The organism is Colwellia psychrerythraea (assembly GCF_000764185.1).
Classification (GTDB): Bacteria; Pseudomonadota; Gammaproteobacteria; order Enterobacterales; family Alteromonadaceae; genus Colwellia; species Colwellia psychrerythraea_B.
Genome location: NZ_JQEC01000044.1, coordinates 1 through 115,343, shown reverse-complemented (window position 1 = coordinate 115,343; position 115,343 = coordinate 1). Strand labels below are relative to the sequence as shown.

General features: G+C 38.3%; 99 protein-coding genes and 1 pseudogene (1 of these 100 running past the window's edge). 51 read left to right on the top strand and 49 right to left on the bottom strand.

Annotated elements, in window-relative coordinates:
* A protein-coding gene (locus GAB14E_RS07135) for a LysR family transcriptional regulator (RefSeq protein WP_033083263.1) crosses the window boundary here: on the bottom strand, positions 1–890 show its 5' portion. 10 nt of this gene lie to the left of the window's left edge; the window shows 890 of its 900 coding nt (coding positions 1–890); the start codon lies at positions 888–890; its stop codon lies beyond the left edge, outside the window.
* Between the two features lie 155 nt (positions 891–1,045).
* Between GAB14E_RS07135 and GAB14E_RS07140 the strand changes: the two genes are divergently transcribed.
* The 4 genes from GAB14E_RS07140 (at position 1,046) to GAB14E_RS07155 (ending at position 4,530) form a co-directional block, all read left to right on the top strand.
* On the top strand, positions 1,046–2,263 hold the full coding sequence (locus GAB14E_RS07140; RefSeq protein ID WP_052093850.1) for a Bcr/CflA family efflux MFS transporter: 1,218 nt from the start codon (positions 1,046–1,048) through the stop codon (positions 2,261–2,263).
* Between the two features lie 77 nt (positions 2,264–2,340).
* Positions 2,341–2,736: a VOC family protein gene (locus tag GAB14E_RS07145; protein ID WP_033083262.1), complete on the top strand. Its 396-nt coding sequence runs from the start codon at positions 2,341–2,343 to the stop codon at positions 2,734–2,736.
* A 54-nt stretch (positions 2,737–2,790) separates the two neighbouring features.
* Entirely contained in the window at positions 2,791–3,204 is a 414-nt protein-coding gene (locus tag GAB14E_RS07150) for a GNAT family N-acetyltransferase (RefSeq protein ID WP_033083261.1), read from the top strand.
* A gap of 108 nt (positions 3,205–3,312) precedes the next feature.
* A complete protein-coding gene (locus GAB14E_RS07155; protein ID WP_033083260.1) occupies positions 3,313–4,530 on the top strand; it encodes a YHYH protein in 1,218 nt (405 codons plus the stop codon).
* Between the two features lie 138 nt (positions 4,531–4,668).
* Here GAB14E_RS07155 and GAB14E_RS07160 read toward each other — a convergent pair whose 3' ends face one another.
* Positions 4,669–5,022: a DUF3718 domain-containing protein gene (locus GAB14E_RS07160; protein WP_033083259.1), complete on the bottom strand. Its 354-nt coding sequence runs from the start codon at positions 5,020–5,022 to the stop codon at positions 4,669–4,671.
* A gap of 415 nt (positions 5,023–5,437) precedes the next feature.
* Here GAB14E_RS07160 and GAB14E_RS07165 point away from each other — a divergent pair, with 415 nt between their 5' ends.
* The 3 genes and pseudogenes from GAB14E_RS07165 to GAB14E_RS07175 all read left to right on the top strand — a co-directional run bounded on the left by GAB14E_RS07165 (position 5,438) and on the right by GAB14E_RS07175 (position 8,386).
* The gene (locus GAB14E_RS07165) at positions 5,438–6,481 is read left to right on the top strand and encodes a DUF1254 domain-containing protein (RefSeq protein ID WP_033083258.1); all 1,044 of its coding nucleotides are present in this window, start codon (positions 5,438–5,440) and stop codon (positions 6,479–6,481) included.
* Between the two features lie 277 nt (positions 6,482–6,758).
* A pseudogene (gene blaOXA / locus GAB14E_RS07170) lies at positions 6,759–7,469 on the top strand (class D beta-lactamase); the annotation flags it as partial.
* A 68-nt stretch (positions 7,470–7,537) separates the two neighbouring features.
* Positions 7,538–8,386, top strand: a complete 849-nt coding sequence (locus GAB14E_RS07175; RefSeq protein WP_033083256.1) for an alpha/beta hydrolase — start codon at positions 7,538–7,540, stop codon at positions 8,384–8,386.
* A 208-nt stretch (positions 8,387–8,594) separates the two neighbouring features.
* Here GAB14E_RS07175 and GAB14E_RS07180 read toward each other — a convergent pair whose 3' ends face one another.
* Together GAB14E_RS07180 and GAB14E_RS07185 are read right to left on the bottom strand one after the other, a co-directional pair.
* Positions 8,595–9,101, bottom strand: a complete 507-nt coding sequence (locus GAB14E_RS07180) for an SRPBCC family protein (RefSeq protein ID WP_033083255.1) — start codon at positions 9,099–9,101, stop codon at positions 8,595–8,597.
* A gap of 78 nt (positions 9,102–9,179) precedes the next feature.
* On the bottom strand, positions 9,180–9,827 hold the full coding sequence (locus GAB14E_RS07185) for a TetR/AcrR family transcriptional regulator (protein WP_033083254.1): 648 nt from the start codon (positions 9,825–9,827) through the stop codon (positions 9,180–9,182).
* 264 nt (positions 9,828–10,091) lie between these two features.
* On the opposite strand from GAB14E_RS07185, the gene GAB14E_RS0123240 reads away from it, so the two are divergent.
* Positions 10,092–11,543 carry a serine hydrolase gene (locus GAB14E_RS0123240; RefSeq protein ID WP_052093849.1) on the top strand — a complete coding sequence of 484 codons (1,452 nt, stop codon included), beginning with the start codon at positions 10,092–10,094 and terminating at the stop codon, positions 11,541–11,543.
* A 67-nt stretch (positions 11,544–11,610) separates the two neighbouring features.
* On the opposite strand, the gene GAB14E_RS07190 is transcribed toward GAB14E_RS0123240, so the two are convergent.
* The 4 genes from GAB14E_RS07190 to GAB14E_RS07200 form a co-directional block, all read right to left on the bottom strand.
* A complete protein-coding gene (locus GAB14E_RS07190; RefSeq protein ID WP_156115756.1) occupies positions 11,611–12,105 on the bottom strand; it encodes a hypothetical protein in 495 nt (164 codons plus the stop codon).
* Between the two features lie 270 nt (positions 12,106–12,375).
* The gene (locus tag GAB14E_RS0123235; RefSeq protein ID WP_052093847.1) at positions 12,376–12,795 is read right to left on the bottom strand and encodes a hypothetical protein; all 420 of its coding nucleotides are present in this window, start codon (positions 12,793–12,795) and stop codon (positions 12,376–12,378) included.
* Positions 12,796–12,957: 162 nt separating this feature from the next.
* Positions 12,958–13,389, bottom strand: coding sequence for a GlcG/HbpS family heme-binding protein (locus GAB14E_RS07195; RefSeq protein ID WP_033083252.1), 432 nt, complete (start codon positions 13,387–13,389; stop codon positions 12,958–12,960).
* 109 nt (positions 13,390–13,498) lie between these two features.
* A complete protein-coding gene (locus tag GAB14E_RS07200) occupies positions 13,499–14,287 on the bottom strand; it encodes an IclR family transcriptional regulator (RefSeq protein ID WP_033083344.1) in 789 nt (262 codons plus the stop codon).
* Between the two features lie 690 nt (positions 14,288–14,977).
* On the opposite strand from GAB14E_RS07200, the gene bhcB reads away from it, so the two are divergent.
* The 11 genes from bhcB to GAB14E_RS07250 all read left to right on the top strand — a co-directional run bounded on the left by bhcB (position 14,978) and on the right by GAB14E_RS07250 (position 22,867).
* A complete protein-coding gene (gene bhcB, locus GAB14E_RS07205) occupies positions 14,978–15,955 on the top strand; it encodes a beta-hydroxyaspartate dehydratase BhcB (protein WP_033083251.1) in 978 nt (325 codons plus the stop codon).
* A gap of 102 nt (positions 15,956–16,057) precedes the next feature.
* A complete protein-coding gene (bhcC, locus tag GAB14E_RS07210; protein WP_033083250.1) occupies positions 16,058–17,206 on the top strand; it encodes a 3-hydroxy-D-aspartate aldolase BhcC in 1,149 nt (382 codons plus the stop codon).
* Between the two features lie 141 nt (positions 17,207–17,347).
* Positions 17,348–18,367 carry an iminosuccinate reductase BhcD gene (gene bhcD, locus GAB14E_RS07215; protein WP_052093845.1) on the top strand — a complete coding sequence of 340 codons (1,020 nt, stop codon included), beginning with the start codon at positions 17,348–17,350 and terminating at the stop codon, positions 18,365–18,367.
* Between the two features lie 324 nt (positions 18,368–18,691).
* Complete coding sequence (locus tag GAB14E_RS07220; protein ID WP_033083249.1) at positions 18,692–19,234, top strand: GNAT family N-acetyltransferase; 543 nt, start codon at positions 18,692–18,694, stop codon at positions 19,232–19,234.
* On the top strand, positions 19,231–19,407 hold the full coding sequence (locus GAB14E_RS25125; protein ID WP_197061230.1) for a hypothetical protein: 177 nt from the start codon (positions 19,231–19,233) through the stop codon (positions 19,405–19,407). The genes GAB14E_RS07220 and GAB14E_RS25125 overlap by 4 nt, the downstream gene beginning before the upstream one ends.
* A gap of 23 nt (positions 19,408–19,430) precedes the next feature.
* Positions 19,431–19,874, top strand: coding sequence for a GNAT family N-acetyltransferase (locus GAB14E_RS07225; RefSeq protein ID WP_033083248.1), 444 nt, complete (start codon positions 19,431–19,433; stop codon positions 19,872–19,874).
* A 66-nt stretch (positions 19,875–19,940) separates the two neighbouring features.
* Positions 19,941–20,177 carry a PTS sugar transporter subunit IIA gene (locus GAB14E_RS07230; RefSeq protein WP_033083247.1) on the top strand — a complete coding sequence of 79 codons (237 nt, stop codon included), beginning with the start codon at positions 19,941–19,943 and terminating at the stop codon, positions 20,175–20,177.
* Between the two features lie 29 nt (positions 20,178–20,206).
* Positions 20,207–20,638, top strand: coding sequence for a GNAT family N-acetyltransferase (locus tag GAB14E_RS07235; protein WP_033083246.1), 432 nt, complete (start codon positions 20,207–20,209; stop codon positions 20,636–20,638).
* Between the two features lie 330 nt (positions 20,639–20,968).
* The gene (locus GAB14E_RS07240; protein WP_033083245.1) at positions 20,969–21,322 is read left to right on the top strand and encodes a Rid family hydrolase; all 354 of its coding nucleotides are present in this window, start codon (positions 20,969–20,971) and stop codon (positions 21,320–21,322) included.
* A 67-nt stretch (positions 21,323–21,389) separates the two neighbouring features.
* Positions 21,390–22,202, top strand: a complete 813-nt coding sequence (locus GAB14E_RS07245; protein WP_033083244.1) for a helix-turn-helix transcriptional regulator — start codon at positions 21,390–21,392, stop codon at positions 22,200–22,202.
* A gap of 107 nt (positions 22,203–22,309) precedes the next feature.
* Positions 22,310–22,867: a YbhB/YbcL family Raf kinase inhibitor-like protein gene (locus tag GAB14E_RS07250; RefSeq protein WP_033083243.1), complete on the top strand. Its 558-nt coding sequence runs from the start codon at positions 22,310–22,312 to the stop codon at positions 22,865–22,867.
* Between the two features lie 118 nt (positions 22,868–22,985).
* Here the strand turns inward: GAB14E_RS07250 and GAB14E_RS07255 are convergent, their stop codons facing one another.
* The 3 genes from GAB14E_RS07255 to GAB14E_RS07265 form a co-directional block, all read right to left on the bottom strand.
* A complete protein-coding gene (locus GAB14E_RS07255) occupies positions 22,986–24,149 on the bottom strand; it encodes a PepSY-associated TM helix domain-containing protein (protein WP_033083242.1) in 1,164 nt (387 codons plus the stop codon).
* 208 nt (positions 24,150–24,357) lie between these two features.
* A complete protein-coding gene (locus GAB14E_RS07260) occupies positions 24,358–25,605 on the bottom strand; it encodes a malic enzyme-like NAD(P)-binding protein (protein WP_033083241.1) in 1,248 nt (415 codons plus the stop codon).
* A 573-nt stretch (positions 25,606–26,178) separates the two neighbouring features.
* Positions 26,179–26,994, bottom strand: coding sequence for a hypothetical protein (locus tag GAB14E_RS07265; protein ID WP_033083240.1), 816 nt, complete (start codon positions 26,992–26,994; stop codon positions 26,179–26,181).
* A 193-nt stretch (positions 26,995–27,187) separates the two neighbouring features.
* Here GAB14E_RS07265 and GAB14E_RS07270 point away from each other — a divergent pair, with 193 nt between their 5' ends.
* Both GAB14E_RS07270 and GAB14E_RS07275 read left to right on the top strand, forming a co-directional pair.
* Entirely contained in the window at positions 27,188–28,309 is a 1,122-nt protein-coding gene (locus GAB14E_RS07270; RefSeq protein ID WP_033083239.1) for a pyridoxal-phosphate-dependent aminotransferase family protein, read from the top strand.
* Between the two features lie 404 nt (positions 28,310–28,713).
* Entirely contained in the window at positions 28,714–29,184 is a 471-nt protein-coding gene (locus GAB14E_RS07275) for a hotdog fold domain-containing protein (RefSeq protein ID WP_033083238.1), read from the top strand.
* A 75-nt stretch (positions 29,185–29,259) separates the two neighbouring features.
* Here GAB14E_RS07275 and GAB14E_RS07280 read toward each other — a convergent pair whose 3' ends face one another.
* From GAB14E_RS07280 to xdhA, 19 genes are all read right to left on the bottom strand, one after another.
* Positions 29,260–29,889 (bottom strand): TetR/AcrR family transcriptional regulator, encoded by a 630-nt coding sequence (locus GAB14E_RS07280; protein ID WP_033083237.1) that lies wholly within the window; start codon positions 29,887–29,889, stop codon positions 29,260–29,262.
* 308 nt (positions 29,890–30,197) lie between these two features.
* Complete coding sequence (locus GAB14E_RS07285) at positions 30,198–30,422, bottom strand: hypothetical protein (protein WP_156115755.1); 225 nt, start codon at positions 30,420–30,422, stop codon at positions 30,198–30,200.
* Between the two features lie 307 nt (positions 30,423–30,729).
* Positions 30,730–32,235, bottom strand: coding sequence for a hypothetical protein (locus tag GAB14E_RS25120; RefSeq protein WP_197061229.1), 1,506 nt, complete (start codon positions 32,233–32,235; stop codon positions 30,730–30,732).
* Positions 32,236–32,364: 129 nt separating this feature from the next.
* Positions 32,365–32,952, bottom strand: coding sequence for a hypothetical protein (locus GAB14E_RS07295; RefSeq protein WP_033083234.1), 588 nt, complete (start codon positions 32,950–32,952; stop codon positions 32,365–32,367).
* 112 nt (positions 32,953–33,064) lie between these two features.
* Positions 33,065–33,496, bottom strand: coding sequence for a hypothetical protein (locus GAB14E_RS07300; protein WP_033083233.1), 432 nt, complete (start codon positions 33,494–33,496; stop codon positions 33,065–33,067).
* Between the two features lie 86 nt (positions 33,497–33,582).
* Positions 33,583–33,990 carry a hypothetical protein gene (locus tag GAB14E_RS07305; protein WP_156115754.1) on the bottom strand — a complete coding sequence of 136 codons (408 nt, stop codon included), beginning with the start codon at positions 33,988–33,990 and terminating at the stop codon, positions 33,583–33,585.
* 152 nt (positions 33,991–34,142) lie between these two features.
* Positions 34,143–34,619: a hypothetical protein gene (locus tag GAB14E_RS07310; protein ID WP_033083231.1), complete on the bottom strand. Its 477-nt coding sequence runs from the start codon at positions 34,617–34,619 to the stop codon at positions 34,143–34,145.
* A gap of 106 nt (positions 34,620–34,725) precedes the next feature.
* Entirely contained in the window at positions 34,726–35,265 is a 540-nt protein-coding gene (locus GAB14E_RS07315; protein WP_033083230.1) for a helix-turn-helix transcriptional regulator, read from the bottom strand.
* A gap of 766 nt (positions 35,266–36,031) precedes the next feature.
* Positions 36,032–38,221: a malate synthase G gene (locus tag GAB14E_RS07320; RefSeq protein WP_033083229.1), complete on the bottom strand. Its 2,190-nt coding sequence runs from the start codon at positions 38,219–38,221 to the stop codon at positions 36,032–36,034.
* 3 nt (positions 38,222–38,224) lie between these two features.
* A complete protein-coding gene (locus GAB14E_RS07325; protein WP_033083228.1) occupies positions 38,225–39,430 on the bottom strand; it encodes a urate hydroxylase PuuD in 1,206 nt (401 codons plus the stop codon).
* A 215-nt stretch (positions 39,431–39,645) separates the two neighbouring features.
* Complete coding sequence (gene guaD / locus GAB14E_RS07330) at positions 39,646–40,971, bottom strand: guanine deaminase (protein ID WP_033083227.1); 1,326 nt, start codon at positions 40,969–40,971, stop codon at positions 39,646–39,648.
* A 119-nt stretch (positions 40,972–41,090) separates the two neighbouring features.
* Positions 41,091–41,600 (bottom strand): ureidoglycolate lyase, encoded by a 510-nt coding sequence (locus GAB14E_RS07335; protein WP_033083226.1) that lies wholly within the window; start codon positions 41,598–41,600, stop codon positions 41,091–41,093.
* Positions 41,601–41,712: 112 nt separating this feature from the next.
* Positions 41,713–42,054 (bottom strand): hydroxyisourate hydrolase, encoded by a 342-nt coding sequence (gene uraH, locus GAB14E_RS07340; RefSeq protein WP_033083225.1) that lies wholly within the window; start codon positions 42,052–42,054, stop codon positions 41,713–41,715.
* A 51-nt stretch (positions 42,055–42,105) separates the two neighbouring features.
* Positions 42,106–42,615 carry a 2-oxo-4-hydroxy-4-carboxy-5-ureidoimidazoline decarboxylase gene (gene uraD, locus GAB14E_RS07345; RefSeq protein WP_033083224.1) on the bottom strand — a complete coding sequence of 170 codons (510 nt, stop codon included), beginning with the start codon at positions 42,613–42,615 and terminating at the stop codon, positions 42,106–42,108.
* Between the two features lie 70 nt (positions 42,616–42,685).
* Entirely contained in the window at positions 42,686–43,750 is a 1,065-nt protein-coding gene (gene alc, locus GAB14E_RS07350) for an allantoicase (protein WP_033083223.1), read from the bottom strand.
* Between the two features lie 109 nt (positions 43,751–43,859).
* The gene (allB, locus tag GAB14E_RS07355) at positions 43,860–45,215 is read right to left on the bottom strand and encodes an allantoinase AllB (RefSeq protein ID WP_033083222.1); all 1,356 of its coding nucleotides are present in this window, start codon (positions 45,213–45,215) and stop codon (positions 43,860–43,862) included.
* A gap of 95 nt (positions 45,216–45,310) precedes the next feature.
* Positions 45,311–46,228 (bottom strand): xanthine dehydrogenase accessory protein XdhC, encoded by a 918-nt coding sequence (gene xdhC, locus GAB14E_RS07360; RefSeq protein ID WP_033083221.1) that lies wholly within the window; start codon positions 46,226–46,228, stop codon positions 45,311–45,313.
* A gap of 13 nt (positions 46,229–46,241) precedes the next feature.
* Positions 46,242–48,620 (bottom strand): xanthine dehydrogenase molybdopterin binding subunit, encoded by a 2,379-nt coding sequence (gene xdhB, locus GAB14E_RS07365; RefSeq protein WP_033083220.1) that lies wholly within the window; start codon positions 48,618–48,620, stop codon positions 46,242–46,244.
* Positions 48,620–50,089 carry a xanthine dehydrogenase small subunit gene (gene xdhA / locus GAB14E_RS07370; protein ID WP_033083219.1) on the bottom strand — a complete coding sequence of 490 codons (1,470 nt, stop codon included), beginning with the start codon at positions 50,087–50,089 and terminating at the stop codon, positions 48,620–48,622. The genes xdhB and xdhA overlap by 1 nt, the downstream gene beginning before the upstream one ends.
* Positions 50,090–50,543: 454 nt before the next feature.
* On the opposite strand from xdhA, the gene GAB14E_RS07375 reads away from it, so the two are divergent.
* The 6 genes from GAB14E_RS07375 to GAB14E_RS07395 all read left to right on the top strand — a co-directional run bounded on the left by GAB14E_RS07375 (position 50,544) and on the right by GAB14E_RS07395 (position 55,449).
* The gene (locus GAB14E_RS07375; RefSeq protein ID WP_033083218.1) at positions 50,544–52,226 is read left to right on the top strand and encodes an SUMF1/EgtB/PvdO family nonheme iron enzyme; all 1,683 of its coding nucleotides are present in this window, start codon (positions 50,544–50,546) and stop codon (positions 52,224–52,226) included.
* A gap of 568 nt (positions 52,227–52,794) precedes the next feature.
* The gene (locus tag GAB14E_RS07380) at positions 52,795–53,394 is read left to right on the top strand and encodes a DUF3239 domain-containing protein (protein WP_033083217.1); all 600 of its coding nucleotides are present in this window, start codon (positions 52,795–52,797) and stop codon (positions 53,392–53,394) included.
* A gap of 122 nt (positions 53,395–53,516) precedes the next feature.
* Positions 53,517–54,080, top strand: a complete 564-nt coding sequence (locus GAB14E_RS0123230) for a hypothetical protein (protein WP_052093843.1) — start codon at positions 53,517–53,519, stop codon at positions 54,078–54,080.
* Between the two features lie 103 nt (positions 54,081–54,183).
* Complete coding sequence (locus GAB14E_RS07385; RefSeq protein WP_033083216.1) at positions 54,184–54,738, top strand: hypothetical protein; 555 nt, start codon at positions 54,184–54,186, stop codon at positions 54,736–54,738.
* A 166-nt stretch (positions 54,739–54,904) separates the two neighbouring features.
* Positions 54,905–55,162, top strand: coding sequence for a type II toxin-antitoxin system Phd/YefM family antitoxin (locus GAB14E_RS07390; RefSeq protein WP_033083215.1), 258 nt, complete (start codon positions 54,905–54,907; stop codon positions 55,160–55,162).
* A complete protein-coding gene (locus tag GAB14E_RS07395) occupies positions 55,150–55,449 on the top strand; it encodes a type II toxin-antitoxin system RelE/ParE family toxin (RefSeq protein WP_033083214.1) in 300 nt (99 codons plus the stop codon). Before GAB14E_RS07390 ends, GAB14E_RS07395 begins: the two co-directional genes overlap by 13 nt.
* Positions 55,450–56,291: 842 nt before the next feature.
* On the opposite strand, the gene GAB14E_RS07400 is transcribed toward GAB14E_RS07395, so the two are convergent.
* On the bottom strand, positions 56,292–58,136 hold the full coding sequence (locus GAB14E_RS07400) for a winged helix-turn-helix domain-containing protein (RefSeq protein ID WP_033083213.1): 1,845 nt from the start codon (positions 58,134–58,136) through the stop codon (positions 56,292–56,294).
* Positions 58,137–58,670: 534 nt separating this feature from the next.
* On the opposite strand from GAB14E_RS07400, the gene GAB14E_RS07405 reads away from it, so the two are divergent.
* The 9 genes from GAB14E_RS07405 to GAB14E_RS07445 all read left to right on the top strand — a co-directional run bounded on the left by GAB14E_RS07405 (position 58,671) and on the right by GAB14E_RS07445 (position 71,797).
* Positions 58,671–60,062 carry an IgA Peptidase M64 gene (locus tag GAB14E_RS07405; protein ID WP_033083212.1) on the top strand — a complete coding sequence of 464 codons (1,392 nt, stop codon included), beginning with the start codon at positions 58,671–58,673 and terminating at the stop codon, positions 60,060–60,062.
* Positions 60,063–60,523: 461 nt separating this feature from the next.
* Complete coding sequence (locus GAB14E_RS07410; RefSeq protein WP_033083211.1) at positions 60,524–61,222, top strand: HupE/UreJ family protein; 699 nt, start codon at positions 60,524–60,526, stop codon at positions 61,220–61,222.
* A 78-nt stretch (positions 61,223–61,300) separates the two neighbouring features.
* Positions 61,301–61,840, top strand: coding sequence for a hypothetical protein (locus tag GAB14E_RS07415; RefSeq protein WP_033083210.1), 540 nt, complete (start codon positions 61,301–61,303; stop codon positions 61,838–61,840).
* A 206-nt stretch (positions 61,841–62,046) separates the two neighbouring features.
* Positions 62,047–65,034, top strand: coding sequence for a PEP-utilizing enzyme (locus tag GAB14E_RS07420; RefSeq protein WP_231562078.1), 2,988 nt, complete (start codon positions 62,047–62,049; stop codon positions 65,032–65,034).
* Positions 65,031–65,660 (top strand): type 1 glutamine amidotransferase, encoded by a 630-nt coding sequence (locus GAB14E_RS07425; protein WP_033083209.1) that lies wholly within the window; start codon positions 65,031–65,033, stop codon positions 65,658–65,660. The genes GAB14E_RS07420 and GAB14E_RS07425 overlap by 4 nt, the downstream gene beginning before the upstream one ends.
* Positions 65,657–66,433, top strand: a complete 777-nt coding sequence (locus tag GAB14E_RS07430; RefSeq protein ID WP_033083208.1) for a phosphocholine cytidylyltransferase family protein — start codon at positions 65,657–65,659, stop codon at positions 66,431–66,433. Before GAB14E_RS07425 ends, GAB14E_RS07430 begins: the two co-directional genes overlap by 4 nt.
* 78 nt (positions 66,434–66,511) lie before the next feature.
* Entirely contained in the window at positions 66,512–67,783 is a 1,272-nt protein-coding gene (locus tag GAB14E_RS07435; protein WP_033083207.1) for a hypothetical protein, read from the top strand.
* Between the two features lie 3 nt (positions 67,784–67,786).
* The gene (locus tag GAB14E_RS07440) at positions 67,787–70,201 is read left to right on the top strand and encodes a YidC/Oxa1 family membrane protein insertase (protein WP_033083206.1); all 2,415 of its coding nucleotides are present in this window, start codon (positions 67,787–67,789) and stop codon (positions 70,199–70,201) included.
* 285 nt (positions 70,202–70,486) lie between these two features.
* Positions 70,487–71,797: a dipeptidase gene (locus GAB14E_RS07445; protein WP_033083205.1), complete on the top strand. Its 1,311-nt coding sequence runs from the start codon at positions 70,487–70,489 to the stop codon at positions 71,795–71,797.
* A gap of 105 nt (positions 71,798–71,902) precedes the next feature.
* Here the strand turns inward: GAB14E_RS07445 and GAB14E_RS07450 are convergent, their stop codons facing one another.
* From GAB14E_RS07450 to GAB14E_RS0123225, 7 genes are all read right to left on the bottom strand, one after another.
* Positions 71,903–72,286, bottom strand: a complete 384-nt coding sequence (locus GAB14E_RS07450; protein WP_033083204.1) for a response regulator — start codon at positions 72,284–72,286, stop codon at positions 71,903–71,905.
* Between the two features lie 425 nt (positions 72,287–72,711).
* Complete coding sequence (locus tag GAB14E_RS07455; RefSeq protein WP_052093842.1) at positions 72,712–73,293, bottom strand: hypothetical protein; 582 nt, start codon at positions 73,291–73,293, stop codon at positions 72,712–72,714.
* 94 nt (positions 73,294–73,387) lie between these two features.
* The gene (locus tag GAB14E_RS07460; RefSeq protein WP_033083203.1) at positions 73,388–76,513 is read right to left on the bottom strand and encodes an efflux RND transporter permease subunit; all 3,126 of its coding nucleotides are present in this window, start codon (positions 76,511–76,513) and stop codon (positions 73,388–73,390) included.
* Positions 76,513–78,258, bottom strand: coding sequence for an efflux RND transporter periplasmic adaptor subunit (locus GAB14E_RS07465; protein ID WP_033083202.1), 1,746 nt, complete (start codon positions 78,256–78,258; stop codon positions 76,513–76,515). The genes GAB14E_RS07460 and GAB14E_RS07465 overlap by 1 nt, the downstream gene beginning before the upstream one ends.
* A complete protein-coding gene (locus GAB14E_RS07470; protein ID WP_052093840.1) occupies positions 78,258–79,655 on the bottom strand; it encodes a TolC family protein in 1,398 nt (465 codons plus the stop codon). The genes GAB14E_RS07465 and GAB14E_RS07470 overlap by 1 nt, the downstream gene beginning before the upstream one ends.
* Entirely contained in the window at positions 79,655–80,221 is a 567-nt protein-coding gene (locus GAB14E_RS07475; RefSeq protein ID WP_033083201.1) for a DUF411 domain-containing protein, read from the bottom strand. The genes GAB14E_RS07470 and GAB14E_RS07475 overlap by 1 nt, the downstream gene beginning before the upstream one ends.
* Before the next feature lie 186 nt (positions 80,222–80,407).
* On the bottom strand, positions 80,408–80,806 hold the full coding sequence (locus tag GAB14E_RS0123225) for a CopL family metal-binding regulatory protein (RefSeq protein ID WP_156115753.1): 399 nt from the start codon (positions 80,804–80,806) through the stop codon (positions 80,408–80,410).
* 158 nt (positions 80,807–80,964) lie between these two features.
* Here GAB14E_RS0123225 and GAB14E_RS07480 point away from each other — a divergent pair, with 158 nt between their 5' ends.
* The 5 genes from GAB14E_RS07480 to GAB14E_RS07500 all read left to right on the top strand — a co-directional run bounded on the left by GAB14E_RS07480 (position 80,965) and on the right by GAB14E_RS07500 (position 84,015).
* Entirely contained in the window at positions 80,965–81,387 is a 423-nt protein-coding gene (locus tag GAB14E_RS07480) for a hypothetical protein (RefSeq protein WP_033083199.1), read from the top strand.
* Between the two features lie 263 nt (positions 81,388–81,650).
* Positions 81,651–81,959, top strand: coding sequence for a hypothetical protein (locus GAB14E_RS07485; protein WP_052093837.1), 309 nt, complete (start codon positions 81,651–81,653; stop codon positions 81,957–81,959).
* A 224-nt stretch (positions 81,960–82,183) separates the two neighbouring features.
* Entirely contained in the window at positions 82,184–82,534 is a 351-nt protein-coding gene (locus tag GAB14E_RS07490) for a copper resistance CopC family protein (protein ID WP_033083198.1), read from the top strand.
* A 74-nt stretch (positions 82,535–82,608) separates the two neighbouring features.
* On the top strand, positions 82,609–83,487 hold the full coding sequence (locus GAB14E_RS07495; RefSeq protein WP_033083197.1) for a copper resistance D family protein: 879 nt from the start codon (positions 82,609–82,611) through the stop codon (positions 83,485–83,487).
* 48 nt (positions 83,488–83,535) lie between these two features.
* Positions 83,536–84,015, top strand: coding sequence for a YybH family protein (locus GAB14E_RS07500; protein WP_052093836.1), 480 nt, complete (start codon positions 83,536–83,538; stop codon positions 84,013–84,015).
* A 149-nt stretch (positions 84,016–84,164) separates the two neighbouring features.
* Here the strand turns inward: GAB14E_RS07500 and ilvA are convergent, their stop codons facing one another.
* From ilvA to ilvG, 5 genes are all read right to left on the bottom strand, one after another.
* Positions 84,165–85,736, bottom strand: a complete 1,572-nt coding sequence (gene ilvA, locus GAB14E_RS07505; protein ID WP_033083196.1) for a threonine ammonia-lyase, biosynthetic — start codon at positions 85,734–85,736, stop codon at positions 84,165–84,167.
* A 173-nt stretch (positions 85,737–85,909) separates the two neighbouring features.
* Entirely contained in the window at positions 85,910–87,769 is a 1,860-nt protein-coding gene (gene ilvD / locus GAB14E_RS07510; protein WP_033083195.1) for a dihydroxy-acid dehydratase, read from the bottom strand.
* A gap of 169 nt (positions 87,770–87,938) precedes the next feature.
* Positions 87,939–88,865: a branched-chain amino acid transaminase gene (locus GAB14E_RS07515; protein ID WP_033083194.1), complete on the bottom strand. Its 927-nt coding sequence runs from the start codon at positions 88,863–88,865 to the stop codon at positions 87,939–87,941.
* A 94-nt stretch (positions 88,866–88,959) separates the two neighbouring features.
* Positions 88,960–89,238, bottom strand: a complete 279-nt coding sequence (gene ilvM, locus GAB14E_RS07520) for an acetolactate synthase 2 small subunit (protein WP_033083193.1) — start codon at positions 89,236–89,238, stop codon at positions 88,960–88,962.
* A gap of 1 nt (position 89,239) precedes the next feature.
* Complete coding sequence (gene ilvG, locus GAB14E_RS07525) at positions 89,240–90,904, bottom strand: acetolactate synthase 2 catalytic subunit (protein WP_033083192.1); 1,665 nt, start codon at positions 90,902–90,904, stop codon at positions 89,240–89,242.
* A gap of 453 nt (positions 90,905–91,357) precedes the next feature.
* Here ilvG and GAB14E_RS07530 point away from each other — a divergent pair, with 453 nt between their 5' ends.
* Positions 91,358–92,881 (top strand): YifB family Mg chelatase-like AAA ATPase, encoded by a 1,524-nt coding sequence (locus GAB14E_RS07530; protein ID WP_033083191.1) that lies wholly within the window; start codon positions 91,358–91,360, stop codon positions 92,879–92,881.
* Positions 92,882–92,913: 32 nt separating this feature from the next.
* Here GAB14E_RS07530 and ilvY read toward each other — a convergent pair whose 3' ends face one another.
* Positions 92,914–93,792: an HTH-type transcriptional activator IlvY gene (gene ilvY / locus GAB14E_RS07535; protein ID WP_033083190.1), complete on the bottom strand. Its 879-nt coding sequence runs from the start codon at positions 93,790–93,792 to the stop codon at positions 92,914–92,916.
* 174 nt (positions 93,793–93,966) lie between these two features.
* On the opposite strand from ilvY, the gene ilvC reads away from it, so the two are divergent.
* The 4 genes from ilvC to GAB14E_RS07555 all read left to right on the top strand — a co-directional run bounded on the left by ilvC (position 93,967) and on the right by GAB14E_RS07555 (position 98,093).
* Complete coding sequence (gene ilvC / locus GAB14E_RS07540) at positions 93,967–95,448, top strand: ketol-acid reductoisomerase (RefSeq protein ID WP_033083189.1); 1,482 nt, start codon at positions 93,967–93,969, stop codon at positions 95,446–95,448.
* A gap of 125 nt (positions 95,449–95,573) precedes the next feature.
* Positions 95,574–95,888: a pyrimidine/purine nucleoside phosphorylase gene (gene ppnP, locus GAB14E_RS07545; RefSeq protein WP_033083188.1), complete on the top strand. Its 315-nt coding sequence runs from the start codon at positions 95,574–95,576 to the stop codon at positions 95,886–95,888.
* A 182-nt stretch (positions 95,889–96,070) separates the two neighbouring features.
* A complete protein-coding gene (locus GAB14E_RS07550; protein WP_033083187.1) occupies positions 96,071–97,006 on the top strand; it encodes a glycoside hydrolase family 16 protein in 936 nt (311 codons plus the stop codon).
* Positions 97,007–97,085: 79 nt separating this feature from the next.
* Entirely contained in the window at positions 97,086–98,093 is a 1,008-nt protein-coding gene (locus GAB14E_RS07555) for a Gfo/Idh/MocA family protein (protein ID WP_231562077.1), read from the top strand.
* Between the two features lie 37 nt (positions 98,094–98,130).
* Here GAB14E_RS07555 and GAB14E_RS07560 read toward each other — a convergent pair whose 3' ends face one another.
* Positions 98,131–99,777: a winged helix-turn-helix domain-containing protein gene (locus GAB14E_RS07560; RefSeq protein ID WP_033083186.1), complete on the bottom strand. Its 1,647-nt coding sequence runs from the start codon at positions 99,775–99,777 to the stop codon at positions 98,131–98,133.
* A gap of 296 nt (positions 99,778–100,073) precedes the next feature.
* On the opposite strand from GAB14E_RS07560, the gene GAB14E_RS07565 reads away from it, so the two are divergent.
* Both GAB14E_RS07565 and GAB14E_RS07570 read left to right on the top strand, forming a co-directional pair.
* Positions 100,074–101,045, top strand: coding sequence for an SPFH domain-containing protein (locus GAB14E_RS07565; RefSeq protein WP_033083185.1), 972 nt, complete (start codon positions 100,074–100,076; stop codon positions 101,043–101,045).
* A 36-nt stretch (positions 101,046–101,081) separates the two neighbouring features.
* Positions 101,082–101,540 carry an NfeD family protein gene (locus GAB14E_RS07570; protein ID WP_033083184.1) on the top strand — a complete coding sequence of 153 codons (459 nt, stop codon included), beginning with the start codon at positions 101,082–101,084 and terminating at the stop codon, positions 101,538–101,540.
* A gap of 58 nt (positions 101,541–101,598) precedes the next feature.
* On the opposite strand, the gene GAB14E_RS07575 is transcribed toward GAB14E_RS07570, so the two are convergent.
* Both GAB14E_RS07575 and yegD read right to left on the bottom strand, forming a co-directional pair.
* The gene (locus GAB14E_RS07575; protein WP_033083183.1) at positions 101,599–102,465 is read right to left on the bottom strand and encodes a hypothetical protein; all 867 of its coding nucleotides are present in this window, start codon (positions 102,463–102,465) and stop codon (positions 101,599–101,601) included.
* 67 nt (positions 102,466–102,532) lie between these two features.
* Complete coding sequence (gene yegD / locus GAB14E_RS07580; RefSeq protein WP_033083182.1) at positions 102,533–103,906, bottom strand: molecular chaperone; 1,374 nt, start codon at positions 103,904–103,906, stop codon at positions 102,533–102,535.
* A gap of 196 nt (positions 103,907–104,102) precedes the next feature.
* On the opposite strand from yegD, the gene GAB14E_RS07585 reads away from it, so the two are divergent.
* The 3 genes from GAB14E_RS07585 to pbpC all read left to right on the top strand — a co-directional run bounded on the left by GAB14E_RS07585 (position 104,103) and on the right by pbpC (position 112,172).
* On the top strand, positions 104,103–104,492 hold the full coding sequence (locus GAB14E_RS07585) for a hypothetical protein (RefSeq protein ID WP_033083181.1): 390 nt from the start codon (positions 104,103–104,105) through the stop codon (positions 104,490–104,492).
* A gap of 188 nt (positions 104,493–104,680) precedes the next feature.
* Positions 104,681–109,789, top strand: coding sequence for an alpha-2-macroglobulin family protein (locus GAB14E_RS07590; protein WP_052093835.1), 5,109 nt, complete (start codon positions 104,681–104,683; stop codon positions 109,787–109,789).
* Positions 109,770–112,172 (top strand): penicillin-binding protein 1C, encoded by a 2,403-nt coding sequence (pbpC, locus tag GAB14E_RS07595; RefSeq protein WP_052093833.1) that lies wholly within the window; start codon positions 109,770–109,772, stop codon positions 112,170–112,172. The genes GAB14E_RS07590 and pbpC overlap by 20 nt, the downstream gene beginning before the upstream one ends.
* A gap of 393 nt (positions 112,173–112,565) precedes the next feature.
* On the opposite strand, the gene GAB14E_RS07600 is transcribed toward pbpC, so the two are convergent.
* Both GAB14E_RS07600 and proB read right to left on the bottom strand, forming a co-directional pair.
* Positions 112,566–113,822, bottom strand: a complete 1,257-nt coding sequence (locus tag GAB14E_RS07600) for a glutamate-5-semialdehyde dehydrogenase (RefSeq protein WP_081967856.1) — start codon at positions 113,820–113,822, stop codon at positions 112,566–112,568.
* A gap of 43 nt (positions 113,823–113,865) precedes the next feature.
* Complete coding sequence (gene proB, locus GAB14E_RS07605) at positions 113,866–114,963, bottom strand: glutamate 5-kinase (RefSeq protein ID WP_033083180.1); 1,098 nt, start codon at positions 114,961–114,963, stop codon at positions 113,866–113,868.
* Positions 114,964–115,343: the final 380 nt, after the last annotated feature.

Genomic DNA, 115,343 nt, shown 5'->3' with positions numbered 1-115,343 from the left:
ACTTCTTGAATGACAAAGTCGATAAAACATCTTACTTTTGCAGACATATGCTTTTTACTGGCATAAACCAAATAAACATTGATTGGATTTTTTTTATAATCATCAAACAAGGTGACTAATTCACCTGAGGCTAGTTTGTCACTTAAATTAAATCTAGGCATACGTGTAATGCCTTGACCTGCTAAGGCTAATTCTAATTCCATTTCCGGGCTATTAGTGATCATTCTGCTATTGAGTTGCACACTAACTTGTTCACCAGTTAGTGATTGGTACTGCCAGACATTAGGTGTTTTAGCGTAACTATAGGTAATGGTTTTATGTTGGCTTAACTCACTTGGCTGTTGAGGAGTACCGTGCTCTTTTAGGTATTGTGGTGAAGCTACGGTTACGCCGTGAGATTTCATTAATAAGCGACTAATCAAACTAGAGTCTTCAAGTTCAGCAGCGGTTTTAATGACAACGTCAAAACCATCGGCAACGACATCAACTTGTCTACCGGTCATATTTAAATCTAAATTAACCTTGGGATATAACGCCAAAAACTTTGCGAGAATAGGTTTTAAGTGCGGCATACCAAAACTTATTGGGCAACTGACTCTCAGTACACCTTTTGGTTCTAATTGCCTCTGGTTTACTGATGACTCGGCTTGATGAGCATCATCAATAATTTGTTGGCATTGCTGAAAATACAGCTCCCCTTCAGGCGTTAAACTAATTGAACGAGTTGTTCGGTTAATTAATCTCACGCCTAAACGGTCTTCTAATTTATTCACTTCTTTAGAAATATAAGAAGTTGAATGACCCGTACTGTCAGCGGCCTTGGTAAAACTACCAGCGTTAATAACTTCAACAAATATGACAATACCATCTAATAATTTAGAATTAAGCATGTAATGGATAACCAGTTAGTTGATGAACAAAAGACAAAATAACGCAATTACATGCCATATGGAAACAATGATTGTACTTTCAGTGTATTAATCTTCAATACTATTTAAATTAAACTATTTGTCATCATAGTTAAGCACAATTTTATAGGTTACTTATGAATACTCACACAGCAACAAAAATAGGTTATTGGCCCTTTGTAATCTTGATGGCAATGATATTTTCGTTATCTCCATTGGCCATCGATATGTATTTACCCGGATTGCCGAGTATGGCGAAATATTTCTCAACTTCAATCGATGCTATGGAAGCTTCCGTTGCCATTTATTTAATATTCTTTGCTTTGGGGCAGCTGATTTTAGGATCGTTGGCCGATTCAATAAACAAAGCCAAGTTACTCAGCGTTGGCTTAACTGTGTTTGCCATCGCCAGTATCATGATTGCATTTGCTACGTCTATTGAAGAACTCTATTTTTGGCGGGCGGTGCAAGCCTTTGCCAGTGGTAGTTCTGTTGTGGTTTTTGCCTTGATTCATCATTTTCATGGCAGTAAAAATAGTAACCAAATTATTAGTTACGTCATGGCTTGTGTGGTAATAGCACCTATGATTGCACCAATGATTGGTAGTCAAATACTACTCGCAGCTAATTGGCAGTGGATATTCTTAGTACTTGCTGGCCTGACACTGGTCACCTTAGCCACCCAATTACGCCTTTTGCCGGCTAAAAAAGTAGAGACTGAGCTACAGCCGCTTAATATAACCGCTTTATATAGTGGTTATCGAAAAGTTTTATCAAATAGCACCACAATGGCTTACATCTTAGCTGGCGGCAGTGCTTTTGCCGGCTTGTTTGCTTTTATCTCAGGTTCGCCTTTTGTTTATATGGAGTATTTTGGCGCTACGCCAGAGAAATTTAGCTGGTTAGTGGCATTAAATGCGGTAGCCATGATCAGCATGAATTTGCTTAACGCTCGTTTATTAAATAATGTTGATGCCACTAAAAAACTTATTATTGCTGGATTTTTGTTGGCTGTGGTTGGTGTTTATTTGGGGCTGGTCGCCTTTTTACATTTGTCACTTGTCTATGTGGTTGTGGGCGTTATTTTATATGTGGGCTTATTAGGTTTGACCGCAGCAAATGCGATTTCAGCCGCTTTAGCTAGTGTAGAAGGTAATACAGGTGTGCTTTCTGGCGTTAATGGTGTTTTGCAGTTTGGTTTAGGCGCACTCGCTAGTGCCGTAGTGAGCATCAGCGTAAGTATTGATGCCACGACTATGAATTACACTATGGCAATATGTTCATTGGTAACGCTGTTTTTTGTGTCTATATTGTTTTTTAATAGGCGTATTAAAGCTGTAGCAGTTTTATCCTAAGTCAAAAAATGTAAGTAAAAATTAATTAGTAATAATGAAAAAATAGATTAAGAAATATAACTGAAGAGGGCAAAATTATGGAACAAATCACCAGAGTAAATCACTTAGGCATTCGGGTTTTCAGTTTAGAGACATCAAGATCTTTTTACGAACAACTAGGTTTTAAGTTTCTTGTTGGGCCGGTAGGTCCAGAGCCGGTTGCTATTATGGAACATGCTAGCGGTGTAAATATTAACTTTATCTTAAATGCAGCCGCACCAACTGACAGCAATGTCTTGATGGATGAGCCAGTGAAAAAAGCTGGATATACCCATGTCGCATTAGAAGTAAATGATATGGATGCCGTGGTTGCTAAGCTTAATGAATTAAATATAGAGATTACAGAAGGACCGGTAGTCTTCCCCACAGGTTCATCAACCTTTATTCGCGATCCAGATCGTAATGTTATTGAGTTTCATCAACCTAAAAGCTAAAACTTGGCTGATAAAACTTAATAAATAACACTTAACAGCGAAAAGAGAATTGCGATGATAATAGAAGTAATAGAAAAGCCAGAGCAAGAGCTGATCGATTTCCTTGATAAAAAAATTGCCGACTTTAATTGGGAACATTGGGAAGTAAGTAAACGCTTACCATTGGCGGTACAGGTAAAGAATAAACAAGGAAAGGTTATTGCGGGAGCAGCTGCTCGAACATTTGGTGATTGGTTGTTAATAAATACTTTGTGGGTTTCAGAGGATTTACGCGGCCAAGATGTGGGTAGTAAAATTCTAGCAGAACTTGAAATGGCAGGTAAAAATCGAGGTTGTAAAAAGTGCCTGTTAGATACTTTAAACTTTCAAGCAATGCCATTTTATCAAAAGTATGGTTATGAAACTCAATGGGTTCAGCAGGGGTACCCTAGAACAGGTTGCAAATATTTTATGGTTAAAGAGTTATAAAAAGATTACTAGCTCGGTCTATCTTTACACAACTTTACTGCTGGTTACATTTCCAGATGATGATAATCAGCGTAAGCTAGTATTAAAAACAAGCTTGAGTTGTTCTTTATGATATTGCCAATAAACAAAAAAACACCCCTTATTTTTGTCGCAACTGTTTGTCTATTGTCTGCTTGTGGCGGCTCTGAATCATCTCCAGAGCCGGAGCCAGAAATAGTTCCTGATCCAATTGTCGTCCCTGCTCCAGATCCAATACCTGAACCAGTGCCAGATCCTGTTCCAGATCCAATACCAGTGCCAGAGCCAATACCAGAACCAGTAATACCAGAGAATAACCTGATCAAAAATAGTGAAGGAGATATTTCCTATTTAACGCTAAGTAATAGACACCCTGATTGTGCAGAATATGTGGGTAATTATCTGGCAAATATCGTTGATGTTCAAAAAAATGTCCTGCTTGAAAGTCACTTGTCAGTGACAGCAAACGATACACACTGTACTTTCAGCAGTAATAATATTCCTAACCATGACGTTGGCGGAAATACGACAACAGGCAAAGATTTTGCTTCTCAAGTGCAGGCCAACACTAAGGGGTATGTCTTAACTATTCCTCGACAGCCAACACAGCAAACATCGGTTACTTATGTGCAAAAAGTAGCGGGCATGTTAACCCTTAACGGTATATTGCTTAATGGTGTGGATTTAGATATGGATTCCGCTTTTTGTTATCACCCTGATATTAATGCGCCGTTAAATATAGGCCTTGGTACTAGAACACAATGTGGGCTAAATGCAGATTGGTACGCTGTACCAGCAAATAATGCCGATACTGTTACCTTAGACGAATTTGCTGGGCATGCTTTTGATGGTCGATATCATTACCATGGTGATAATGAAGGTTTATCCTATTTAGAGAATGATGATCTTTTGGCTCCTACTACTGATCAAGTTGACCCAAGTGGCTCTCCTGTAGTCGGCTTTGCACCTGACGGTTATCCAATCTATGGTCACTACTTTTATGACGCAGAATCTGACCAGTTAAGAAAGGCTAGACCAAGTTGGACAACATACTCTGATGAACGTATCACTCCACAAGGCTCAAGTATTGAAGCACCGTCGATAACGACCCATATCCGAGGACTATTTGTTGAAGACTGGTTTTATCAAGAAGGTCTTGGTGATCTTGATGAATGTAATGGCATGACTGACGCCTATGGAAATTATGGTTATTATTATACCGAAACCTATCCTTTTGGTCCGCTTTGTGTAAAAGGGCAGCCTGATGCCTCATTTACGCTAGATTCATCGGCTTTTGTTGGTGGATAAATACTCTGTTTAATCAGCTAATATATGGCTTAGGCTTTTCTATACAGCTTTCGAATATGGGGGAGTATTTATTAACAATAGTTAGGGTAAACCAAGCACTTAATTAAATATATTAAGTGCTATTGTTTACGCGCATAATTATGACTCGGTAAAGGTTACATTGATTTTTTCAATTAGGGCTACATCAGTAATACTAACGCCACCAACGCTTTTTTGTAATTTAGCCGCCGTTTTTGTTGCGCCTTTTTTCTCTGCAAAAGTAATAATATCATCGCCATTGCACATAACTTTTAGGGCAACAGTCTTATTCTGTAAATGGTAAGATTTTATTGCTGACTGCAATTTTAATATGTTATTACTTTGAGCTGCTTTACATACTTCAACTAATGCAGTGTCCATATATGACGAAGTAGTTGCTTGGCTTGTTAAGCTAAAAGCTAATGCTGGAACTGCTGTAGCTAATGCGATAAGAGTTGTTTTAATTGTAGTCATGGTATTCTCCAAATGTTTTAGTTTACGAAATATTATTATTTCGCTCATATTTATAGTTATTTCCTTCTTGGTGATTAGACTATTACAAGTGCTGTGCCAGTCATGAAAATTATTTTATAGTATTGATAATTAATGTTTTTATTTAAATCAGAATCAAACTTAATTTTCAAGCATAGACATGCTGTGCGATTAAGTGGTTTAATTGACTACTGGTGTGGCTAAATTGACCACGGGTGCTTGAAGTACTTAAAATATTTTCATGTTGTGAAATATCAACCCTTCCATTGCATAGATAAGTTTAACTAATATGCGCTAGGCACATATCGTAGATGTGTTTAGATCATTAGATTGGCTTTGAAAAATGCACTACTATATTTGCAGATACTTATCAGGAATCATTAACAGGGAAATTATCATGAAATTTAACGTCAATATCAAACAATCACTTATCGTGTTATCTGTGGTCACAGTGCTTTCAGGATGTACAGCAAGCACCAATGAAATTAAAAGTTCAACAGTAACGCCTAATGACAGTACCATCACAATAACTGAAGCTAACTTTGCTCATTCAGAAACAGCACGTAATTTTAGAAACTGGACCATGCTTGGCGCTAACAAAGATATTGTCCATATGAAGCAATTACCCGCAAGAGGTAAAGCAGCGCCAACAGTACAAATGAATGATGATACCTTGTACTCGATTGTTATTGCTGAAGCGGTTGAAGGAAAAATTAACTTCTCTATTCCAAAAAGTGATATTTACATGGCGGTGCAGGTGGTAAATGAAGGCGGTCATGGCGAGCATTACGTTGTAGCTGCTGGCGATTACAGTGTTGCCATTGAAAGTGATTTTGCGATGTTAATTTACCGCACAGGTACTGAAAAAGGCTTAGAGGCAGCACGTTATGCTCAAACGTTTATTAAAACAGATAGTTTTAAATTCGGTACTTATGAAATACAAAATTATGATTTTGATGAAGTTGAGACATGGGTCTCGCGTTTAACTAAAGAAACTAGTGGCGCTGCGTTTGAGTATACTTTTCCACGTACGTCTAAAGACATTACTGATCGTCATCAGTGGAATTTAGAGAATGCTAATGGTTGGGGGGGATCATCACCAGAAGTGAATATAGCCAATAAATATACTAACTCTGTCATGTTAGATGGTGATAAGTGCTTATTAACGACTTTTGAAAATCCAGAGTCAAAGTACTTCACATCAGTTACAGCTTACAGTCAAGATCGTTACTTAATTGAAGGTGTAAAACATGTTAGCTCTAATACCTGGAAAGAAAATAAAGACGGCTCAGTAACTGTATCTTTTAATTGTGGTCAAACAGCCGTTAATAATATTGATACCAAAGGCAATGATTTTACTTTCACTATGCGTTATTACGGACTGAGCCAGAAAGTGATGGACGGTAAAATAAACCCAGAGAAAACCGTTAAAGAAGGCTAGTACTTAGTCCTAGATTAAGTGTTATAGATAATCTGAAAAGCCTGCTTATATAGTAGAAGCAGGCTTTTTTGTTACAGATAAGTATTTCTCTTACTGATAATCGTTCCGTATTATCTCTGTTAGTACTATTCTCTTCTTTAATAAGTTATTCATGAAAAAAATATCAATATTTCAATCTGTTGTCATAACGGCTGTTATGTTAATAGGCAGCTTGGTTATAAGCTCCGCTGCTCAAGCAAAAACATTTCTTGAAGGTGAAAATGCGCATGCAGCTCTAGGTGAGTATTTTAAGAAATATAATGCCAAGGGCACGATAGTTGTGCTTGATAAACGTAGCAAAGAAAATAAAAGCTATGTCTTTAATCAAAAACGCGCCAAGCAGCGTTACTCTCCAGCTTCTACGTATAAAATTCCCCATAGCCTTTTTGCTCTCGATGCTGGTTTAGTTAAAGATGAGTTTCAAGTTTTTCCTTGGGACGGGATAAAAAGAGGTTATTCACCCCATAATCAAGATCAAAATTTACGTTCTGCCATGCGTAATTCTGCTGTGTGGGTTTATGATATTTTTGCCGAGCAACTTGGCGAGAAAAAAGCAGGAAATTATTTAAAGAAAGTTAGTTATGGCAATGCCGACCCAACAACCGCTCAAGGCAGTTATTGGATTGATGGTAAACTTGCTATTTCAGCCCATGAGCAAATAGAATTCCTTGAGCGACTTTACAAAAACGAACTTCCCTTTAAGGTGGAACACCAGTTATTAGTGAAAGATATCATGGTGGTTGAAGCACAAAAAAAATGGATTCTACGTGCTAAAACGGGCTGGCAAGGGAAACATGGTTGGTGGGTTGGTTGGGTTGAATGGCCAACGGGGCCAGTATTTTTTGCTTTAAACATTGATACCCCTGAGAGAATGAAAGATGTCTATAAAAGACAGGCGATAGTGCGAGACATACTCAGGTCGATAGGGGCTTTACCAACTAATAATTAATCTAAGGAAGGTCGCTTTGAATTCAGCGTTTTTGCTTATAATTTACTTTACCTAAGGAGTCGTTTAGCTTGCCATTATTAGTCTTAATAATATTTTTAGTCGTATTATCTCCGTCTTCAAACGCAGCGCAGCCGTTTGAAATTCCAAGAAGCTCAGTTGTAGATCTGCAAGATTCTACTAGTAAACGTATTTATCCATTATTCATCAAGCTGCCAAAGAGTTATAGCAATAATATAGACAAAAAATATCCGGTAATTTACCTCACCGATGCCTGGTATAGCTTTCAAATTGTTTCCGGTGCCACTCGCTATCCAATGAATAGCGGCAAAATGGCAGAAGCAATTATTGTTGGTATTTCTTATGCCAAAGGATCAAAGGGGGATACGAGTCGAGTACTCGATTATACACCATCAAAAAATTCTCAATGGAAAAAGAACACGGGTGGCGCCCAGCAACATATGACGTTTATAGAAAAAGACGTTTTTAATTATATGGCAGCAAACTATCGGGTGGATACTAAGCAGAGAACCTTTATTGGTAATTCCCTTGGTGGTTTGTTTGGCAGTTATATCTTGTTGACCAAGCCGGATATGTTTAAAAACTATATCCTAGGCAGTCCATCTTATTGGTTTGATAATAAGTCACTATTTGCGTTAGCCGATAAAGCTTCTCTGAACATGGTTGATATCAACGCTAATGTGTTTATTGCCATAGGTGAGCGTGAAAGTAAGGCGCTGGAAAGTTCTTATGAAATGGTTGAAGATGCTCAACAATTTTATCAAAAAATACTTACTTGGCAGCAAGAAAAATTAACGGTAAAAATGTTGGTAATACCTGAGGCTAATCATCAAACGGCTTTTCCTACTACAGCTATACAGGGGCTGCACTGGGTCTTGGCTACAGATAAGAAAACATAGCAATTACTTAGGTAAGTTAGTATTTAGTTACGTTAAGAAATTTGCTGAGCACGGGCAACTGGGGCGAATGAAGAGTTAAAGCAATAAACGGTGAATCTTAGTATTAAGGTTCACCGTAGCACGGCTTACATATTGGAAGATAACTTAATCAAGTCATGCTTCAGATGGACCGTAGTTCTTGTTTTTAAATGTAAGGTTCATAAAATAACTAACCGATAACTATTGAGCTAAGCTCATTATTAGCGGGTAATTTTTCTTCCACTCGTTTTCCTGTCACACAGTGATAGGCCAAGCCAGTCAAAAGCTTTTTGAAAACGCCTTTCATTACAGGTCGCATTATTAAATGTCCCATTAAACTACCTAACGGACCTCCTTTTACGACAAAATCAGCTGACATGTACAGTTCACTAGTATTTGCATCAATTTCTTTCACTCCCATTTCGGCAAACATGCTCTTTAACGGCAGTGAAAATTCAGAAAGCTCCATTTTGAAACCTTGCCCGTCTTGAAAATCTATAATTTCTTCAACTAAGCTTGAGCCATCATTAAAGGTACATAACCGCTTTGCTCCAAGTCCTGAATTGATATCACCAACGATGGGGGATGTTTTAATTGTGGTTGCGAATCTTTCAACACTGCTAAAATCTGCTAGTACTTGCCAAATTTGTGCTGCAGGAATATTTACCTTGATTGTATTTTCTGTGTGATGTGCCATAAGATTTACCTTATTATAAATGGAATATTTCCAGCCACTACAATAGTGAGTAGCCTCTACGGTTTAGTTATTTCTCGATTAATTTGTTCTTAAACCTCGAATAATTATTTCAATTGAAGTGGTGAGGTCTTTTTTAAAATTGGGTGTTAATGCAGCGAACTCTTCAAGTTGATAGATTTTTTGTAGTGCTTCGCTTTGTGAATTTGCTGCCCAAAAATTAGCCATCGCGGCATAACTTAGTGTTAAAAACTGAAAGGCTTGTTCATTATTTATGTCTGGATAAATACGACTGATTTCGATAGAAATTCTATAAAGTAGATTCATCGCTAATCTTTTAAATTCCAACAATTGCTCAAAAGAACTATTTTTTTCAAGAGCGGTAAAAAGAATGGGCGTTAAATCAAGAAACTGTGGATGAGACAAAAGTGACTGCACCCAGGTGCTGGCAAAGTGTTTAACTTGTTCGTTTGGTTCAAGTGCCTGCAGTTGCTTATTACAGTCCTCAAACCATGCTTGGAATAGCTCAGCAAAAACATTTAAAAATATTTCTTCTTTGGAGCTAAAGTAGCGATACATATTGGATTTTGTAAAACCTGCTTCTGTAGCAATACCATTGAAACTGACTTTATCGTAGCCGTTCTTTTTAAATAAAGTGAAAGCCGCCTGATAAATAGCCGCTTTTCGCTCATTCTTCTTTTCGTTTGTTCTTGCGCGTTGCCAATTCATCTTGTTATATAAGTGTCTGGTGGTCTCTTAATTTTATATTAAGGGACTGATGGTCTCTTGTCAAGGTTTAAGTCGATATCACTAATTTTCAATATGCCGGTTATGTATTGTGATTGTCCCTTTTATGGATCAATATTCCCTTTATTGGGAATACATCAACTAAATTTTACAGTGAATACTATATAAAGCAGTATGTTACATTCTGGTGTGTGTTTTGCTGTAATGTGGTCAAGTCATTTTAAGTAAACATTAGCCAGGATAAACATGAAGTTTCACATTTTTTTTATAGCCTATTTACTGGTTATATCTTCTTCATCAAAAGCGGATGAACAGATAAGTGATTTAATAAGTACACAACTTGATCAGCAATTAAAACTAAACAGCGAGAGGTATGGTATTGCCGGACAGTCGGTACGAATTCTTAAAAATAATAAGCTGATTTATCAGGGCAAGCATGGCTTTGCTAATGTTGAATTAGCAGTGCCCATTGCTGATAAACATATATATCCAGGTTATTCAGTGACTAAGTTATTTACCAGTGTTTTGGTGATGTATTTTGTTGAAAATGGAATTTTAGATGTAAAAAAATCCATTCGTTATTATTTACCCTATCTGCCCAAACATTGGCAGAAAATTACCCTTGAACATACGTTAAACCATACCTCAGGCATTCCTCGTTACTTTGATATTGCTATGAAAAAAGGTCGGTTTTTACCGACAAAAAAAGCAGTATTTTTATCATTAGCAGAAGAGCCTGAGCACTTTGTAATGGGCAGTGAAAATCGTTACAACAATACTAATTTTCTTATTTTATCGGAAATTTTAGAAACCAAGACGGCTAAGAGTTATCAAACTCTGGTTCAAGAATTTATCATCAAACGATTAGGCCTAACAAATACCGGCCATGCCAGTGCAAAGGCGATAATTACTAATATGGTCAGTAGCTACCAAGGTAAAGACGGTATTTTACTAAAAAACAACGATATAGATTGGCCTGAATATACCTACGCACATTCAGGGTTGTATAGCACAGCAGAAGATTTAACAACTTTTATGTCAGCTTTAGTAACGGGAAAACTGGTTAATCGGGATACTTTAACAAAAGTGCAGCAGCCAATGGCATTACTTAATGGTCAACAGGGAGATTATGCTTTTGGCTTCGAATATGAAAAGAGAGATGGTTATCAACAGATAGGTCATGACGGCGGCAATAGAGTCAAAATAAGACATTATTTTAAAGATGATGCCAATGAAGATAGTTATACCATCGCTTATTTGACCAATGGTAATGCGAATAGTGTCTGGACAGATATTTTAGCTGATAGCTTAATGGCCATAGTTGATGCTGAACAATTTAATATGGCTCATCTTTCTCAACAATTTATCTCAGCAGTGTTAGCTCAAGACAGTAAAAACCTGCAGCTTGTCTATGCAGGTCTAAGTAAAGCCTTTGATAGTGAACAATCCGCGATTGAATATTTCATTTGGTATAATGCCTATGGCATTAGGTACTCTGCGGGGTTAAATGCATCGTTATCCGCATTTGTGTGGTTAACCTCTAAATTCCCTAACTCTGAAAAAGCATGGAGTAGCCTTGCAGGGATATGGCAAGAGATTGGTAATAAAGAAAAAGCGATTAAATCTTACCAGATTGCTTTAAAGCTAAACCCTAATGCGAACAATGTTATCGAACAGTTAAAGCTATTGAAAAAATAAACCGCTAAATAATTCATAATATTAACTAACGCTGCTAGCAGCGTTAGTTTTTAGCAGCTCTTTATGGTTAATCAACCCGTTTTACCTGCGGGAAGTTCTCTCTATCCGCTGCAGTAGCACTTTCATTACATTCACCATGTATAGTAAAAATAGTTTTATTTAAGCTGCGTTCGAGCTCAAAAAAACCTTTTCGACAATAGCTATTATCTGCAAGCTTTTCAGCCATTCGAGCCTCTAATTCTTTCATCATTTTATCTTGTCGTGATTGTTTTTTATCTGCACGCTGTTTGTTAGGCTTCTTCTCGGTATTTTTTTCTGTATTACTTTTGTTGCCTCGGCCTTTACCTTGTCTGCTTCGCTTCTGTTGTTTATCTAAATTATTATTATCACTTCCCAGTGGTTTTGAATCAGAATTACCAAAAAAAATGATAGAAAAAGTAAATAATTTGCTGTCATCAGTTCGAATATGACTACGAAACACCTCGGTTATTTTTACTTCATTACTGCTACAGCCTGTTGTAGCAAATAAACTTATAAGTAAGATAAAAAAAATAGTTTTCAACAACATCATATAATTTGGCAGCAGAATAGAAAAACAAGTGGTTATGATAGCCATTTATAAGTAAAGAAACGTAAGGAAACAGTAAAGTTATAGTTTTATTGCACTACAAGAGCAGCTCTATTTATCTATGGCAGCATATACGTGTATTCAGTGGCTATATGCACAGCGCGCATGAGTTTAATGATTTTAGTTTTATTATGCGTTATTACGGGGTTAGTCAGTAAGTGGGTGATGGTAAAATATCGCCAAAACTAACGGTTAAACAACGCATTAAAGTTTCTGTACTATTTCATTTCTTAAACGTTCAACTATTTCTGCATCAGGTCCTGCCACGGAGGTATAAACAAAAGTACGATCTTCAAGCTTTGCACAAGTAATTGATACTTGGTTATTATTAAACTTGCCGTAAGTGTATTTAGCTTTGTCGTATTTCATGTTTCTTCTAATCGACTTAAAACTTAATGATTCTAATATGTTTTTACCTTTTAAAGAGCATAGTTCAGCATCGATATCTAATACTTTAAAATCAGTCCACAGCTGGGGTGTATAAGTTTTAGTGAGTTCTACTACTTTTTGCTCTGATTCTGGCTCATCTTTTGGCTCAGAGAGAAGATTAATTAAGGAATAGCTAGAGCTTGAGGCGAAGTAAATCGCGATTATAAAAATGAATAGGGCAATTTTTTTAGACATACCAATCCGTATGGATGAAGATTATTAAAGGCGGCTAATATCCCATATATTTATGACTTTAGGAACAACTTATAGAATATATGTGTTGATTGAATTGAACACAAAAACGCTAAAGCTGCCGGGCTTTAGCGGTTAAGTATTTTATTGTGTTAGCACCTTAGCTTAGGCGTAGGCTTTACTAAAACTATCTACTCCTGCTTGTGCACAACCGAGATCTTGCTCTGGCGAACCTGAACTAACGCCAACGCCACCCACCACTGTGCCATTGAAAGTTATCGGCAATCCGCCACCAACAATACACATACGGCCACCTAAAGCGGTATGAATACCAAATAAATTATTTTTATGGCCTGGAATACAGGCCTTGTTAAATTCATGGGTACCCTTACGTGCCGAGGCCGCAGTAAATGCTTTATCTTGTGAGATAGTAATACTGTGTACTTTACCGCCATCCATGCGTTCAAAGGCAATTAAGTTACCTGATTCATCGGTAACGGCAATGCACATAGGTATGCCTAGTTCTTTAGCTTTTTGTACTGCTCCGTCGATTACTGTTTTTGCTTCCGTTTGGTTTAGTCTATTTATTGTCAACATAGTTTCTACTCTTCTAATTTTAAAACTGGTTCAGCTTGGTCGAGGCAAGTATATTGACGGTGAGTAACCACCTCAGCTGATGTAATCCCTTTAAGATTACAAAATATTTTTAACTGGCTTTTTTAATGGCATGTTCACTTTTAACAAAACCTAGTTCAATGGAAATAGACTTACCTGCTTTAACTAAGTCTTTAATCCATTCATCTCTGCGTCGTTCAATAGGCGCAGATACAGATAAACCGGCAACAACTTCACCGTATCTGTCATATAAAAGTACACCAATACAACCTACACCTATTTCTGCTTCTTCATTGTCATAAGCGAAACCTTGCTCAACACAGCGCACACACTCGCGCTCTAAACTATCTATATCTGAAAATGTTTTTCGGGTGTAAGTAGGTAAATTTGTTCGTTGTGCATAACCTACAATACCTTCAAGCCCTTCCATTCCTAACATCATCTTACCCACGCCAGTTACATGCAGTGGTGCACGGCTACCAATAATTTGTTGAACATGCATCATCCTATTGGGAATCGCTTTTTCTACGTAAATAACAACATCACCTTCGCGAGCGGTAAGGTTGATGGTTTCACCAAATTTATCACGCAGCTTTTCCATATATGGAATCGCTACCTTACGGAAATCAACGTTCTGATATTGATAATTACTCAGCCTAATGAGTCGGCCACTTAGCTGATATTTACCGGTATTGTCGCGGTCAACAAAATGATTATCGATAAGCGAATGTAATATACGAAAAGCTGTAGACGGCGCCAAGTTGGTATCTGCACTCAGCGCTTTTAGTGTTACCGGCATGGTATAGCGTGATATAGCATCGAGTAATGTCGCTGCTCTGTCGATTACTTGAATGCGAGATTCTGGTTTAACTCTAGTCATAATGTTACCGCTCATTTTACAGGCTTAGTTTAATAATCTATTTAATATCAATAAAACAAATTAAGTGATCTTTTTAAATGGTCTAAATATTCCATAACATTGTTGCTTTCAATCTCAATAGCCAGCTATTGCACAATTTAGCGCCTTGTTTTTGAAAATTTACTCTCATTAAAATTTGCACGATTGATTAATTTGATTGATATAACATCTCCTTTCTTGACTCTTGTGTCAACTTTTGATTTAAATATAAGTCTAAAAGCGACAAAAACCATCATTAATTATAGTTTGCCAGTTTCACATTGTGAAATTCATAACTTCTATTACCAGTGCAAGGTCTTTAATTTCATATTTATCAGCACTTTGTTGTATTCCGTATTATGACAAAAACCTCATATTTCACATGGTGGAATGTCTGTTATTTGCCAGTGTAGGTTGTTTTTCATAAGGTGAAATTCAAACGCAATAAACAAAATATTCTACAAATTAATACTCACATAAAGACTGATTATTGAGAAATAGCATTTTGTTGGCGCACTTAAGTTAAGTGAACAGTTTGAATACGTAGTTACTAAACGGCTGACATATCAATGGCTGAAAAACACAACAAGCTGACCATAAATACGAGCAAAGCCATGACTAATATCACGGCAATATCAAGGTCTATACCAAAAGAAAGATAAAGAGGAACATATGAGCAGTTCAACCAAACCGACTATGATCATTCCAAGCTACGAAGATGTACTCGTTGCCCATGAACGCATTCAACCTTACATCCATAAAACTCCAGTACTTACGTCAACTCGTTTGAATGAGATGACAGGCGCTGAGTTATTTTTCAAATGTGAAAATTTACAAAAAGCGGCCGCATTTAAAGTACGTGGTGCCTGTAATGCTGTCTTTGGTTTAACAGATGAGGAAGCAAAAATTGGTGTTGCCACGCATTCTTCAGGAAACCATGCTTTATCACTTTCATATGCAGCTGGACGACGTGGTATCCCCGTTACCGTGGTAATGCCACGTACTGCACCACAAGCGAAGAAAGATGCGGTAATCGGCTACGGTGGAAAAATAGTTGAATGTGAACCGTCAACATCTTCTCGCGAAGCGGTTTTTGCTGATGTTGTCGCTGCATCAGGTGCTGATTTTGTTCATCCATACAACGATCCCCGTGTTATTGCCGGTCAAGCAACTTGTTCAAAAGAACTACTTGAACAAGTTGACAATCTTGATGCTGTAATCGCCCCTATTGGCGGTGGCGGTATGATTTCAGGTACTTGTTTAACCATTTCAAATGTTGCGCCAAACGTTAAGGTTTACGCAGCTGAACCTTTAAATGCCGATGATGCTGCACGCTCTTTTAAAGCTGGGTACATTATTGCTGATGATGCGCCAGATACTGTTGCTGACGGCCTTAAAGTGCCTTTAAAAGATCTAACTTGGCACTTTGTTAGTAATCATGTAGCAGACATTTTTACCTGTACTGAAGACGAAATTGTAGCGGCGATGAAGCTGGTTTGGAAAACAATGAAAATTGTTATCGAGCCAAGCTCAGCCGTGACTGTCGCCTGTATTTTGAATAACCCTGAAGTGTTCAAGGGTAAACGTGTTGGGGTAATCATAACGGGTGGCAATGTTGATTTAGACAAACTGCCGTGGATGGCCAAATAGGTTCAAGCAGACTCGTTATAAATTAAGTACATTCAATTTAAGAAAGCAGAATTTAAACATACTCAAATTAAGAAAATAAAATTTAAAACTTTGGAGAAAATTATGTCAAATATAAGCGATTTAGAAGTAGGTTATGATGTTCCAGCACTTCCAGGCATGGACGAAGCTGACATTCAAACACCTTGTTTAGTAGTAGATTTAGACGCATTAGAGCGTAACATCGTTAAGATGGGAAAAATGGCTAACGAAATGGGTGTACGCCACCGTGTTCACGGTAAAATGCACAAGTCAGTAGACATTGCTTTATTACAAGAAAAACTTGGCGATAGCTGTGGGGTTTGTTGTCAAAAAGTATCAGAAGCTGAAGTTTTTGCACGTGGTGGTATTAAAGACGTTTTAGTGTCTAACCAAGTACGTGATGCTAAGAAAATCGAACGTTTAGCTAAGATGCCTAAACTTGGCGCACGGGTAATTGTTTGTGTAGATGATCTTGAAAACGTTGCTGATCTTTCTGCTGCTGCAGTTAAAGAAGGTACTCAACTTGAGTGTTTAGTAGAGATCGATTGTGGTGCAGGCCGTTGTGGAGTTCAATCTGGTCAGCCGGTAGTGGATATTGCTAAAGCTATCGACGCTGCACAAAATTTGAAATACGCAGGTATTCAAGCTTACCAAGGTGCGATGCAGCACATGGAGCATTACAGCGATCGCCAAGAAAAAACTAACATCGCTATTGATATGGTAGCTACCACAATTGAAATGCTTAAAGCTGAAGGCCTTGAGAGTGATATCGTTGGTGGTGGTGGTACTGGCTCTTACTATTTCGAAGGTAATTCAGGTGTGTTCAATGAATTACAGTGTGGTTCTTACGCATTTATGGATGCTGATTACCAAACTATTCGTGATGAGTCAGGTGAGAAAATTACTGATTTCGAAAACTCATTATTCATCTTAACGTCTGTTATGAGCCATACCAAAGCAGACAAAGCCATTTGTGATGCAGGCCTTAAAGCACAATCTGTAGACAGTGGTTTACCGTATATCTTTGGTCGTGACGATGTTGAATACATCAAGTGTTCTGATGAACATGGTGTTATTTCAGATGCTACTGGCGTATTAAAAATTAATGAAAAACTAAAGTTAGTACCCGGTCACTGTGATCCTACTTGTAACGTGCACGATTATTACGTAGGTGTACGTAACGGTAAAGTTGAAACCTTATGGCCAGTATCAGCACGTGGTAAAGCATTTTAATAGTAGCTATTAACTAGCTGCTTATTAAATAGCACCCTTCACCCTCGACATTCGTCGAGGGCTTATACCAAGAGATAAACTCTCGCTAAATTTTCAATAAATCAATCTGCTTGGTCTTAATCTTTTTAGAGGATATAAATTATGAGTAATTTACAAAACACTTCACCAGAAAACTCTTTACCCGTTAACAAAGGTGTATCAGTTGTTTCTGAAGAAATCTGCCAAGAAATTATTGGTCGCTCAGAAGCCTTTACTGCGGTAGAAAACGTATTTGCTGCTATGGCTAAAAATACCGCTTATAACTTCCCTGTGATTCGTGAAGATATTGGCCATGCAGGTGCGCTTTACGGTTTTAAATCTGGTTTTGATCGAGACGGTATGGTGTTGGGCTTAAAGTCTGGCGGTTACTGGCCAGATAATATGGCTCAAGGTTTAACCAACCATCAATCAACGGTTATTTTATTTGATCCCGATACAGGTAAGTTAAAATCACTTGTTGGCGGTAACTACTTAACAGCAGTACGTACTGCTGCTTCTTCTTCGGTTTCAATCGCCCATTTAGCACGTAAAGACGCTAAAGTATTGGGTATGGTTGGTGCTGGGCATCAATCAACTTTCCAATTACGTGCTGCGGTTGAGCAACGCGATTTTGAAAAAGTTGTTGCCTGGAATTTCCATCCTGACATGCTGCCTAACCTTGAAGCGGTTGCTAAAGAATTAGGTTTGCCATTTGAGTCGGTAACTCGTGAAGAATTAGGTGCACAAGCTGATGTAATCATTACTATTACTTCTGCTTTTGAATCGTTAATGGAAAAAGATTGGATCAAGCCGGGTACTCACATCGCTTGTATGGGGACTGATACTAAAGGCAAACAAGAAGTTGATGCGGATTTATTAGCTGCTGCTACTGTATTCACTGATGAAATTGCTCAGTCTATTACGATTGGTGAAGCACAGCATGCTGTTGCTTCTGGTTTGATAAAAGAATCTGACATTACACCAATTGGTGATGTCATCAATGGTACAAAACCGGGTCGTACTTCTGATGATCAAATTACATTGTTTGATGGTACTGGTGTTGGTTTGCAAGATTTAGCTGTTGCTTCAGTAGCGGCTCAATTAGCCGAAGAAAAAGGTTTAGCGACTTACTTCCAACTATAAAGCTGGAACTTTAACTTTTTGCTTTAACTGCTTACTTTAAACTAATGTTTTCCCAACCAATTAGTTAACAGTAAGGGGCTTGGTAGGCATCGCGTACTAAGTAAAGGCACAATGGCTGTTTATTCATTTAAACAGCCATTTTTTTTGCTTGATAATGCTTGAATAGCCCAAAAAATCACTGATATTGTTTAACAATAAATATCATACATAAATAGTTACTTTGTTCACCTTGCTGCTTTGTTTAACAAAGGTATAGTGAGGAATTGAGTGCCGATATTTGGCATCACCGATAATATACCGAATTAACTGGAGTAAACCCAAATTATGATTATCAGAGAAGCGACTTTAGACGACCTGATCAATATTGCCGGCTTACACGCACAAAGCTGGCGTGATAATTATCATCCGGTACTTTCAGCTGATTATCTTAATGACAAGGTTTTCTCAGAAAGGGAGGCGGTGTGGACACAGAGGTTAACAAGTCCTGAGAGTAACCAATTAGTATTAGTGGCGGAGTTAGGCACTACTTTTTGTGGGTTTATTTGTGTCTTAGGCGCTAATCACCCTAAATATGGCACCATAATAGATAATCTTCATGTAAAAGTCGGCGGCAAAGGTCAAGGTACAGGATCTCGTTTATTAGCGGCTGCAGCATCTTGGTCAATGGCTAACTATAGTGATCATGATTTATACCTCGAGGTTTTAGAGTGCAATAACAATGCAATAGGTTTTTATGAAGCGAAAGGCGCTAAGAATCTCGCCACAGCTTATTGGCACACCCCATGTGATAACAAGGTGAAAGAATTTATTTATAGTTGGGGAAGGCCTGATAACCTAGCTCAAAATCTCACTAAGAGCGTTTTATGAAAGAAGATCTAGCAGAGCTAAAAAGTGAGCTGAAAAGCAAATTATTATATTGGCATAACCTTAAAAGCAAAAAAATAAAAGCTGCGGCCATTGTGCTCTTTATTGGTGTTATCGCACTAAAAATATTCACCACTGTATTAACTTTTGATTGGCTTAGTGAATTATTTAGCTAAGTTTTTTAGCCTTAAGGGAAGTCATGAATATCAGAATTGCTACGAAGCAAGACATTAACAGCCTCTGTCAGCTTATTGAGTCATTATCACATTTCTACCTAGCAGATAAAGACGCGAATCTCCCTCATTGGTTTTCTGAAACGCTCACTAAAGAGGCATTTTTACAAAGGATTGAAAGTACCGAATACAATAATTTTGTCTATGAAATTCAAGGGAGTATTGCTGGTTATTTAGCTTTTAAAGGAGATAGTTACCTATATCATTTATTTGTCTCAGAAGATCATCAGGGTAAAGGTGTTGCCCGTTATTTATGGGACTATGCCACCACAAAATGTGTTGCTAAATGTTATACCCTTAGGTCCTCTTTAAATGCAGTACCAATATATAAAAAATTCGGCTTTAAAGTTGTGGGCGATGCAAAAGAAAGAGATGGAATGGGTTTTCAGGAAATGACATTACGAAGGTAACAAGGGATTTAGCTGTGTCATTAAGCTAAGCTCTACTTATTAATTTTATTTTTTAAGGAGATATGCATGAAAACGATGAATTGTAATCAGTTAGGTGGTGCTTGTGATAGAGAATTCCACGGTAATACTTTTGAAGAAATGGCCGAGCAGAGTAAACAGCATGCAATGGATATGATGCAGAAAAAAGATTCTGCCCATTTAAAAGCTATGGCTGATATGAGCGAATTGATGAAGGATCCCGAAGCAATGAATCAATGGTTTGCTGCAAAAAGGAAGGAGTTTGAAGCCCTTGCTGAAGATTAAAATACTATCGAAAGGTGATGTTGGAATACATGGAGGTCACAGTGTTAGCTGAACAATTTACCCTTTCGTTAACAAGCCCCTCAGTTGAAGACTTTTTACAATTACGCCTGAAAGTTGGTTGGGGTGAGCTTGATGTTAACCTCGCAAAAAAGAGCTTAACTAATAGTTTGTTTCTAGTAACTATTTTTCATAATGAACAACTTGTAGGTATGGGGCGTGTGGTTGGTGATGGCGCGATGTTCTTTTATATTCAAGATGTGATTGTTGATCCCCGTTATCATAAACAAGGCCTTGGTACTGTGCTAATGGATAGCATAGAAGGCTATTTATGTTCTAGCGCTCAAAAAGGGTCCACCATAGGGTTGTTAGCCGCCCAAGGTAAAGAGCACTTTTATGCTCGTTATGGTTATATTCAAAGACCAAGTAATACTCTGGGACATGGTATGTGTAAGTTTATATAGTGCTGTGCTAAGTCACTGGTAATCAATTAATTATCATTTTGAGATCATTTGTTATGGTACCCTTTACCTAGATAACCTGAACTCTGGATAAGCAGAATTTGCTCAATATTCCCCTTTATCCAATTATCATCGTTAAAACGTCGATAAATAACCCGTTATTCATAAACGTTTTGCCTTGATAATAGAATAAATTGAAACATTGATAGAGTATATCGCTATTTAATCCGGTAAATTCTATTTTTAATAACCGTAAGTTATTGTTTTTACTTAAACATCAAGTACTCATTATCCAGAGTTCAGGTTAGATAATAGTTATTCAAGGATGCTCTAGTGATTGAAAGAAAAGCAGGTATTTATGATGGTCGAAATAAGTCATCGGCTTATAAAGATTTAGTGTGGACGGTAGCAACAGCATCAGATACTTCGGTTGCTATTGAGCAACAAACATTACTTACTTTGACTGCAATAGAGGCTAACTTAGCTGAGTTAGGCTCAGATAAAAGTCGCATTGTTTCTGCGCAAGTCTATATCGCTAAAATGAGTGATAAACCTTTAATGGATGCGGTGTGGAAAAACTGGTTAGGTGATAATGCTCAGCATTGGCCACAACGTGCCTGCTTAGGTGTAAACCTTGAGGGTGACGTCTTGATAGAAGTGACTGTCACAGCTGTGCGTGATGTTTAACAGCGTTTAAGTTAGCTTATCCTATCAGACTACAACTATAACGATACCTCTGCACATGACTATTCACATGAGAACGCTCATCAATGCCATTAAAGTGGTCAATACACAAGATCGCCCACTGCCTTTCGCTGTATATTCTTCAATAAAAGAACAACACTTATTAAATGTTCCTGTGGTAAAACCATTGTTTATTGCGGTACTTGATGGAGATAAAAAATTGGGTAAAGACGGAGAGATAGTCTGTCGTGCTGGTGATTTTATTTTTTTATCGGATAGTCCAGCAATAAATATGCGTAATATCCCCAAAGAAAAAGAATACTATGCGCTATTGATTGAATTTGAGTATGAGGACTTTTTAGGCATAGGGCCGAATGTAGCTAGTAAGCAGTATTTTACCAAGGGTGAAATACCTGTAGCGCTAGAAAAGTGTTTACAGCAATTTGTCGAGTGGTCGCTGTTTGCACCAAAAGAATTGTGGTCTATTCGCAGAAAAGAAATCCTGCATTTACTCTATCACTTGGGTCATACCGATATTTTAGCGATGGCAACGCCGCATAAGTTGGGGCAAAAAATACATGCCTTGTTCAGTGAAAAACCGTCAGCAGAACTTTCTCTCACTACTGTTTGTCAGCAAGTTGCTATGAGCGAGTCGACCCTTAGACGAAAGTTAGCTGCGGAGGGCACCACAGTTCAAGAAATTAAAGATCAAGTCAAGTTAGGCCTTGGATTGCACTTATTACAAACTACGAATCATGCCATTGTGTATATAGCGGAGCAATGTGGTTATCAGTCACAATCTCGATTTACTAGTCGCTTTAAAGAAAGGTTTGGTCTGACACCTTCAGCTTTACGCAAAACTAAAAAGAATGTGACGGAATAGGGCGAAAAGTTGACGCTATGCAGTCTATAAAATATCTAGGCTCAGGCTAAAATACTTATAGTTAATTAGATAACCAACTAGCCATCCAATAAATAAGGAACATGATTATGTTTAAGTCGTTAACAATAGTTACTTTACTTACCTTAAGTTTTTCATCAGCTGTAATCGCTGATACTTTTAAACTATCTAGTCAAGATATCGCTGAGGGCAAGTTTATGTCTAAAGCACAGGAATTTACCGGTTTTGGCTGTACTGGTGGTGATCTGTCACCACAGCTTAAATGGTCGGACGCACCTAAAGGTACTAAAAGCTTCGCTATTACTGCTTATGATCCAGATGCACCGACAGGTAGTGGCTGGTGGCATTGGCAAATTGTTAATATTCCGCTTAACGTTAATGAAGTTACCGCAGGCGCAGGTAGCACTACAAAAGATTTAGCACCAAAGGGTAGTATGCAAATACAAAATGATTACGGTAGCCGAGGTTTTGGTGGCGCTTGCCCACCAGCAGGCCATGGCGTGCACCATTACCGTTTTACCATTCATGCACTATCTGTTGAGAAGCTTGAATTACCGCTAAATGCCTCTGGCGCGTTAACGGGCTACATGATTAATGCCAACACCATAGCAACAAGCACGATAGAGTCTTTATATAAAAGGGATTAAGTTGAAGCTTAAACTTACTCAAAGTATAAATCATAGATAAAAACTAATAAGTAAAGATTGATGAGTGAGAAAGGGTTTCACGCATCAACCTTTATTATTGACCTTTATTATCCAGACACTAATTCACGTACGCTGGTACAGCAGCTTTTACTTTTCGACTATTTCTCCAACGTCGCCAAGAAAGCATAGCGCCGGTATAGACCAAAAAGCAGGCTAATAATGAAGCTATGCCAGCAATGGTTTGCCCAAAGATTCCAAAAGCCTCACCCGTATGAGTAAACCGTATATAGCTACGTAATTGACTATAAGTAGATAACTGCTCAAATTTTTGTTCCTGTACCATTTCACCCGTAAAAGTATTTAATAATACCTTAATACGCTTTTGTGGTTCACCACCATTGCCCTTATCAATTTTATAAATTTTATTGTCGGTTGCTGTACTTTTTAACTTAGAGTTTACTGAGCTACCTAAAGAGAATTGAATGCTTTGCCATTGTGGGTAAAGTACTTTTACCGCGGCTAATTGCTCAGCGATAGCAAGTTGTTGATTGGCTTGCTGAGTGGTCATTTCTTTTGGCTTAGTGAGTGACACCGACTCAGTAGAGACTAATCCTTTAAGTGTATTGCCTGGCCATTTAAACGAAAAGAAAAATGCTGTGACAACCAAAACAAAAAGCACCGGAGCCATATAAATACCAAATACGTTATGCCATTGAGAGTTTCTCGCGCTCTTATTAGGGTAATTGCCTGACAAGATAAGTCTTTGTTTAAATGCTCTGGCTTTGAAACGTTTAGGTAGCCATAAATACAAGCCTGACAGGATTAAAATAAGAAAAATGACATTGGCAATACCATTAACCCATCGGCCGGTTTCACTGAACTTACCATCTAAGGTTAACCAACGATGAAATGCACGTAATTTACTAAAAAAAATTTTAGTGCCTTGGCCTGGTACCGCCATTTCTGCGCCAGTATAAGGGTTAAGATACGCAACTTTTTTTCGACCATCTTTAACAATAATCGGCGCATTGGGCTGATTTTCTAGCACAACTTCTGCAGTCTTTTTTGTTGGAAAGCTGCTGGCGATCGTTAAAATTTCTGACAAGGGCAAAGTTGTTGTCGAAGCTGCTGGCGTTTCTGGATAGTCACTACGCTCGGCGAATTTAATCATTTGGCGTTCATAAGTTAATGCGACACCTGTGATCGACATTAAAAATATAAAAATGGCGGCGCTGCAACCAATGATCAAATGCAGCCAAAAAAAAGTTTTTCTTATATTCATGTATTTACCTTGAGCCAGTACTAGTTAACAGATATTCGGGGAGATTGTAGTACATTTGTATGGAATAAAATATAACTGGATACGAATCATTCGTTATTGTATGTGTTTTTTGTGTTATTCATGATCTGGCTATAAAAAGTTGTATAAAAAAGGCCGCTAAAAATAGCGGCCTTCGTTCTTAGTAGTTATTTTTAGTACACTTTATGAGTTAAATTTCATTCATATAGTTATCAGGCAATGGTAGAGAAGCTACACCAGAATCTACTGCGGCTTTCGCAACGGCTAAGGCAACATTTTTACATAAACGAGGGTCCATTGGCCGAGGAATAATATAACCTTTACCAAAAGATAATGCCTCTTCGCCACTGGCTTTCAATACACTCTTCGGTACGTCTAATTTGGCCAATTCTCTGATGGCATGTACTGCGGCTACTTTCATTTCGTTGTTAATTTTTCGGGCACGAACATCTAATGCACCACGGAAAATAAACGGGAAACATAATACATTGTTTACTTGATTGGGGTAATCAGAACGGCCTGTTGCCATAATTAAATCACTTCTAACACTGTGTGCTAGCTCGGGCTTAATTTCTGGATCTGGGTTCGAACACGCAAATACCACTGGGTTGTCTGCCATTTTCTTTAATTGCTCAGGTTTAAGCAAGTTAGGACCAGATAAACCTAAAAAGACATCAGCGCCATCAATCACGTCGTCTAACGTTCTTTTGTCAGTGTTGTTAGCGAAACGAGTTTTGTATTCAGATAAATCATCACGGCGGGTATGAATGACACCTTTTGTGTCTAACATGTAGACTTTTTCACGCATAGCGCCACATTGAATTAATAATTCCATACAAGCAATGGCAGCTGCACCAGCACCTAAACAAACAATATTAGCTTGTTCAATTTTCTTATTTTGAATCTCAAGGGCATTGATCATCGCAGCAGCAGTGACGATGGCAGTGCCGTGTTGATCATCATGAAATACCGGGATTTTACAGCGCTCTTTTAGTGCTTTTTCAATAATGAAACACTCAGGAGCTTTAATATCTTCTAAGTTAATGCCACCAAAACTATCGGAAATACAGGCAACTGTATTGATAAATTCTTCTGTAGTTTTATGGGTTACTTCAATATCGAAAGAGTTAATGTCGGCAAAACGTTTAAATAATAACGCTTTACCTTCCATTACTGGCTTTGACGCCATAGGTCCTAGGTTACCTAAACCTAATACCGCAGTTCCGTTTGAAATAACGGCAACGGTATTACCTTTACCCGTATATTTGTAAACATCATCAGGGTTGTTGGCAATTTCTCTACAGGGCTCTGCGACACCGGGACTATATGCAAGTGATAAATCGGCACTTGTTTCGGCGGGTGTGGTGATTGCTAGCGCTATTTTACCCGGGGTTGGCAAGGCATGATAATCCAGAGCTGCTTGTTTAAAATCAGACATGTGTGACCTACTTTAATTGTTATAAGGTTAATAGAGTTGTAATAAAAGCGGTACTCAACATGCTGGTTGGGGGTAGCATGCTGAATACCTAAAAACGGGTGTTAATACTGGTCGCATAAAAAAGCATCACTTGCCTATCAGCAAAGAAACATACTTAATTTATACAACAGGTATTAGAAAATTTCTGCGAGGTTTTCACTTGACAATTTTCGAATAAATAAAAAATACGACCCTCTATCAGTGTCTATAAATGCACTGTGGGGTTAACAAGTACCGGTAAAAGAACGATTACCCATACCTAAATAAATTTCTGATGATTAACGTTCATTTAATGCTAAGCAAATTTGCTCAGCCATTACTGGCAAATATAGGTGAAAAGATCATGCTGTAACATCTGGCTGTGTCTTTTCGCTGCTAAGTGTATTGAGCACTAGTTACATGGATAAACTTTAAATAATGGCTTGAGCGAGCCATTGATAACTGCTTTATTGCTACTCATTACCTAGAATTCAGGTTAAGTAGCAATAAAGTGGCTTATTTTGATTTTACGCTTAGGCAGTTAGCTCAGTAGTATTAGAAACGCCAAACCGCTAAGAATTGAACTGTGTTGTCATCAACACCTTTCATACCTAGTTTGTTTTTCCAATATTGGTATTCAATACCTGCGAATAAGCGGTTAGATGGTGTACCAATCAATTCACCAACATCAAGACGAATTTGTGGTTGTAATAATATCCAAGATTCTAGTTCATCTGTGCCAAAGGTATTTCTTTGTGTACGACCATCAATATATTCGGCATGACCTTCAAAGCTCCAGTTGGTAGAACCCAATTTAAATGGTAAGGCCCATGAAAAATCGACCATAAAACTAGTATCTTCATCAACAATACCAAAGCCATTTGCCGGTGTGTCAGCAGCGCCGTTAGCATGGATAAATGCGGTGATGTCAAATTGTGCAAAAGCAAAGCCTGGTAAATCTAATGCTAAACGCACACCAGGTAATACCCAAGTACTATCGACTTCTGGTGCGTAGTTAAAACCAGCTACTAAACCAATGTCTTTTACTGGACCAAAAGATAAGTCACTACCCGTTAAAACACCTAAGCTAAAGTTAGAATACCATTCGCCGTAAAATTCAGCAGAATCAAGGTTACCATTCTTGCCAGAATACTGTGAATGGTCAATGAAGAAGAAGTTATCACCGTATTCCCAGCCACCTGCATGTTGAAAGGTAGTAATGGTACCCGTTGCTGTATTGCCGAAACCTTGTTCAAATTCACCACCTGCTTGTAATTGAACTTCAGTATTGCCCCAGATTTCTGCTGATGCCATCGGTGCACTTAATGCTGCAGTTAATGCTAGTGCTGTTAGTGATGCTTTAATATTCATAGTGTCTCTCTTAATGTAATTTTATTTATATAGTTATATTAATTTTTGTTTTAATTATTTTCAATATGTCCATGTTTCACTATTTATCGTAACTTGACACATGTGTCAGGTTGCGATTAACTAAGATACATCAGGTTGTTTTATAAACACAACTAAAAATTAAAATTAAAACCAAAATAGAGGCAAAGCAATTATGACTTTTAAATCATTTAATCCACCAGAAAGAATTTTAATGGGTCCAGGTCCGTCAGATGTAAGTGCACGTGTACTTTCTGCACTGGCTAGACCAACGATTGGTCACTTAGATCCCTTATTTGTCAATATGATGGATGAAGTAAAAACCTTATTGCAATATGCTTTCCAAACTAAAAATGAATTCACCATTGCTTTATCAGCGCCGGGTTCTGCAGGTATGGAAGCATGTTTTGTAAACTTAGTAGAAGCTGGCGATAAAGTCATTGTTTGTCGTAACGGAGTTTTTGGTGACCGTATGATCCAAAACGTTACCAGAATAGGTGCAGAGGCCGTGGTTGTTGACTCTCCTTGGGGTCGTGCTGTTGAAACACACAAGGTAGAAGCAGCGTTACATGATCATCCAGATGCTAAGTTCTTAGCCTTTGTTCATGCAGAAACTTCAACAGGTGCAGTGTCAGATGCTAAAGCCCTATGTAAAATGGCCCAAGAGCATGATTGTTTGACGATTGTTGATGCTGTGACGTCATTAGGTGGTATTGAGCTTAAAGTAGACGAATGGGGTATTGACGCTATTTATTCAGGTACTCAGAAGTGTATGTCTTGTGTGCCAGGTATTTCACCAATCTCTTTCAGTCCTAAGGCTGTAGAGGTAGTGCAGAATCGTAAAACTCAAATACAAAGCTGGTTCTTAGACCAAACCTTAGTGATGGGTTATTGGTCTGGTAAAGGTAAACGTAGTTACCATCATACTGCCCCAGTAAACTCGTTATATGCTCTACATGAAGCATTAGTAATGTTGCATGATGAAGGCCTAGAAAACAGTTGGGCACGCCATAGAGAGCAGCATGAAGTACTAGCTAAAGGCCTGAAAGAATTAGGTATTGAGTTTATTGTACCTGAAGAAGAACGCTTACCTCAGTTAAATGCTATTTACATTCCAGACGGCGCAGATGATGCGAAAGTTAGAAACTACTTATTAGAGCATTATAATCTTGAGATAGGTGCTGGTTTAGGTGCATTTGCAGGTAAAGCATGGCGCATTGGCCTAATGGGACATACGGCTAAAAGTGAAAATGTAGCCCTATGTTTGACCGCTTTAAAAGATGCTTTAAATCAATAAAAGCATAATAAAACGTTGTAAAAAGTTTTATTAATGAAAAAAAGACTACCTTTGGGTGGTCTTTTTTTTCGCATAGTGAAATATAAACGGCTTTTTTTGGCAAGTAAAGGGTTGTTCTGTTCCATTATGTGGAATAAAAAGGTCTTTTTGGGACCTTAGTACAGGATTTTTTATATGATGAAATAGCCTTGAATGGATATTTCTGCATGCTGGAATACAGATTTATAAGCATTGCCACTTTCAAAATCACTTTTGTAGCTAGAAGCAGTCACGTTTTGTCAGGTAAATTTAGCACTAACGACATTCACAGCACTAATATTAAAAATAGTGGGCTTTTGTTTGGGCAGAAGTTCAGCTAATGATAAGTTAGCCTTAGTCCTTAATATGAACATTATCAGCCTAAAATGAATCAGATTAATAAAACTCTATCGACCTATCAAAAATTTGAAAAATATCCTTTTGGCAAGAAAATATTCTCCATCATTGTCAGTCGTGTCGCGCCTTATTTTGCCACAATTAGTCCTAATATTTCGGAATTAGTGCCTAACCAATGCACCTGTCTTATCAAAAAACAGAAAAAGGTCTTTAACCATATAAAAACAGTCCATGTGATAGCCATTTGCAACGGTTTAGAAATGGCGATGGGCGTTATGGCCGAAGCTTCAGTTCCGAAACATCTACGTTGGATCCCAAAAGGCATGACAGTCAATTACACCGCTAAAGCGGGCAGTAATATTCGATGTGTAGCAAAGGTAAACCAAGAAGATTGGCAGCCAGGCGATATGCTGGTTAATATCACAGCCTATGATGAAGACGATATTGTAGTAGTGCAGGGAACTATTAAGCTTTGGATTTCAGAAAAACCATCAGTATGATCTTTGCTTTATTTAACAAGCCGTATGTGCGTTATCGACTTGTTAGCTAAATTAGAAAAATAAAATATCATTCAATTACTTTGTTAAACCACAGCCTTTTAAGATAATGGCGGTAAGTGATTGAACAACTTCATCAAAATCATCATCATTCATCGCCTCTTTACCAAAGCCAGCCAATACCTGCACATTAAAATCAGCGTAATGTTGAGTGGAACTCCAGATAAGAAATAACAAATGATATGGATTGATAGCGTCTATCTTTCCTTGTTGTATCCAAGTTTCAATGACAGTGATTTTTTCATCTAACCACTGTTTAAATTCAGTATGCAAATACTCGGTTAGAATAGGTGCACCATGGATAATTTCACTGGCAAATATTTTAGAACCGTCAGGATCATGTTTAGCATGCATGATTTTTTCATGGATGTAAGCAGTAAGAATAGTTTTAGGATCATCATCTACGCTTAAGGTATCAAAGCTAGTATTCCAACTGACAATAATCTCGTTGAGTAACTGTTGATAAAGGTCTGTTTTATCATTGAAATAATAATGAATATTTGCTCTGGCAATGTTTGCTCGTTCAGCAATGCGCTTGATTGAGGCACCTTTAAAACCATGGGTAACAAACTCTGTTTTTGCCGCCGTTAAAATAAGCGCGACGTTCTTCTGGCGAACTTGTCCGACAGCTTCTTTTTTTACCGACACAATTACCTCATAATTTCATTTTTCATAGTAGAGCGAATAACTTTATAACAAGTTGCAACATACAGCTATAGCTTTCTGGTAAATGAAATCAATAATTTCCGGAAAATAAGGTATTTAGTGAAGTTTTTTATTGTACCAGTTTCATTAAGTTTATGGTCTTTTGTGGATCGTCCCTAATCTTTGCAATAAACCTCCTGTATGCTCAGTATACTGCTTTGCAGCCCCAAAATATCCACTACCTTTTTTATCTGATGAATCGCTCAGTCTTGAGCTTGTTTCCTGATTTATTTTCTTGTTATGTGTATAGTTTAGTCACCACCACCACCACCACCACCATCTCCTCCACAAGAATCAGAAGAGCTATCGGAATCTGAATCAATAAGTACTTCTAGCCCAAGCCAATAATAGCCCGTTGCATATTTTGAGAAAAAGACAGCAATTATAAGGATAGGTACGCCAACCTTATACTGATCTTCGATAATGTAATATATTGCACCTGCAAAGAGACTTATTGCGAGCATTAACTTTATCAATGTACACACTCCATTTTGATAGTTTCATATACACATAACGCCTCATTAAGAGCCTGCTGTTTTTAGCCCTACTTGAATGACTTATGTTTTTTTACTGAATTCATGCTTAATTTGATTCAAAGTTTTACCAACAACAGAAATTTCAGTTAACCTCGCGATTAATTGCTCTTTAACTTCTGGAGGTAATTGACTAGATTCAAATGCGAGACAAAAACAATGCTATTTTAAGCGACAAATTGCTGTTGGCTAAAATTTGGGAAAACAAAAAACAACAGTAATTTGTCCATCTTGAAACACCTTATTAGGGTTACAAAAAGCTGATTTGTCCACTGCCTTTGCTAAAGCGTAGAGAAATATCCCCATCGGAGCTCACTTTAAATGGCTTACCACCGTATAAATAAGCGGATTCAAATGCGGTTGTTCTAGCTCCTGCATGACTTCCAGCTGATGGGTGTGTTTGAATCATTGCACCAAATGATAATATTTCATTATCATCAAATATTACGGAGCCATCCATACTTGCCAACTCTAAGAGAACTCTTTTTTTCCTCTGAGACATATTCTGGCTTCCCATGCTAATGGAAGTTACTGATGGGGCTAACATCGATCGAGGGAGGTCTATATCAGGGTTGTTAGATAATATGGATTCTTTATTTACAATATTAGATATAACATCATGATTTGGATCATAAATAATTAAGGCCCCATGACGCTTATAAGATAAATCAAGTAGAACTTCGAACATATTACAACCAATTCTATAATCACCGGCTATATCTCCGATACAGTTTTTAAGAGTTGAAGTATCATATATATGCCAACGTCCCTTTCTCCTTGAAGCAACTAAACCAAATGAACTCATTATTAAAATATCGCCCTTGATAGTTACATGAAAAGAATATTGTTGATCTTCAAGAGTGCTAGCAAAGGGCTGTAAGAATTCAGGGTTAAATTTATAGCCTGCTGTATCTTCTATTTGTGACCAGTTTATTTGTTCGTATGATATAAATTGTGCATTACTATCAACTTTAAGATAAGTTTGCATACTAGTTGCTAAAGGATCTATAAATTTTTGAACTGAACTTTCAGTGATGTCTGCTTGACCAGTTTCAATCGGAGATATTAATAAATTTATACTTACCGGAATGTTTTCGTAAGTACGAAATAATAACTCCTCAGCGTAAGCAATAAATTTATACCAATCAATATTTTTATTTAACCTATTCAGCCAGAACATAGTTATGTCCTGAGTAATATCTTTTCTGGCAGTACTCGATAAAAAGAGGGGTAAATCAGATATCCACTGTGACATTCTTTCCTCACAATGGGATCTCAACTCATGTAATATTGGAGTTAACCAGCGATGAGAATCAAAATAGAAAGTCGAATCACCTATAGTGAAACTATGTTTTCCTTCATCTTCTGTTGATTCAAACCATTGAGGTACTGCGCCTATAATTGAATCAAATATGAATTTTTCTTTCAACTTACTCTCCACGTTAGGATGTAATCCTAACGTCTCTCTAAGAGGCAAATCATTGTTGGTATTTGATTTTTCAATGAGAGACTTTGTTTCATCTATTTTAGTTTCTTGTATTTTTTCAACTTCTATAAACTTAGACCAATTTTCAATACCTATAATTTCTCTCAAATCGTCTATGTTACCTGAGATAGTTTCGTTATTATGACAATTATCACAATCGAGAGTTTCACTATACTCAGTCCATAATGCTTCTCCATACTCACCATCATCATAAGAGCTAAAGTTATGATCCCCAACTGAATTACATTCCAAACATTTATAAAATTTCAAACCAATAACTCCTTTTAATATGTGAAAATTTATTAAACAATATAACGCTTCACTAAGAGGCGAGTAATTGTTGGCTATATGTGAAGCGAAGCCCGGCCAACTGTTCTCGCTTGATTTTCTTGTTATATTTTAGTTGTTTAAAGGGATTTTTGTCCTAATTCTATCATTGTATTCTCTAATGCAGCTATTGGGCATGCTTGAGATATTAATATTCCCAATAGATGCAGGTACACGACTATAGTCACCATCACTCTCTTGGATTTCATATACTACGGCTATACAGCCATTTGTACGAAAATCAATCTCATAGTTTTTATCTGTTTCAAATGAGGTGGATATAAATGAGCCGCAAGACATGCTCGTTCCTAACCCTCCAGGCCTTTGAAAGATTAGAAAATTGTTTTGCTTATCAGCTTCAAAGTAAAACTCTTTAGCGTTAGCAGCATAGTCCCCGTAATTCCACAATGGAATCCCAACCACTTTTGACTTAATAAAACTCCCGTGCATTTTTGCATATAGTGACACCCTGTTTTTTCCGTTTTCACATTCAGAGTTATCAAAGCCAACAACAACAACTTCTCCGCCGTGATGGCCTGAAGCAAGAAACCTAACTTTAGTTCTATCTCCAACAGTAGGCTCTTCATACTCAATTACAGTAGTAGCGCAACCCGAAACAAAAAAAGGTACAATTAAAAATTTGAAACTGACTCTAAACATTTATACTCCATAAAATATAACGCCCTAATAATGGGCAAATAATAGTTGGTTATAATAGGAGCGCAGGAGCAAAAACCAACTGTTTTGTATCCTGTTAATTTGCTGTTATGTTTTATAACTCTCGGATAGCAATACTTGCGTATGAATCAACAGGCATGCCAAACAAGTTTTCGCCTTTTTCTATGGCGCAACTCAGTTCGTAGTTTTTACCACTTACAAATTCGAAGAAGCCTTCTGGCTTAGCCGTTGTATAGCCCAGTTTACAGAGAGCTTCAATTTTATATTTTCCTGCAGGGAAAGAAATATTTGCAAGGCGTTCACCAAACATGTCATCAATTATCTCGTTACGTTTGCTTATTTCTTTACCTTCAGAGTCCCACATTTGAACTATCCAAGCACTATACTCGCTGCTGGAAAAAGACAAATCATGCTTTGTTTTTAAATGGACAAGACTGTTATTATTAGAGTGCGCTGGATTATAAACAACAGGAGGGGCAACACACCCTGTAAGTACCAACATTAATATCCAGATCAATTTTTTCATAGTGCTCCTCAATGACAAAAAAACATAAAGCCCCAATAAGGGGCTAATAATACCAACTAATTAATTTGAATATATTTTATTGTTTATTACCACTGATAAGCAATTTTAATAAGTAAACCGCTTGTATTTTTATCATATACGTCTTCGGAAGTTACACCGCTATATACAGACGCACCTAAAACAAAAGAGCTGTTACTATACCCCGAAAAATAATAATTATAATTTGCGGACATACCATAATAAGTTATAGCGGATTCACTTTTGAGAGTGGCGGCTACAGTTCCAAGGAATAAACCGGCCGAATGATTACTTTCAAAGATTAGCCGCTCCCAGCCTAAACCATATCCAAGGCCTATACCTGACTCGCTTGAGTAAGATAGCACTCCAAGAGCAGCATAATATTTATTTTTATCTCGATTAATCGCGTATTTTCCGCCCAAAAAACCATGATCGAGACCGAAACCTACAGATATATTTTCACTATTTTCAGCCATACTAGCTGTTGAAAATACCAAGATCATTGCTGATATTAGATATTTAATACCTAACTCCTTTTTACTGCATAACGCCCTAATAATGGGCTAAAATGTGTAGCGAAGCGAAACCGAGCAAACTGTTTTTAGTACCGCTTAATTGGCTTGTTAAGTTACGACTTGCTGAAAAGTTTCAGTTTACTTGCAAAATAATAGTAATAAACGACAATTAAAACACTGGTAATCGAAACGTCTACAGCTGTTGTTTGATAAACTTCACTTTCATCAAGGTAAGATGAATCACTGAGAATTCCGTCAACTATGCCAAAAGTAATACCAACGACAATAGCGAGTGCGATTAAACGAACTACGATAGGTAAGCCTAAGGTTACAAATCTTAGAATAAAATCCTTATCATCGATAGATTTGTTAACTTTATAGCAGTAAACAACTCCAACAATAGTCAATATACTCATCGTCGCAGTATTAATAGCATCATATAATCCATACTCTAAACCAACAGATAAGAGAGGATCTGTTGCTAAAATCATAAGGACGCTATAAGTTAAAAAATACTTCAATTGTTCCTTTTGACTTAAACTCTCAGATTTTAATTGTTCGATTAATGGTGATACTTTCCAAATATACATAACTTTCCTTAGTAACTTAACGCCCTATTAAGAGGCAAAAAATAGTTGGTTAAAATAGCGACGAAGGAGCAAAACTAACTGTTTTTTGTCCTTGTTTAATTGCTTGTTAAGCATTTAAACTCCACCTAAACGACCGCCCATCTTTTTCTTTTTTGACTACTCCCTCATCTTCCAAGTTATTAAGTATGAGTGAACCATATGATGGGTGTATATCAGTAGCATTACATAGCTCTTTTGTAGTACTCGATGTACCCTCTAAGTGCTTTAAAACTTGTTCACGCCTCGATGATTTAAAAGAATCGTTCAACGTTTTATCTACGAAGATTTTCAACTTCTGTTTTTCATCAGTTGAACTACTATCTAAAGTTTCAATCGCGCTGGATAGTTCGTACTGTATAGAACGTTTTAAATCATTAAGCTCCATGTAATGTTCTTGATTAGCAAAATCACTTGGTGCATATAACGATTTATTTTTAAAAACCAAAATTATAAAAAACAGCAAAACTATGAGTGTTGGAAAGCCCATAACGAAATAAATAAAAATGGACTGCATTTCTGCTGGTAAATTAATTAATGCTGCTGTTGCCATTACTTCAGCTAAACCTGCAAAAATTGAAATAATTGTAAGTGGGTTACTAACTTTCAAACACGACTCCATATGTTTTCATAAATGCCTAACAGTGTATTAGTGCGCATCTCGAATTAAACCGTCGACAATTTATGTTTAAAACGGTTGCACACAATACTTTTTATAATATTTTTAGTAACTTACCAGTAAGTTTGATTGCATTCAACTCCGCCTATAAATTTACATATCGTGCCGCGAGATATATGAGCCAAAAAATGGCACGCTATGTAAACGCTTAAAGTAAAATATCACTATTAAAAACAAATAATTGTAAATTATGCTGGGATAAACGAGCCTGAAATTGGTATTACATATAGTGCCAAGTTATTAGTCAGTGTCTTATTAAACAGTAGAGAAGTTATTCATTAGAAAATATATAGCAAATATACTTGTGACTAATGTCTCTTTTACGCACTTAGTTATTATGGTTTTATTGCGATTAGTGAAGTTTTTTGTAATTTTCTTACTTGTTGTGCGTTGGAAAACTAACTTAAGGCTAGTCGGTGATTGATCAAAGGTTGGTGTGTGTGAGGGCAACATAGACTTAGCTCGCGTAAATCGGTAATAATTGATTGAAATGGTGGTGTTTTATGGTTGGAATTAAACTGTATTTTTATCTTCGATGTTAACAAGCACTACAAAGAAAAAACAGATGATTTAGAAGGTAAATCATCTGTTTTATGCTAAATGCTATTGGCTATCATTCCTGTATTTTTTAGATCGTCCATGTGTGATCTCGAAGGTGACAGTTTCATTGAATTAGCCCATGTAAACCAAGTTGAGATTATAGTGCCGCTTTTACTTGGATACGTCTTTTGTGTAATAACGGTTCGGTATAACCACTGGGCTGTTCTTTTCCTTGGAAAATCAGCTCTGCTGCAGTTTTAAAAGCAATGCTCTGATCAATATCTGTTCCCAAGGCAATATAACCGTCATCATTAATATTTTGTTGATCAACAATAGGTGCCATGCGCTTTAATGAATCATTAACTTGCTCTTCAGTGATAACACCATGATGAAGCCAGTTACAAACATGTTGACTAGAGATCCTTAATGTTGCTCTATCTTCCATGCGAGCAATATTGTCGATATCAGGTACTTTAGAGCAGCCAATACCTTGGTTTACCCAACGTACAACATAGCCCAATAAACCTTGAATGTTATTGTCTAATTCTTTTTGAATCGCAGTTGCTGATAAGTCGGTTTGGTTTTTCAGTAAAGGAATAGTTAATAAATCAGTTAAGTCGTCAATGGTGCCGGGTAAAGAGAACTCCGCTTGCATAGCCGTTTGTACTGCTTGCACATTTACTTTGTGATAATGCATTACATGTAAAGTTGCTGCGGTTGGTGAGGGTACCCAAGCGCAGTTTGCACCTGATTTTGGATGAGCAATTTTAGTGTTTACCATGGCTGACATTTGATCAGGTATCGCCCACATGCCTTTGCCTATTTGTGCTTTACCTTGTAGACCAGCTTGCAAACCAATACGAACATTTCGTAATTCATAAGCTGTTATCCATGGCTCATTTTTCATTAAATCTTTTTGTGCCATAGCGCCTGCTAACATGCTGGTATGTATTTCATCACCTGTTCTGTCTAAAAAGCCGGTATTGATAAAGGCAACACGGGTTTGCGCGGCGCGGATACATTCTTTTAAATTAGCTGAAGTACGACGTTCTTCATCCATAATACCCATTTTTATGGTGTTTTCGGCTAAACCTAAATGACGTTCAATAGCGCTAAATAAGTCGTGGCTAAATTTAACTTCTTCAGGGCCGTGCATTTTAGGTTTAACAATATAAATGCTGCCTTTTTTGGAGTTCTTAAATTTAGAGTTGCCTTTTATATCATGTAATGAAATCAAGCTAGTGATCAGGCCATCAACAATACCTTCAGGTACTTTGTCGCCATTTTCTGTGATAATCGCATCTGTAGTCATTAAATGGCCAACATTACGAACAAACTGCAGACTCCTACCCGAAAGTGTAATCTCCTCTTTATTTGGAGATAAGTAGCTACGGTCATGATTTAGCGTGCGAGTGATGGTTTTATTGCCTTTTTGAATAATCTCAGCAAGGTCGCCTTTCATTAAGCCCAGCCAATTACGATAAACTGAGGTTTTATCCGCTGCATCAACCGCGGCAATAGAGTCTTCACAATCTTGAATGGTACTTAAGGCTGATTCTAATACTACATCTTTAACCGCGGCGGCATCTGTTTTACCAACAACATTATCTTTATCTATTTGGATTTCGATGTGTAAACCATTGTGGCGGCATAATAGTGAAGAAGGGCAGTTTATCGTACCGTTATAACCAACAAATTTTTCCGGTTGCTTTAACTGAACTTGTTCGCCAGAAAATAAGGTCACAGTAAATTCTTTCTTAACTATGTGATACTTAACGGCATCAATATGACTGCCGCTAGTTAATGGCAAGGTATCATCTAAAAATCTACGCGCGTACGCCTGTACTCTACGACCACGAATAGGGTTAAATTCTTTAGTTTGTTTAGCGCCATTATCATCGCCGATAACATCAGTGCCATAAAGCGCATCATATAAACTGCCCCATCTAGCGTTGGCCGCATTCAGAGAAAATCTAGCATTTTTTAATGGCACAACAAGTTGAGGACCCGCAATGCGGGCAACTTCATCATCAACATTATTGGTAGAAATAGTGAAATCAGCTTTTTCTTCTACTAGATATCCAATTTCCTTTAAAAACAACTCATAGCGCTGTTGGTTAAAAGGCTGGTTTGCAGAGTCAGTATGCCAAACATCAATTTGAGCTTGTAAACTGGCTCTTGTCGCTAATAGCTGTTGATTACGCGGGGTAAACTCAGCTAAAACCTCAGCAACAGAGTCCCAGAAGTGCTCGGCATTAATAGTAAGGCCGGGCAGTACTTCATGATTGACTAAATTATATAAACAGCCTGCAACCTTATAACCGTGCTTGATTGTTTTTTGCTTCATTTTTTATCCTTTTTCTTTGTCTTTATCTTGGTTTAACCAAAGTGACAAGGTTAGACGTTCTTCATCTGTCATTTTGGTTTTGTTCATAAATGGCATGTCTTTACTATCAATTACACGGGCTTGGATTCTTGGTGCCCATTGCTTAATTGAAGCAATGTCTGTGAAAATAACGCCTGCTTGTGGGGTTTTAAACATATCATCAGTGGGTGTTTGTGAATGACAAGCCGCACAACGGTCTTCAATAATTTGCTGTACATGTGCATTACTCACAACTTGTTGTTTTTGCTCTGCTGATAGTTCAACAGTCTTTGGTGCAATCAGGTAAGCAAGAATTACAGTGGCAACAACAGAGCCTACTAATACCATAGGTTTGTGTTTGCCAAAGTGACGTAAAACAAAGTATTGGCGAACAGCTGCGGTGATAACTATGATTGCCATCAGTACTAACCAGTTTGCGCTGTGGTTATAGGTAATTGGGTAATGATTAGAGATCATTATAAATAACACAGGTAAAGTGATGTAAGTATTGTGGGTAGAACGTAACTTAGCATTTAAACCATATTTAGAATCAGGCGTTTCTCCGTCTTCTACCGCTTTAACTAAGGCGCGTTGTGACGGCATGATGCCAAAAAATACGTTACCAGCCATGATAGTACCTAAGATGGCACCCATATGCATGTAAGCACCACGAGCACTAAATACTTGCGTTAAACCGTAAGATAAAGCTGTAGCAATAGTGAATAAAATAAGCGCTAAGATTAAACCGTGATCTTTAAGTTTAGTTCTTACTAATACTTCATAACTACCAACACCAACAATAATAGCACCTAGACCTAGGCCAATTGCTTGCCATTGAGTTAACGCTTGTACACGTGGGTCAATTAAATAAGACTCAGCGCCAACATAAAACATTAGTGATAATAATAAGAAACCAGTGATCCAGGTGGTATAAGCTTCCCACTTAAACCAATGTAAAGTTGTTGGGATTTTTGGTGGTGCGAGTTTGTATTTAGCTACTTCGTAAAAGCCACCACCATGAATAGCCCAAAGATCACCTGAAATGCCTTTCTCTGCTTTCCATTCAGGTGGTTTTTCAAGATGGTTATCTAACCAAACAAAATAAAATGAGGCACCGATCCAGGCGATACCAACGATTAAATGTGCGAAACGAATGATTAAATTTAACCACTCAGTAATATACGGGTCCATAGTCTTTCCTCTTGTACGCCTACTCGAAGTAGACGTTTTATAATTTTATGATTAACTAGTTAATTATGTTGTTGAATAATTTTTTTAAAAAATGATTCTTCTTAAGCGATGTTGCCTTAGACCCAGCTAGGCAACCGTCTGTTATATGTAGTACTGGTGTTTTTATTAGCTTCTTAGCTTGTAGTAAGTGAAGCCCTTTAATCTACCTTAGTGAATTAAATGCGTTCACCCATAATATGAGTGGCTTTAACATGCCTATCATCACCTAATATACTTAGGGCAAATAGTTTTTCTGTTAAGGTTTTACAGCGTTTAATACGTCTGTCCAGTAGCGGCGTTGCTTGGTAATCAAGCACGATAAAATCAGCTTCTGCACCTTTAGAAAAGTTCCCGATAGTACCTTCTAAATCTAAAGCAACCGCGCCACCTAGCGTCGCTAAATAGAATGATTTAAACGGGCTTAATTTATCGCCACGTAACTGTTGAGTTTTATAACCTTCATTTAATGTTGTTAACATTGAAAAGCTAGTACCTGCACCGATATCTGTACCTAAACCAACATTGAAATCGAACTCTTCAGCTTGTTTCAGGTTAAAGCAACCGCTACCTAGGAATAGGTTGGAAGTAGGGCAGAAGGCAACTGCTGAGTTTGTGTCGCTTAAACGCTGACATTCACTGTCATGTAAATGAACACCGTGAGCAAAAACACTACGGCGACCTAATAAGCTGCTTTTATCGTAAACATCTAGGTAGCCATCGCTGTCAGGGAATAATTCGCTAACCCAAGCAATTTCGTCTTTGTTCTCTGAAAGGTGAGTGTGCATATAAACATCAGGGAATTCTTTTAATAATTCACCGGCTTTGTTTAATTGCTCAGTTGAACACGTAGGCGCAAAACGAGGAGTAACCGCATAAAGTAAGCGATCTGTGTTATGCCATTTTTCAATTAATGCTTTGCTATCGGTATAGCCTGATTCTGTCGTATCTTGTAGATCATCTGGGCAGTTTTGGTTCATCAAAACTTTACCACAAATCATGCGTAGTTTTTTCTGTTGAGCAATAGTGAAAAAAGCTTCAACAGACTCTTTATGTACTGTACCGAAAACTAAAGCCGTAGTAGTACCAGCATCTAATAATTGTGTTAAGAAAAACTCAGCAACACGTTTACCGTGTTCAATATCGGAGAATTGTTTTTCTTCTGGGAAAGTATAGTTTTCTAACCACTCAAGTAATTGCTCACCGTATGAAGCGATCATTTCAGCTTGTGGATAATGTACATGAGTATCAATAAACCCGGGCATGATTAGGCCATTGTCATATTGAGTAACGCTAATATCTGCTGACAGAGTTTCTAGTAATTCGTGCGCATTACCTACTGCTTCAACTAAGCCATTTTTGATGACTAAAAGGCCATCTTCAAAATATTGGTAACTTTCTTCTTCAGATACTTTGGCCGGATCAGCTAGAAAATGCAGTATCTCACCGCGATACGCTTTGGTACCTGTGTTAGTTGAAGAACTGTTTGAAGTATTCTTAGTCATATTGGTAAACCTATTACTTATTTTATTGCTATTTATTTGTACTGCTATTTATTAATATTAGCTGCACTAAACTAATTTCTTTTTATAATCCGATTCATCAAGGTGAATCAAATTATTGATTATTCTGCTAGCGTGATAACGATTGAACCATCGAGTTTTTCAACATCGCAGTTATCGCCTTCACCGCCACGGTCAACAACTAAAAAATCGCTAACTTCATTCAGTGCTAAACAGAAGTGATGCCAAGTACCTTTATGGTAGTTAACGCCTTGTTCTGCTGTCGCTAGAAACACTTCAATTTTTGCAGTATCAAGCTCGCCTTTGGGTGCAACAACAACTACATAAGGTTGTTTGCCCGTAGGAATAAACGCTTGGCTGCCTAAAGGATGGCGTTCCATCATCTCGACAGGTAAAGGAAAAGCCAGCGGGGTGGAACGAAAAATATTAATCAAGGTTTTACCCTCTTGCTCAGCAACATCAACATCGGCAAGATTGTGATAACGCATAGTATGGCCATCATTAATGGCGAAATATTCAGCACTTTCGGACACTGAAATAACATCCCCATAAGCGGAGAAATTCTCTGCCGTTAGCTCTTGGGGTACAACATTAATGATTTTACGGGTCATCTTAATCTTCTCGGTTAATTATAATGCTTAGCGGTTAATATTTTTCTACTGGCTTGAAACTGGTTGTTCTTTATTGCTTTACTAAAACCTAGCTACTATTGCTAAGTAAAGCTTAGCTACCACGGTAAGTAGAGTAGCCATATGCTGTTAGCAATAATGGAATATGGTAATGAGTGCCGCTGCCATCAATTTCGAAAACGATATCAACGTAGGGGTAAAAGCCTTCCTCTTTGTTCGCTGCAAAATATTGTGCTGTGGCAAAATGCATACGGTAAACACCTGCTGGTAATTTTTCATCAGCAGGTAATAAACCAGGTAAACGACCGTCAGTATTGGTCACTCCGCCGTTTATCTCTTTCCAGCCTTCGCCGTTTTGGGCAAACAAAGTAATTGGAACATTTTGCGCAGGTAAACCACGGGTTGTATCTAATATGTGAGTAGTAATTTGACTCATGTTCTTTCCTTAAAAAATAGGCTTTAAAATCTTTGTAATGGGTACTACTGACTAGCTTTCAGCTAAGGCTTTAGTAATGCGCAGTTGGAAAATTTTACGTTGCTCTTCAGCTGCATTAACAAGCTCTTGCGCTCGGCTGTTTGGTAAACGTGCTTGTAATAAATCAGACATTTGTTGAGCGCTTTTGCCCGTTGCACAAACGATAAAGATAAAACCAAATTTGGCTTCGTAGTCGCTGTTACCTTGAGAAAGTACTTCCAGCACTGTGTCGTTTGCTTCTTTAACTAAACCTTGTTCGTTACCTGCTAACTCTTTGGTATTGGCATACTTTGCACGTAAGCTGCTCACATCACCAATTTTAGGGTGACCTTCAAAGGCTTCGAAATAATCTTGTTCAGTTAAACCTAACCAAGCATTATCAGCAGCTGTTTTAATCGCCTGCGTATTAGCAAATGGACGAGCTGCTACCATGTTGTTTACCCAAGTGCTTGAAGTACAACACTGCATAAACGTGTGGTTAGCATCAGCTGCGGGTAATTGGTTTAAATCTTCTAATAACATTTTTGTTTCCTTTATTACTATTTCTCTTTAATAACGGCATTTAAATAAATGCCGTTATTAAACGTGCTAACTAACCTTGGCGGTTACCAAAAACACGCATACGAGAAATACCACCATCAGGGAAGATACTTAAACGTACATGAGTGAAAGGCTGATCTTTTTCAACAATGATTTCTTTAGTGAATAAGTGTTCACGATGAGCATATAACTTAGTACTTGGAATAATTGCTGTCCAAGTCGCTTTTGCTGCGCTCTCAGTGAAGTCATCACTATCACTGATACAACCTTCAAGCATAAAGGTATCTGGGAAGTTACCTTTAAAGTGACAAGTATCAATGATTACTTTGTTGATGCTACCGGTAGCAGCAAGTTTAACAATGGACCAATCTGGACCGGGATCACGACGGCGTTTAGTTTCCCAACCATCACCCATGTTGGCGCCACGGCCAGGCATGATTAGGTTATTTTTGTCTGAAAAGAACATATCGCTTACTAATAATGCTTTGGCACCGTTTTTAATCGAAGCTAGATCGATTAGTTCACCGTCAACAAAGTCATTCCAGTTAACATCGGCTTCACCGTAAACACGGAAACGAGCAATACCGCCATCAGGGAACATGGTTAAACGAACGTGGGTAAATGCCGTGTCATTTGACTTTTCACCGTCAAGAACAAAAAGGTTTTGGCTATGCGCTTTAACATCAGTAGCTTCAAAAATTGTCTGCCAAACTGTATCTTCGTTTGGTTGAACTTCACTTACACAGGCTTCTACAGATACTTTTTCTGGCGCGTTGCCACGGAAATAGTTGGTATCGATATCGAAAGCGCGAATTACACCACTGATACCTAAACGAATAATACACCAATCAGAATCACGACCATTATTACGGCCATAACTTCTGCGTGATTCCCAACCGTCCATCCATTTACCACGTTCAGTAAATTTCTCTTCGATAAAAATACCACGGCCTACTTTAAGTAAGTTTTCCATTTCTGCAAAAAAATCATCACTACATGATAATGTTTCGCCACCAACTTTTTCGCTGGCTAAATCAACATAATGTGTTTTAAATTTCTGTTCTAATACCGCTTCTTCTGCCGACAATTTGTTTTGTGCTAACCAATCTTCAATCATTTTCTCTCTCCAGTTACAGCATTGTCAGGCAAGTCTTGGTCGACTCTGATACATTGCATGAATGTTAATTTTATTCTTTTTTATTTAGTGTTAAGTTTTTTTAAAAGCCTTATAACTGACCTTTTAGCAGTGGTCGACCCACTGGCGAATTAATGAATTCATCTTGTTGATAAACATGATGTCCACGGACAAAGGTATGGTTTACTTGACCAGTCACTTTACGTCCAGCATAAGGAGTAATGTTGTGTCTGTGTTTGATCATTTCAGTGGTAATGGTGTATTCAATAGTAGGATCAAATATGCAAAAATCTGCATGATTTCCTACTTTAATGGCACCTTTAATGCCGTCTAAACCAGCAAACTTAGCCGTTTCTAAAGACATCAAACGTGCTATATCGACTAAGGTAAAACCACGATTTTTGGCTTCAGTCCAAATTAACGATATACCAAACTGTAGTGCTGAAATTCCACCCCATGCTTTTTCAATATCACCGGTATCAATATGTTTTAATTCGGGTGTACAAGGAGAGTGATCAGAAACGATAAAGTCTAAACGGCCATCGGTAACTGCTTGCCATAAATGCTCACGGTTTTTGTTTTCACGGATTGGCGGACAACACTTGAATAGTGTTTTACCATCGGGAATATTTTCAGAGGCAATGGTTAAATAATGCGGGCAAGTTTCAGCAGTAAAACGTAAACCTTCTGCTTTTGCTTGCGCAATAGTGCTTAACGCTTCATCAGAAGATAAATGCACGATATGCACTTTACAGTTATCACCGGCTTCTTTTGATTCACGCGCCATATCTACCATCAAGGAGATAGCATTGTTTTCCCAACTTTTAGGTCGTGACTCTAAAAATGAGTTGTATTCTTTAGTGATTTCAACATCATCAAAATGACCACAATCAAGTTCTGCGTGAATCAAATAAGGTACATCATGTTTGGCTAATATAGGCATAGCAGCGCGCATATCTTTCGCTGCAACCGGTGGGAATTCTTCAATACCTGAATCAATCAAAAATGATTTAACACCTAAAACGCCGGCGGTTAATAAGTCATCAAGTTCATCAATATTATCAGGGATAACACCACCCCAGAAACCACAATCAACCCAAAGTTTATCGTGCACAGAGTCTAATTTTTCTTGAAAAGCAGCTTTAGTGGTTGTTACCGGAATACAATTTAATGGCATATCAACTAGGGCGGTGATACCACCAGCAGCAGCTGCTTGAGTCGCAGTATTAAAACCTTCCCACTCAGTACGACCAGGTTCGTTAATATGTACATGTGAATCTACTAGACCCGGCATAATAACTTGATCGCCAAAGTCTTTAACTTCACAGTTTAAGTCTTGTCCAAAAGGGTGAATAGCATGGATCAACTGGTCTTTAATTTCGACGCAGGCAGCGATCATTTTTCCGGCAATAACTACTTGTGTACTTTGTAGAGCAAAATGGGTCACCTTGCTACTCCTCTTAGTTTGATGGGCCTGGCTCAGCTTAATCACAATGGATCAAACTGAGTCAGGTTAGTAAATATGTGCGAGCATATTTTTATTTAAACTTTTTCGCTAACTTCTTTGCTAATTTTGGGGTTAACTAAGCTTTTCAATTCTTGCCAGGCAATGCCTTTTTTTGAGCTTTTTTCTTTGGCGTCTTTTTGTCTATTGGCGTCTGGATTGGCAACGCTATTGGCAGCTAGTTGCTTTTGATAAAGCTGAATGATTTCACCAGCCACTGACACGGCAACTTCCATTGGCAATTTGCCTTGTACTTGCGCTAAGCCAATAGGACAATTCATCTGCTCTACTAAGCTTTTTTCAATATCGCGGTGTTGAAATCTTTGTTGAAAACGACGCCATTTGGTATCCGAAGCAATCAAACCTGAATAGGAAAAATCAGCGCGTTTCAAAATGTTATGGCTAATGTCAAAGTCCAGTTGGTGGTTGTGTGTCATCACTATGTAGTAGCTATTTGTCGGCATGGTTGCTACTTCTTCAGCAGGATTTTCGCTAACAACAGCTGTGACATTTGAATAACTGTCGATATCATCAGGAAATTGCTCAACACGATTATCTACCCAAGTAATGCTACAAGGTAAGCCCGCAAGAATAGGGATTAATGCTTTACCCACATGGCCTGCACCAAATAAGATAATGTTGGCACCGCTCGCGCTAAAACACTCAAATAATACGCTGGCATCACCACCGCAACATTGGCCTAATTGGGCACCCAATTGAAAATGCTCAAGTTGTTGACAAGCTTCACCGCCAGTTAATAACTGATGAGCATGTTTAATCACCTTATGTTCAAGGTGACCACCACCAATAGTGTCAAAAATATCTTCATTGGTTATCACCATTTTGGTGCCACTATTACGCGGTGTTGAACCGGTTACACCGACAATTGTCGCAACAACATAGGCTTTGCCTTGTTTGTTTAGTTGGTGTACTGCACCGGTCCAATTCATTTTCATGATGATATTCCTATTACTTCGTCGCGGCTGTTGCTTTAAGCGCTTCAACAGCAAACAGAACACGTTCAGGTGTAGCAGGTGTGTCTAGTTTAGGGCTAACTTTGTAGTCAGCTACACTGGCAACAGCATCTTTCAATGCAGACCAAACAGCCATACCTAACATAAACGGTGGTTCACCTACTGCTTTAGAATTGTAGATGGTGCGCTCTGGATTTGGTGCATCTGGTACTAACGCTACGCGGAAGTCTTCAGGTGCATCGTTAATCGCTGGGATTTTGTATGTTGCTGGGTTGTTTGAAAGTAAACGACCTTGTTCATTCCATACTAGCTCTTCAGTAGTTAACCAACCCATGCCCTGAACAAAAGCACCTTCGATTTGACCGATATCAATTGCTGGATTAATTGAAGCACCAACATCTTGTAAGATATCAGTACGTACAGTTTTGTATTCACCTGTTAAGGTATCAATGATTACTTCAGAAACACATGCCCCGGTTGCGAAGTAGAAGAACGGACGTCCTTTACCGCTAGCACGATCATAATGAATCTTAGGTGTTTTGTAGAAGCCGGTAGAAGATAATGAAACACGATTCATGTAAGCAATTTGAGAGAATTCAGCAAAGCTAAAAGTTTGCTCACCAACAATAACATTGTTGTTTTCAAATTGAACTTGTTGCGCTTCAACGTCATATTTCTCACAAGCAAAGTCAATTAAGCGTTGTTTGATGGTTTTAGCCGCCGCTTCAGCCGCTTTACCATTTAAGTCAGTGCCTGAAGAGGCCGCTGTAGGCGATGAGTTTGGCACTTTATCAGTACGAGCAGCAGAACAAGCAACCGTATCAACATCAACTTGGAATTCTTGTGCAACAATTTGTGCTACTTTAGTATTCAAGCCTTGACCCATTTCACTACCACCATGGCTTAAGTGAATTGTGCCATCAGTGTAGACATGAACTAGAGCACCCGCTTGGTTTAAATGCTGAACAGTAAAAGAAATTCCAAATTTAACGGGTGTTAAGGCAATGCCTTTTTTCAGTATGCTGTTATTTGCATTATATTCAGTGATTGCTTTACGACGTGCTTGGTAATCTGAACTTTCTTCTAACGATTCAATGATCTCGCTTAAGTTATTATGTTCAACTGTTTGATCATAATGAGTAACGTTACGTTCTTCTTTACCGTATAAGTTAATTTTGCGGATTGCTAATGGATCTTTACCAAGGTGACGAGCAATTTCATCCATGATTAATTCGATAGTCATCATACCTTGAGGACCACCAAAACCACGGTAAGCGGTATGAGAAACAGTGTTTAGTTTACAACGGTTACCGGTAATAGTTGCTTGATCTAAGTAGTAAGCGTTATCAGAGTGGAACATTGCTCTATCAACAATCGCATCAGATAAATCTGGTGAGTAACCACAGTTACCATTTACTTCGATGTTGATGCCTTTAATTTGACCTTTTTCGTCAAAACCAACGGTGTAGTTGTTTTCAAAGGGGTGACGTTTACCTGTCATTACCATATCGTCTAAACGTGCTAACTTAAACTTAACAGGGCGGCCTGTTGCATTAGCAAGTAAAGCGGCAATACATGCCCAAGGTGCAGCTTGTGTTTCTTTACCACCGAAACCACCACCCATACGGCGCATATCCACTAATACTTTGTTTAGTGGAATATCAAGTACTTCAGCCACTAACTTTTGCACTTCACTTGGATGTTGTGAAGAAGTGAATATGTTCATGCCACCATCTTCAGTAGGCTCTGCCGTTGAAACTTGACCTTCAAGATACATATGCTCTTGACCACCAACTTTGATTTCACCGGATAATTGATGTGCTGCAGCAGCAATAGCTGAGTCTGAATCGCCACGTTTCAAACTATGTGGAGGACGAACAAAATTCTTCTTAGCTAAAGCGTCTTTCACTGTCAGTACTGCTTCAAGTTCTTCATACTCAACTTTTGCAAGTTTAACGGCTTTACGCGCAAGATCGAAACTTGTTGCGGCAACGGCGAACAGTGGTTGACCAACAAATTCTACTTTACCAATAGCTAATACTGGATCTCCTGGGAATACCGGACCGATATCAGTATGACCTGGTACATCTTCAACGGTAATTACTTTTACAACACCTTTTGCCGCTTTAACAGCAGATAAGTCCATTGAAATGATGTTAGCGTGTGCCATGGTTGATTGACCAACCGCCGCATGTAATTCGCCACGAAGAGATGGACGGTCATCAACATAAATTGCTTCACCAGCTACTTGCTTGTCAGCACTTTCATGTTTTTTAGAGCGACCTACACCGCCTAGACCAATATTTTTTTGTCCGTTAACTACATCTTTGTCAGCGTTCGAACTTGCTTTTTTTACATCAATAAGACTACGCATTAGTAATTCACCACTCGTGTTTCAATAGCTTTTCTTTTATGGGCACTTTGTAGCTCTAAATAGCATTTCTCGATAAGGTTTTGAGCTACTGTCATACGATACTTATCAGTAGCACGTACATCAGTCATCGGTTGGAAGTCAGTCGCTAAGGCTGCTTTAGCTTGTGCTACAGACTCTTTTGTTAAGTTATTACCTAATAATGCAGCTTCTGCCGCTGGACCACGCTTAGGAATACCAGCCATACCGCCGAACGCTAAACGTACATTGGTAACTTTTTCGCCATCTTGTTCAATGAAGAACGCTGCTAATACCGCAGAAATATCATCATCTAAACGCTTAGATATCTTGTACAGCTTAAGTGTTTGACCAGCAACAGGCTTAGGAATTGTAATAGACTTGATAAATTCAGATGTTTTCAGAACTGTTTTCTTGTAATCAAGGAAGAAGTCTTCAACTAAGATAGTACGTTCTGTGCCGTTAAGGTGAAGAGTCATCGTTGCACCTAAAGCGATTAAAGCGGGTGGCATATCGCCGATAGGTGAAGCGTTACCTACGTTGCCGCCTAAAGTACCAGTGTTACGAACTTGTTTCGCACCGATACGCTCAATCATGTCACCAAGATCAGGGTAGTGGTGGTGTAAAGTATCGATAAAGTCACTGTATGGTAATGCAGAGCCGATAACTATTTCAGACTCAGTTTCTTCAATAGTGGTTAATTCAGCAACGTTACCAACATACACTAGCTTTTTGACAACGGCTAAGTTTTGGGTAACTGAAAGGGCTAAATCGGTACCACCAGCAACTAACGTCGATTTAGGTTCGTTAGTTAATTCAATCGCTAGCTCATCAATGTTCTGCGGAGCGATATAAGTATTACCATTGCCATTTAAGCTAGGCGTTGGTAATTTCTCTAGTTCAGTAAGTGTTATTATTGTTTGTTGGTAATGCTTAGCAAAAGAATCTTCTTGGTTGGCTTCGCTAGAAGTCATTGCCGCCTCAATAATTGAGCGGTAACCAGTACAACGACATAAATTTCCTGCTAATGCTTCTAAAACTTCAGCACGATTTGGTTTTTGATTATGTTTGTGTAAAGCAAATGATGACATAACAAAACCAGGGGTACAGAAGCCACATTGTGAACCATGGTTATCAACAATAGTTTGCTGAGCATGGTGCAATTTAGCGCCATCTTTTAAGTCTTCAACGGTAATTAACTGTTTGCCATGTAAATTACCGATAAAAGTAATACAGGAGTTAATTGATTTATAAGTTAGTTGCTCACTATTTTCAGTATCTAGCTCTGCTAGTACCACCGTACAGGCACCGCAGTCACCAGAAGCACAACCTTCTTTGGTACCAGACTTAAATTGCTCTTCACGTAAATATTGTAAAACCGTTAGATTTGGATCTAAGTTTTCAATTTCTACTAGCTCGTTGTTTAACAGGAATTTTATTGTATTTACTACCATTATTCTTTCCGCTTTAATTTTGATTTTTGTATCGATTTGAATATTCGTATGGATTCACTATAGCAGAATCGATAGTTGACACAAGTGTCAGGTTTGATTTTTTATAACTTTAACTTTTCATCAGGTGAACTAAGCTTTGATTTTTTTTGTTAAAAAGGGAGCGTTTTATAACTGATGTTTAGCAAACAAATGCTTGAAAAATAGCAACCTTTAGCTGACTTTTATTAATCAATGAGATGTTGAATTAACTAAATTCTATTTTGAGCGTTCTGTGTGTGTGAATTTCACTATATGAAATTAAGGAAATTAAAACATGATCTTACAGATATTCATTACAGCTCCATAAAATATATTTTTCTATAATTTTTCTATTTTTATGAATAATTAATTTTTTAATAGGACTTTTATGGTTGTTTTTTTCATTGTGGTGTTCTCATTAAAAAGGAAGCACGAAATGAAATTTAATAAATGTGTAACGGCGCTATTTTTATCTGTCGCTAGCCAGACACTTCTTGTCGGGGAAATTTATGCCGCTGGAGCTAATGCTGATGGGAAAGAGTCAGCCATCGAACCTATCATGGCGACCATTCCCGCTGGCAGTTTTGAGATGGGCTCAGTAGCGAGCGAAAACTCGCAACCGCTACATCAAGTTAATGTTAGTGAATTTAGCATGGGTAAATATGAAGTGACGGTGAATGAGTTTCGTCAATTTGTAGAAGCCACCAATTACGCGGTACCACAAGAATGTCGCCATCAACTCAATGGTTGGTTTAGGGCTTATTCAAAAGGTAACTGGGAAACTAATGCTTTAAATACCAGTGAATTTCAGCCTGTGGTTTGCATTAATTGGCAAGCAGCTAATGCTTACACCAAGTGGTTAGCAAAAGAGACGGGTAAACCGTATCGTTTACCTACCGAAGCTGAGTGGGAATATGCTGCCCGAGCGGGCACTAAAACCGATTACTTCTTTGGTGATGATACGGAGCTAACTAAAGTCTGTGACTATGCCAATACGGCAGACTTAACGGGTGAGACTGTTTTACAACGTGATAGTAATACCAGTTATTATAATTGGTCGGGTGATATGTCAAATTGCAATGACCACTCGGCTTATGCAAGCATTGTTGGCATGTATAAAGCCAATCAATTTGGCTTACATGATGTGGTGAGTAACGTATTAGAGATGCTTGCTGATTGTCGAAGTGAAGATTATAGCAATACCCCAACCGATGGTTCAGCTTTCATCGATGAAAAGTGTGAACGTCGTTCTACTCGTGGTGGCAGTTGGCACTGGAGTCACTCACCTTTAGCACAACGCGGTAGTATTCCAGAAGATTTCTCTGGTGGTGTTGATGGTTTTAGACTAGCCCTTGATGGTAAAGCGCCATCGTTATCTTCAGCGAGTAAAAAGTTCTTAGCAAAATTAACCTTTGCTCAACAACAAGAACAAAAGCGATGGGATATACAGCCGGCTTTCCCTGATGCGGTCAGTAATGTAAAAATTGAGCAAGATGACAAGTCAGTCACTATCCGTTGGGATAAAAGCCAACAAGAAAATGTTGAAAGCTACCGTGTTTACCGTAATGAAGTGACCGGTGGCATGTTCAAACTGTTAGCGACGAATTTAACTAACACTAGTTTCACTGAGCCAAAAATGGGTTTAATGAAATATGACTACGCGGTGGTTGCGGTAAGTTTTCATCAACAAAGTCATTATAGTGAAGTATCTACTGAAGCGGGTTGGGTTGAAATTCCAGGACGTGTTGAAGCTGAGTGGGCTGCCCAGTCGAGTGATAGCTCGCTGACACGTACTTCAGATGACGATGGCGGTTACAACTTCACTGGCGTGGGTGGTATTGGTGCTGAAGCACAATTTACTTATCAAATAGACGTACCAGAAGCGGGTCTATATAAATTGGCATATCGAGTAGCTACGCCACGTGATACCAAGGGTTTTGAAGTCTTAGCTAATGATAAAAAAGTCGGCGTTGATCTCGTGACTGCAACAGGTGGTTATCATGAATGGCAGACTCAGCAAGGTTTGAAAGTTCCATTGAAAAAGGGTAAAAATACCGTGATATTGAAATCATTGGATAATAACTGGAAGCTTAATTGGTTAACGCTAACTAAGAGTTAATATTTTAGTTAACTAGTCAGTTATAAAGCATAAAGGCAGCACTTAGCCCACTAAGTACTGCCTTTATGTGAGGTAGAGTGTATTAGATCAATCCAGAGTAGAGTCTTATTGTTAATAGGATTTTAGTAAGCCTGACCGTTGAAAAAACCACCATAGTGATCGTTCATAATTAAATTAATAATGACCACTTTGTGCGCTTAGTTGACATTAGCCACAAGTATATTTTCTAATGAATAATTTCTCTATTGTTTAATAATGAACTGACTAAGAACTTGGCACGATATGTAATACCAATTTCAGGCTTGTTTATCCCAACTTAATTAACAATCCTTTGTTTTTAATACTTATATTTTGCTTGAATCGTTTACATAACGTGCCATTTTTTGGCTCATATATCTTGCGGCACGATATGTAAATTTATAGGCGGAGTTGAATGCAACCAAACTTACTGGTAAGTTACTAAAATTATTATAAAAAGTATTGTGTGCGAACGCTTTAAGCCGAAATTGTCGACGGTTTAATTCGAGATGTGCACTAATACACTGTTATGTATTTAAAGGATGTCCGTGTGAAATTTACGTTAGACAATGATACTTCCCCCACTAATAAGTCAGAGATTATACTCGAACCGTTAAACTGGCTAAAATATAAGTCAGGAATAGCGATTCCTTTAGCTCTATCCGTATTGATTTGTACTTACTTTACTTACAGTTATAACAAGTACTTTTTTATAGCTGTTTTAGTTTTAGTGCTTATAAATGTATTTTACTGGTTAAGAATTAAGGAGCATTTTAAAGCTGATTCGACCCCTGCGATTGTCATTTCAGAAACCCCTCCTTTATTAGCTGTTTACACAAATATGGCAAAATATGGTGATTATTACCCTGCAATTAAAATTGAAAAATTTATTAATAAAAACAACTATAAAATAGGGAGTAAAGTGGCAACTGCTTCTATTTACTCCGTAGGAAATGAGGAGAACGATTATTGGGCTGATTTTCATCCACTCCCAGTTAATTATGCTACTAGCAATGAAGCACAACTAAACTTTTCGCTATTATCTTTCTCGGAGGATGAGTGGCAGGAACTTCAGGCAGGTATAAATCAGTTAAGTGCTACGAAAACTGAAGGGTTGTATAAAATAACAAATTCTAGCAGTTGTTGGTAAATACATAACAAGCTGTTAAAGCAGGACAAAATTCAGTTGGCTGTTTTTCGTTCCTCAAACATTTTAGCCAACAGTAATTTTCCGCTTATTGCGGCGTTATGTTTCACACGGAATCTTCGAGTATGCTCAAATATTCAGATCTTTTTGAAAATGAAGTCTTAAATTACTTAGGTGATTATCTCGACTTTGAATTATCAAACTTAGATAAATATACAGACTGGATAAAATTAACTCCAAGCTATCATGCAGAAGTCATTGCTGGAGAAGGTTCAGGAGGTTTTTATGTTGCTTACGGTGAAGATGAAACGGAAAACAAACCTATATTATTTATTTCATCTGAAGGGCAAGCCGGAAAACTTGCAAACAACCTTTCTGAGTTCATAGCTATGATAATTGAAATTCCATATTGGTTTGACTTGCTTAAATTTTCAGGTGGTGGGCAATTATCTGAAATGAGGAAAGCAGCTCATTTTATGTTTTCTGAATTCAATGAAGATTATCCTGATTACGAGGAAGCTAAAGCTATATTAAAAAGTAAACTGGTTCTTCCTAACATCTCAGATCCAATTGGCTTGCTACATTCTTGTATGCATAATTCTGATTGTACGGTTTTAGCTAGTGATGGTTTGGAATATGAGTCATTGTTCAACACATCCGTTTCATCTGACAACAATGCGTGGAAGTGAAACATAACAAGCTAATTTGCCCATTATTAGGACGTTATATTTCACGGCAGTATTGGTGAAAACTAATTGTTTAAGTGTTTAATCAGGAAGTCATATTTAAGTAATGAAGTATTTTAAAACACCCGAGTTTCTTTTCGAAGTACTTGGGGAGAAACAATCAGTATTAGAAGTTTCTTGCACAGTTATTTTTGCTCTACTTGGTAGCTGGATTATTTATTCCGTCGCAGGTATTGAATTGGGAGGCTGGCAAACAGTTGTAGCTTTTATACTAATAGTTGATGTACTAGCAGGGTGTATTGCAAATTTCAGTTTCGGCACCAATGAATTTTACTCAAAAAGGCCTAAAAATCGCCTTATATTTATTTCCATTCATATTCATATCTTGGTTATCGCTTGGTTACTCTCTGAGCCAATGGGTGCTGCTTTGATTGTTTGGGGGTTCACTATTGCTTCAGCATTCTTAGTTAATGCCTTGAAAGGAAAATCCATTCAGGGTTTTATTGCTGCAAACTTAATGTGTTACGGTATATTGTTATTAATTTATTTGTCTCTTCCCGTATGGTTTTTGATGGTTAGTATGTTCTTTATGATTAAAGTCCTGTTTAGTTTTGCAGTTGACCATTTTGATAAACAAACTAAAGTGGCAAGTGAAACTTAGTTTCAAGTTCGAAGTGCGACAATGATAACAGTTGGTTTATGCTCCTTCGTCGCTTAATTTAACCAACTATTATTTGCCTCTTAGTGAGGCGATAGCCGTATAGTTGTACCCTCGAGTCTATGTGATACTATAGTGATACATTATTTAATTCTAAATAGGTTTTATCATGAGAGTTGAACTCGTAACAACACTTAAACGTCAAGCGACTAAAATTTTGGCTGAACTCCATATTTCCAAAGAACCAGTGTTAATTACTGAACATGGGCAACCATCTGCTTATTTAGTTGATGTTGATGATTATGAGTTTATGCAACAGCGAATGGCTATTCTTGAAGGTGTGGCACGCGGTGAGCAAGCAATTAAAAATGGTAATACATTTTCAAATCAAGATGCAAAAGAGAAAATGAGCAAATGGCTGAAGTAATATGGACATCACCAGCTCTTGATGATTTAAATGATATAGCTGAATACATTGCTTTAAGTAATATTTCAGCGGCTAAAAAATTAGTTCAAAAAATATTCGATAAAATATCAAGGTTAGAAAGTCATCCTGAATCTGGCAAAAGGCCACAGGAGTTAGTTAACTTAAATTATCGCGAAGTTAATGTTAATCCCTGCCGTATTTTCTATAAAGTTGATAGTGACAAAGTTTATATTTTGCATGTCATGCGGCAAGAACGAGATCTACGTAGATTTCTTCTGCAGAGCTAAATACGGCTACAAGTCATTCAAGCAGGAAAATTTACAGTGGGCTGTCTTCACTGCGTTCAACAATTTTAGCCAACTATAAATTTCCTCTTAATGAGGCGTTATCGATACAAAATTTAATCCAATCTTCCCAATTAGCTGTAATAGCTAATGTCTGCTCTGTGGTATTAGTGAACATTGAATAAATGAAAGCATAGCAAAGTTAAATGATTTGTCGCGGTGGCGACGACAGCCAAAGGTGGCTAAACGCCGAGACCCCTTTGGAATTCCCCGGCGCTGCTACATCAAACGTTATCCTACATTCAGCATAATATCTTCGACGTAACAGCAATGAAGGCACATCCATGTGCCACATTGTTTTTTCCTTTATCCATGATGGCAATATGTGAATATTGTGCTTCACTCCGGCGTTTGAAAAAGCAGACTTGGTGCTTGTTGAGGCTTTGTCATCTCTAACTAGTCAAAAGTTCTTTACCCATTTTGATTTATGAACGGAGTTAAATACTCCAAATCCAATCTCAGTGAATATATCTCACTTTTGCAAAGTGTCAGTCAAGCTGATCCATGACGTTGCATGGATGTAACTTGTTAGACAATGCAGGAGCATATTGTCCTGATGGCGAGGACTGCCGCTTTTCATGGACGAATATCGGCAGGTATTCTCTCTAAACACAAAATTGATGATTTATGCTTTCACTGAGTAGGGCGTCGCAAGGGTTCCAAGGGAAGGCGCGGCGGTACGTCGCCCCTTGGGTGTTGTCGTCACCGCGACGCTAAGCAGGATAAATAAACGTCAAGCCTAGTGATGTGGCAGATCAAGATTGAGTTTTTAAAGGTAGGGCAAGTTAAAAGTTCAGTGCCAGCAACTTTTCTTTATTATTGCGTCGCCAATTGTTGTCGGCATTGTCATTAATATACTGAGAGTAAAAATCGTAATTAACTTGTGCGTTAGGTTCACTACATAATAACAAGGCAATATCTAAACTCAGTCGTGTTTCGCCAGCAAGACGAGCTTGTTCAAAGCTACGCTGAGCATGGAGGTTGAATTGTTCACTATCTAAGTTAGCTTGAGCTAATAATGCATGTAAATAGGAGTTATGTGCATTGTTTGTCTTTATATTATCCAGTAATGCTTTAGCCTCACTTAGTCTATTTTGTTTGAGAAAATGGCGCATGAGTGCTTTTCGGCTGGATTGTGCGACCCAATGGTCTGGGGTTAATTTGGTATATTCAAGTACTTGCTCCCAATGAGGCTCTTTATCCGAAGTTGTTTTAGCAAAAAAAGCATAATGAAAGGGGATTTTGGCAAAGTGATAAATTGGCAGCTGATAGCTTTTCATCTTATTTTCAGCTTGCTGTAAGTACAAGTATTTATCGTCTGCTTCACTATGTTTATAGGCTAGTATTGATAGGTAGGTAAGGGCGTCTAGTTCGCGTGGGATATCCTTAGCCTGGAGCGATAAACTTACTGACTTTAGTAAACTTTTTTTAATTGCAGGGTAATCATCTTCTTGATGATCTAACCATGAATGGGCATACCAAGCATCGGCTTGGCGTTTTAAGTCGTCAATTTGTTCAAAGTAACTTATAGCGGTGGTGAGCTTGTGAGAACTTAGTTCATAGAGTTCTTTTCGAGTGAGCACTTTACTTTGAAAAAGCAAAGCGTTACCTAAGTGTTGCCAATTTTCTATTTCTTCAGAAATATTTGCTAATTTGTCTGCCATGACCATGGCTTTTTCCAATTCATTCATCATGATATAAACATCGATTAATGCACCCAAAATGATGAGGTCATTAGGTGATTGCTGATGGGCAATAGATAAGTTAGCTTGTTTAAGCTCGGGAGGTTGTGCCGTATTAAGCAAGTCATAAATAACTTGTTGTTGTAAATGTTGCTGAAGTTGCTGAATAACATCGGTGGTTGAATCACCCGATAATTGTCCTTGCCAATCGCCAGATGGTCCTTTAACAAGAAAGTCGATATAGCTGTGTTGATTGTGACTGCGTATTTGTGCGGTTAATATCAACGGATGTGTTTGTGCTAACTCTGGATAGGTTAACTCCAGGTTATTGTGAAACTCATCGGTGGTAATATTGCTTAAGACAGTGAAATCAAATTGTTCATTATCTGCAATAGAGAAGTCTTGGTCATCTTGGGCATGCGAAATTGGAATGTAAGCTATTTTCTTCAATACTGCTTTGTTTGCTGGAGTGGTTTTATTGGTGAAATTGAAAGAAACAATGATAATTATCACCATGCTGATTAGCAGTGCATATGGCCAATAATCTTTGGTTGTTCTCTGTTTTTTACTAGGGGAAATGGTAGGTAAGTTATTTGCTGATGTAGCCATAGCAATAGCTGATGATTGTTGTTCAGTGGACTTAATCTCGGTTGATGCAGAGTTAGCCGCTAGTTGCCATTGATAGCCACGTTTTGGAAATGTTTTAATGGCGTCATTACCAAATAAGTTTCTTAAATGGCTAATGTTTTGAAATACTGCTTGCTCAGAAACCACTTTATCTTGCCAGACTAAGGACAGTATTTCTTCTTTACTAAATACCTTATCTGCTTGTTCAAGCAGCAGCGCTAGCACTTTAGCCTCGTTATGACGAATGGCCAATGACTGCCCGCTCTGTCTTAAGACTAAACTTTCACTGTCAAATTCAAAATCTTTAAAACTATAGCGCATCGGATTAATAAGTTGCCTGAAGAATGGATTCGACATCATCTTAACTGATTCGTCATTAAAGCGGCATAGCTAACTGTTTAATTTTATTTCTAGTTAACCCTTATAGGCAAGCGATCCTGAAACGAGTATCTTTGAGTTACTGTCAAAATGAAGTTTACCTTTAATGACCACAGCATGTTAATTGGTATCATTTATTCGTAAACTTATAATCATTACAGTAATTTTTCAGCAATAACTCTGCTATTGATAGTGCATTATTATCTGCTATTGAAACCCCCTATTGAGCAAGTCATTATTCATAAAGTGACCTTGTTGAGCGAAGCCGATGCTAAAAGCTTACTAGCCCACACAAAGCAATAATGGCAAAGTAAGAGTGAATAAATGGGTCAAATATACTGGAAGTAATGTGTATCTGCTATTAACTAATAACTTATTGATCTTAATGTAAATTAACTTATTAAAAGTACTATGTTTCTGGGCGATAAATATACTGCTAGCATATTTTTATCATTGCAAAAACTAACAAGGTGGCTCATGAAGACCATAATTTTATTGTTGTCGTTAATAACTTGCCAGTGTTTTGCCACTGGCACCATGCGTTTAGATTATTATCATACAGGGGGTTTAGGGCAGGAGTTGTTTGCGGTAGACGAAATAGTGATTGAACCTCTGCCTTGGCCAGGCAACCCTAATCAACCTATTGACACTACTTTACGTGGTAAATATGTTTTTGAAGTAGTTGATATAGCAACTAAAAAACTCATTTATTCACGCAGTTTTAGTAACATTTATCAGGAATGGATTACTACCAAAGAAGCAAGTAAACAATATAAAACTTTTAGCGAATCGCTACGCTTTCCTGAACCTAAACATCCAGTAGAAATCACCTTAAAAGTACGAAAAGATGAGCAACAACTTGAGTTTAAAGAGTTGTGGCGTACACAAGTTGACCCAAGCAGTATGTTTATTAAACGAGCCAAAAAGGCTGAGCAGTATGGCATCATTCCATTGATGGATAATGGTGACCCAAGTAAAAAGGTGGATCTATTATTATTAGGCGATGGTTATACCCAAGCAGAAAAAGGCAAGTTTATCGCTGATGCTCAACGCATGTTAAAAGTAATGTTTGCTACTTCACCTTATAAAGAGCGTAAAAATGATTTTAATGTTTGGGGCTTAATGCCCCCAGCACTAGAGTCTGGGGTAAACCGTCCTTCAACAGGAAAGTATCGTAATAATCCTGTTGGCTCAAGTTACGATACTTTTGGCAGTGAGCGCTATGCGTTAATTTTTGATAATAAAACTTTTCGAAAAATTGCCGCGGAGGCCCCTTACGAATTTGTTGAAGTATTAATGAATAATAACACCTACGGTGGTGGCGGTATTTATGGTTTACATGCTACTACATCAGTTGATAGCGGCTCTGCTGAATATATTTTTATTCATGAGTTTGGTCACCACTTTGCGGGTTTAGCTGATGCCTACTATAGCTCACCAGTCGCTTATAACACCTCATCATCAGTGCGACCTGAACCCTTTGAACCTAATGTTACCGCTAATACTGACCGAAACACTTTAAAATGGAAGCATTTAATTAAAGATAGTACTCCTGTTCCTACTGCTTGGCAGCAAGATAAATACGATGCTTATGTTCGAGTTCATGAACAAGAACGTAGCGATATTCGTGCTAAAAAATCACCAGAAACGGTAATGGATGCCTTATTTCAAGAGCGCTTAAATTGGGAAGCCATTTTGTTTGATAAAAATAAATACAAAAATGACATCGGTTTATTCGAAGGTGCTAATTACCAAGCCAAAGGTTATTACCGATCTCAACAAAATTGCTTAATGTTTACTCGTAGCATGGGGTTTTGTGAGGTGTGTAACCATGCAGTACAAGATGTGATTGACCAGTACAGTAAATAAGTTACAACTAACCACTCGCTCTCGTAGTTATTGGAAGCTTATCGGGTCATCGATAATAACGTTGATAAATTCAAGGGTTAGAGGTAACTTATTTACGTCATAATTGCCAAAACAACGGCTGAAAAAAAATCTCGAAAGATCAACAGCCCCTAATATTTTGCAACACTGCTTTCTAAGAAACTACTTTATTTTGCTAAACTAGCGATAAAATCTCCTCTTTACTCAGCAACGTATTCGCTTGTTTGAGCAATAGTCTTAGCACTTTGGCTTTGTTGTGCCGAATGGCCAATGGCTGTCTATTTAATTTTATTGCCAGTAGGTCTTGTAAAATAATATGGTAATAACTTGTCAGTAGTAATATAACTGGCATTATGTCATCAACCTTTTATCTGGTTTGTATTGTCGCCGAGATAAAACTCTTATTATGTATTTAAAGCAGGCTGAAGTCAGCGGAGTCATTAATGTTTTCTAGTAGTAATCGCTTAACCGTAATTGTTATGGTTTTGTGCCTGGTGGGTTTGAGTGCTTTTGATGCTGTAGCTCACGGTGTTGATGAAAGTACTCGTTTGTTTTTGTTAAACAATACCGGCGTACAGTTTTTCGCCTTTATGTATATTGGCGCGAAACATATGGTGACTGGTTACGACCATTTACTGTTTTTAGCGGGCGTTATTTTCTTTTTATATAAGAGCAAAGACATTCTACTGTATGTCAGTATGTTTACTTTGGGTCACAGTCTAACTTTATTGTTTGGTGTGTTGTCTGACATACAAGTGAATGCCTATATTATTGATGCTATTATCGGATTTTCTGTTGTTTACAAGGGGTTTGATAACTTAGGCGGTTTTCAACGTACTTTAGGTTTTAGCCCAAATGCTAAAGTGGCTGTATTGGTTTTTGGCTTATTTCATGGTTTTGGTTTAGCAACAAAATTACAAGAATTTCAGCTACCGCAAGATGGCTTGTTGGCTAATTTGATTGCTTTTAATTTAGGGGTGGAACTAGGACAGTTTGCCGCATTAACAATTATATTACTGGTTATTAGCTTTTGGCGAAAACATTCTTCTTTTCAGCAGTTTTCAACTGCGAGCAATACTTTACTAATGAGCGCCGGTTTTATGTTGATAGGCTTTCAATTAACAGGTTATTTTACTAGTTAACTTAGTTCATGGTCAGATAAATTAAATCACTCAATTTTAAAGTTTAATCATTGAGAAATAAAAACAAGAGAAATAAACATGCAACATACGTTATCAAATAAAGCTTTACTCAAATCAACCATCATCGCTTTAGTTATTGCCGCTTTAGTTTTGATTAGCTTTATATTACCGGCAGAATATAATATTGACCCAACAGGTGTAGGTGCTAAGTTGGGTTTAACTGCTTTAGCAAATCCGTCAGCTACTGCGACAGCTCCGGCTAAAAATAGCGCTGAACTTATAACAACTGACAAACAAGCAACCGATATTATTGAGGTTGTTGTGCCTGCAAAACGTGGTGTTGAATATAAGTTTGCCATGAAAAAATTTAAGAAGATGGAATACCAATGGCAAACTGATGGTACTGAACTTTTCTTTGATTTACATGGCGAACCTGAAGGTGATACCACGGGTTATTATGAAAGTTATGCTATTGCCACATTAGACGGTATGAAGGGCAGTTTTACTAGTCCTTTTGCTGGCGTGCATGGTTGGTATTGGAAAAATACTTCTGACAAGCCGGTAACGGTGAAACTTACCGTCAATGGCGAATATACGATTGTTGGCCTAAAAAAGTAAACGTTTTCCGAATACACCTGGGAAGTAACGAATATTTATAATCCTTTTAATAACTTATCAATTAAAAAACAAAGCCAAGGTACATTTAATTAATACCCCATAAATTAAATTTATTACTATTTTATGCAAGAAGCGCTTGCGGCACTTTGACGCAAGTTGACTATACTCAGTTAACCGTCAGATGCTGAAATTGGCAGTGCTCAAGTATGAAAAAGAATGAAATTGAAGTTTATTTGTTAGGAGCTGGGCGACCAGCCCAAGGCTATAAGCCGACAGCGCTTAAGTCAATTGCATTAAATACTAGAGCCATGGATTGGCAACTACATAGCTTTGAATCAGTAACCTCAGTTGAAAATATTACCTTTTTGGGTGGTTATGGTATCGATAAGGTTATTGAAAAGTATACTTTTCTTAAGTACCAAGTAATCCCTAACTGGCAACAGGGTAGCGTATTGCACACATTCTTAAGTGCACAATTTACCGGCAGAGAGCTGTTGGCTAGCTATTCTGATACCGTATTTCATCAAGAAAGTATTACCGAGTTACTAAAACTTGATGCTGACATTGTTTTTGCTATTGATACTTGCTGGAAAAATCGTTTTGAATCTCGCTCTGAAACAGATATTAAAATAGCAGAAACCATGATTGTTGATGAACAACAGGTGGAGTTTACCGGGCTGATTTATTTTTCAGCGGCAGTTGTCAAGGTTTTGTCTACTCTTTCATCCGCTGAAGTTGGTCGTAGTTTCATTGATTTAATTAACTACTTATCAAAGCAAGGTTATACCGTTGCATCTTATGATGTTACTGGTCATTGGGCCGAATTTAATTCCTTTCAAGATATTGCCCATTTTATGTTGGGGACAAAATCCGAAACATTAGCTCGGTTAGCACCCTTATTAAAACATAGCACCATTGGTACTCAGGTCAGTTTTACGTCATTAGCTTGGCAACAAGACTACCAAAAAATTCTGAGGAAGATTAAAGCCAGATTTACAGACTGCCGGTTAGTGATACGTAGTAGCTCTATAGATGAAGATAATTGGTATAGTTCAAATGCCGGTGGTTTCACCAGTATTTTAGATGTTGATGGTAATGATGAAAATAAAGTTTCAAAAGCTGTTGATGATGTCATCACTTCTTTTGGTCAAAAACAAACAGGTGAAGATCAAATACTTGTTCAGGAGCTTCTTAGTGAAGTACAAGCAGCTGGTGTGGTTTTTACTTGTGATCTAGAGTCTGGCGCGCCTTATTACCGCTTTAATTTTGATGATAAAACGCAATCAACAGAGTCGGTTACTGCAGGAACTCATAGTGACTTACGGACAGTATTGTTAAATCGTTCCTCGCCTGAAAAAATTATCAATATTGCCCCCGAATTAGAGCCAGTATTAGTTGCCATACAAGAACTTGAGCAATTATTAGGTTTTGATAAATTAGATATTGAATTTGCTATAGCAAAAACTGGCCAAGTGCATATTTTTCAAGTACGACCAATTACCATTAATCATGATGATATAGGTGTTGATGAAGAATTAGTCGCAGCTCAGTTAAATAACGCCGCTTTGCAGTTTATTAAGCAGCAAAAGCCATCGCCATTTGTCTATGGTAATAAAACTATACTTGCCAATATGCCGGATTGGAATCCGGCAGAAATTATTGGGACTCGGCCTAAGCCGTTGGCGTTTAGCTTGTACAGACATCTGATCACTAATGATATCTGGGCACAACAAAGAGCTGAGTTTGGTTATCGAGATGTTAATCCAGCACCCTTATTAGTTGCACTATGCGGGCAACCGTATATTGATTGTCGCGCTAGCATTAACTCCTTTATTCCTGCGGCTGTTTCAGAGGCCACTGCACAAAGGCTAGCTAACGCCTATCTCGCTATTTTAGCTGATAATCCCAACTTCCATGACAAAATTGAGTTCGATGTGCTTTTTACTACTTGGACACCTGATTTTAATAAAAAAGCACAAATAAGATTATTGTCTTATGGTGTGTCACAACAGGATATTAATAGCTTAGGCGTGGCATTAAAAAAAATCACTTACCAAGCATTAACTCGTTTGACTGATGATACTGCTTCGATTGCACTCCTAAATAAGAGGCGGGAGTTAATTGAAACTTCTGAGTTAACAGTTATTGATAAAATCTATAGTTTACTTGAGGACTGCAAACGCTTCGGCACTTTAGCTTTCTCTCATGCCGCTAGAGCAAACTTTGTTGCTATGTCTTTATTAAAAGGCTTTGTTGATAGTGGGCTATTAACTGACTTACGTCGAGAGCAGTTTTTAAAGAGTTTTACTACTGTGGCCGGTAATTTTTCTCGAGATAAGTCTAGTTATGCAAAGGGGAAGTTTTCTTTACAAGAATTGATTAGTAAATATGGTCATTTACGTCCAGGCACTTATGATGTTACGACTCAAGCATATTGGGAAGATCCAGCGCGTTATTTGAATTCGGTAAATGATTCTATCTGCCATCAATTACAAGCGTTTGAATTTTCTGATGATGAAATATCTAGCTTTACTAAAGTATTAGCTGAACTAGGTCCTAACTTATCTGCTCAACAGTTAGTTAATTATCTGGTGGAATCTACTCAGGCGCGGGAATTTGTTAAATTTGAATTTACCCGAAACTTAAGCCGCGCGCTGGATTATTGTTTACATTTTGGCCATGAAGAGGGATTAAGCAGAGATGAACTGGCATTTTTAACTTTTAATGACATAAAGCAAGTCAAATTGAATGTTATTGGCTTGGCCGATATTAAATCATTAATAAAAATGCGCAAGCAGTCACACAGCATTACTTGTGCTATAGAGTTACCCTCCTTTATACAAAAAGACATCGATATATTTTGTTTTGAACGTTTTGCGTCACAACCTAATTTTGTTACTGCCAGTCGAGTTGAAGGACATACTCAACGTTTAAATAAGCATCAAAATATTAAACTAAAAGATAAAATAGTACTTATTCCTCAAGCTGATCCTGGCTTTGATTGGTTATTTAGTCATGGTATTGCGGGCTTAATTACCCAGTATGGTGGCGCTAATTCTCATATGGCAATTCGAGCGGCTGAAATTGGTTTACCTGCAGCAATTGGTGTCGGGGAGAAGCTTTATGAAGAAATTGCTGTTATGCAACAGGTTGAGCTGGATTGTGGTAATCAAATTATCAGGTGCATAGTGTGAAACGAATTGGCATAACTCAAAGAGTTGAATGGGTTAAGTCCTATGGTGAGCGACGGGATTGTTTAGATCAGCAGTGGTCTAATTTTGTAATTAAACTTGGCGGATTTCCTTTACCGCTTGCAAACTTACCGGCTGAAAAAGTTGAGCAGCTACTGACTGTTATGCAGCTCGATGGCATTATTTTAACGGGTGGTAACTCTCTTACTTGCTTAAACCCACAAGCGGGTGATACTGCGCCAGAACGTGATAACTTTGAACGAACATTAATTAATTTAGCACTGAAAAAAAATATACCTATTGTTGGTGTTTGCCGTGGCATGCAATTAATTAACTTAGTCATGGCGGGCTCATTAATCAAAATATCTGGTCATGTTGCGATAAAACATACCATTGAAGCTTGTTCTACAGAATTCGAATTACCCAAAGTAGTAAATAGTTTTCATCATTATGGAATTTCCTGTACGGGCTTAGCTGAGTCTTTATTACCACTTGCTTGTGATGAGGTAGGGAATATAGAAGCTTTTTTTAGCACTAGAAATAATATTTTGGGCATCATGTGGCATCCAGAACGCGAAGCCGAATTTAGTCAGTTTGATATGCAATTATTTAAGAGGTTTTTGTTATGACTCGAGCATTAATTTTAGCTGCAGGTGAAGGTACAAGGTTAAGACCATTAACCAATGATAAACCCAAGTGCATGGTGTTATTGCAAGGAAGGTCATTAATCGAACGTCAAATAGACTGCTTAAAACGCCAAGGCATTACAGATATTCATATTGCCACGGGTTATCAAGCTGAGCAAATAGTAGCGCTAGGTTATCCAACATCATTTAATGCCAGTTATAAACAATCCAATATGGTCAGTACCCTATTTTGTGCCTTGGATTTTATTCAACAAGAGGGCGACTTAATCATTGCCTATGGCGATATTGTTTATAACGATAATAATTTAACCGCCGTGTTAGCTTGTGATGATGATATTACTTTAATGATAGACAAAGAGTGGCTTGCGCTTTGGTCTCTACGATTAGAAAATCCGTTGGCCGATGCCGAAACTCTCATCATAAATGATGCAGGATATGTGACTGAATTAGGTAAAAAACCTGATAGCTATGAAAATATTCAGGGGCAATATACCGGCTTGATTAAAGTTAAGGCTGAAAAAGTAGCTGAATTAATCCATTTCTATCATCAGCTAGATCGCCAAGCCAGTTTTGATGGTCAAAATTTTGCTAATATGTATATGACCAGTTATCTACAAGCTTTAATTGATGCAGGTTGGCAAGTTAGAGCCGCCTTAGTAAATAATGGCTGGCTTGAAATAGATTCGGTCAATGATCTTGAGCAATACGAGTTATTAGCGCAACAAGGAAAATTGAGTGAGTTTTATCAACTTTAAATGACTATTATATTTTTTTGTTGATCTGCTATTTATGATGCATTAAACATGCAACAGCTATCAAGCTAAGGAGTAACTATGAAGCTCTTAACTCAGGTTTTGCTTGTTATAACTTTCCTATATAGTGAAGTTGCTTTTGCATATTTAGATCCCGGCTCTGGCAGTGCCATTATTAGCGTTATTATTGCAACAATTGGTTCGTTATGGTATTTCCTTAAATCACTTTTATATCGTGTCTCGGGTAAAAATATTGAGCATGCTTCTTTAGTATCCCAAGATAATAGTTTGCTCATTTTCAGTGAAGGAAAAGCCTACTGGGGAACATTTGGTCCGTTGGTGGCAGAGCTAATTAAAGAAAAAATTCCCTTTCGTTATCGAACTTTAGATCTACACGACCCTGCTCTTACCATTGAAAGTAAGTATATGCAGTCAAAACGGTTATCGCTAAACCCTATTCATTTAGCGGAATTTAGTAAAATTAATGCTCCTGTGATGATTGCCACCTCGCCAAATATTGGTACTCAGGGCTACCCGATAATGAAGCCAGCAGGGGTAGCGAATTTGATGCATGTATTTCATCACATTGGTGATATCTCAATCTATAAACGAAACTCACTAGACCACTATGATAGTGTGATATTAGCCGGTGACTTCCAAAAAAAATCAATTCGTGTTTTGGAAAACTTACGTAATCTTAAGAAAAAGCGATTAATCACTTTAGGTTTATTATATTTAGATGAACTTTATCAAAACCGATTGTTAGTTAGCGCTAATGATAGAGAGAAAGAAACGATCTTGATAGGCTCTTCATGGGGACCAAAAGGTTGCTTGCAAACTTATGGTACAGCTTTTATTACGGCTCTTGTTGCTGCTGGTTTTAAGGTGATTATTCGTCCTCATCCGCAATCGGCAATTACAGAGCCTGAATTTATTGAAAAATGTAAACGAGCCACGATTAGCACATTGGTAACTTGGGATGAAAGTGTATCTCCAACAAGGGCTATGAGTGAGGCGAAATTGCTAATATCTGATACTTCCTCATTACGTTTTGATTATGCATTTTTATATGAAAAACCAATTATTACATTAGCAATACCTAAAGCTAACCTTGCAGAATTTGAAGCCGTTGACTTAGATTACTGCTGGCATGAATCAGCGGCGGCTGAAATTGGTGTAACTGTAGATAGTGATTCTTTGCATAATATTGTTGATATCGTTAATAGGGTGATTAAAACCCATGCTTCAGCAGAGTTACAGTCTTTTAAGCGGGAAACAATAGTGAACTTTGGCAATTGCGCGCCTAAGGTTGTTAGTTATATCAAGAAATTAAATGTTAACCGAGAGAGGTGACCTATGGTTGTCGAAGCAATAACCTCGGTGATCTCAGTTTATTCAAATTTTTTTACAAGTTTGGCGATAGTTTTAGGCAGCTATGGTTTGGCGACTATATTATTGTCAATGTTAGTCAGTTTTTTGATGACTTACCCTCTTAGATGGGCTAATAAAATAGCGCTTAGGGAGCAGGAATTTCAGTCAGTAATTGCTCCACAAATAACAAAAATACAAAAAGAAAGTCAGGGAGCAGAGCAACACCAGAGAATAAGTGCACTCTATGCTCGTTATTCTTATCATCCCATTTTTGCTACTCGATTAATAATAGGCGTTGTAATTCAACTGCCAGTGCTGGTCTTGACCTTTTTTATGTTTGCCCACCTTGAAGCACTAAATGGTCAGTCTTTTTTATTCCTCAAGGATCTTTCTCAAGCAGATAACTTACTTTTTGGTGACGGGAATTTATTACCCTTTGTTATGACTGCAGTGAACCTGGTAGCTGCATTATTTATCCCTAATTTTTCCCATAAAAATATGATGCAGGCTGTGTTGGTGAGCATATTATTTTTTATTTTACTTTACGATGCTAAATCAGTTTTATTATTATTTTGGACAATGAATAATATTATTTTATTGGGTCGGAACATTTTTGCTTACAAGCAGGCTAGGGTATCTGAACGCTTTAATTTCAGTCATAGTTTTTTCAAATTACAATTATTCATGCAACGCAAAGAAGTATTTATATCCTGTACTATATTCTTTTTCTATAGCTTGATAGCAAAGTCTGTTTTTATTAAGGGCTACAATTTATATCTGACCAATAATATTTTTAGGGTAAGTTTACTTATGTTATTAGGGTTAGTGCTATTCCATCTCATACAGTATTTCAGAGGTGTATGGTTAAGAGTCAACAAAATTAACCATAAAAAACTCGTGGTTTTTTTAGTTGTAAGTAAAGTTGATCTGTTATTAGTTCTGTTCCCTTTAGCACTTATTGTACAATATTCCTTGATCAATAAAGAGTTATTGACAGTAACGGAACAACTACAACTCATTGCACTAGCTAGTGTTTTTTTATTTATATTTATTGTGTTAATACCATTAGTACTCGAGAAAACCCTGAAAGCTAGAGGACTTATGCCACTTAATCTAGCTTTGGCCGTGCTATATATTTCCATGCCAACTATTGTCGTAATGTACACTTGGTCTGTTAAGCCTGATATCGCTTTGTTGGCAGCAAGTTTCCTAGTCCTATTTGGCTTTTTTTATTCTTTATATTTAAAAAAAAGAAAGCTATTGCAAGCTTTAGCTTTGGTGTTTTTTAGTCTGACCAGCCTGTATACGGGTTATCTTAATTATTTCTCTGACGATGCGAATATAAGTAATCCATATTTTGACAATTTAACGGCTCTAGACTTTTCAAATTTTATGCCAATCACAGCAATGAAAAAAAATCCTGATGTCTATTTGCTGACCTATGATGGTTATGTAGGGCAGAGCACTATGCAAAGATATGGTATTGATAACTCAACTCAAGAACAATTTTTGCTTAACACTGGCTTTAAAATTTACCCCAATACTTATTCAGTTGCTGCCACAAGTGCTACTTCGATGTCACGGGTATTGGAAATGTCTTATAAGCTTATTAAACCAGAATTTTCTTCAACTGCGGGTAATGCATTGGTGCCTGCTATTTTTAAAAAACATGGTTATAAAACTCATGGTGTACTTAGCCCTTACTTATTAAATAGCAGAGTGATTGGATATGACTATTCTCATCCTAAAATAGATAATGCAACTCTAGGTATGAGTTCTATTCTCGCAGGATTGTTTGAAGGTCAGTTTCGCTTTGATATCACTAATGATTTAGTTGATTACAATAGGGTTGATTGGCTTGAAAAAAAACGAGGGATATTTGCCGCGCAAACGGATTATCCAAAATTTATGTATAGCCATACTGGCCCCCACCACAGTCAAAATTCAGGGAAATGTTTACCAAATGAAACCGAATTATTTGCACAACGTTTATTAATCGCTAATGAGGAAATGGTAAACGATATAAAAACTATCTTATTAAGCAAACGAGATGCAATTATCATTATTAATGGCGACCACGGTCCCTACCTAACGGGTGATTGTTTATATTTAAAGAAGCTGCATTCGGATGATATTACACAATTTCACTTGCAAGATAGAGTTGGTACTTTTCTGGCTATTCGCTGGCCTGACAAGGGGTATCTAGGCATAGATAATATCAGAACATTGCAGGATACCTTCGAAGTTGTATTTAAATATTTATTTGAAACAGAGCAAGTTTTACATACGCGTATCCCTACTTCTACTTTAGAGATAGGCACAAGCTTTCCTAAAGGAATGGTAAAAGGAGGAGAAATTACTAATGGTGCTGATAAAGGAAAGATGTTGTATAACCAATAAGTAATGGTAAGACTTAGGGATAATAAGCCGATATTATTGCTTTTATCTAAGTGAGTTATTCAATCATTCTTTAGTTTGAGTGTAGTCAATATAGGAGGTTTTTATTATTGATGTCGCTGTTATCGATGAACTCAGTAATAGCTACCGACATTATTTTAAATGCTTCGGATAAATTTAACCATTCACCGTGTAGAACCTCTATTTTATCTCTATTTAGTGCTTATGCTTTGACATTCACCTTGAGCATTGGCAAAGTGATTTTTTAAATGCTAAAAGATAACAATAATGAATTCAATAAGCAGTAAGCGTATTAAGAATCACCCTTTTAAAATGTCGCCTATAGTGGCTGGTGTAATTTTATCATTAGGTGTGATCGTAAGTGGCTGCCAAGATCCCAAAGCAGTAACAGCAAAAAGTGTTACTGCAGCTGAATCGACCACCAATACAGAGCAAGTAGTGGCAGTAAATTATGCTGCATTAGCCCAAGAAATAGCTAAGAAATATATTATTACTGATGGCCATATTGATGTGCCGTATCGCTTAGAAGATGAATTTGAAAATGTAGCTGACCATACTGAACATGGCGACTTTGACTTCCCAAGAGCTGTGGCTGGCGGTTTAGATGCGCCATTTATGTCGATTTATATTCCAGCTAGACTTGAGAAAACCGGTGGTAGTAAAGCACTTGCCGATAAACTGATAACTTTAGTTGAGGACATAGTTAAAGCAGCGCCGGATAAGTTTGCTTTAGCTCATTCAACCTCTGATGTTAAAAACAACTTTGCTAAAGGCATAATTTCATTACCTATGGGTATGGAAAACGGCAGCCCAATTGAAGGTGATTTAGCGAACCTTAAGCATTTTTACGATCGCGGTATTCGTTATATAACGTTAACACACTCAAAAGCTAATCATATTTCAGACTCTTCTTATGATGAAGCACGTCCCGCTGGCGGCCTAACTGATTTTGGTAAAACCTTAGTAGCAGAAATGAATAATATTGGTGTGATGGTTGATGTTTCGCATATCTCAGATGATGCTTTTTATGATGTTATGGCGGTAACTAAGGTGCCGGTAATTGCATCACACTCATCAGCACGTCATTTTACTCCTGGTTTTGAACGCAACATGAGTGATGACATGATTAAGCTTTTAGCTAAAAATGGTGGTGTTATTCAAATCAACTTTGGTTCAAGCTTTATCTCTCAAAAAGCAATTGAATACGGTAAGTTACGTAAAAAAGCGATAAAAGCATTTGTCACTGCAAACAATCTTGAAAAGAACAGTGTTGAAATTCAAGTCTTTAAAGATGAATATAAAGTTAACAATCCTTATCCATATTCGACACTTGATGAGGTTATTGCTCATTTTGACCATGTGATTAAATTAGTCGGCATTGATTATGTTGGAATTGGCTCAGATTACGATGGTGTTGGTGATAGTTTGCCAACTAATCTAAAAGATGTGGCGTCGTACCCTAACTTAATTGAAGGGTTTTTAAAGCGCGGTTACAGCGAGCAAGATATAGCTAAAATACTTTCGGGTAATGTTATGCGTGTTTGGCAAGCTGCTGAGGTTTATGCTGCACAGCACTAAATTGTAATGAGCACTTATTGAAGCTCAGTTAATTGCTAAACCTTAAATAATTAAGCTTCGATAAGTTAACAAGTGCTTTTTGGCTATAGCTAGCAGTAATGCTAGCTATAGCGTCGTTATGATTTCTGTTACCAACTCTGAGAACTTTTCTGATAACTCACTTTTAAGAATTTTATGATCTGCGCCATATAATGTTGAGCAGTGCAATATAGTATCGGTGCAATTGTCATCAAATGAGCTGCCCGACATGGCAAGAATTGGAATGCTGGCCACTGATTTTATATACTCAATTAACTCAAAACCACTGACGTTAGGCATGTCTATATCAGTGATGACAAAGTCAGGTGAAATGTTAAGAAACTTCTCTTTTGCAAGACTAGGATCGAGGAAGGGTAACAGCTCAATATCATGTTTTACTTCAGTTCTAATTATACTTTCGATAACACTCAGAATAACGGGTGAGTCATCGACTAACATTACTTTAATCACATGCTTGCTCCTTATTTAATTGGCACTCCTAATACCTCAAAATAAAGCATATGAGGTATTATAAAACTAGGTTACTTTACCTAGTTGTGCAAATTTTTAGCAAGGTTTAAAGTACAATTGTAAGTTGATGTTTATAAAGGATTATACAGTTGTGCTAACTAAGTGATTTTTTCAATGCTCTAAAGTCCCAATGACATAGTTGCCTTCAATTATAATAGCCAATTACTACTCGATTGCCGATCGATTACTGCTCAATTATACGTTATCTCTTGAAGATTTATGTTCATTACTTATTTTAAAGTGAAAGCTGTAATCCTAACTAATTCAAAGACTATTCAATCATCACGAATTACCGTGATTGTGATGGTTTGAATAACTTTAGCTAAGCTGAAATTGGCTTTGTTAAGGTATTTTTAAGATTATGTCTAAGGTAATAATTCAATGGCACGTACTTGTAAAATAGCTTCGCCGCCGTCTTTATCTGTCATGCTAGGGGTTAAATAAATAGCATTAATATGTTCAGGTAATAAGCCATAATCTTTCGAACTAGCGGGTGTCCATTCAGGGCGATAGAAGTCTTTTAAGGCCACTTCCTTAGTAAGCCACTGCTTAGTCGCCGGTAATTTGATTTGGTAATGAGCATAACTTTGATCGCCATTTTTACCGTATTCTTGCTGTGATAACTTAATTATAAGCGGCATATCACATTGATACGTTAAGCGTATTTTCTGATTGCCCGCTAAAGAAGCAGTAGGTAATTTATGAATAAGTTCAATCCATGAATTACGTTTTACATCAACACGTGGTACACGTTTAAATTTAATCCAAATACCACCATGTCTAATGAGTTTTTCATTAATAATAGCTTCGCTGCCATAGGGATCAGTGTCATAAGTCCATTGATGTTTATCTAGAGGTGCGAACTGTGTCTCTGCTTTGCTTGGTATTGAAATTAATAGCAGCAAGCTAGCTATACTAGCTAGTAATATTAACTTTAAAAAAGTCATTGATATCCTTAATAATTGCCAGGCGTCAGGTGAAAATTTATGGCACTAATAAGCGCTCTGCTATGAACGCTAATTAGTGTTTCTCTATATTAACCTATAACTGTTTAATATTACTGCTGCGCCATAAATAATACAATGCAGGCAAAATAAGTAAAGTTAATAACATTGCACTTGCCATGCCACCAACCATGGGGGCGGCAATACGGCTCATCACTTCCGAGCCAGTACCACTGCCATATAATATTGGCAGTAAACCAACAATAACAGTACCGCCGGTCATCATAATAGGCCTTATTCTTAATCCTGCTCCATGAAGTACCGCTTGTAATACTTCTGCCTTAGTAGTCGCCTTTCCTTGTGCGGCATTATCCGCTAATAATGCATGATAAGCTTGGTTCAAATACACCAGCATAATAACGCCAATTTCCACTGCAACACCTGCTAGGGCAATAAAGCCAACCCCTACAGCAACTGAGAAGTTAAAACCTTGTAAGTACATTAGCCAAATACTACCGACCATTGCCAGCGGTAGTGTGCCCAATATCATCGCCACTTCGATAACATTACGAAAGTTTAAATAGAGTAATACTATGATAATGGCTAACGTTAATGGAACAACATAAGTCAGTTTAGCTTTTGCTCGCTGCATGTACTCATATTGACCCGCCCAGGCAATAGAATAACCTGCCGGTAATTTTAGCTGTGCATCAACTACCAGCTGAGCATTTTCTACATAAGTACCAACGTCTACGCCTTCTATATCGATAAAAGCCCAGCCATTTAAGCGGGCATTTTCTGATTTAATGCCCGGTGGACCATCTTCAATAAATATATGGGCAACATCACCCAGAGAAATACGCTGGCCATTTGGCGTAACTATCGGCAATAGTGACAACTGCTCAGGGGAATTACGGTAATCTTGCGGATAACGTAAACTCACCGGATAACGTTCTAAACCCTCAACGGTATTCGTTACATTCATACCGCCAATAGCTGTGGCGACAACTTGCTGAATATCACTAATATATAAACCATAACGGGCAGCCTTGCCACGCTGAATATCAACTTTGATATAACGACCGCCCGCTACGCGTTCAGAATAAACTGAAGCTGTGCCGGGTACGTCAGCTAAAATAACTTCCAGTTGTTGTCCTATTTCTTGAATAACATCGAGTTTAGGTCCAGCTATTTTGATACCTACCGGCGTTTTAATGCCTGTTGCTAACATGTCGATGCGTGTTTTTATTGGCATGACCCAAGCATTGGTGACTCCAGGTAATTTCACTAAGTCATCAAGTTCTTTTTTCAAGCTGGCGGTAGTAACGCCTTCGCGCCATTCACTTTTTGGCTTTAATTGGATGAAGGTTTCTATCATGGTTAAGGGTGCAGGATCCGTTGCTGTTTCAGCGCGGCCGACTTTACCAAAAACAGTTTTCACTTCAGGTACCGTTTTAATAAGCTTATCAGTTTGTTGTAATAACTGCCTTGCTTGGCCAATAGAAATGCCCGGATAGGTGGTCGGCATATACATCAAGTCGCCTTCATCAAGAGGCGGAATAAATTCACTACCAATTTTATCAAGCGGATATAAACCTATGAGTAGCACTACAACTGCGGCAGATAAGGTCACTTTAGGGAAACTTAACACTGCTTTGAGTGCCGGCATATATAACGCCGTTAAGAACTTATTGACTGGATTTTTATGTTCAGCAAGTACTTTACCGCGAATAAAGTAGCCCATTAATACCGGCACTAAAGTAATAGCTAAAGCTGCTGAGGCCGCCATGGCATAAGTTTTGGTGTAAGCCAGTGGTGAAAACATTCGACCTTCTTGTGCCTCAAGCGTGAAAACAGGTACAAAACTAACGGTGATAATCAGCAAGCTAAAAAACAGTGCCGGACCTACTTCACAAGCGGCATCGATAACTATTTTCCAGCGATTTTCATCAGTGAGTGGTGTTTTCTCCATATGTTTGTGCATGTTTTCAATCATGACTATAGCGCCATCAACCATGGCACCAATAGCAATAGCAATGCCGCCCAATGACATAATATTAGCGTTTAAACCTTGAGCATGCATAACAATAAATGCCGTTAAAATACCGACAGGTATGCTAATTATCACCACTAAAGACGAGCGTAAATGGAACAGAAAAATAACACACACTAAAGCAACAACCGCAAACTCTTCTAATAGTTTCATCGCAAGATTTTCGACTGCGCGCTCAATAAGCGATGATCTGTCATAAACGGGCACAATTTCTACACCATCAGGTAGACCTTTTTTCAACTGCTCAAGTTTTGCTTTTACGCCTTTAATTACTTCTTGGGCATTTTCGCCAAAGCGCATCACCACAATACCGCCGACGGCTTCACCTTCACCATTAAGCTCAGCAATGCCACGACGCATTTGCGGTCCTGTGCCAATTTGTGCAACATCTTTTAATAATAAAGGTGTGCCATTTTCATTGACACCAAGCGGGATGTTTTCAAGATCTTCTACACTCTTGATGTAACCTGTGGCGCGCACCATATATTCGGCTTCGGCCATTTCTACTACCGAAGCGCCAATTTCTTGGTTACCTTGTTTGATTGCTGTTTGAATCAGGGATAAAGGAATACCAAAGGCGCGTAATTTATCGGGATCAATTTGTACTTGGTATTGTTTGACCATGCCACCGAGTGCGGTAACTTCAGACACTCCCTTTACTGTTTGTAGTTCAAACTTCAAAAACCAATCTTGCAAACTACGCAGCTGGCTGAGATCATGTTGACCGGTTTTATCAACCAATGCATAGAGATATACCCAACCCACGCCTGTTGCATCAGGGCCTAATTGTGGTTTAGCATCGCTTGGTAAATTCGGGGCTACTTGACTTAAATACTCTAAAACTCGCGAACGAGCCCAATAAAGGTCGGTATCTTCGTCGAAAATAACATAAACATAAGAATCGCCAAAAAAGGAATAACCCCGTACGGTTACCGCGCCAGGTACTGATAGCATAGCGGTGGTTAATGGATAAGTTACTTGATCTTCAACCACCTGTGGCGCTTGTCCTGGGTAACTCGTTTTAATAATAACTTGTACATCAGATAAGTCTGGCAGGGCATCAACGGGGGTGTTTTTTACTGAATATAAACCGACACCCACGAGGATCATGGTGGCGAGTATGACAAAAAATCGATTGTCTACCGACCAACGAATAATGGCAGCAATCATTATTTGTCTCCCTTAGTCATTTCATCGGACATTTCTTTTTTCATTGGCATAGCGCTAACAATAATAAACTCACCGTCTTGAATTTCAAAGGTAAACATTAAATACGCATCAACAGCAAAGAGTGTCATATCAACAAAGTCACTAACTGTGAAGTCAACAGTAGCTGCTGCTCTATCCCATTTTTCAATGGCCTCACGGTCGATAGTGACCATGCGGTGATCGGTCATCACCGATGTTACTGTTCCATTTACCGTGGCCCTGCTCACTGGCTTCTCACCATTTTGCTCAATTTTGATTATACGGTAATCGTTGTCGCTGGCTCTTTCAATTTCAACACGGATAGTCATATTAGTTTTTAGTTGAGATAAATCTACTGAGTCTAAGGCCGTAAAGTCCATGGTCATTTCTGGCCAGTCCCATGCGGGGATAGGGTCGTGAGTTAAAGTTAGCATCTTGTGATCTGGCATTAGGCTAATAATGCTGGCATCGACCCAGGCAGTGCTAGGTACAGTTTCATGGCTCATCCGTTTAAAGTCTGAGGTTTTACTTGATTCAGAGTCGAGTAAAAATTGCGCCGAGCTCACTACTTTTTCACCTGCGCTCAGACCAGATAATATTTCCACGTTGTCACTATCAAACCGTCCGACACTAACGGCGACAGATTTAAAGTTGCCTTCACCTAAAGCTAATACCACACGGTCTTGATTACCCGTGCGAATGAGCGCCTCTTTTGGAATTAATAGCGCTTTTTCATTGCTGCTGGTATGAATAATGATTTGGGCAAACATGTTGGGTTTGAACTCGCCATTTTCATTGTCAAAGCGCAACCTTACTTTTACCGTGCGAGTTTTCGCATCTAAGATAGGATAAACATAATCTATTTTTCCTTGCCAAGTTTTGCCAGGTAAATAATCTAAACTCATGGTCACTGCTGTACCTTGCGCCACTTGATTTGATTGGCGTTCAAATACTTCTGCTACCACCCAAACTTGTGATAAGTCACCGATAGACATTAAGGTTGAACCGGGCTTTACAAAAAATCCTTCACGTATTTTTAGGTCTTTAATAACGCCATTTTGTGGTGAAAAAAAGGTGATATTTTGTTGAACCTTACGCGTTTTTTTAAGACTTTTAATCGCTGATTTAGGTAATTGCAGTGCCACTAAGCGATTTTCTGCCGCAGTAATTAAACGACGATTTTTTCTGTCTAAGGCAAGTAAAAACTCTTCTTGGGCATTGACGAGTTCAGGGGAATAAATGTTGTATAGCGGCTGGCCTTTCTTAACGGGATCGCCAATAGCCTTCACATATAACTTTTCAATCCAACCTTCTACTCTGGGATGAATATGTACTAAACTATCTTCATCATAGGTCACATAACCTACGGTATCTATTTGTGTATGCAGCGTTTTAACTTCAGCATTAACTGTACGCACGCCAAGGTTATTAATAACATTCGCTGAAATACGAATTGTACCAGCCCCTTCATCGGGCCCTGCACCATCACCACCATAATAGGCAATTAAATCCATGCCCATGGGTGACTTGCCGGGTTTATCGCGACGATAGTTGGCATCCATAGGGGCAACCCAATAGAGTGGCTGCTTTTCACTGCTGGCGTTATGGTCTGTATTTGTTCCGTCATCTGCTGGTATTAATATTGTGTAAGCCAGTAGAGTAAGGGCTGAACCAGTGATTAAGCCAAATAGGCTGGCTTTAAGTGTTGAAGATTTTGCTGCTGTCATTATTTTTCTCCCGCTATTCTATTGGTGGTACTTAACGAGCCAACAAATAAGTAATTTAATTCCAAGATGATTTTTTGCTCTGCGACCTGAATGACTAAATCGTCAATTTGCGCATTGAGCACGGCAATGCGTGAGCGCACTACTTCAGCAAAGTCACCGTCGTCATTTGTATAAGCAGTTAATGATGCTTCTGCTTGATCATGAACTTGTGGTAATAATCGCATTTTGTAGAGTGATTTTCGTTCTTCTAAGCGTAATAAACGGCCCTTGGCACTTGAATAGGCCCCAAGTAGTTGACGCAATAACAATATTTTTTCAGTTTTAACCGCTTCCGTTTTTGAAATGGCGGACTTTACTGCCATATCTTGACGGTTTTCAGTAAATAGCGGCAAATCGAAGGTAACTCCGACAGAGAAAAAGTCTGCGCGACTATTACCCATAGGATCATCATCACGATACCCATAGCTGGCATTAACTCCCCACTCCGGCTGGAACTGCTGCTCGGCTAAGTTAATACCTGTTTTAGTCGCCGATATTTTTTTATCGATAGCAAATACTGCCGGGTGATTAGCAAAGTGTTTAGCTAAAACCTCAACAGACAACCAAGTTTTGCTATAGACCAGCTTATTATTGAATAAATCAAGCTGAGGCAACTCTTTTGCTAATTGCATGTTGTGTAATTGACTGATGGCATCTTGCTTGTTATTGACGGTAAAAGCCGTCGATAGCCATTGTGACAACATGCCTAAATAAGCATTTTGCTGCTGCGCTAATATATCTAACCTGTCATCAAGGCGAGTTAACTCAAGTTGCGCACGCACGATATCTTGTTGGCGGGTTTTCCCTAGCGTGGATGAATAGCTGGCCTGAGCAACATCGGCTAATTGCTCAAACAAGGATCGATTCTTTTCAATAAGCGCAATGCTTTGCTGAACTCTATAAGCATCAAGCCACAAACTGCCAACGGTAACGGCAACTTTCGCTTCTCTATCGGCACGTTGAAAAGGGTACGCTTCACTTTCAATGCGTAACTGTTGATTTTTAATGGCTAGAGTATCGCCACGTGGAAACATTTGGGTAATGCCTACTTTTAACTGGGTCATGCCTTCTTGAGAAAAATCAAAACCATCGGTGGGTAAATTGGCCAGGCTAATAGACATTTTAGGATCTGACATAGTGCCTGCGGCATGGCTCAATGCTTCAACGGCTTGTTGCTGATGTTTATTTCCTGTTAGCCAAGGGTCATTTATTTGTGCAGTTTTCACAGCACTAGTAAAGGACCAAACTCGTTCATGGTTAGCCGAATGACTCGTCTGGCTAAAGGCTAAAAGCAAACTTAATGTTATGGCACTGGCAACTAAATTTTTCTTAGTATGCCTTAATTTGTCGAGGATCATTAGAACTGCTCCTGATAGTTATTCAGCTTGGCGTAAATTTCATAACTACCATCAGATTTTAGCAAAATGACTTGGTATGGCATAAATTTATCACCTACTTCCATACCTGGGCTACCAATTGGCATGGCTGGTACCGATAAACCAATAGAATTTTTGGGTGGTTTAGCTAAAAACTGATGAATGAATTTAGCCGGTACATGGCCTTCAAAAACAAAGCCATCTTTTGAAACCGCGGTATGGCATGAGCGATATTGTGGCTTTATACCTTTTGTACTTTTAAACGTTGATAAATCAGTTTGATTATAGGCTTTTGAGCTAAAACCATGTTGCTCAATATGGCTTAGCCATTTTTCGCAACACCCACATGTAGGGCTTTTATAAACTTCAAGCAGTGGTAGTGCTGTTGTGGTCTGACTTGGCTGTTTATCCGCTGAAATTTGACTATGTGTGTGTTCAGTAAGCACAGCTGTTTTTTCTGCTTGCTCACTGCAAGCACTAAGTAGCAGTATAAAACCGACAGTGGCTATGACTGTGTAAGCCTTAATAGGAAAAGAAAATGAATGCATAACTCCCTCCTAGGGGAATAATTTAACGATAATGAGTAGTTAAAATAATTTAATTACAGAGTAATGATTATTTTTTAAATATAACTATTTAAAAACCGTTTAACTTTGCACTGCTTAATTGTAAACCGATGAGGTTTACTGTTTTAAATTATTTAGCAGTAAAAGTTAGACGTAATGAGGCTGTGTTTAGCTCAGAATTGGAGGTCGATACAGAGAAGTAAGGGCTTGGCTAGTAACTAAAGCGCTACTGGAAACAATTTTGCTTGATATGGCAATATCTGGCGTGTAATGCATCACTGCTGAAAATGCCGATATGGTTGAGCAGCCACTGGTTAGGCAGTCGCACTCTTGTGTACAACATTCTTCAGTGGTAGTTGTTGATGCTGTTGTCATCATTTCTTCATTGCAATCAGTCATATTACTCATATTATGATGAGAGCTTGTCATTGATGAGATATCACTTACATTAGACATGGACTGCATACTTGTCATCTTATAAAACATAGTCATAGATGCCATTGATTGACCAATAAAGATCAAACAAAGCAGCAATACCATCAATGTTTTATTTATAAAAGTAGGCACAAGAAATACACAACTAGGCAATAAGAGTTTTTTATTTTAGCATCATTAAAAGTAATATATCAACAATTGAAAAATAGTACTCTTGCCATTTTCACCTTAGCTCAGGTAATATCAGTGTCTTTCAAATGAACAAAAATATTTTATAAATAAGGAATTTTATGCGTGGTGCTGGTGGTACGTCGGGCGGTTTAGGGCAATTTTTTATTGGCTTGGTAATGATGTGTGGTGGTTTTTATTTATTACTAAATGCTATTACGGTCAGTTCAAGTTTTGGTATGGGCATGCGCCTATATGGCTTCTCTGCGATGGGCGGTAGTTACAGCATAACTAGTGGTATGGTGATGATTCCTTTTATGTTTGGTGTCGGCATTATCTTCTATAACAGTAAAAATCCGATTGGCTGGGTGTTAGCGCTGGGTTCTATTACCGGTTTGATCTTTGGTGTAATTTCCTCGATTCGCTTTAGCATGAGAACGATGACATCGTTTGATTTAATTGTCATTTTAGTTTTGGCAATGGGTGGTTTAGGTTTGTTCTTACGCTCGTTAAAAAAAATTGATGCGGCCATTCCTGCTGAGTAATAGTGATTAATTAAGTAATATCTTTAGTCCGATATTTAAGAACTGTTTACCTGCTGTTTTGATTAACTTTAGTCATGTATTAGGCTTAATGAGTTAACGTTCATTCGTTTCAATTTGTCTTACTGCAGGTAAAATTTTCTTGAATGCCGTAATTTTTTGTGTAACATAAAAGTGATTTTTATTCTTCGTGAGTTATCATGTTCCCTACTATCACTAAAGCCATAATGGTGTTGCTACTGTGTTTGACCTTTCTCGGTCAAGTCATGGCTACTAGCCTTATGCCTTATCAGATGATGAGTATGAATGCAGATAATAAACAGGAACAACCTCATAATATGGCAATGATGGTCCACAGTGCTGATCAAATGGCGAGTGATGGTGATAATCCTACTATGGATTGCTGCGCAAATGACTGTAGTTGTTTAATTGGTGGTTGTTCAACTTTAGCCTTATTGACCAAAATTTCCCAAACAGAGCTAAATCTGACTTCTTCTTCGAAGATACTGTCCATTGCTACCTTAGCGCTCAGCCAACATTTAACCTGCCTATACCGACCGCCAATATTTAGCTAAATAGAGCATAAATGTGTCCAGAATTTGGACCATTTACTACTAGTTTGTATCAGGCACTTTGATTACTAAGTTAATTCAATATCTGTCATCAGCTTCTGCCTGCTAACTTACCTTGTGGTAATGCTTTTTGCCGCTCTTTAAACCAATATTAGTACTAAAATTACTTATAACACTGCATGTTATGGCAGTACGTTTACTTTGTTAAGCAACACCTAGGAACACACATGAATCCTCTTAAATTATTACTTACGATCACTTTATTATTTATTTCATCATCGGTATTAGCCCACGCAGACTTAAAAACTTCATTACCAAAAGACGGCGCTATGCTAATGGCAAGCCCCAAAGTATTGCAGTTAGTTTTTACTAAAGATGTCCGCTTAGTGAAACTTACCCTTGCTGATAAAAGTGGTGCTCTTATCCCTCTTGAATTTAAACCTTCGACAAAAGCATCGGCTAATTACAGTCTAGCTTTACCCCTATTACCTAGCAGCAACTACCAAGTTACTTGGACTATTATGGGGAAAGATGCACATAAAATGAAAGGCAAGTTTGCCTTTATGGTTCATGGCTAGACTAATACTAAGGCTATGAAAAATCATAAAGATAATCAATCAAATGACCAGCAAAGTCATTAGGAGTTTATAAGATGGAAATATCGTCTTGGGACATCACAATTATCATCAGTAAAATGATGATATATATTGGCATATCTGGCTCTGTTGGTGGTGTTTTCATCTATTGGCTAGTTATCAAAAGAGCATACCCATTCAATTTACGCCAGCACTGTCGACTGATGATATTCACTGGCATCGTCGGCACACTGTTGAATTTCTCTATGCAAGTGGGGGCTTTTGCCGAATCAGGAATATTAGGGGTTCTTGACCCCTTTTATAACTCCTTGTTGTGGCAATCTAATGCAGGGGAGGCACTTTTATATCGCATTGTAGGCTTGCTACTGGCATTAATTGCAGTGACTAAGGGCATAGTAACTGGGCAATATCGCAGGGTGTTTTTAGTTACTTTAACTTTAAGTTCTCTATTGCTGGTGCGTTCGTTCAGTGTTATTGGCCATACCGCAGAGATGAATTTGGCTAGTCAATTTTTACTGAATTTACATGTGCTGCTAGTTTTCTGCTGGTTAGGCTCTCTTTGGCCGCTTTGGAAAGCATGTGGGGTTCTATCAACAGCTGTTTTGCATAATGTTATGCAGCAGTTTGGTTACTATGCCAGCTATATGGTGTTGCTATTAATACTTTGTGGCTTAATAGTGGCATATCAACTGCTTGGTTCAATAAATAGCTTGTTGTTTACTAGTTACGGGCAAAGTTTTTTACTAAAACTTGCTTTAGTTTTTGGCATATTACTGATCGCTGCCCATCATAAATTTAACTTGGTAGCTAAGCTGATAAAAAGCGAGCAGGGTAAACAAGCCTTGGCTCGTTCCATTCAATGGGAGATGATTTTAGCCTTGTGTATTTTACTGACAACCACCTGGCTTACTACTGTCGTTGGACCTGATCACTAAAATAAAACACAAAATAAAAATTAAAATTTACACAAAAGAGAGAACTTAATGAAAAGTTATAAATTACTATGTTTCACTGTGCTATTTACCGTCCTAGTACCGGCCAGTTATGCTCATGAAGATGCTAAAAAAGAACAGATTAAGCCAAGCCTATTTATTGGTGTCGACTCTATGCCGGCGAAGGTCGTTAAACGTTTTCATCATGCACTAAGGACAAGCGACAAAGTTACTGCACGTCAGTTACTCGCCGACGAGGTACAAATATTTGAAGGTGGTGGAGTAGAGCGCTCTGCTGATGAATACGCCAGCCATCATATGCTGTCCGATATGAAATATCTTGCCGCGATAAAGAGTAAAACTTTAGAACATAATGTAAAGATTATGGGTAACAGTGCTGTCTCTATGTCTCGTAGCCAAACTACCGGAACATATAAAGGCAAAGAGCAGAATTACCAAAGTATGGAAACGATAGTGTTAGAAAAACAACAGGGTGAGTGGAAGATCGTCCGTATTCATTGGTCTAACTAATAAGCTAACTAAGTGGAATACATTATCTGAGTTGGTTTAGCTATTATTTTGATTAAACGATAGCTTTAATTCCTAGGCAATAGAATAACTATTGCCTAGGAAGATATCTTGAGTTAACCGCAACTATCAAACTAGCGATAGCAGGCTGTTTAATTCAAAAAGGTTTGATAAGCAAGATTATCGGTTTCTTCTTGCCATTGATAGCCAAGAGCATCAAGATGCTGGAAAAATTCAGTTTGCTGATTTTTCTCCAGATCAAACCCTGCCAGTACTTGACCAAAGGCAGCACCATGGTTACGGTAATGAAATAGTGTGATATTCCAATGTTCACCCATAGCAGCTAAGAACTTTTCTAGTGCACCCGGATGTTCAGGAAACTCAAAACTAAACAAACGTTCATCATTCTGTTCAATGTTGCTCTTAGAAGCCGAATTCGCGCTTTTACCGCCGATCATGTAGCGAACATGTAATTTAGCTAATTCATTGTCGGTAAAGTCACGTACTTGGTAATTAGATTTCACTAAGCCTTGTAGTAACTCTTGTCGTTCTTGCACACTACCACCTAAACGCACACCAACAAAAATTTCAGCGCTAGGTTTACCTGAATAACGGTAGTTGAATTCGGTAATGGCACGATTACCTATGGCTTGGCAAAATTGTTTAAAACTGCCTTTCTTTTCAGGAATAGTAACCGCTAATATAGCTTCTTTCTTTTCGCCTAGTTCACAGCGCTCAGAGACATAACGTAAGGTATGAAAATTCATATTAGCGCCAGAAAGTATGGCCGCTAAAGATTCTTCTCCTTTACTTGTCAGACAATACTTCTGTAGACCTGCTAGAGATAGCGCCCCAGCAGGTTCTGCAATAACGCGGGTCTGTTCAAATATATCCTTAATTGACGCGCAAATTTCATCGGTGGATACCGTAATTACTTCATCACAATACTGCTGGATTAAGCCAAAGGTATGTTCACCAATACGCTTAACGGCAACACCGTCAGCAAATAAACCTACTTGATCAAGATCTACCGGTTTGCCAGCGGCAAGAGCTGCCTTTAAACAAGCTGAATCTTCGGCTTCAACACCTATGATTCTAGTTTTTGGACTAAGTTGTTTTAAATAAACAGCCATACCAGCGAGCAAACCGCCGCCGCCAACCGGAATAAATACTACATCGGCGTTTGGTAGTTGCTGCAAAAGCTCTTTCGCCACAGTGCCTTGGCCAGCAATTACTTCAACATCATCAAAAGGATGAATTAAGGTTTTATTTTCTGCTTGAGCGTATTCAACAGAAGCAAGTTGTGCTTCATTAAAACTATTACCCACTAAGCGTACTTCGCCGCCAAAACGTCTGACATTATCAACTTTAATATCAGGGGTAGTTTTAGGCATAACAATAGTCGCTTTGATACCAAGCTTATTAGCCGCTAATGCTAAACCTTGCGCATGATTTCCAGCTGAAGCAGCAATAACCCCATGAATACACTGCTCTTCAGTTAAACTATTGAGCTTGGTATAAGCGCCGCGTAATTTGAAAGAATGTACGGGTTGCTGATCTTCACGCTTGAGGTAAATTTGGTTATTCAAACGACTAGATAGTTTAGTTAACAGCGTTAGCTCTGTTTCTACTGCAACATCATAAACTGGCGCTAAAAGAATGCGGCGGAGGTAGTCAAGCTGCTCGGCCTGCTGAGCTAACAATGCTTGGCTTTGTGTTTCCATTATGTTTCAACCCTAAATTTTATTGGGAAAAATAAACAAACGAATGTCTACGCCTGTTTATTTTTAAGCCTTGTTATTAATCGACTAAACCATCAAGTAAGGCTCTGTTTCGAACAGCACCTTTATCGGTACTGGTTGCTCTTTAGCATTACTGTGCGTAGTTTTTATGATGATTAATCGATTAAACCATCAAGTAAGGCTCTATTTCGAACTGCACCTTTATCAGCACTTGTCGCTAGCATTGCGTAGTTTTTAAGTGCATAACTGATAGGGCGAACACGGTCAGCTGGTTTCCAAGCATTTTTACCTTTTGCTTCCATTGCTGCACGACGTTCCGCTAATACTTCATCACTTACGTTTAATGTAATCGCACGTGTTGGAATATCGATATGAATGATATCGCCTTGCTCAACTAGGGCGATAGTACCGCCACTACCTGCTTCAGGAGATACATGACCAATTGATAAACCTGAAGTACCACCAGAGAAACGGCCATCAGTTAATAAAGCACAGGCTTTACCTAACCCCATAGATTTTAAATAAGTAGTTGGGTATAGCATTTCTTGCATGCCAGGGCCGCCCTTAGGGCCTTCGTAACGAATAACAACTACTTCACCCGCAACAACTTTTTTGTCAAGGATTGCGGCAACTGCATCATCTTGGCTTTCAAAAATATGTGCAGGGCCAGTGAAGACTAAGTTATCATCACTAACACCAGCTGTTTTAACAACACAGCCATCAGGAGCAATGTTACCTGAAAGTACGGCTAAACCACCTTCCAAAGAGAAAGCGTTATCAATACTACGAATACAACCATTTTCGCGATCATCATCTAACGTGTCCCAACGACAATCTTGGCTAAACGCATGTGTCGTTCTTATGCCAGCAGGACCTGCACGGTAGAATTTTTTAATGTCTTCATCGTCAGTCAAGGTAATGTCATATTTAGCAATAACATCAGCCAAGGTGGTGCCAAGTACATTTGGCACATCTGTTTTCAATAAACCAGCACGAGATAACTCACCTAATATTGAAATAACACCACCGGCGCGATGCACATCTTCCATGTGATAATCAGGCGTAGACGGAGCAACCTTACATAATTGCGGCACAATGCGTGATAGCTTATCCATGTCTTCCATGGTGTAATCTATTTCAGCTTCTTGTGCTGTCGCAAGTAAATGCAAGATGGTATTGGTTGAGCCACCCATAGCGATATCTAAACACATAGCATTGTGTAAAGCGTCTTTACAGGCAATATTACGTGGCAATGCAGATTCATCGTTCTCTTGATAGTAACGTTTAGTTAAGTTAACGATTTCTTTACCAGCATCTAAAAATAATTTTTCTCTATCAGCATGTGTAGCCAACATTGAACCGTTACCCGGTAAGGCTAAACCTAATGCTTCTGCTAAACAATTCATTGAGTTGGCAGTGAACATGCCAGAACATGAACCACAGGTAGGACAGGCAGAACGTTCAATTTTATCACTGTCTTCATCACTTACGGTTGGATCCGCGCCTTTAATCATGGCATCAACTAAATCAAGTTTAATGATTTGGTCACTAAGTTTGGTTTTACCCGCTTCCATTGGTCCACCTGAAACAAAAATTACCGGGATGTTTAAGCGCATTGCCGCCATCATCATGCCGGGAGTGATTTTGTCACAGTTTGAGATACAAACCATGGCATCAGCACAATGAGCATTAACCATATATTCAACTGAATCGGCGATTAAGTCACGTGATGGTAAGCTGTAAAGCATACCGCTATGACCCATGGCAATACCGTCATCAACCGCAATGGTATTAAACTCTTTGGCAACACCACCTGCTTCTTCTATAGCACCGGCAACTAACTGACCCATATCTTTCAAATGCACATGACCAGGAACAAATTGAGTGAAAGAGTTGACTACTGCGATAATTGGTTTACCAAAATCGCCATCTGTCATGCCTGTTGCGCGCCATAGGGCACGAGCACCCGCCATATTACGGCCTTGGGTAGAAGTTGCAGATCTTAATTTAGGCATTGTTTGGGTATCCAAGTTAAAGGGAATAAATTTGATTGTTAAAAATATGACAAAAATTCTAGTAATACTTTTAAAAATTAAACTTAAAAACACTGATAAACTGCACATTAATGTTATTTTTTAGAGATAATAACATTAACGCGAAGAAAGATTATTTAGTTAGAGAATATTATGTAACAGGCTCTAACCAACCCCATTTATCTTCGGTGCTGCCATCAAAAATTCCGAAAAAGGCATCCTGTAAAGCTTTGGTAATAGGGCCACGAGAACCATTACCTACTGCTAAACCATCAACAGACTTAACCGGTACAATTTCAGTGGCTGTACCTGTCATAAAGAACTCGTCTGCAAGGTATAAAGCTTCGCGAGAGATACTTTCTTCACGAACTTCATAACCTAAATCCTTTGCCAAAATAAAGACGGCATCACGGGTTAAACCTTGTAAAATTGAAGCGGTTCCAGGCGGGGTATAAATAACCCCTTTTTTCACTAAAAATAAGTTTTGTCCTGCGCCTTCACTGATTTGATTGTTAACATCCATGGCAATACCTTCGGTGTAACCGTGGCGATTCGCTTCTGCTGAAATAAGCTGTGAAGATAAATAGTTACCACCAGCTTTTGCCGCAGTAGGCATAGTATTCGGCGCTAAGCGATTCCAACTTGAAACACCCACTTCAACACCATTTTCAATAGCATCAGCACCAAGGTATGCCTCCCAATTAAACGCAGCAATCATTAAGTCAGCTTTAGCGTCGGCAGGCGGACGAAGTCCCATACCAACATCCCCTAAAAAAGCTAATGGACGCAAATATGCAGTGTCTAGATTGTTTTTATTAACGGCGTCCTTACAAGCTTGAATGACTTCTTCAATAGTGTAAGGAATATCCATCCGATAAATTTTTGCAGAATCAAATAAACGTTCGATATGTTCAGTTAAGCGAAATATGCAGGTACCTTTAGGCGTTTTATAAGCACGTATGCCTTCAAAAACAGAAGAACCGTAATGCAGCGCATGGCTCATGACATGCACTGTAGCGTTTTGCCATGGCATAATTTCACCATTGAACCAAATATAATCTGCATGTACTTTAGCCATTACTTTTCCAAACTTTGTTAGGTTTATTTAAATTCATTTCAATACATATACTAAAATGAAATAACAGGAACTATGTTATATAAATTAGTCTTATCTAAGCACTGTGTTGTTGATTTGTCGCTGAACTATTGTCTACTTCAACACCTTTGATATCGATTAATTTGTTAATTTGATCGACAAGTAAAGAAATAGGACGTTCACTACTGACAGTCATGGTAATAGTAGCGATGTTATTACCGGTATTCACTTCAGCATTCATACCGTTAATAAGGAAGCCGCGATAACGTGTTACTTGTAAAATTCGCTCTAGCACTACTTGTTTATCATCAGCCATAATGATTAATTGATACTTATTTAGCGTAATAGCATTCATCTTATACACCCTCCATCATTTTATCGTTTGCAGTGTTAGGTGGCACTAACGGCCAAACATTTTCAGCTGAATCTATTTTTACTTGTAATAAGTAAGGACCATCATGGTCTAACATTTCTTTAACGGCAGCGTCTACTTCACTTTTTTTAGTGATTAGCTTGGCTTTTATCTCAAATGCTGTTGCTAACATGACAAAGTCAGGGTTATCTGACAGGTCAGTTTCGCTTAATCGGCCATCAAAAAATAGGTCTTGCCATTGACGAACCATACCTAGTTTCGCGTTATCAATTAGCACAACTTTTACCGGAATTTGGTAACGTTTAATGGTAGCCAATTCTTGAACATTCATCATGATTGAACCATCACCTGATACCGCAATAACGGTATCATGAGGACGTGAAATTTGTGCACCAATAGCCGCGGGCAAACCAAAGCCCATAGTCCCCATACCACCACTGGTTAAAAAGTTACTTGGGTCATCAAAGCTCATATGCTGTGCAGCCCACATTTGATGTTGACCAACATCTGTAGTGATACAAGTATTGCTTGGCATCAAATCGCTAACGGTTTTTAATACCGCAGGAGCAAAAATGTTTTCGCCTGGGTGATCATATCGCCAAGCAAAATCAGTGCTCATTTGTTGTAATTTTTGTTGCCAATCTGATATCTTTAAATCAGTTGTCAGTAAGGGTAAATTACCCTTTAAATCACCTAAAATAGCCGCATCAACTGCGCGTCGTTTATTAATTTCGGCAGTATCAATATCAAAATGAATTACTTTGGCATTCGGCGCAAATTCATCCAGTTTGCCAGTCACTCGGTCATCAAAACGAGCGCCAACTACCACCAATAAATCACATTGCTGAACAGCAATATTGGCTGTTTTTGTACCGTGCATACCTAACATACCAAGGTAGTTTTCATTGTCCGGATTAATTGCCCCTAGGCCCTTCAATGTTGAAACACTAGGCATACCTGTTTTTTCGGCAAAATCTCGTACTTCTTCTACCGCATTTGCCATACCAACACCACCACCTACATACAAAATAGGTTGCTTGGCATGAGTTAATAAATCAAGCGCTTTACTGATATCTGCAAGGGGTAACTTCACCTTGTTTTTTAAGTGAGAAAGTTTATCTAAACGTTGGGTAACTGCAGCTAGCTGTATATCTTTTGGAATATCAACAAGTACCGGCCCATGGCGACCTTCTAGTGCAATTTCAAAAGCTTGATGTAATACTTTTTCAAGCTCGTTAATATCAGTTACTTGGAAAGAATGCTTAGTACAAGCCAGTGACAAACCAAAAATATCAATCTCTTGGAAGGCATCACTACCCATTGCGGCTGTTGGTACTTGTCCGGTGATGGCAACAACCGGAATTGAATCAGCTAGTGCATCGGCAAGACCGGTAATCAAGTTTGTTGCGCCAGGTCCCGAGGTAGCGAAACAAACCCCAACGGTACCAGCAGCACGAGCATAACCAACAGCGGAAAATGCTGCTCCTTGCTCATGTCGGCACAGAAAATGTTTAACGTCACTGTCGTATAAAGCGTCATAAATTGGCATTATGGCGCCACCTGGATAGCCAAAAACATGCTGTACGCCATGTTCTTGTAGCACTTCAAATAATAATGAGCTGCCTGTTAACGTTTTACTCTCGGTCATGATGATTCCAATTTTTATCTTGTTAATATCGATATTTTCAGTGCTTTATATTTAATGAAAAATTCAATGTAAAGCTTAATAAAGTTTAGTAAAAAAGTGCTAAAAGAAAACCCTCGGTTCTTGCGAAGCGAGGGTTTGTAATTTGTTGGAATGCTTTTTCGTTAGCTCAACAAAACCCTCGAGATGATCTAATAATCACCACGACGAGAAGGTTAATAATAATTGAGTTAAGTTTATGCATTTTATCTCTTTGCCTGTTTTATTTTGCGCTGACTGATATTTATTTTTTATGCTCAGCCTCGCTTACTTATTAAATTAGTACCATAGCTCTAATCATTTGTGCAAGTTTTTTTGTTATAGCTTTTTTGTGCAGTAATTGAAAATAGGTAATAAACGCGTGCTCATCATATTTGAACTACACTGGAAAAAAGGAATCAATAAAATGGAATTTTTATGTCACTTTCTTGTGTATACAGTCGAGCTAGAATTGGTCTTGAATCACCCCTCGTTTCCGTAGAAGTTCACCTTGCCAATGGGCTACCGGCATTCAATATTGTTGGTTTACCAGAAGCCTCGGTCAAAGAGTCAAAAGATAGAGTACGCAGTGCGATTATCAATTGTGGTTATGAATTTCCGGCTAAACGAATAACCATCAACTTAGCACCGGCGGACTTACCCAAAGAGGGCGGGCGTTTTGACTTGCCTATTGCTGTCGGGATTCTTGCTGCCTCAGAACAGCTACCGCCAGTGGATTTATCCCAATATGAATTTGCTGGTGAACTTGCCTTATCAGGCGAACTACGCGCTATTGTAGGTGAAATTCCCGTGGCTATGGCATGCAGTCAAAGTCAGCGAACCTTGATAATCCCTAAACAAAATACCGAGCAAGCTAGTTGGGTGAAACAGGCTAAACTTCATGGCATTAGCCATTTAACCCAGCTATTCCCTCACTTTGCCGGTCAACAAGTTTTACCTCTAGTTATTGAGCCGGAAATTACCGAAGAGTTAACTGAGCAAATGCTTGATATGAGTGATGTTATGGGTCAACCCTTAGCAAAGCGTGCCTTAGAAATTGCCGCCAGTGGTGGCCATAATTTATTGTTTATCGGTCCACCGGGCACAGGAAAAACCATGTTAGCGAGTCGCTTGGCGGGAATTTTACCGCCAATGACGGAAGAAGAAGCTTTGCAAGTTGCTGCCATTCAATCGATTAGTAATCAGGATATTAGTCGTAAATCATGGTTTACCCGACCGTTTCGAGCTCCACATCATACGGCTTCGTCAGCTGCGTTAGTTGGAGGTGGCAGTCAGCCAAAACCTGGAGAAATTACCTTAGCGCACAATGGCGTGCTGTTTTTAGATGAATTGCCTGAGTTTGAGCGAAAAGTATTAGACGTATTACGTGAGCCGATGGAATCGGGTGAGGTTACTATTTCCAGAGCTTTACACAAGCAGTGTTTTCCAGCGCGCTTTCAACTGATTGCCGCGATGAACCCTAGCCCAACGGGATTTTATAACGATAAACGCAGTACGCCAGAGCAAGTATTAAGATATTTGAATCGGCTATCTGGACCGTTTCTTGACCGAATTGATATTCAAATTGAAGTGGCACGGTTGCCTCGAGGTACTTGGGCACAGAGCAGTCAAAAAAATGAAGCAAGTACGCAGATACAACAGCGAGTGCAAGCATGTAGGGCAATTCAGTTACAACGACAAGGTAAAGCTAATGCCCATATCAGTAGTCGAGAATTGAAACAATATTGCCGGTTAACTGCGGATGACAATGAATTTTTAGAGCTGGCGGTAGAAAAATTAGGTTTATCAACCCGAGCACACCATAAAATATTAAAAATTGCCCGTACGTTAGCCGATATGGAACAATCAGTCGAAATTCACCACAAGCATCTGACTGAAGCGTTATCATATCGAGCTATGGACAGACTGTTGCGTCACTTAACTAGCGCGATTGCCGTTTAACTCAATATAGCTAACATCTAAGATATTGATAGCTAAGTAATTGAGTTGAAAAACGCTTTTATTAGCGGCTGGGCTTTTGATTGATTCAAACAACAAACGCCGAGTTCGAAAGGCTCTATTTCACCAATGTTAGCGAGGTTACTGACCCTGTCTTTTACTGGGCTATTGTCTACTACCACTTGCGGCACTATGCCAACACCACAGCCTAGGGCAACCATACTGACTAAGGCTTCATGTCCTGAAACTGTTGCGTAAATCATCGGTTTACCTTGTTGCTTTTTACGATACCAGAGCTCAAATCGTTTTCGTGCGGCGCCGTGTTCTGGCAAAATTATTGGGATTTCTGACCAAGTCAGTACCTTTTCACTGAGCTGTTGCTGAACTTTGCAGGTCATTGTTGGCGCAATCACCGCCATGGCTATGGTATCTAAGTGATGGAAATAAACACTGCGCGGTAGCTGCTCGGGGGCAGCAGCGATAGCAAAATCAACGGCTTGATTTTGTACTTGCTCAAGGGCATCAGCGGCATCACCCGTGGTTAACATGATCTCTACCAAAGGATGACGAGCACGAAATCGTTCCAGTAGCGGCGGTAAATGGCTGTACGCTGCGGTAACTGAGCAATAAATATGCAATTTCCCAGTTAATTCTACTTGTTTATGCGCCAGTGATTGTCTGAAGTTATGCCACTGATCAAGTTGTTGTTCCGCATAAACTTTGAATTTTTTACCTGCATCGGTAAGTACTACAGTACGATTGTCACGATGTAGCAACTCACTGCCTACTTCCTCTTCAAGTCGTTTGATCGCTCTGCTCAAGGTCGATGGGCTGATGTGATGTGCTTGTGCCGTTTTACCAAAATGCAAACTTTGGCTCAAATGCGCAAACATCGATAATGCTTTTTGATCCATAACCTATCACCCCTAAATCAATATCAGTGTTGCTAAAAACGCAACGTAGTGATGCGAATATATCACTTTTTGCAACGGTTAGGCTAGGGTAGTATGTCTTCATTGTAATAAAAGTCGTCAGTAAAACGACTCGATTATTAACTAATATTTAGAACCAAATTCAGAGGAACCAACATGAGCAATTATTTTAATACCCTTAGCTTACGTGAAAAATTAGGCCAATTAGGTCAATGTCGTTTTATGAAGCGTGAAGAGTTCAGCGATGGCTGTAACTTCATCAAAGACTGGAACATTGTTATTGTTGGTTGTGGTGCTCAAGGTTTGAACCAAGGTTTAAACATGCGTGATTCTGGTTTAAATATTTCTTACGCCTTACGTGATGGAGCTATTAGCGAAAAACGTCAATCTTGGCAGTGGGCTACAGAAAATGGTTTCACAGTAGGTAACTACGCGGAATTAATTCCACAAGCTGACCTAGTATTAAACTTAACACCTGATAAACAGCATACTTCTGCTGTTTCTGCGGTAATGCCGTTGATGAAGCAAGGCGCTACGCTTTCTTATTCACATGGTTTCAATATCGTTGAAGAAGGTATGCAAGTTCGTCCTGATATCACGGTTGTTATGGTTGCACCTAAGTGTCCAGGTACTGAAGTACGTGAAGAATACAAACGTGGTTTTGGTGTACCAACACTTATCGCAGTTCATCCAGAAAATGATCCTCAAGGTAATGGTTTAGCAATTGCTAAAGCTTACGCGAGTGCAACGGGTGGTGATAGAGCGGGTGTTTTACAATCGTCATTCATTGCTGAAGTTAAGTCTGACTTAATGGGTGAGCAAACAATTCTTTGTGGTATGTTACAAACGGCTGCGGTTTTAGGTCACAAGCAATTACTCGCTCAAGGTATGGACGCAGCTTACGCTCGTAAATTATTACAATACGGTTTAGAGACTACTACTGAAGGTCTTAAACATGGCGGCATCACTAACATGATGGACCGTTTATCAAACCCTGCAAAAATCAAAGCATTTGATATGTCTGAAGAGCTTAAAGTTATTTTACGTCCTTTATTCGAAAAACATATGGATGACATCATTGAAGGTCGTTTCTCTGAAACTATGATGGCTGATTGGGCAAATGATGACATTAACTTATTAACGTGGCGCGCAGAAACAGCCGAAACGTCATTTGAATTAGCAGCAGATTGTGAAACAGAAATTACCGAGCAAGAATATTACGACAAAGGCATTTTTGTTATTGCCATGATCAAGGCCGGTGTTGAACTTGCGTTTGAAGCTATGGTTGCTGCTGGCATCATTGAAGAATCAGCTTATTATGAGTCACTTCATGAAACGCCATTGATTGCTAACTGTATTGCACGTAACAAGTTATACGAAATGAACGTAGTAATTTCAGATACTGCTGAATATGGTAACTACTTATTTACTCACGCAGCAGTACCTCTTCTTGAAGAATACACAGCTAAGTTAACTTTAGAGCAATTAGGTGAAGGCCTAAAAGATAGCTCAAACAATGTTGATAATGCGCGTTTAATTGAAGTGAATGAAGCTATTCGTAGCCATGGCGTTGAAGTTATCGGTAAAGAGCTTCGCGGTTATATGACCGATATGCAAAAAATTGCTAGTGCAAAATAAGACTTACCTCTTGAAGTAGAGAAGGTTAAGTAAAGCGGCATTTGAGTTTAGTTCGATGCCGTTTTTTTATGTCTAAATATTTAGACAAAACAAATTACTAATAAAATTTTAAAAGGAAATAACCCATGCCTGACTTTAAAGAAGTAACTATCGGTAGAGCTGCTAATGTATATTTTGACGGTAAAGTTACCAGCCGCACAATAACGTTCAAAGATGGCAGCTTTAAAACTTTAGGTATTATGATGCCAGGCGACTATAAGTTTGCTACTAACGAAAAAGAGTTAATGGAAATTACTGCCGGTGAATGTGAAATTTTACTTAGCGGTTCCAACGAGTGGCAAAAAATTAGCGGCGGACAATCGTTCAACGTAGATGGCGACAGTTCCTTTGAAATAAAAGCTAAAACCATCATTGATTATTGTTGTACCTATATAAGTTAAAGCAATAATTACTAGCACAAGCCTGTGAGTACCATTTATACAGGCTTTAATAAAATTTAACCAGTCAAAACCCTATCTTTAATATTATTTAATTAGCAAAATTACTTCCTAGGTGTTTCATTGTTGCTACAACAATAACTGCTCACTATAACAACCTTTATCTAGGTAGGAATTAAATATTAATGATGTCCTCTACAGTACTAAGCCATTTATTTATTGGCACTATCGTTTTAATCGCCAGTTCAACTACTCAAGCCAATCCTGAAATCACAGGTGCGAATAGCAAAATAATGTTCGATGATTTTAGCTATAAAACTCTATCTGAGGCACAAAAAAATGGTTGGGTGCCTAGAACACAGGTAGGTCATCCGGGTATCAAAAATGCCACTTGGTGGTCTGAAGGAATTAGCTTCCATCCAGACCAAGAAGATGGCAACAATACTGTGATGCGTTTAACCTCCAAAACAGATGGTAGCCCAGAAAATACCCGTCATACACAAATATGCCATCAACGTAAATACCTCGAAGGCACCTATGCAGCACGAGTATATTTTAACGACCAACCTGATTTTGGTCCTGATGGTGATGGTATTGTTGAAACCTTCTATACTATCAGTCCACTAGAAGCACCAATGGATAAAAATTATAGCGAAATGGATTTTGAATACCTTGCCAATGGCGGTTGGGGTGAAAAAGAAAATGTATTGTTTTCAACTTCATGGGAAACATTTCAGCTTGAGCCTTGGACTAAAATAAATGCCTTTGATAGTTACGTTAAAAGTTTGCAGGGTTGGAATACTGTGGTACTGCAGGTTTTTGATAGTGAGATAAAATATTATATAAATGGGCATTTGTTTTCGACTCATGGTGGTGAAGTTTATCCGGAAGTAGCTATGTCGTTAAATTTTAATTTATGGTTTATCCCAGAGCAAATTGTTGAAAGTAGCCAAATGCGCCAATATCATCAAGAGGTAGATTGGGTGTACTTTAACGCGGATAAAAATTTATCCCATAATGAAGTACTAAAAGAAGTGGTAACGTTACGTACTCAAAAAATAAAACAACAAGATACTGTACCTCATTGGCTACCTAAACTAGATAGCTATTGTGGTTTGTAATAACTCGATGTAGGTATAATGACAAAAAGTCATGGCTTAGCTACTAAGTAAGTTATGACTTAATCGCTTTAGGCTCTGAATGATCAACGATGAACGAGAAAATATGATAGATAAAAATAAGAACATTCGTTGGGGCATTATTGGTTGTGGTGCTGTGACTGAAATTAAAAGTGGACCAGCCTATCAAAAAACTACCGGTTTTGAACTAGCAGCTGTAATGCGTAGAGATTTAACCCTCGCTAAAGACTATGCGCAGCGGCATAAGGTCGCCAAGTATAGTAATAATGCTGTGGAGCTTATAAATGATGATAACGTTGATGCAATATATATCGCAACGCCACCAGATAGCCATAAACACTATGCGCTATTGGTTGCAAAAGCAGGTAAGCCTTGTTGTATCGAAAAACCCTTAGCGCCATGTTATCAAGATAGCATCGCTATTGAACAAGCCTTTAAAGAAGCTAACGTGCCATTGTTTGTCGCTTATTATCGCCGATCTTTACCACGATTTAATAAAGTTAAAAGCTTACTAGAAAATGGTGCAATAGGGCAGGTTCGACATATTAGTTGGCAGTTAACTAAACCGGCCAATAACATGGATTTATCGGGGCAGTATAACTGGCGCACAGATAAAAATGTAGCTCCAGGCGGTTACTTTGATGACTTAGCCAGCCATGGCTTAGATTTGTTTGCTTTTATATTGGGTGATTATACCCAGGTAGCTGGTGTAGCTAGCAATCAGCAAGGTTTATATTCAGCCTTTGATGCAGTTAGCGCTTGTTGGCAGCATGAAAATGGCGTCACTGGCGTGGGTAGTTGGAACTTTGGCGCATCAGCAAGGCAAGATAAAGTTACCATAATAGGTAGCGAAGGGCAGTTAGATTTTTCAGTATTTGATGAAACTCCCGTTATTCTCACTCAAGGGGGTAACTGTGAAGTGTTTGATATTGAAAATCCAGAGAATATTCAATTACATCATGTTGGCAATATTTATCAACACATAGTAAATAATAAGCAACACCCGTCAAGTGGAGCTTCAGCGCTACATACTAGTTGGGTTATGGATAAAATTTTAGCGGCTAACTAACATTCACTTTTATCGAATTAAGCTATCAGTAAGCAGATTAATTGACTTGGTAAGTGTTGCTATCATCCTGCCAAGCGGTTACCCGTGCGATTAAAATGTTATTTTTAGCTTCAATTGCAATGTTCTTAGCGTGTTTGGCATAATTTTGAGCAGCTTCTATCTGCTTAGCGTTTAAGGCAACTTGTGCTTGCGCTAACAAAATAGCCACTTTATTCGTTGCCACACCATCTTTGTAGGCAATAGTGGTTGCTTGGGTAAAATAATTGCCGCCCAGTTCAGTTTTACCTTGTGCATAGGCTATTAGAGCTAACTCTATAAGTGCGCGCGTTTGTCCGTAACTACCTTTAAATTCTTTATGGTATTGTATTGCCTTTTTTAATAAAGGAATGGCTTCGTGATACTGAAGTTGTAGACGTTTTATTTTAGCTAACTCCTCATGAGCATAAGCAATAAATAGTGCATCATGATACTGCTCTGCCAGTTTTTTGGTTAATAGGATATATCGTTCAGCTTTAGATAAATCATGGTGAGTTAGTGAGTCTTTCTCATATTGATGGATAAGTAATACTCCTATCATCAAATGACTACGAATCTCCTCTCTGGGCATTTTCTTTTGACGTGCTTGTGCTATGTTTTCTTTCATTAAGATAATACCTTGTTCGGTATCACCGCTATTAATATAGCTGGCAGCTAAAAACCGACGGGCGGCCAATAAGTCATTATTGGTTTGCAGCGCAGAAGAGAAAAAGGTAGTTGCTTGCACATAATCTCTTTGTAAATAAAGTGCTATACCACGAGCAAAAGCTTCATTGCTGAAATCACTAATATATGGCTGGGAAATTTGGGCAGTGTCTGGGGCAAACCGTTGGGTAATTCTTTGCACTAGCTGCGTGAAGGCATCACGAATATTTGAGGATAAAATAACCCCTTGTTCAACTCGCCGAGCAAGGTAAAAACTATAATCTAACTGGAAATCTTGCGGATAACCTCGAAGTGTCGTTTGCACTAACAAATCCACATTTAGCGTTTGAGTAAGCGCTCGTAATTCTTGAGGGTCAGGGTTTACTGAATTTTGTAACTTTGTTTGTTTAGATAATGGAATTGACTGAAGTAACTGTGTTCTAGGAATCAGTTGTAATTGAGTGTTCTTCGTTAAGCTTTGACTTATATAGTCCATGCCCTGTAAAGGAACCCAATCGTGAATATCATCAGGCATATCATTAATTACAGGTAATAAGGCAACAGTGAAGCGTTCTTTTGAGGAGCTTTGGTGGTTACTTTGGGAAGTCTGATAAATAAATAGACCGATGAAGGTAAGGAGGATTAATGCAGTAATTAATGCTAGATAGCTTGTATTAACGGATCTTCCAAAAATACTTCTTTCATTGGTGATTTCGCTGAGTTCTGCTGTCCATTGATAACCTTGGCGTGGATAGGTTTTAATAACATGGCTGCCAAGTAAGTCACGGATCTCTTTTATTGATTGTACTAATACTTGCTCCTGTACCACGACATCGTGCCAAACCTCAGCAAGCAATGCCTGCTTTGTTACCACATGGTCTTTTTCTGCGATTAAGTACTTTAGTACTAATAAGGTTTTGGCTCTGATACTAATTGTTTGACCATCTTTTATTAGCAAACCAGCAGTTAAATTGAGCTCAATATCGTTGAAAGTAAATCGCATAAAAGAACAGATACAGCTTAGTTAAGGTTAATTTTATAAATAAGCGGCTATGTTGGCTTAAATTAAATCTGAGTGCAACCAGCAGATGTTTTGCTTAAAGATAAAGTAAAATAGCGTTACTTCACTTTATTATATTCCTCTTAGGGCCTTTTAGTTTTAGTTAGGCCACTCTGTCGTGCTACACGGACAGCGCTGGTGAAATAGCTTGCTTTGCTCATAACAGTCCATTAACGTGTTATTAAAAATAATTCTCAATTAAATTTAAATTTCACACAAATTATAAGGAAAAGATATTTATGGAAAATCTTGTTGAAAGTATTCTTACGAGCCCAGTTGTATGGCTTACAGTTGTTATTTTATATACTTTAAAAAAGGGTATTTATTTTGTCCCGCAAAACCGAGGTTATGTTATTTACACCTTAGGTAAGTACAGTAAAACCCTTTCTGCGGGTTTAAATTTTATTATCCCTTACGTGCAATCAGTTGCTGCTGACCGTAATTTAAAAGAGCAATCATTAGAAATCATTTCACAGCCAGCCATAACTAAAGACAACATTACTTTAGATATTGACGGTATTTTGTTTATGAAAGTTACCGATGCTTCAGCAGCGACCAATAACATCACCGATTATAAAATGTCGGTAGTACAACTTGCGATGACAAGTATGCGTAACGCTATTGGTTCAATGGAACTTGATGAATGCTTCCAAAATCGTGACGCCATTAATGCTCAGATTCTTGGTTCTATGACCGAAGCGACAGCTCCTTGGGGTGTAATGGTGACACGTTATGAAATAAAGGATATTACACCGCCACAAACTATCCGTGAAGATATGGAAAAACAAATGACGGCAGAGCGAGAAAAACGCTCGGTAATTTTAACCGCTGAAGGCGTTAAAACTGCAGCCATCACTGAAGCGGAAGGTCAAAAACAAGCGCGAGTTCTTGATGCAGAAGCAGCAAAAGCAGAACAAGTATTAGCGGCAGAAGCGACAAAAGAGTCACAAATTTTAGAGGCTACAGGTAAAGCAGAAGCAATAAGGTTAGTTGCTTCTGCTGATGCCAATGCCCTAGATGTGGTTGGTAGTGCAGCGAATACTGAACAGGGTAAAGCAGCCGTAACTTTAACCTTAGCGCAAGATGCTATTGGTGCGCATCAAGCCATAGCAAATCAAAGTACTGTTGTACTAACGGATGGTAAAACAGGTGATAATATTGCTAATACTGTTGCTCAAGCAATTGCCGTATCAAGTAGTTTGAAACTATAGTGTCGGTCAGATTCAAAAATAAGGAGTGATAATAATATGCAGACTTTTTTAGAAAACCAACAACTGATTTGGTATGCCATCGCAGGTTTAAGCCTAGTGCTTGAATTAGGCATTATGGGATTGAGTGGTCCGTTATTATTCTTTGCTATTGCCAGTGTTATCACTGGCGTTTTGATCAATATAGGACTCATTGAGGGTTGGCAAAGTCAAATCTTAGTGGTGGGCATTTTAACGGCTATTATTACTTTAGTGCTGTGGAAACCGCTTAAAAACATGCAAAATTCTCGCAGTAAAACTGATGACTCTAGTGATATGGTAGGTTTGCAAGTGCCTGTTTTTGATAGTGTTACTAATGATAGTGGTAGTATTCGTTACTCCGGTATTAATTGGAATGCACGTTTAGCCGATGATGTTGATGTTGCAGTAATTGAGAATAATAGTATGTGTACTATTGTTGCTATTACTGGCACTACCATGCTAGTTAAGCCTGTATAGTTTTCTTTAATTTTTGAATTTAAATAGCAAAATAAATCGACGCAACATGCGTCGATTTTTATTTAAGCTTAATCCAAAGTCGTTCGTCTGCTAGTAACTTTTTGGTTTTTTTGGATAATAAAGGGTTTTCTAAGTGGAAAATAGTTCGTTTACTAACGTTTGCCTTTGTCACAATGCCTGAAGTAATCGGGTGATTTATAAAAAAATGTTCGAACCTCCCTGACTCTAATAATTTGCTTAAACCAAACGCTAACCGTTTTTGTAGATGCTTATTTTCTTTGTTAACAAAAAAGAATACTGGCGCAGGGTATTTCAGCATTAAATTTTCTTCCACGATAAGAGTATTATCACTTGCTATCTCAGGCCAAGGCTCGTGTAATGCTCGCGGATAATAATTAAAGCGACCCTTTTTCAACATATCAATCAAAAAATTATCATGACCTTGAATAACGTTAAAACCATTGGCGAGTAAAATTCTAGTATCGGGCCAATTATAGCCTTGGCCAAGATGGAGGTTTTGTAAGTCCGCTAATGGGATGTTTTTATTGAAGCGATACTGTTGGTCTTTACTGATAATAAAAATTCGAGAGCCCATCAGGCCTTTTAATATCGGAAAATACACAGCTTGCAGCTGTTGTTCTAATTGCTGTGAGGTCATTCGCCATGTTAAGTCAATATATTCATTGCGTTGTAACATCAGGGAGCTTCGAGCCTGCGCCATTTCAATATTTATCGGCTGTAGCTGGTACTCGCCAAATTGATCTTTGCTAGCTTCAAGAGTGAGCTTTAATAAATCAACAAAATAGCTTTGTTTGGGATCAGGGAATTCTTTTGAATCAATATAGCGTACTAAGTCGATTTCATTTGCATGAGTAATAGTAGTTATCAGTAAAGTTATTAATATTACTCGAGCAAAAGAATACAAGTTTATAATCTCCGGTGAAATTTCTATTTATAATGGTTGTTTGACTATAGTGAAAACAACATATTAGTTATCGATATATTTTTTCTGCCCAGCGCGCTAAACCTGAAGTAACACTACCAAAATGGTCACCCACAATCAGTGGTATGCCTGGCATTTGTTGCTGTAAAAACTCACTAAGTATCGGCGATTTTGCTGTGCCGCCAGTAACAAAAATAACTTCAGGCTGACATTGTGCTTCCGCTACCGCTGTCGTCATTAATCTCGCTATATTATCTAAAGTTCTAGCATTAGCTATTTTTAGCGTTTCTCGCGATACAGTAACTGATAATGAATCGCTAATATCATTTAAACAGATTGTTTGCTCGTTATGTTCTGACAGCCTAATTTTGGCTTGTTCAGCGCCATTGACTAATTGATAACTAAGTTTGTGATCATGGACTGTTAATAATCGAGAAACTAACTCGCTTTCTTGGGCATCGCGGCTTAATAGTTCCATATCACGCCTATTTTTAGCGCTATAAAATTCGGTTTGCTCATTAATATTATTAATGGCCAATGCCTGCCTAAAACTAGCGGTTGGCATAGGTTTTCCTGTTTTTAATAAACTGTTCATGCCTAAGCTGGGCATAATGCCTTGTAAGGCTAATTGAATATCAAAGTCATTACCAGCAATACGTACACCGGTATGGGCGAGTAGGTGATCATTACGATTATCATTATTACTGAAATCGGGGCTCATTAGTAACATAGAGCAATCACTAGTTCCGCCACCAATATCGACTACCAATACTCGTGTTTCTTTAGTGAGTGATGCTTCAAATTCAAAGCCGGCGGCAACAGGTTCATACTGAAATTCAACATCTTTAAAGCCAACACGTTTTGCTGCATTGGTTAATACGCTAATAGCTTGCCTATTACTTTCTTCACCATGCAAACCTTGGAAGTTGATTGGTCGGCCGATAACGGTTTGCGTGACTTCTTTCTGTAAAACTTGCTCAGTGAGCTTTTTAACATTACTCATCATACACGCGACAATATCTTCAAAAAACTGAATTTGTGTCGGAGCTAACCCACTTGAACCCAAAAAAGACTTAGGTGACTTGATGTAATAGCCCTCTTCAGGGTCTTCAAGGTATTGCTGCAAAGCAGTTTTGCCAAAGAGTAACTCACTTGAAATACCATCAAATTTTAACTCACGTAGTGCCGCTTGACCTTTTTGTATTTGGTTTTTACGTTCAACTAAATAATTCGCTTGTTGATCTGTTGCTAACTGCTGTGAAAGCCAGTTAGCAATAACATCGCGGCTTGGCGCATATAAATTTGAAGCAATGTAAGAGCCGCCGTCTAACGTGTTACCAAGTAAAGGAATAATGTGAGGTTGTCCGTTGCGCATATTAGCAACACTACAATTGGATGTACCGTAATCAAAACCTATCATCATTAATACCTAAGAGAATGCCGACGAGAAAAAGGTCGCGTAGCATACTCAGTAACTAAGCGAATCTCAAGTCTTAGCTGTACTTTTTTACGAGTCAATTTATCCTATTTGGGAGGAAAAAGTTTCTGTGGAGCACAGGTCTTGTTGTGTTCAATTTTTTAGGCAGTTAAAATAACTAAAATAAAATTGGAAGCTAGTGATGAAATTAAGTAAAACAAACCAAAAAATTGATAACAATGTTTGTAAAGCGTTAACTATCGCCTGTGAGACATCATTACATGATGTTGCAGGATTTGTTTGGCTAACTCATCGAGCCAATTACACTAACTTTCCTGCTAGTTTAGTCATCACCTGTGTCTTTAATACTGATGAAGAAGTTACTGTGATGAAAGCACAACAACAAGATGAGGTATTGCGTGCAAGCATTCAAAAGCAGTTATTAAAAATTGGCGTGGTGGTGAAAAATATTAAGCTGTGTGTGCGTTTTGATAGTGAAGAGGCTTGTCTGCATCAACACCGTGGGCAATGGCCTGAGCGTTTAGCATTAAGAGTGGTAAAACAAAAACCAAATGCCAGACGTGTTCATTAACATTAAGCTTAAGTATTAAAGATAAGCTTTTCAACAAAACTATGAGTTGGTATTATCTAGCTAAAGATTGGCATTTTTCAATGGTAAATCAATGGTTAGTAATTTTAAAATAAGTCGTTATTAAGATTTTTTCGTCAGTATTAGACGGTCATAAAACAAATTTTAGTATCTAACAAAGAGATAAAAACATGGTTAAAGGACTAACAAAATTAAAGGTAATATTACCTTTACTATTATTGCTTAGTGCTTGCTCTGAACAACCAGCAAGTACTGCCACGCAAGCTGAAAATAAAACGCAAAAATCAGCAAGCCCAGATGCCCGTATTGAAAAAGAGCAATCGCCAACAATACAAGATAAAGATGCAGCACTTAAGCCAGCGAAAATACCGGCGAAAAAGCCAATAAATGCAATCCCTCCTGAACTCAGTAAAAGTGAACAGAGCCTAGACCCGCTAAATAAAAAAAACACGGTCGATGCGCTCATTCAAGACGATAGCAATGTTATAAAAGAAGCAGTTGCGCAAGATTATAGTAACCGAAAAATTGAAGTGTTGGATATTGCTGAGCGTAGCTTTGATGGCGGTAATGCCATCGCAGTTACCTTATCCGCACCGTTAAATCCTGAGCTGAAACACGATGATTATTTTTCACTGACTGAAAAGTCTGGTGCTACGGTAGATGACAGCATTGTCTTGTCTAAAAATAACAAAGTGGTTTACTTTCCCTTTATTGAGCCATCAAGCACTTACAAGCTAACCGTTTACAAAGGTTTGAGCGCAAGTAATGGCTCAAAACTACAAAAAGATACCTTTAAAGCAATAACAACTCGTTCGATTATCCCAAGTTATAACTTTGCCAGTAAAGGCTCTTTTTTACCGTTAAAGCAACATCACGGCTTACCTATTGAGTTAGTTAACATTAAACAAGTTAATGTTGATTACTTTAAAGTACCTGATGATAAAGTTGTGCAATTTTTATCAAATCAAGGTCGTTTTCAAGATAAAATTAACCGTTATTACGTACAAAACAGTATTAGCCGCACTGAATTAGTTTATTCGGCACGATATCAGTTTAATGGGCAAAAAAATAAGCGTCGTACCTTTAATTTGCCAATCCAAGATATTGAGCCTTTATCCTCTGCGGGTATTTACCTTGCGGTAATGACTCAAGCTAGCAACGTTTCTCAAAAAATTTCTATGACTCACTTTATGGTGACCGATATAGGCATGCATGTACGCGTTTATAAAAACCAATTAGAAGTTGCTTTAAATAGTTTAACCGATCAAAAACCACTTGCAGCAGTAGAAGTCACTTTATTAAATAATAGCGGTAAACAACTAGATCAATTTAAAAGCTCGCCCGACGGTTTAGGCACACTCAGAACAAATAGTGGTGCCAGGTATATTGTTGCTCATTCTGAACAATCTCTTTCTGTAGTTTCTCTTAAGGGGCCAGCATTAGACTTATCAAACTTCACCCTTGCACAACGTCCTTTTGTTGCCGATGAAATCTTTGTGTATAGTGCTCGTGATCTATATCGACCAGGTGAATCGATTGATTTTAATGCCTTATTACGAGATCAAGACGGTCAACGCATTAAGGCTATAGCCCTAAAAGCGAGCATAAAAGATCCCAGCGGTCAAACGGCTAAAGATTTTACCTGGCGCAGTGACAGTGATGGTTACTTTTATCAGCAATTTACTATTCCAAAGGATGCAAAAACAGGAGCTTGGCTGTTAGAAATTCGTAAATATAAAAATGTATTAACTAGTTATAAATTTAAAGTAGAAGAATTTCTACCTGAGCGTTTGAAACTTAGCTTTAACCAAGGCGAAACCGCTAAAATTTACCAGCTTAAAGACAACTTAACCGTTAATGTTTTAGGAGAATATTTATATGGTGCGCCAGCATCGGGGAATCGTTTTGAGTCACGCATCGCAATAAGTCCGCAGCGTCAGCCATTTCAAACCTTAACAGACTTTCAGTTTGGTAATATTATTGAAAAGAATCTCAGCCAACAATATAAATTAGCTGACGTAAAACTAGACTCTCAAGGGAAAACAGCGATCACCATAGAAAACCGCTGGGCTAAGGTTAAATCACCAGTACAAGTAACATTACAAGCAAGTTTGTTTGAAACAGGTGGTCGAGCCATTTCAAGACGTCATCAAACAACCGTTATTTCAGGTAATAAGCTTATTGGTATTAAACCTCATTTTAAAAATAATCCTGAGCACAATAGCCGAGTTACTTTTGATGTGGTTACCACAAATGCAAAGGGTGAATTAACCCAAAGCGACGCCTTAGACGTTAAGTTAGTGAGAGAAGACCGTCGTTATTTTTGGGAGTTTAACAATAGTGAGGGCTGGCATTATCGTTGGTCAGACAGCGAATTTGTTGAATATAATAGTTCTGTGGATACTAATGCCAATAAAGCCAGTCAATTAGATGTGCCCGTTGAATATGGCCGCTATCGTTTAGAAATTAGTGATGCTGAAACTAAAACTATGACCAGTGTGCGGTTTTTTGCCGGTTATGACTGGTACAGCTCATGGCGAAATAATCAATCATCATCACAAGCGGCTCGCCCAGACAAAGTATCTCTTGCCTGGGATAAAGAATCCTATAACGCAGGTGATATTGCGCAGTTAAGCATAGTGCCACCAAAAGCAGGTGAAGCATTACTGCTGATAGAGTCTAACAAACTGCTTCATTCTCAACGGATTACCATACCAGCAGAAGGGCTAAATGTTGCAATAGAGATTGATGAGCAGTGGCAACGTCATGACATATATGCCTCAGTAGTTCATTTACAGTACGGTGATAATAAAAAACGCATTACGCCAACACGTGCCATTGGTTTAATTCATTTACCACTTAACCGCGAGTCACGTAAGCTTGAGCTTGAGATAGAATCTGCTGAGGAAATTTATCCTAACCAAAGTTACCAAGTTAAAGTAAAAGTGGATGGTCATGCTAATCAACAAGCAAAATTAACCTTGGCTATGGTTGATGTTGGCGTTTTAAGCCTAACCGACTTTGATACACCTGATGTTCATAAATTCTTTTTTGAGCCAAGACGTTTTCAAGTAGATAGCCGAGACTTGTATCAAAACTTAATTGAATTAAATGATGCACCACTAGCGAAACAAAAATTTGGTGGTGATGCCGAATTAAGTCGCGGCGGTAAAAAAGCGCAAGCTGAAGTACAAATACTGTCGCTTTTTAGTGGTTTAGTTACTGTCGATAACAAGGGTTACGCAACTGCCGCTTTTAATATTCCTGATTTTAACGGCAGAGTACGCTTAATGGCTATTGCCTTTACTGATGATAAATTTGGCTCCGCAGAAAGTGAAATGACTATCGCTGCACCTATTGTTAGTCAAATAGCCATGCCACGCTTTTTAGCAACCGGTGACCAGTCAACTTTTGCCCTTGATTTACATAATTCTACCGAACAAATGCAAACCTTAACCGTGGCTTTAACCACTACTGAGCCAGTTAGTCTTAGCCGTGCCAATTCTAACAGCGAGGCTACTGCTAGCAATAGCCAAGAAGTCACTTTAGCTGCGAAAGAAAAAACCACCTTGATCTACCCTGTTTCGGTTGGTAGCCAAGAAGGGCGAGCAAAAGTATCACTCATTGTAAAAGGGGTTGAGGGCTATCCTATCGATAGAAACTGGCATATAGCCGTACGCTCAGCCTATCCAGCGTTAATTGAGTATAAAAATGCCACCTTAGCTAAAGATCAGTCTTTTAGTTTTAGCCCAAGTGATTACGCTCATTTAAAAGCAGATACTTTGGAAGCGGTGTTATCGGTAAATAATAGGGTTGAATTTAACAGCCGCGAGCAAATGAAACATTTACTAAAATATCCTTATGGCTGTTTAGAGCAATCGACCAGTTCAACCTACCCCTGGTTATACGCTAATAAAGAAATACTAGACTCCCTTGATTTAAAAAATGCGACTAATAAAAATCGCTTAGCAAGCATTAACCATGGTTTATCACGCATTCAAGCCAAAGCATTGAAAAATGGTAGTTATGGCTTATGGAGCAATACCAGCCAAGAAGAGCATTGGTTAACCGCTTACGTGGGTGACTTTTTAACGGATGCTAAAGAACAAGGTATTGAAGTAAATTCCCAGCAATATCAAAAAACAATGGCTCGCTTAACTACTTATTTAAAAAATCAAAATGGTACTTATACCAACCGTTGGTCAGAATCAGTTAAACATTACGACTTTGCTTACCGTGCTTATGCGGGTTATGTTTTATCTCGACACAATAAAGCGTCACTAGCCAAGTTACGTGATCTGGCTAAACATAAAAGCAAAGATGCTGAAAGTCAGTTAGCATTAATTCACTTAGCCTTAGCGCTTAAAAACCAAGGTGATGACGTGAACAGCCAAGCCATGTTTGATAAAGCTGTAGTGCTTGAGCGTGGGACTAAATATTTAAGTGATTATGGTTCGGTTATTCGCGACCAAGCGCTGATTATTCACTTATTAATTAAACATCAATATCAACTTAATTATGCCTTTGATACAGCACTAGCACTTTCAAAAATACTCGCCGATAAAAAGTATTTAAGTACACAAGAGCGCAATGCACTTTTCCTTGCCAGCATATCTTTAGAGCAAGGTAAGCAAAAAGATTGGCAAGCGCAACTTAACTTTAATCAAGCGGAATCGGTGATTAAAAAAGCAGGCGCTTACAGTCAAAAATTATCAGCAACTGACTTACAGCAAGAATTAAGCTTAACAAACAACTCGGCTGATCGTCTGTATGTTAACTTTTCTTATCAAGGTGTTAGTAAAACAAAACCGCAAGCAACAACTGGAGATTTGACTATTGAACGAGACTACTACGATAGTAAAGGTCAGCAGATAGATGCCAGTAAGTTAAAAGTTGGCGACATGGTACTAGTGGCTATTCGTGTTTATTCTAAGCGCCGAAGCCCGGACTTATTAGTGGTTGATTTATTACCAGCTGGCTTAGAATTAGAGAATCAGAATTTAAGCCACGCAATTAAACTCGACAGCATTTTCTTTGACGGTAAACCTGCCAGTGAGTGGCAAAAGAAAACCAAGATCTTACATCAAGAATTTAGAGACGATCGTTATGTCGCTGCGATTGATGTCGGTTATCGAGGCACTAGTTACTTATTTTATTTAGCTCGCGCGGTAACACCTGGAAAATACCTAGTACCAGCCCCGTTAGTTGAAAACATGTATCAACCCGATAAAAACGCCGTGGGCAATACCCTAAATACCATTGAAATTACCAACCTATAAAATAAAGCAAGCGGCAGGCACTAAGCGATTTTGGCTCGGCACCATTATCGCTAGCATGTTGCTATTATTTTACTGCTTACATCTCGCCTATCCTCTTAATATTCCTAAAGCACAAAAGAGCTTTGCTCAAGTGGTTTATGCTGATGACGGTCGTGCGCTGCGCGCTTTTGCTGATAGCAATGGCATATGGCGCCAACAAGCTGACCTTAGCTCAGTTTCACCACTTTATATTCAAGCGCTATTAACCTATGAAGACCAGTATTTTTGGTCGCATTTTGGCGTAAATCCAGTGTCATTATTACGCGCTTTATATTTAAATTGGCGTTGTGGCTGTATCGTTTCTGGCGGTTCAACCCTTAGCATGCAAGTTGCACGTATTTTACATCCTCATAGCCGCACTATTTCTGGGAAGTTAGTACAAATATTAAGGACACTGCAATTAGAGCTAAGTTTGTCGAAAGAGCAGATTTTAACACTTTATTTAAACTACGCACCATTTGGCGGTACTGTTGAAGGTGTTGAAGCGGCAAGTCAGGCTTATTTAGGAAAGTCAGCAAAACTACTTAGCCATGCTGAAGCAGCATTGTTGGTGGTATTACCGCAAAGCCCATCAAAAATACGCCCTGACCGTTATCCAAAGAGAGCTGAAAAAGCACGTAATAAGGTACTAAAACGACTAGCTAGTCAGCAAATATGGTCTGCTGCAATAATAAAAAGTGCCCAAAAAGAACAAGTGTTTGCGGCTAAGCCAAGCAGACCTAATTATGCGCCTTTGCTGGCAAGAAAATTGATACAAGAATTTCCGCAACAAAAACACATTACCAGCACCATAGATTATGATTTGCAGATCGGTCTTGAAGACCTCTTAAAAAACTTTATTAGTAATCAGCCAGATAAAAGCTCCGCCGCAGTATTGGTTATTGATAATAAAAAAGGCACGGTAAAAGCTTATATTGGCTCGGCTGATTTTAATGATAAATCCCGTTTTAGTAATGTTGATATGATCAGCGCTATTCGCTCACCGGGTTCAACCTTAAAACCCTTTATCTACGCTAGTGCGATTGATAAAGGTTTAATACATTCTCATAGCTTGCTAAACGATAGTCCTCGTTATTATTCTGATTACAAACCAGAAAACTTTACCGGTCAATTCAGTGGTCCGGTAAGTGTACAAAGCGCCTTACAACGATCCTTAAATGTGCCTGCAGTACAAGTACTTGAGCATTTAGGTGCGAAAAATTTTTATAATCAATTAGCATCAGCAGGTATTAAATTAACCTTACCTAAAGCAGCAAAACCTAATTTATCTATTGCGCTAGGTGGCACCGGCATCAGTTTATGGCAATTAGTACAAGCTTATTCAAGTTTGAGCAATCAAGGAAAAGTATTATCACCTCGTTATTACACTGAGCCAGTGACTGCTCATCATCAGGATACAAGTCAAAAGAAAATGGTTGATTCACCACGTTATCTGATGAGTGAAAACGCCGCCTGGATCACCTATAAAATGCTGATTGATAACCCTAGGCCCAATGCTTTATTAAGTGAAAATATTCGCAGAACTACTAATGATATCGCCTGGAAAACAGGCACCAGTTATGGCTTTAGAGATGCATGGGCTATTGGCACAAGTGCAAAATATACCCTGGGTGTTTGGCTCGGACGTCCTGATGGAACTCCTCAACCGGGTCACTATGGCGGCTTAACGGCAGCACCGCTGTTATTTAATATTTCAGATGTACTGCATCAAAATGACCATGTTTGGCTTAATAAGCCTGAAAAAGTCGACACAACAGAGATCTGCTGGCCACTAGGTAAAAGCAAAAAGCAGACAGCTGAAGGTTTATGCCACGTTTCACATCAAGCATTTACCCTTGCAGGATTAACCCCAAATTCATTAACCGCGATCAATCATGATAAATGGCACATGAACCCACAGCCTTATTGGCAAGAAACAGCAACTGGGCTATTGACTGACTTTGCTTGTCCTGAAGAGAAAACCAAAAAGTATATGGCGTTGTGGCCAAAATCACTTGAACCTTGGTTACCGAAAAAGTTCACCCGTGCGGCAATGTTACCGAAAAAAAGCCAACGCTGTAGCAATATCACGACACCAAACTTTGGCGATATTAAAATAGTAGGCTTAGCGAAAAACAGCGAAATAATAAGTCTCAGTGTTAATAAACCACCGGTAATCAATTTTTCAGTTTTGGGCAGTAGCGGGCAGCTTGATTGGTATCATAATGGCAGCTTTATAAAAAGTTTAGCGAGTAAACAAAGCTTTTTTTATGCTGCTAAGAGTTATGGTGAGCAACAAATTGCAGTGATAGACTCACATGGCAATAGTGACATGATCACATTTCAGGTAAGTGACGCGAGATAAACGTGATTTTTCATTGAGTGATTATTAGTAGCGAACAGGGGGATCTGCTCTTTGGCTATAATGCTTTAAGGCAATGGCAATGGTGCAAAGTGACGAATGTCATTTTCGGTATTAAGACCTCAAGTGCAATGTTAATTATCAATGAACTTGAGGTTTACTGAATAGATCAAAGTCTAATTCTAGGTTCTAACTTGTCCATCACCAAAAACAACAAACGTCTCTGTGGTTAGTGCTTTTATAGCTAATAAGAGTTCCATAGGTATACTTGAATCTATGTTTAATAAACTTACGTTCTAATTTGACCATCACCAAAAACAACAAACGTCTCTGTGGTTAGTGCTTTAATAGCTAATAAGAGTTCCATAGGTATACTTGAATCTATGTTTAATAAACTTATGCTCTAATTTGACCATCACCAAAAACAACAAACTTTTCTGTGGTTAATGCTTCAAGACCCATAGGTCCATAAGCATGCAACTTACTGGTTGAAATGCCTATTTCTGAGCCTAAACCTAATTGATTTCCATCGGAGAAACGTGAAGACGCGTTTACCATAACAACCGAAGAGTTGATTTGGCGGACAAATTTCTGGCTGCGTGAAATATCTTGGCTAATAATGACTTCAGTATGATCAGAGGTAAACTCATTGATATGGCTAATAGCGTTATCAAAACTACTAACTACCTTAACGGCTATTTCTTGGGCTAAATATTCCGCGTGATAATCTTCTTGGCTCGCTAATTCAGCGTGGGTAAAATAACCAATACTATTTTTACAGGCATGTATTTTAACTTGAGCTGCATCCTCAAGTGCTTTCGCCGCTAAAGGTAAAAATTCGTCACTGATATCGCCATGTACTAATACCGTTTCAAAGGCATTACAAGCACTAGGCTTTTGGGTCTTACCATTTACTAAAATATCGACAGCCTTAGTTAAGTCAGCATGTTTATCTATATATAAGTGACAAACGCCCTTATAGTGCTGAATAACAGGAATACGACTATTTTCACTAACATAACGGATCAGACCTTCGCCGCCGCGTGGAATAACTAAATCAATGGTATCGCTTTGTTGTAATAATTCTTCAATAACACTACGGCTGGTATCAGGGATCACACTAACAATATTTGCATCAACACCATGGGTTGTTAATACTTGATGTAAACATTTTGCGATGGCTAAATTCGAGTGAATAGCCTCTGAGCCACCTCGTAAAATTACCGCATTACCTGATTTAATACATAAGGCAGCAGCTTCGGCAGTAACATTAGGTCTGGCTTCATAAATCATAGCAATAACGCCAAGAGGGATCCGCATTTTACCTACTTGAATGCCATTAGGACGTAATGATAACTTATCAATATCCCCAACCGGATCGGTTAAAGCGACAATTTCGCGAATAGCCGAACCAATTTCTTTAATGCCTTGCTCTGTTAATACCAAACGGTCAAGCATGGCTTGTGTTAAACCTTTCTCGCGACCAGCGCTTATGTCTTTGCTGTTTTCTTGAATAATAATATCACTATTATTTTCAATCTCAGTGGCAATGGCATTTAACAAAGTGTTTTTTTCACTACTGTTAAGTTGAGCAGCAGCTCTGCTGGCAGTTTTAGCCTTTTTTGCCATAGTGGCGATATTAAAGTCGATCATTTTGCATCTCTTCTCGAAAATTTGTTTATGTTGGTTCAGCTGGTTATAAAATAACCATGTCATCGCGATGCACAACAACATCGCCATAATCATGCCCTAAAATAGCGGTTATATCATCACTGTGTTTGCCCATTATTCTTTTCAGGTCATAGTGACTATATAAGGTTATGCCTTTGGCGATCACTACATTGTTATCTGCGTCAATGAGCTCGATGGCATCACCTGCCTTAAATCTATTAGTTACTGACTTTATACCAGCAGGTAATAAAGAGGCTCCTTTGTTAACAACGGCGTTAACAGCGCCAGGGTCGAGTTTAATTTTACCTTGGCTTTTTAAGGTATGTTTGAGCCAGTGCTTTTTCGCGGTAATAATGTCTTTATCTGCAGCAAAACGAGTACCGGGGTTCACTTGCGCTAAAAGAGAGCTAAATACTTCACTTTTAGTGCCGTTAATAATATAGGTATTGATACCGTGTTCAACGGCCTTTTCAGCTGCTTGTATTTTGGTTTTCATTCCGCCACTGGCTAAAGGATTTCGGCTTGTACCAGCCATAGCATAAATTTCATCAGTTATTTTTTCAATATCAGGGATTAATACCGCATCATCATTGATTTTTGGGTCTTTGGTAAAAACACCATCAATATCACTTAAGATGAATAAACTATCAGCATCACACGCCTGAGCAACTAGTGCGGCAATATTATCATTATCACCTATGGTAAGATCTTTAGTGGTGACAGTATCATTCTCATTTACGATAGGTAACACACCATTAGCTAATTGAATCCTAATAGTTTCTTGAATACTTATATAACGTTCTCTATCGGCTAAATCGTTTTGGGTAATAAGTATCTGGCTGCAGGGAACATCAAAGAAACGCTGCCAATTTGCCATCATTTGCATTTGACCAACACTGGCCATGGCTTTTTTAGTGGAGAGTGATAGTTTTGGCGAGCCATGTTGAATAACAGTTCGGCCAGCGGCAACACCACCAGATGAAACTAAAATGATCTCTTTACCTTGTTGCTGGCATTTAGTGATGAATTGCGCAATTGCTAAGATGTACTGTCCGCTACAACCATCGCGAGTAGGTGCAACTAGGGCACTACCAACTTTGATTACAGCTCTGTTAAAGTTCATTTTATCTCCTTTCATGATGCTTTCTTAATTATGCAAGAAACTGAGTAAAAACTCAATAAATAAAGATGTTTATGCATAATAATTCAGTATAAGGTATGTTTTTAGTTGTTTAATAAGGTTTATGCAGGTAAACCTCTGTTTTGTCATCTTACTTTAGTAAAAAAAGTGTAAATAGGTGGTGATAAAATAAAAGCGATCATTTTTCACTCATGATATGTTTTTCACTGATAGCGTTATATTAAAATGAATTGGCCGATGAGTTGATAATAAAAAAATATAATTAATAGCTAAATCATGATTAAATAACGTTATACGTATCATCTATCTATTATTATTAGTTATTACTTATATATGTTAAATTTTTTACCTGCCAAATTAAT

What these genes read in the sequence shown, in the direction of transcription:
- GAB14E_RS07390 (WP_033083215.1), top strand. Translation starts at nt 54,905, where the DNA reads ATGAGAGTTGAACTCGTAACAACACTTAAACGTCAAGCGACTAAAATT.
- GAB14E_RS07455 (WP_052093842.1), bottom strand. Translation starts at nt 73,293, where the DNA reads ATGACTTTTTTAAAGTTAATATTACTAGCTAGTATAGCTAGCTTGCTG.
- GAB14E_RS07480 (WP_033083199.1), top strand. Translation starts at nt 80,965, where the DNA reads ATGCGTGGTGCTGGTGGTACGTCGGGCGGTTTAGGGCAATTTTTTATT.
- bhcD (WP_052093845.1), top strand. Translation starts at nt 17,348, where the DNA reads ATGAGTAATTTACAAAACACTTCACCAGAAAACTCTTTACCCGTTAAC.
- GAB14E_RS0123235 (WP_052093847.1), bottom strand. Translation starts at nt 12,795, where the DNA reads ATGTCTAAAAAAATTGCCCTATTCATTTTTATAATCGCGATTTACTTC.
- GAB14E_RS0123230 (WP_052093843.1), top strand. Translation starts at nt 53,517, where the DNA reads ATGCTCAAATATTCAGATCTTTTTGAAAATGAAGTCTTAAATTACTTA.
- GAB14E_RS07160 (WP_033083259.1), bottom strand. Translation starts at nt 5,022, where the DNA reads ATGACTACAATTAAAACAACTCTTATCGCATTAGCTACAGCAGTTCCA.
- guaD (WP_033083227.1), bottom strand. Translation starts at nt 40,971, where the DNA reads ATGACTAAGAATACTTCAAACAGTTCTTCAACTAACACAGGTACCAAA.
- GAB14E_RS07445 (WP_033083205.1), top strand. Translation starts at nt 70,487, where the DNA reads ATGAATTCAATAAGCAGTAAGCGTATTAAGAATCACCCTTTTAAAATG.
- GAB14E_RS07415 (WP_033083210.1), top strand. Translation starts at nt 61,301, where the DNA reads ATGCAACATACGTTATCAAATAAAGCTTTACTCAAATCAACCATCATC.
- uraH (WP_033083225.1), bottom strand. Translation starts at nt 42,054, where the DNA reads ATGAGTCAAATTACTACTCACATATTAGATACAACCCGTGGTTTACCT.
- bhcB (WP_033083251.1), top strand. Translation starts at nt 14,978, where the DNA reads ATGAGCAGTTCAACCAAACCGACTATGATCATTCCAAGCTACGAAGAT.
- xdhA (WP_033083219.1), bottom strand. Translation starts at nt 50,089, where the DNA reads ATGGTAGTAAATACAATAAAATTCCTGTTAAACAACGAGCTAGTAGAA.
- GAB14E_RS07145 (WP_033083262.1), top strand. Translation starts at nt 2,341, where the DNA reads ATGGAACAAATCACCAGAGTAAATCACTTAGGCATTCGGGTTTTCAGT.
- GAB14E_RS07305 (WP_156115754.1), bottom strand. Translation starts at nt 33,990, where the DNA reads ATGGCTGAAAATAGTGAAAATATATCTGTAGGTTTCGGTCTCGATCAT.
- GAB14E_RS07585 (WP_033083181.1), top strand. Translation starts at nt 104,103, where the DNA reads ATGAAATTAAGTAAAACAAACCAAAAAATTGATAACAATGTTTGTAAA.
- GAB14E_RS07470 (WP_052093840.1), bottom strand. Translation starts at nt 79,655, where the DNA reads ATGATCCTCGACAAATTAAGGCATACTAAGAAAAATTTAGTTGCCAGT.
- ilvG (WP_033083192.1), bottom strand. Translation starts at nt 90,904, where the DNA reads ATGACCGAGAGTAAAACGTTAACAGGCAGCTCATTATTATTTGAAGTG.
- bhcC (WP_033083250.1), top strand. Translation starts at nt 16,058, where the DNA reads ATGTCAAATATAAGCGATTTAGAAGTAGGTTATGATGTTCCAGCACTT.
- GAB14E_RS07395 (WP_033083214.1), top strand. Translation starts at nt 55,150, where the DNA reads ATGGCTGAAGTAATATGGACATCACCAGCTCTTGATGATTTAAATGAT.
- uraD (WP_033083224.1), bottom strand. Translation starts at nt 42,615, where the DNA reads ATGTTATTAGAAGATTTAAACCAATTACCCGCAGCTGATGCTAACCAC.
- GAB14E_RS07230 (WP_033083247.1), top strand. Translation starts at nt 19,941, where the DNA reads ATGAAAACGATGAATTGTAATCAGTTAGGTGGTGCTTGTGATAGAGAA.
- GAB14E_RS07515 (WP_033083194.1), bottom strand. Translation starts at nt 88,865, where the DNA reads ATGGCTAAAGTACATGCAGATTATATTTGGTTCAATGGTGAAATTATG.
- GAB14E_RS07335 (WP_033083226.1), bottom strand. Translation starts at nt 41,600, where the DNA reads ATGACCCGTAAAATCATTAATGTTGTACCCCAAGAGCTAACGGCAGAG.
- ilvC (WP_033083189.1), top strand. Translation starts at nt 93,967, where the DNA reads ATGAGCAATTATTTTAATACCCTTAGCTTACGTGAAAAATTAGGCCAA.
- GAB14E_RS07325 (WP_033083228.1), bottom strand. Translation starts at nt 39,430, where the DNA reads ATGGACCCGTATATTACTGAGTGGTTAAATTTAATCATTCGTTTCGCA.
- GAB14E_RS07485 (WP_052093837.1), top strand. Translation starts at nt 81,651, where the DNA reads ATGGCTACTAGCCTTATGCCTTATCAGATGATGAGTATGAATGCAGAT.
- GAB14E_RS07590 (WP_052093835.1), top strand. Translation starts at nt 104,681, where the DNA reads ATGGTTAAAGGACTAACAAAATTAAAGGTAATATTACCTTTACTATTA.
- GAB14E_RS07300 (WP_033083233.1), bottom strand. Translation starts at nt 33,496, where the DNA reads ATGAAAAAATTGATCTGGATATTAATGTTGGTACTTACAGGGTGTGTT.
- GAB14E_RS07260 (WP_033083241.1), bottom strand. Translation starts at nt 25,605, where the DNA reads ATGTCTGATTTTAAACAAGCAGCTCTGGATTATCATGCCTTGCCAACC.
- GAB14E_RS07165 (WP_033083258.1), top strand. Translation starts at nt 5,438, where the DNA reads ATGAAATTTAACGTCAATATCAAACAATCACTTATCGTGTTATCTGTG.
- GAB14E_RS07155 (WP_033083260.1), top strand. Translation starts at nt 3,313, where the DNA reads ATGATATTGCCAATAAACAAAAAAACACCCCTTATTTTTGTCGCAACT.
- GAB14E_RS07250 (WP_033083243.1), top strand. Translation starts at nt 22,310, where the DNA reads ATGTTTAAGTCGTTAACAATAGTTACTTTACTTACCTTAAGTTTTTCA.
- GAB14E_RS07140 (WP_052093850.1), top strand. Translation starts at nt 1,046, where the DNA reads ATGAATACTCACACAGCAACAAAAATAGGTTATTGGCCCTTTGTAATC.
- GAB14E_RS07265 (WP_033083240.1), bottom strand. Translation starts at nt 26,994, where the DNA reads ATGAATATTAAAGCATCACTAACAGCACTAGCATTAACTGCAGCATTA.
- GAB14E_RS07410 (WP_033083211.1), top strand. Translation starts at nt 60,524, where the DNA reads ATGTTTTCTAGTAGTAATCGCTTAACCGTAATTGTTATGGTTTTGTGC.
- GAB14E_RS07320 (WP_033083229.1), bottom strand. Translation starts at nt 38,221, where the DNA reads ATGAAGCAAAAAACAATCAAGCACGGTTATAAGGTTGCAGGCTGTTTA.
- GAB14E_RS07400 (WP_033083213.1), bottom strand. Translation starts at nt 58,136, where the DNA reads ATGCGCTATAGTTTTAAAGATTTTGAATTTGACAGTGAAAGTTTAGTC.
- ppnP (WP_033083188.1), top strand. Translation starts at nt 95,574, where the DNA reads ATGCCTGACTTTAAAGAAGTAACTATCGGTAGAGCTGCTAATGTATAT.
- ilvD (WP_033083195.1), bottom strand. Translation starts at nt 87,769, where the DNA reads ATGCCTAAATTAAGATCTGCAACTTCTACCCAAGGCCGTAATATGGCG.
- ilvY (WP_033083190.1), bottom strand. Translation starts at nt 93,792, where the DNA reads ATGGATCAAAAAGCATTATCGATGTTTGCGCATTTGAGCCAAAGTTTG.
- GAB14E_RS07495 (WP_033083197.1), top strand. Translation starts at nt 82,609, where the DNA reads ATGGAAATATCGTCTTGGGACATCACAATTATCATCAGTAAAATGATG.
- GAB14E_RS07195 (WP_033083252.1), bottom strand. Translation starts at nt 13,389, where the DNA reads ATGTTGACAATAAATAGACTAAACCAAACGGAAGCAAAAACAGTAATC.
- GAB14E_RS07180 (WP_033083255.1), bottom strand. Translation starts at nt 9,101, where the DNA reads ATGGCACATCACACAGAAAATACAATCAAGGTAAATATTCCTGCAGCA.
- GAB14E_RS07555 (WP_231562077.1), top strand. Translation starts at nt 97,086, where the DNA reads ATGATCAACGATGAACGAGAAAATATGATAGATAAAAATAAGAACATT.
- GAB14E_RS07500 (WP_052093836.1), top strand. Translation starts at nt 83,536, where the DNA reads ATGAAAAGTTATAAATTACTATGTTTCACTGTGCTATTTACCGTCCTA.
- GAB14E_RS07295 (WP_033083234.1), bottom strand. Translation starts at nt 32,952, where the DNA reads ATGTTTAGAGTCAGTTTCAAATTTTTAATTGTACCTTTTTTTGTTTCG.
- GAB14E_RS07385 (WP_033083216.1), top strand. Translation starts at nt 54,184, where the DNA reads ATGAAGTATTTTAAAACACCCGAGTTTCTTTTCGAAGTACTTGGGGAG.
- GAB14E_RS07565 (WP_033083185.1), top strand. Translation starts at nt 100,074, where the DNA reads ATGGAAAATCTTGTTGAAAGTATTCTTACGAGCCCAGTTGTATGGCTT.
- GAB14E_RS07150 (WP_033083261.1), top strand. Translation starts at nt 2,791, where the DNA reads ATGATAATAGAAGTAATAGAAAAGCCAGAGCAAGAGCTGATCGATTTC.
- GAB14E_RS07275 (WP_033083238.1), top strand. Translation starts at nt 28,714, where the DNA reads ATGAATCAGATTAATAAAACTCTATCGACCTATCAAAAATTTGAAAAA.
- GAB14E_RS07420 (WP_231562078.1), top strand. Translation starts at nt 62,047, where the DNA reads ATGAAAAAGAATGAAATTGAAGTTTATTTGTTAGGAGCTGGGCGACCA.
- GAB14E_RS07465 (WP_033083202.1), bottom strand. Translation starts at nt 78,258, where the DNA reads ATGACAGCAGCAAAATCTTCAACACTTAAAGCCAGCCTATTTGGCTTA.
- GAB14E_RS07225 (WP_033083248.1), top strand. Translation starts at nt 19,431, where the DNA reads ATGAATATCAGAATTGCTACGAAGCAAGACATTAACAGCCTCTGTCAG.
- GAB14E_RS07255 (WP_033083242.1), bottom strand. Translation starts at nt 24,149, where the DNA reads ATGAATATAAGAAAAACTTTTTTTTGGCTGCATTTGATCATTGGTTGC.
- alc (WP_033083223.1), bottom strand. Translation starts at nt 43,750, where the DNA reads ATGATTGAAGATTGGTTAGCACAAAACAAATTGTCGGCAGAAGAAGCG.
- proB (WP_033083180.1), bottom strand. Translation starts at nt 114,963, where the DNA reads ATGAACTTTAACAGAGCTGTAATCAAAGTTGGTAGTGCCCTAGTTGCA.
- GAB14E_RS07375 (WP_033083218.1), top strand. Translation starts at nt 50,544, where the DNA reads ATGAAATTTAATAAATGTGTAACGGCGCTATTTTTATCTGTCGCTAGC.
- GAB14E_RS07530 (WP_033083191.1), top strand. Translation starts at nt 91,358, where the DNA reads ATGTCACTTTCTTGTGTATACAGTCGAGCTAGAATTGGTCTTGAATCA.
- GAB14E_RS07550 (WP_033083187.1), top strand. Translation starts at nt 96,071, where the DNA reads ATGATGTCCTCTACAGTACTAAGCCATTTATTTATTGGCACTATCGTT.
- xdhB (WP_033083220.1), bottom strand. Translation starts at nt 48,620, where the DNA reads ATGCGTAGTCTTATTGATGTAAAAAAAGCAAGTTCGAACGCTGACAAA.
- GAB14E_RS07270 (WP_033083239.1), top strand. Translation starts at nt 27,188, where the DNA reads ATGACTTTTAAATCATTTAATCCACCAGAAAGAATTTTAATGGGTCCA.
- GAB14E_RS07435 (WP_033083207.1), top strand. Translation starts at nt 66,512, where the DNA reads ATGAAGCTCTTAACTCAGGTTTTGCTTGTTATAACTTTCCTATATAGT.
- GAB14E_RS07570 (WP_033083184.1), top strand. Translation starts at nt 101,082, where the DNA reads ATGCAGACTTTTTTAGAAAACCAACAACTGATTTGGTATGCCATCGCA.
- ilvA (WP_033083196.1), bottom strand. Translation starts at nt 85,736, where the DNA reads ATGGAAACACAAAGCCAAGCATTGTTAGCTCAGCAGGCCGAGCAGCTT.
- GAB14E_RS07490 (WP_033083198.1), top strand. Translation starts at nt 82,184, where the DNA reads ATGAATCCTCTTAAATTATTACTTACGATCACTTTATTATTTATTTCA.
- GAB14E_RS07405 (WP_033083212.1), top strand. Translation starts at nt 58,671, where the DNA reads ATGAAGACCATAATTTTATTGTTGTCGTTAATAACTTGCCAGTGTTTT.
- GAB14E_RS07220 (WP_033083249.1), top strand. Translation starts at nt 18,692, where the DNA reads ATGATTATCAGAGAAGCGACTTTAGACGACCTGATCAATATTGCCGGC.
- GAB14E_RS07430 (WP_033083208.1), top strand. Translation starts at nt 65,657, where the DNA reads ATGACTCGAGCATTAATTTTAGCTGCAGGTGAAGGTACAAGGTTAAGA.
- GAB14E_RS07460 (WP_033083203.1), bottom strand. Translation starts at nt 76,513, where the DNA reads ATGATTGCTGCCATTATTCGTTGGTCGGTAGACAATCGATTTTTTGTC.
- GAB14E_RS0123240 (WP_052093849.1), top strand. Translation starts at nt 10,092, where the DNA reads ATGAAGTTTCACATTTTTTTTATAGCCTATTTACTGGTTATATCTTCT.
- GAB14E_RS07235 (WP_033083246.1), top strand. Translation starts at nt 20,207, where the DNA reads ATGGAGGTCACAGTGTTAGCTGAACAATTTACCCTTTCGTTAACAAGC.
- ilvM (WP_033083193.1), bottom strand. Translation starts at nt 89,238, where the DNA reads ATGAATGCTATTACGCTAAATAAGTATCAATTAATCATTATGGCTGAT.
- GAB14E_RS07245 (WP_033083244.1), top strand. Translation starts at nt 21,390, where the DNA reads ATGAGAACGCTCATCAATGCCATTAAAGTGGTCAATACACAAGATCGC.
- GAB14E_RS07310 (WP_033083231.1), bottom strand. Translation starts at nt 34,619, where the DNA reads ATGTATATTTGGAAAGTATCACCATTAATCGAACAATTAAAATCTGAG.
- GAB14E_RS25125 (WP_197061230.1), top strand. Translation starts at nt 19,231, where the DNA reads ATGAAAGAAGATCTAGCAGAGCTAAAAAGTGAGCTGAAAAGCAAATTA.
- GAB14E_RS07440 (WP_033083206.1), top strand. Translation starts at nt 67,787, where the DNA reads ATGGTTGTCGAAGCAATAACCTCGGTGATCTCAGTTTATTCAAATTTT.
- GAB14E_RS07600 (WP_081967856.1), bottom strand. Translation starts at nt 113,822, where the DNA reads ATGATCGACTTTAATATCGCCACTATGGCAAAAAAGGCTAAAACTGCC.
- GAB14E_RS07185 (WP_033083254.1), bottom strand. Translation starts at nt 9,827, where the DNA reads ATGAATTGGCAACGCGCAAGAACAAACGAAAAGAAGAATGAGCGAAAA.
- GAB14E_RS07475 (WP_033083201.1), bottom strand. Translation starts at nt 80,221, where the DNA reads ATGCATTCATTTTCTTTTCCTATTAAGGCTTACACAGTCATAGCCACT.
- yegD (WP_033083182.1), bottom strand. Translation starts at nt 103,906, where the DNA reads ATGATGATAGGTTTTGATTACGGTACATCCAATTGTAGTGTTGCTAAT.
- xdhC (WP_033083221.1), bottom strand. Translation starts at nt 46,228, where the DNA reads ATGAAAATGAATTGGACCGGTGCAGTACACCAACTAAACAAACAAGGC.
- GAB14E_RS07200 (WP_033083344.1), bottom strand. Translation starts at nt 14,287, where the DNA reads ATGACTAGAGTTAAACCAGAATCTCGCATTCAAGTAATCGACAGAGCA.
- GAB14E_RS07560 (WP_033083186.1), bottom strand. Translation starts at nt 99,777, where the DNA reads ATGCGATTTACTTTCAACGATATTGAGCTCAATTTAACTGCTGGTTTG.